This is a genomic window from Granulicella aggregans (assembly GCF_025685565.1).
GTDB classification, from domain to species: Bacteria; Acidobacteriota; Terriglobia; order Terriglobales; family Acidobacteriaceae; genus Edaphobacter; species Edaphobacter aggregans_B.
Map to the genome: position 1 here is coordinate 1,611,602 of NZ_JAGSYE010000001.1, position 113,888 is coordinate 1,725,489.

Consider the following 113,888-nt stretch of genomic DNA (forward strand, 5'->3'; position numbering starts at 1 on the left):
TCTTCGCTCCGTCCTCGCCCTCTACGCCAGCGACGGTGACGATCGAGCCACAGGACTTCACGGTTGCCGCCGCGGAGACCTCGATCACCATCAAGACCGAGTACCATGCGGACGTCGATCTGATGGTCACTTCGCTCGGAGGCTTGAGTGACACCATCGCCCTGAGCTGCGGCAATCTGCCTGCTTACGTCACCTGCAGGTTCGCGCCATCCGCAGCTACGCTGAAGCTGGACGCGCCCACTCCTGTGACGCTCACCCTCGATACCGACGCGCTTCAGGACTTTCGCAGCGACCGTTCTGCTACAGGGAACCGGCCCTTCGGCCCAGCAGCGCCGGTTGCGTTCTGCTCTTTGCTGTTCTTCTTCCTGCCGCGCATCCGCCATCGCGTGCGACTTCTCGGCCTGGTCGCCATGTTTGCGCTGTTCTTGTCGACGGGATGCTCGGCGCATCTACCGGCGCACACGGCACCCGGAACGTATCGCGTTACGGTCAACGGATACTCTCCCGTCCTCAATCAGAGCCGGAGTTTTGACCTTACTGTTGTCGTGACGGAGTAATCGGCCTATAGATTCAGGAAGCCGCGCTGCAGTGCGATCACGACGGCCTGCGTCCTGTCGCTGGCCTGCAGCTTCTGCAGGATGTTCTTCACGTGCATCTTTACGGTGTCTTCCGTGATGAACAGGAGTTGAGCGGCTTCCTTGTTGCTCTTGCCTCGCGAGATCAACGTGAGAACCTCGACCTCGCGTTCACTCAGCTTGCGCGATCCGATGTAGGTCGCCAACTTCTCCGTGGTCTCAGCAGGCAGGGCCTTTCCACCTGCGACGACACGACGCAATTGCTCGGCCAGCGCCCCGCCCTCGATCCCTTTCAGAAGATATCCGCACGCACCCGCGCTGATTGCTTCATACACCGATGCATCGCCCTGCGCCGAGGTCAGCATCACCACTCGCGTCAGTGGATCGAGCGCGAGCAGCGTTCGCAATACTTCAATGCCGCTCTGGTCCGGGAGCCGCAGGTCCAGCAGCACCACATCCGGCTTCTCCGCCTGGAACATCTCGATGGCCGCTTGTCCATTGGCCGCAAGCCCGGTCACGCTGATGTTGTATCGCGCGAAGATGCCTGCAAGGCCCTCTCGCACCATCGGGTGGTCGTCGACGATCAGTACCTTCAGCGTTGCCGTATGCACAGCTTCAAACGCTATCATGCGCGACCTCCATCTCTCTACTGCATAGGTTCATGGAACGTTGCTTCGTCACGCCGCCATCGAAGCCGCCACCATCGCGTCTTCGCAGGCCGCAGGTCTGTCTCAAGCCTGATCCTGGTCCCTCCTCCGATTCTGCTCTCGACGGTCAGCAGGGCGTCGATGCGCCGCGCGTGTGCCTGCATGCCTGGCAGCCCGAAGTGGCCGGCGCGCCCTTTCGTCCGCATCTCCTCACTCATCCCGACGCCGTCGTCTTCCACCTGCACGGTCAGCTTCTTCGCTTGATAGAGGACTTTGACCTGGATCACCTTCGCGCCCGCATGACGAAACGCATTCGCCACGGCTTCGCGGCAGATGCTGTAGACCTCGTCGCGCAGGAATGGATGCAGCTCTCGTGGCTCGCCCTTGCTTTCCAGCACGAACAACGGCAGGTCTCCCAGGCGAAACTCCATCTCCACGTGGCCCAGCAGCTCAAGCAGGCTGTACTGGATCCCGGCCATTGAGTGCAGGTTCGAGACGATATCGCGGCTGCGGCCGATCATCTCGCGCATCCGCGCCGCGAGATTGCTCAACGAGTCTCTTGCGACCTCGGGGTCTTCGTTCAATTGCAAACCCAGCAACTCAAGCTGCAGCGCCGTCCCTGTCAGGTCCTGGATGAAAGTATCGTGGATATGGGATGCTAGCCGCTCGCGCTCCGCCGAGCGCTCCTGGAATCGCAGGTTCAAGGCTTCTGCCTTACGCAGCGTCCTTCTTCGCGTCACCTCGACCACGACCACGGCAAGGCCAGCGATGGCGACGAACAGAAACCATCGCGTCTGCCAGAAGAACGGCTTCAGCCACACCGCGACGGCGTCGGCGACCGGCCCCGGCTCGCCGGTCCTGCTCAACGCCTGCACTTCGAAGCGATAGCGCCCTGGCGGGATGCCCATGTACGAAGCCTCACGCGCCTCGCCCGCGTTCACCCAATCACTGTCCCAACCCGTCAGACGATAGCGAAACCGTACCTGCTCCGGCGCGATGAACACCGGCGCCGTAAAGGAAAACGTCAGCCGATGCCTTCCCGGCTTTACGGTCAACGGCCCAGCGCCGAAGTGCTCTTCATCGACAGCAATATCATCCAGGACTGCTCGAGGCAGTTCCCTTGCCTCGACACCGGGCTCCGCTACCGCAGGCCCGGAGGCCGTCGCAAACCATAGTCGCCCATCGTCCGCTCGCACGGCCGTCACCTGCCCCATGGGCAGCGCCGCTCGGCTTCGCAATCCATCGGCAGCGGTAAATAGCTCGGGCACAATTCGCTTCGAATCCTTCAGGAACGCTTCGATCTGGGCCCGCGATATCCGGCACACGCCTCGCGCTGTAGCGAGCCACAGATCTCCGCGCGCATCCTCCGCCAACGAGAAGACAGCGTCGCCCGGGAGCCCGTCTTCCTGGGTCAACGCCCAGCTCTTCGAACCGTTGTGCCCGTCGCTTTCGTAGACCAGCCCATTCGAGGTCCCGAGATAGACTCCGCCATCGTGCGAAAACGCGATCCCATTCACCACACTCTTGGTGGCGAACGCCTGCTGCCATCGATGTCCATCCCATCGATAAGCACCGGAGCTTGCGCCCGCCCACAACACTCCATGGTCATCGAAGGCGAGTGCCCACACCATCGTGTCCGCGATGCCGTCAGCCGCTCCGAACGCGGTGATCACACCGTCGCGCCATCGATAGACGCCCTTGCGCAGCACGCTGAACCAGAGGCTCCCGTCCGCGGCCCTCACGGGCGATGAGACATACCCCGCAGGCACGCCTTCTATCTTTTGATAACGTCCGCTTCGGAACCGGTAAAGGCCGTAGTCCGCCATCGCAACAACCGGGTTTCGCTCATCGTCCGCAAATCCACGCACCTGTCCGCGTCGAACTCCCTGAGCGACTCCGAAGCTTTGCCACGTATCGCCGGCCAGTCGCGCCACGCCCTCTTCGAGCGTTCCTACCCAGATCGACCTGGCCTGGTCCTCAAAGATCGCGTCGTACTGAACGTGTCCCTTCGGCAGGCCATCGCGCTCGGTGTAACTGACGAACGTCCCCTTGTGCATCTGTTGCAGGCCGGAGATCGTGCCCACCCAGATATCTCCGCTCCTGTCCTCGAAGAGCACGCGAGCATCGTTGCTCGCCAGCCCGTCACGTACGTCCAGCATCTCGAGCTTGCCATCGGCGAAGCGGCTGATCCCTTCAAGACCTCCACTTGCCATCCACAGGCCGCCAGAGTGATCCTTCATCACATCGACCAGTTCGTCCGGGCCTTGCTTGCCAGTCACGGTAAAGTTGTCCTTCTCGTACATTGAGAGATGGTGACCATCGCCCGCATATAGCCGCTTGTCTGGCCCGTAGTAGAGAAGGTTCACGTTGGGCAGAGGGTACACCCGCACGACTCGCCCCTCTCGCACCTGCGTGATTCCCTCGCCGTCGGCGAACCATAGCTGCCCCTCCTGATCGACGGCGGCGCTTCTGACCTTGTCCAGTGCGATCGGTAGCTTCACCGGCTCAACACCGGCACCATCGGCCCGATACATCCCCGATTTGGTCCTTACAAAAACGGCTGGATCATCCGCTCTGCTCAAGATCTGTTCGATAGGCAAAGTCTTGCCACCGAGCACGACTGCGCTAAATCGCTGTCCCTGATACTTGAACAAACCGGTAGACGTTCCCACCCAAAGTGTCCCCTTCGCATCGACCGCAAGGGCAGTGATGCGGTGCCGCAGGGCAGGCGGTGCATCCTGCGCGAACGTCCGAAACCTGAGGCCGTCAAACCGCGCCAGGCCGCCATTTGTCCCTATCCAGAGAAAGCCGTCAGGTGTCTGCGCAATGGCGGTGATAAAGTCCTGCGGCAATCCCTGCTCCGTGGTCCACGTAGTCAACACCTCATGACGAAGCGGCCGTATTGCCGCGCCAAAGGACAATCTTGTATCACTTTCAACGAGCGCGGCAAGGATCAACAGCGGCGCGACGAGGAGCCATTTTGACTGCGCTCCTGCGGCTTTAGACCTGATGTGGGCAGGCTTCCATAAGCTTGTCATTGCGATCTCTTATCATCGCATTCGATCCGGGAAAGCGAGCCTTTCCGTGAATGCTGCAAGGGAAATCCGCTTATGGAGAAGGTTTTTCGATGCGATCTTCCAAAAAGTCAAAATGGAAGAATGGTCGGCCCTAGTGGACGTTTTCCGAAATTCCATGGCGTTCCCGGACTTTCGACACTGGGAGCTTGAGCGTGTGCCAACGTTGGCCCGTATCGCTGGATCGATATCTTTGGCAAGCCTTTGACTCTGGCATTGTGGTTGATACAACGATGAAGCTCCTAAATGGGGAGCTTCATCGGGACAATCGTCTTAGAGCGGCTTTCCGCGATCCAATGGTTCGGCGCTAAGTCGGGGTGGCCAGACCGATGTTTGTACCAGTTGGATCGCTAGTGTAGCGCATTGATGAAGGGCCCAGCATTTCTATACCAAGGTCAGAGTTAGTCTTCGACCGGTTTAGGTTCCAGCCAGTACGCGGCTAGCCGCGTACTGGCTGGCGAACTCGCTTGGCGTCCTGTCCGCGAGAGATGCGTGAGGACGACTGTCATTATATTCGCGTCTCCAGGCTTCGATCAGATGCTTTGCCTCCTTCAGATTCATGAACCAGTGGGTGTTCAGGCACTCGGCGCGGAAGGTCCCATTGAAGCTTTCTACGAAGGCGTTGTCAGTCGGCTTGCCGGGCCTTGAGAAGTCGATCTTTGCCCCGTTCTGATAGGTCCACAAGTCCATGGCGTGACTGGTGAACTCGCTGCCGTTATCACAGAACAACACCTTGGGGACGCCACGGTCGAGTTTCATCTTGTTCAGAGTGCGCACCACGTCGTCGCCCTTCAAGCTCTGACCAACCTCTGGTCCAAAAATACCGAGGCCGATCACCACAGGCCGTCGGCATCTGACCCATTAGCATCGGTGAGCAATCGTCAGGCCGCTTTTTCTCTGTGCTTTTCGGTGCTAGGCTACATTCGAACCATTCCCTCTGAGGTATTGCCATGATCGACTTGTACTCAAAGCTGCGGGCGGCGTTGACCAAATTTAGGGATCACCAAGCTCCGGCGCACAGCAAAGACGAAGATAGCTGGCTCGAAATCAGCTTTCGCTTCAGGCTCCAGTTCGGCGACAAGACCACGGATTAGTGAACGGTGGGACGGAATCTCGACGCCGAACGAAACAGGGACCGGATGGACGCGATCGCGTGGGCAATTATCGACGCGCACGTCCCGCCGGTGCGACCGCTTGGCTATAAGAGTTCCCGGCCTGCAAACTTCGCGGAACTGAGTAAGGCGGTCGAAGCCTTCCGTTCCGACTATCCGGAGGACCTTGATCCGTTGCCGGGTACGTGGCCCGCGTTCGAGCACGCCTGGTCGAATTTCCTGCACGAGTTTTTCTACTGGAGGCTCGCCGACTTCTTTGCTGTGCCGCCTCCCGAGACTCTCGGGCTCGAGCGTGGAGCCCTTCTCGCAGGTGCGGCGGAGTACCTGTGTCGCCGGTACGACCTCGACCTTCCCGACTGGATCGACGATCCGCAGTATGTCTTGCCAGAGATCTACGACTTCTGGGGAGACATCACGCCCGAAGTCCGCGCCATGCGGTTCCGTCGTGTGCAGCGATCATCTCCCGAATTTCTCAAGCGGAACGTAGTCTTCGAGGCTCGGAATCTAATCGTGCTCTAAATCGCTGCATCGCACGCTGTTCACACAGGGTACGGCAAACGCAACAGGGTAACGAAGAGCAATTCATTCTCGCCGATGGATGATAGGGTCTCTCCCCTTTCATCAAGATGCGCCAAGGATCGCGCATTAGGGTAATCCGCAACTCAAGCCCGAAGCCGGCGATTCCGGCTGTGAAGGAATTCTGCCGTGAGCCAGAGCATTGCAAAAGCCATGATGCGGTAGGAAACCATCCCATGCCCGCTTCTTCTCAGAACGAAGAAGCCAAGAAACATCGCAGCCAAATTGATCAGGCTGCACACGCTAAGGGCGAACGCATATCTCTTGGACTCTGGGGCCTCTTGGGATTTGCCCGGCAACCCTAATCGGGCAAACAGGCCTGCACCCAGAAACCCTTCCCAAAATGAGTCTGAAGCTAACTTCAAGAGATCCTCCTGGCTGCCGCCTAGACTACAGTTCCCTCGCTTCAGGGGACTTATTTCACATCTCACTCTCTATCCCGCTCTCATCCTCAGTTGTCAGCGCCGAGCCAGAGGCACTAAAAGCTGTGCCTCGCCGAGTCCTCGATTTAATAGAAGTACATGATTGTCTTCTCTTCCACGTGTGGATACCGTCGCATAGGGATATAGACGTTCATAAGCGTATTCCATGAGGCCCTGTGTGGAGAACTGGATTGACCAGGCGCAGCGGCGAGCGCGGTTTCTCTTTGAATCGACCCGACGCCTGGTGCCGTGAGCGTAGGGAAGGAATACTGTGGTCGGAGTTCGAAGCAAGCATTAATGGTTGCTGTGATTGCCCATGACGACTCTAGCTCGGGAGGTAGCACGATGAAGTTGCTGCTCGGTCTTTTGATTAGTTTCGCGGTCGGTGTGGGATGCCGGTTTTTCGATATCCCCGTTGGCAGCCCGCCCGTTGTCCCTGGTGCCTTGTTGGTACTCGCGATGACGCTTGGCTACTCGTCGACAAACACGTTTCTGAACCGGCGAAATCGTCCGGCGACTACCTCTTATCTCTGCGGAGGGCCGTCAGGCAACACAGCGAGCGAAGAGATGCGCGATAGACCCTTGGCATCGCAAGGCACAAAAGAAAGGACTAGAGCATGAGTGGATACGATTCTCTCTTGAAGCCGCAGGATTGTGTGCTCCTGCTGGTGGACTTTCAGGCCGGACTTGGCTTTGGCGTTGAGTCAAGTCCACGGCAACCACTGGTGGCGAACGCCGTTGCCCTGGCAAAGACTGCTGCGGCGTTCAGCGTCCCAGTGGTTGCCTCCACATCGGCGTCGCATGTTTACAGTGGCCCATTGTTGCCTGCCTTGCAGGCGGTGCTGCCCGCAGTCAAATCCATCGAGCGCAGAAGCATGAACGTTTGGGAGGACGAGGCTGCGCGGTCGGCGGTGCTGGCAGCGAACAAGAAGCGTCTCATCATCGCCGGATTCCTTACCGAGGCGTGCGTTTCCTTTCCCGTCCTCTCTGCGCTGAAAGATGGTTTTGAAGTTTTTGTTGTCGGTGATACCTGTGGCGGGTTGACCCCTGCCGGTCACGAACTTGCGTTGCGACGAATGGAGGCGGCAGGGGCCCAGCTCGTAAGCTGGATTCAAGTCTTGCTGGAGTTTCAGCGCGACTGGACTCACCACGAAACCTATGAGGCGGCCCGGGCGATTGTTGAAGAGAACGGGGGCGGGTATGGGATGGGGCTAGCCTATGCACGCACGATGATTCACCCGACCTGAATCCCAGAGACCACATCGCGTTCGAGGAACAATTCATGCCAGCGCCAATCGTCGGTTTACATCACGTCACTGCGATCGCCTCTGATCCGCAACAGAATCTCGACTTTTACACCCAGGTACTTGGGCTTCGGTTCGTCAAGCGGACTGTCAACTTCGACGATCCGGGGACATACCACTTCTACTTCGGCGACGACGCTGGCTCGCCGGGGACGATTCTCACATTCTTCCCGTGGCCTCACGCCGCCAGAGGAACTACGGGGCTCGGCGAGGTTACCAGAACGGCATTCAGTGTGCCTCTCGGTTCGCTTGAGTATTGGCTGCAGCGTCTCAGCGATCAAAGGATATTGGTGGAACGTTCAGGGCGTCGTTTTCAGGAAGATGTGCTGACCTTTGCCGATCCCGATGGCATGAAGATCGAGATCGTTATTCATGCAGATGCGGGCGAAGCGAATGCGCCGCGCTTTGCATCCGTGCCGTCGGAGTATGCGATCCGTGGATTCTTCGGGGTCACGCTCTATGAGCAGCAAGAGGGTGAGACCACGAAGATTCTCAATATGATGGGATTCCACAAAGTCGCTGAGGAAGGCAATCTGCTACGCTTTCGAGCGGAAGGTGACGCTCTTGGAAACCACATCGACCTGCTGATCGATCCGGTCGGCGGCTACGGGCGCCCTGGTGCTGGGTCCGTGCATCACATCGCGTTTCGGGCCAAGGACGATGCCGCGCAGCGTGAATGGCGAGAAGGGATTGCGAAGTATTTGGACGTGACTCCTGTGCTTGATCGGACCTACTTTCATTCGATTTACTTCCGAGAACCGGGAGGCGTGCTCTTCGAGCTTGCGACGGACCCGCCGGGCTTTTCGCTCGACGAGCCAATCGAATCGCTGGGGGAGGCTTTACGCATCCCCGAATGGCTGGAGCCACGACGGGAGTCAATCGAAAAGCGGCTGGCACCCATCACGCTGCACAAGGAGATGCCGCCGATTGAGGTTTGTAATGGAGGGAAAACACTATGAATCTCGATCCGCACCGGCTTGGCGCTGTTCGAATGTCTGGGGCTCCCATGAAGGAGGCGGGTGGAGCTGTCATCCTGCTGCATGGGAGGGGCGGTTCGGCAGACGACATTCTTTCGCTGGCTTGTCCAATTAAGCTGCCGGAACTGACGTATATCGCCCCGCAGGCTCTGGGAAATAGCTGGTATCCCAATTCCTTTCTAGCGCCAATTGACTCGAATCAACCCTGGTTGTCGTCGGCCCTCGGCAAAGTGCAGGCAATCGTAGACATGCTTGATCAAGCTGGTATCGGGGCAGACCGCGTGGCCATTGGCGGGTTCTCTCAAGGGGCGTGTCTTGCAACAGAGTTCGTAGCGAGCCATCCCAGACGATATGCGGGATTGTTTGCCCTTACTGGAGGCCTGATCGGACCGCTGGGTAGCGAACTGACTCATGGAGGCAATCTGGCGGGCACACCGGCATTCTTTGGTTCGAGCGATCCAGACCCGCATGTTCCGTGGAGCCGAGTGCAGGAGTCGGCGCGGATCTTCGGTGCGATGGGAGCCGATGTGAACATCAAACGGTATGAGTACCGCGCGCACACGATCAGCAGCGACGAGCTAGAGGTTGTCCACCAACTGCTGCATGATGCCTTCTTCGCTTCGCGCTGAGCCGCAGCATTCACGCCGTGATCAACGGGATGTTTGATGTTGAGCGATCTCTATCGCGGGCGCTCGTCGGCGATGAAGTGCCGGACCCGCGGCGGTTCTGCTCCCAGATGAAGCGCCCACACACGATCATGAAGCAGTTGATCGGTAACGGTCACAAGCTCATGCTGGCGTTCGTGGCCAAGCCATGACTCAACCACAAACTCTTCGAGGTAACATCCTGGCGTGATGGGATCCGCAAAGAGACCCCATTGAAGTGCCCCATCCCGCCGGCGAAATGCCTCCATCTTTTCCATTTCGCCACGAAACTCCTGTAGCCGCAGAGGATCGATCTTGTACTGTACCGTCACTAACACTGGAGCTGAGTCCTGCGGCCTGTCGATAGACATTTGCGGCTCGGGCCAGGTGGGGGCCGAAGCAAGGTCCATTGCCTGGCCACCCTTGAGAGAGTGGCTCACAGCAAGCGGGATAGTTAGCAGCAGAAATGCACCTGCGGCAGCGAGAGCTGCACGAACACCAAAATGAGTCGCCATGGCACCCCAGATCAGGCTGCCAAGCGCCATGCCGCCCTGAAAGACCAGAAGATATACCGCAAGCGCTCTCGCTTGAATCCAGGCTGGCACCACAGCTCGCGTCGCGACGTTCAAGCTCGATAGCAGCGCGATCCAGCCAACTCCAGCCAGCAGCATGAGCAAGATGAGCATGGGGAAGGAGTGGACGAACGCCGAAGCAAGGGTAGCGACTCCGAAGAAGGCGGTCGCGGTCCCCACGAGAGCATCCAAAGACAGCCGACCTCTGATAGATGGAAGCATGGCAGCGCCGATGAGCGCTCCCGCACCTAATGATCCAAGCAATACACCATACGCCGACGGTCCCCGCTTGAGCTCACGCACGACTATCGGTAGCAACGCCCATAGAGCACTGCCTGAGACCACGAAGCTTGCGGTCCGCACCAACACCGTCCTTAGTTCGGGTGAGTAGCGAACGTATCGCAGCCCCGCGCGTACCGCACCTGTGAAACGCTCGGCGGGCAGCACGGACTTCTTTGCTGTCTCGCGCCACCGGTGCAGCACAACGAGAACAGCAGAGAACGATAAGGCATCGACAGCGAAGTTAGTTCCTGCACCGAACCTTGCCACTACAAAGCCGCCCAAAGCCGGCCCGATTGCGCGCGCCAGATTGTAGCCAACGCTATTGAGCGAAACAGCCGCGACGAGCTGTGACTTCGGAACCAAGTCGCTGACGATCGCTTGAAAGGGCGGAGCCTCCAAGGCTTCTCCCAGACCGACTCCACATGTGAATGCCAGCAGTGCAGCCGGAGTTACACGACCTGATAGCGTACATACCGCCAGTCCCGAGACAACCGCCAACAGGGAGTAATTGCTTACGAGCAGGAGGAGCCGACGCGGAAAGATGTCTGCCAGAGCGCCTGCAGGAAGAGCAAGGAGGAATATGGGAAGGCCGGCAGCGGTTTGTACCAGAGAGACCAGCATCGGCGAGGTCGTGATCGAGGTCATCAACCAAGCGGCGCCGACGGCCTGCATCCAGCCGCCTAAGTTCGAGACGAGCGTGGCGAGCCAGAGCGACCGGAATGCCGTGCCCCGAAGCGGACTCCAAGAAGAGGGAGGACTGGAAGCGCCGCTTGTTTCTTCCGAAGTCGAGCTCATGCTCATCGGGACGGAACACTCCCTTCACAGATTTACGCGCAACGTTTCACTCACGATAAGTGCCGCAGAAAGGAAGGAGTATCACGACTTTCTATTAGTGAGGGTATCCGCGCCGACTAATAGAAATTGATGATAGGCACGCTCTACCTTCAGGCATAAGGTGAACTTGATCCGAAGCGGTCTTTGCGATTACCGCATAGAAGACTCGCGGCAATCTATGACACGAACCATCAAAGGAGAATGCAATGTCCAGTCCATTCCATATTGCGGAGCGAAGCGAGAAGGGTCTCCTGACTCCTCACAACTGCGTCCTTGTCCAGATCGATCTTCAGCCGCAGATGCTCTTCGCGGTGACGAACTTCGATCGCCAGGCAGTGATCAACAACAATGTCGTTCTAGCCAAAGCGGCCTTGATCTTTGGTGTTCCCAATGTGCTCTCAACCGTCGAGACGAAGAGCTTCAGCGGGCTCGTCTGGCCGCAGATCCAGGCTTTGTTTCCTGACCAGAAGCCGATCGAGCGGACGTCCATGAACTCATGGGACGACAAGAACTTCGTCGCAGCCGTCGCGAAGACGGGCAAGAAGAAGATCGTCTTGTCGGGTCTTTGGACGGAAACCTGCGTTGCGCTCGCCACGATCCAGGCCATGTACGACGGCTATGAGGTCTACGTCGTCGAGGACTGCTGCGGGGACGTGAGCGCGCTCTCGCACGAGAACGCGATGAAACGCGTCATCCAGGCGGGAGCGAAGCCCGTGACAGCGCTTTCCGTGATGCTGGAGTGGCAGCGGGACTGGGGCCTGACCGATACCTATGCTGCCGTGATGGACGTGGTGAAGAACCACGAAGGCGAATACGGGATCGGGGTGGAGTATGCATACACGATGATCCACGGAGCCAAGCCAACGAAGTTCCCGGAGTATGTGATTCCCGGCGCGGCGTTGGTCGGCAAGTAACACAACAAATCTGGCTCACCTTCGTTGCCTGGACGTTTGTAGCAAAGGAGCGAACCATGTTGTCATTTCGTAAAGCGAGCACGGCCTTGGGCACGGCCATCTTGGCGATGGCCGTGCTCTCTCATTCGTCTATGGCACAGAGCGCCAGCCATGATTTCGCTGCAGGCGGCGAGTTGGCTGTGGGATCGCAGTATGACACGACCCACGTCTATGTCTCGCCTGCGGACCTTAATGCGTTTGTCACGAGTTTCACAGCGACATTTGGCGGGCATACCTCGAAGAAGATCGTCTCAAATGTTCTCCCCGAGGCAAGCAGCACCGAGTTTCAGTATGTCTGGACGCCATCCGGCAATCTCTCCGTGTTTGCCTTTGATACGCCGATTCCATATCCATTTGGATTGGAGCGGACCGGTCTGCTGGTGACTGATCTGCCGGAGGCTGTCAAAGCAGCCCGAGCGTCCGGTGCCGAGATCGTCGTGGAACCGTTCAAGGATCCGATTGGACTCGATGCGGTCGTTCAGTGGGATGGAGGAGTGAAGACCCAACTCTACTGGCACACGACAGCTCCCAGCTATGAGGCGTTGGAGTACGTACCGGAGAATCGAGTATATGTCTCACCAGACCGCGCGGAGCAATTCGCCCGCCAGTATCTGGCGTTTACACGAGGCAAGTTAGTCGCCGAAGAGAAGAGTTCCGATGGGGCTGAGATAGGCCGGCCTGGGACAACGTACCGACGTATCCGTATCGAATCGAAGTTCGGCAAGCTGACGATCCTAGTGACAGACGGTCACCTTCCTTACCCGTTCGGTCGAGAACTCACCGGCTATGAGGTAAAGGACCTGGATTCGACGTTAGCAAAGGCGAAGAAAGCCGGAGCGAGTGTCCTGTGGGGTCCGTACGACGCAGGAGATCGCAGCGAGTCGATCGTGCAGTTCCCGGGCGGTTATATCGCCGAGGTCCACGCACTCAAGAAGTAGCCAGATATGCCTTATTAGTACGCCGCTACCGCTCCGCTCCGCGAGCGGCGGCAGGATCTGTGCGCTTTTGCGAGCCCAGTAACTCAACCCAAAAGGAGTCTTTCATGGTTCCCAACACAATTCTCTACAACGGAAAGATCGCTACAAACGGCACCCCGCGCTTCGTGGAAGCGGTTGCTATCGAAGATGGCAAGATTACGGCCATCGGAACTGACGGCGAGGTGCTCGCGCTTCAGGGGCCCAGCACAAAGCTCATCGACCTAAAGCGGCATACGGCGATCCCGGGATTGAATGATTCGCATATCCACACCATCCGTGGCGGCCTCAACTTCAACATGGAACTGCGCTGGGATGGAGTACCGTCACTGGCCGACGCGCTAAGCATGCTCAAGGAACAGGCACAGCGGACCGCTCCGCCTCAATGGGTGCGGGTTGTCGGCGGCTGGAATGAGTTCCAGTTTGCCGAGCGGCGCATGCCGACGATCGCTGAGATCAATGAGGCAGCGCCAGAGGTCCCGGTCTTTGTGCTTCACCTTTACGACCGCGCGTGGCTGAACGGGGCTGCACTGCGCGCCGTTGGTTATACGAAGGGCAACGTTCCGTCATTTCCTGCCGGCGAGGTCGAGTATGACAGCAACGGCAACCCGACCGGCATGATTATCGCCAAGCCGAACGCAAACATTCTCTACTCGACTCTAGCCAAAGGGCCGAAGCTTTCGCACGAAGACCAACTCAACTCGACGCGTCTCTTTATGCGCGAGTTGAATCGGTTCGGGCTGACCAGCGCTATCGACGCCGGTGGCGGCTTCCAGAACTTCCCCGACGACTACGAAGTTATCAACGAGCTGCATAAGAGCGGCGATATGTCCCTACGCATCGCCTACAATCTCTTCACACAGAAGCCAAAGCAGGAGTTGTCCGACTTCCAGCGCTGGACGGGAATGGTCAAGCCTGGTCAGGGCGACGACTACTTTCGAGTGAACGGCGCTGGCGAGATGCTCGTGTTCTCCGCAGCAGACTTCGAGGACTTCCTGGTTGAACGTCCCGATGTGCCGGCGGTGATGGAAGGGGAGCTGGAGGCGGTGGTGCGCCATCTTGCCGAAAACCGCTGGCCATTCCGGCTTCATGCGACCTATGACGAGACGATCTCCCACGCGCTGAATGTCTATGAGAGGGTAAACCGCGATGTCCCGCTGGAGGGACTGCATTGGTTCTTCGACCACTGCGAGACGGTCTCGGAGCGCAACCTAGAACGCATCAAGGCTCTCGGTGGCGGAATCGCGATCCAGAACCGGATGGCCTTCCAGGGCGAGTATTTTGTTGATCGTTACGGCAAACAACAAGCGGCGCACACACCGCCAATCCGCAAGATGCTGGAGCTCGGAATTTCGGTCGGCGCGGGGACTGACGCCACCCGTGTCTCCAGCTACAATCCATTCCTCTCGCTCTATTGGCTAATCACGGGCAAGACGGTCGGCGGATTGGGACTCTATCCGCAAGAAAACCGCATGAGCAGCGAGGAGGCGCTGCGGCTTTACACAATTGGTTCGAGCTGGTTTTCGTCGGAGGATGGCAAGAAAGGTTCGATCGCAGTGGGTCAGTTCGCGGACCTGGCTGTGCTCTCCGCCGACTTCTTCACCATCCCTGAAGAAGATATTCGCGATCTAGAGTCGGTCTTGACGGTCACGGGCGGCAAGGTGGTCTATGCGGCGGATAACTTTGAGCCGCTCGCGCCGCCGTCGTTGCCGGTCAGCCCAGATTGGTCGCCCGTCAAGACTTATGGAGGCTACGCGAAGAACAATTTGTATCCCGCAGCTGTCCATGCACGGACGCAGCAGCCAGTCGCGCAAACAGCACACCGGCATCGGTATGTGCAGAGCGATGGCGGTGTATGGAGTCTTGGCTGCGATTGCTTTGCGTTCTAGGTGAAGGAAGTAGGCGCGCCGAGGCCGGAGCAGAGCCGAGTCTCGATTCCGACTCTTCAGACCAGAGAGGTGCCATGCAACCCCGATTGAGACAACACGGCCGACGGCGCAAAGTCATCGCGGCGTTCAGTCTCTCACTCGGCATTCTCTCGCCTATGTTCGGGCAAACGGGCGTACTCACCGAAGCACCTCCAGCCGACCGAAGTTACAAGATTTTGCGGGAGGATGAAGACTGGACTTTCCTGAGAGAGAAAGCGCTGCGGCGAGACATCTGGGACCCAGTCAAATACATTCCAATGAGTTGGAAGAGCGATGAGTGGTATTCGACTGTTGGGGGTGAGATCCGCGAGGTATGGGAGCAGATCGGCAATGACGAGTTCGGTCAGACCCCTTATTGGAATGGCTATCTTCTCCAGCGCTACATGGTCCACGTGGACACGCATTACGGCCCGCACCTTCGTACCTTCGTCCAGTTGAAGAGTGGCCTCGAAGACAATCGTATTGGCGGCCCGCGAATCATCGACGAAAAGCGACTCGACTTCCTCGCGGCCTACCTTGAGTTTGGCACTGCCGGTGAGCGAGAGGATCGTGACTTTATCAAACTCCGCGTTGGCCGCCAGGAGCTGAACTATGGGTCTGGCAGACTCGTCTCGGTTAGGGAAGGCCCAAATGTCCGCCAGAGCTTCGACGGTTTCAAGGTCCGGGGTAAGGTTGGCGGTTGGCACGTCGACGGCTGGGCCGTGCGCCCCGATCTCGACAAACCTGGCTTCTTCAACAACGCGCCGAACCACGCGACCGAGTTCTGGGGAGTGTACGCAACCCGTCCAGTAACGAAGCTTGCCTCCGCGGACGGCTACTACCTGGGACTCGATCGTCAGTCCGCGACGTTCAATCGTGGAACGGCTCATGAACTGCGTCACACCCTTGGCGTTCGGCTTTGGAGGCCGATCGCCCTGAAAGAAAAGCGGTGGGATTTCGACGACGAAGCGGTTTGGCAGTTCGGCAGCTTTGGTACAGGAGGGATCAGGGCTTGGACAGTCGCCTCGGACCACGGCTACAGCTTCCTCGATACTCCACTGCGCCCCCGCGTGAGCGTGAAGGCGGATCTCTCCAGCGGCGACGATCCGAATAAGAAGGATCTTGGCACATTCAACCCGATCTTTCCGCTTGGCAACTACTTCGGGGTTCTTGCCTCGACCGGCCCCGGTCCAGTGAACTTCATGGACATTCATCCCAGGCTGCAGACGCAGTTCCCGCATGGCGTGACGGTCTCTACCGATTGGGTCTTCCAATGGAGGCAAAGCACCTTGGATGGAATCTATACGGTTCCAGGTTCGCTCCTGCGACCCACAGGAACGAGCCGCGCGAGGTATGTGGGCGACCGGCCCGGAATTGAGGTGAAATGGCAAGTAGATCGCCACCTCTGGATGCAGGCAGACTACGGCATCTTCGACCCCGGCAACTTCATCAAGCAGACCCAGCCAGCGAAGGACCTCAATTATTGGGCGCTCTGGGCCGGGTACAAGTTTTAAGGAGGTCGCATGAACCGCTTACAGACCGCTTCTCTGATCACGGCGCGAGTTCTTCTTGCGCTTGTATTCCTACTGAACGGCCTCGGGATTGTCGATCAGAGCGAAGCGCTCCGCGAGTTGATCGGTCGGGGGGCCCCGGTCAGCATCGCGCCCACACTCTTATGGATTGCGCGAGCCGTGGAGGTCATCGCCGGCGCTTCGCTGGCCTTCGGGATCGCTCCGGAACTCGCCGCTGTTGCACTCATTGGCTTCCTGATCCCCGCGACATGGGTGGGCCATCCATTCTGGCTCGAGAAAGGCGAGAGCATCTACATACCGCAGCTCATCAACTTCTTCAAGAATGTGGCGATCATCGGGGGGCTGCTATTCGTCGCATCCATCGGCAACCAGACGTCCCTGTTAAGTACGTCCGTACTGTATCGCCGGAAACTCAAGCCCCCAAGTTAGCTCAAAATCTAATCCAGAAGTTGCCGGCGTCAAGCGCCGTGATGACCAGTTTGTGCGACTTGAAAGCAAGTCCACCCCTCGGGCCACGAGGAAGTGTTAATCCCAAAGGACTAGGCCAACGATATTGAGGGTGGCAGGAGCCTTAGTGTTACCGCTCGCAGAGCAAACATTCATATCTGGGTTCCCATTTTTTGGGGCAAATTTAGGCCGCCTCCCGAATCTTCGGGAGACAGACTCCCACGCCAGAGCGGAATTCGGAGCTTGATGGACATTCTGACGAGGTCCGCCAAAGATTCAGCTTCCATCTTCCGCATGACTTGGCTTCTATGGATCTGTAGAGTGACTTCGGATATTCCCAGCAAAGACGATGCTTGCTTATTCAATAAGCCCCGGACAACCAGGGAAAATACTTCCCTTTCGCGCGGTGTCAGCCGAGCGAAGCGGCTCCTCAGCTTCGCCGCTTCTGCCTTCTGCGCACACCGCCGCCTATTGAATGCGAAGGCTTTTCTAATTGCTGTAAGTAACGCCGGTGAGTCGAGTGGTTCGGTCAGGAAATCAAACGCGCCCGTTTTAATTGCTGAGACGGCGGACGCAACATCAGGGTGGTCGCTGATGAATATGATCGGGGGAGCTTCAGCCTTCACCATCTTCCTTAGCAACTCTAGACCCCTGCAATCGGGCATGCAGAAGTTCACGATGACGCATGATGCCCTCTCCCTGTCGCTGAATCGCACGTACTCCTCTGCCGAAGGGAAGGCGATTACCTCTATCCCAACTGCGCTCAGAGCGGCCGAAATCTCGGTTCGAACATTCTGGTCGTCCTCAACGAGATGTACGATCTCTCGTTCGGTCTCGCAATCCGCAACGCGGTGATCTCGGAGGGATGTCTGCTTTAGAAAGGGCCTAGGAGTCAAGACGACTTCGCTGGCAAATTCGAGAACTGGCATGGTGACCACCTTTGAACTGCCATGACTTCTGTGACACAACGTGTCAAGGGAATACAAACAAGTCATGGTGTTGCGTGATACCAAAGCTCGAGAATGGGAATCACGCTAATGGAATTCTGTTATGCGGTAATTATCTGGATACTATTGACGGGACGAAATCCCCATTGGGGGCGTCTCAGACAGCTCTTTCGGATGGAAATGAGGTGCCCCCAATCCGAACGTCACGACAAGCGACTGCGCTGGTCCTATGTGCGGTTCCCGACAGAAGAGCGGCGTCGCATTGAGCTATCGGCGGGGGGAAACAATAAGAAGCTTTCTTCCAAAGAGACGAGCGTCAACGGAGTATGCGCCAGGACCTAAGACAGCTACTACCGCGCTGCTCAGTATCGAAAGAGCAAGATGAAAGCCATGCTCTCCCTTAACCTCCCAGGTAGCTGCCAGTTGTATGAGGCAGCTGAGGACTGCCGCGTAAGGAGTCAACAGGCCGAGGCAAAGAAAGATAGCGGGCAATATAAAAGCCAGGGATACCCATACTGTTGTTACGAGCGTCCAGTGAGCGGAGCCCTCCCAGACTAAGTTGATGGCAACAAGAATGCGCAGGAGAAAGAGCGCCGCGCCCGCCGTCCCCGTTGGGAACATGGAATATAGTCTCTGCACACGGGTGAGGTTACTCTGTCGCGCTGGCGACAGATAGCCCCGAACGGAGGGACAATCAACTATTCTTTCGGATAGTGCAAATCTCTACCAAGGCAATGTATCTTATCGTTCACGATCTTCCTGTAGGCGCATGCGGAAGATTGGCGCTCAGCTCGAGTTGTGGAGCCGGGTAGACAGCGGCATTGAATGGAACTCGCAGCCCCTCGGCGGTGGCTCATTCGAGCGGCCTGAATCGATCGCATTGAATCTGTCTGATATGGTTCGCGCTGGGACAGATTGGAGTCGGACGACCATGACGAGAAAGATCACAGTGATTTGTGTTGACGATCATCCTGTTCTCCGAATGGGCATCGCGGCAATCATAGCCGGTGAGCAAGACATCGAGTTGGTGGCGGAAGCAGCGAGCGCGCAAGACGCCATCGAACTCTTCCGCATCCATCGCCCAGATGTCACTTTGATGGATCTGCAGATGCCTGGCATGAACGGCATCGAAGCGATGCTTGAGATACGCGAGGAGTTCCCGCAAGCCCGTTTCATTGTGCTCACGACCTACCAGGGTGATGCGCAGGCGCTGCGCGCGCTGAAGGCCGGCGCGTCCGGCTACCTTCTGAAGAGCATGCTCCGGAAGGAGCTAATGAATGCCATCCGCACGGTGCATGCCGGACGCCGCTGCATTCCGCCCGAGATCGCCGCGGAGCTGGCTGAGCATGTGACCGACGATGCGCTCAGTGATCGAGAGACGGAAGTTCTTCGCAGGGTGGCGATGGGCACCCCAAACAAGATCATAGCCGTTCACCTTAATGTCTCGGAGGCGACTGTAAAGGGACATATGAAAAGTATTCTCTCCAAGCTGGGGGCAAACGACAGGACCCATGCTGTGACGATCGCGATGAAACGGGGCTTCATCGATGGATAGTTCCGTACATCAAAGCAATTCAAATAATTCGCTCACCGCTGGTTTTCGTAAAGTGCGCCTTCGATGGCGGACCGGAACGATCTCTGAGGTCTATCTTGTAAGGTCGCTAACTGGAGTCTTAACGCTAACTACCATCGCGCACGCCCAGGTTCTACAGGACTACCATCACACCTGGTTGATCAACGAGAGTGGCGCTAGCACGGTCTAGGCCGTACAGCAGGCTCCCAGCGCATTCCTCTGGGTGAAAAGGTCAATCGGCGTCTATAGATTTGAGGACATACACTTTGAATCGATTGACCAAGTTACCAATCGAGGGGTACACAATTCGACATTGCCACTGTGTTTCCATCTCCTTCAGGCTTCCTTTGGCTCACCACGCGAAGCCAGGGCTGCTGCTGTGGAAAGAGTTCGCAAGTGTAAATTGCGACCTCGGGTTTTCCTCGATCAGGTGGCTTTTCCGCCACTCAAGAGTCTTTGAATTCGCCGCCGAAGTGAATGTTCTCGATTATGTGGCAATCCAATCCACTCAGGTATCCATAGATCCACCTCGGTACCGGCGCCGGACTGGCTCCATATCTTTAGTTCGGCGCGAATGTACTCGGCCCGCTCGCGCATGCCCTTGAGCCCCCAGTGCCCGATTCGCCCGCTCTCAAGAATCTTCGTATCGATACCTCGGCCGTCGTCCCGGACGATCATCCGCACGCCCGAATGGGAGTAGGTAATCTCGGCCTCAATGGTTGCCGCGGCCGCATGGGTAAATGCGTTGACCAATGCCTCCCGCATAATGAGATACGCCTCATCGTGTACGATCGCGTCAAGCTCTTGTGGTTTGCCGAGTACGGAGAATCGGAACTCTGCCGGATGACTCAGTGCCAATTGCTCACCGCACCGGGCAAGGCGTTCGGACAATTCTCCACTGTGGATGTTCTCTTGACGGAGTCCCTGCACGCTTTGCCGACCTTCCAGCAATACCTCATCCGCGGAATCCAGCACCTTTTCCATAACCCGATGTGCTGTGTGATCGCGGGGAATGCTGGCCATCACGGCTTGAAACTGCAGGATCAATCCCTGAAACCCCTGAAGTAAAGTATCGTGCAAGTCACGTGCGATTCGATTGCGCTCGCTCAACCGCTCCGCCAGACGGATATTGTATTGCTCTTGGATCTGATGGACCCGGAAGCGATAGACGCCCCATAAGACCAGGCAGATCGCAGTTCCGTTCGCGCTTCTGAACCACCACGTCTCCCAGAACGCAGGCAATATTTCAATATGAAGTGCGATTCCGGGGTCGGACCAGACCCCTCGGCTGGTTGCGCCCTGAACTCGAAATGTATAGTCGCCCTTCGGCAGCGTCGTGTAACTCGCGATCCTCTGATCGCTTCCCACTTCGTGCCACTCGCTGTCCAGTCCGTCCAATCTGTACCGGTATCGGTTTGTTGTGGTGTTGAAGTAGCTCAGCGCAGAGAACTCGATCGAGAAGCCATTTTGCCTATGTGAAAGCTGAACCGTATTTGAATAGGCAATCGACTGCTTCAGAGGAGAATCTTGCCCAATCGGAACCGAAACTCCTGCAAGCTGAAAGTCGGTCAGCACAGTTGTTGGAACGTACGAGGAGTCTTCGATCCGATCGGGAAAAAACGCAGTTGCTCCGCTGAATCCGCCAAAAAACATCTCGCCCTGCGGACTCTGAAAGCATGTGGACCAGCCCGTAAAGTCAGATCCGGGTAGGCCGTCCGCGACCGAGAAGTTTACGAACCGCTGCGTCCTCGGATCGAATCGCGACAACCCGTTGTTGGTCCCCATCCATAAATCGCCTCGCTGATCCTCCAGAATGCAACTCACCACGTTGCCGGCCAGCCCATCTCTTTCATAAAAACTGTGGGCCTTTCCGGTTTCAATATCGAATTTGTCCAGTCCGTTTTGAGTACCCAGCCAAAGCGTCCCGGTCCGGTCAAATGTGACAGAATTCACTCGGAGGTCGCTCACGCTCTGGGGATCGTCAGGGTTGTGTTGGTAGACATTGAATTGACCGGTCTTCGGATCGAAGCGATGCAGGCCGGTTTGAGCCCCCAGCCAAAGCATCCCTTTTCGGTCCTCTGCGATTGCCGAGTATTTGACGCTCGATTGTGCGTCCGGAGTGAACGTGACGAAGGTATCTTTTGCCTTGTCCAGTCGGCTGACGCCTCCATAGGTGCCCGCCCACAGGGTCCCTTCACGGTCAAACATTAGTCGCATAATCGGATTGTTGTTGAGATTGTTCGCGTCGGGACGGCTCAAATATGGCCTCAGTTGACCTGTCTCTCGATCGATGATCTCGACTCCCCGATGATAGGTCCCTGCCAATAAGTCTCCCGAGTGATCCTCAACGATCGAAAGGATTTCGTTTCCCACGCCGACTCCTATAGGAACTGTATTCGTGCCTGCGCGTCGGTCGATGCGGTTGAGACCGCCCATCGAGCCAATCCAGAGGATGCCGTACCGATCCTCATAAATCGTTGTTACTAAGGGATTGACGAGGCTGCCTCGCTTCTGGGTGAAGCCCTCGAACTGCGGTGCTCTTTCACTAAAGAAGTCTGGCTCCATTTCCTGAAAACAAGTCCATATATCACCCTCCCGATCTTCAAATATGGAAATCACATTTTCTGACCCGATACTCTCACTATCCGAAGGTTGGCTTCGATAGCGGACGATCTGCCTCCGCGCCCTGTCCAGCTTCAGCAAGCCTGAGCCCAGAGAAGAAAACCAGATCGTACCGTCCCGCGATTCGAGTATGTTAACGATGTGGATCGGTGTCCGGACTCCATCTTGATCCCGATAGACCGCATGACATACTAGCCTGTTACTTCTGCGGTCCAGCGTCGCCAGCGTGCAGGAGTCTGAGGGGGTTGTGACCCAAAACTCCCCAAGCTTGTCCTCGTGAAATTCCCAAATGCCAGCCGAATCGGCGATGTGCCGAACCACCTTGCCAGTCTTGCGATCCATCTCGTCTAGCCCGCCGCCGTCCGCGACCCAGAGGTGCCCAGAACGATCCTCTCCGGTAGAATTCACATCGTTGTGCGAGATCGTGGCGTCGTTTCCGGATTCATGGACGAAGTGCGTAATCTTTCCGCTCGCTGGGTCAAGCCGGTAAAGGCCTCTGGAAGTCGAAAGCCAGAGCATCCCATCGCGATCCTCGCTGATCTGCGTTACCGGTGTGGGTACCCCACCCTGAACTTGCGGTTCGATAATGAAGTGCGAAAAGGTTTCGTTTACAGGATCGAAGCGGTCAAGAGATTGATCGCATCCCACCCACAGAGTTCCCGAATGATCGACAAATAGGCTGCGGATGTACACCCCACTGAGACTGTCGTTTCGTCCTGGCTCATGCTTGAAGACGCGGAACTTGTAGCCGTCGAAACGATCCAGACCGTACTGGGTCCCGAACCACAAAAATCCCAGACCGTCCTGTACAACTGAAGAAACCCGAGTTTGCGACATGCCGGTACTGGCGGGCAGCCGCCTGAAGCGAATGTCGTGGCCAATCACAACTCCAAAATCGCGCGGGAGAGAGCCGATCTGCTGCTGACTTTGATTGACGCCAGCATTCTTTGGAGAATTCCCGGCTTCTGCCTGAGCCCCGAAAACGGCACAGCAAACAAACAACACCGTACTTAGGGCAGGATAGAGTTTTGGCAGTGACCACGGTGGTCCATCGAACGATTTGAAAGACCGCCATAGACACTTCATCGCATGAACCCGCTTCACGGTTGCTGATTGCAGATATACCGCATTCGCAGTGCTCCAAGCGACAAGGAAATTTGACCTTGCCTCGACGTCGTCCAACTTCCGGCCTCCCGCCCTTCGATTAGCTCGCTGAGGGATAGGTTTGCAGAGGAAGGTCCGAAACAGCCTTCGCAAGAGAGATTAGTCAAACCTACTTTGGAGAATGGCGATGAGGCTCGCGCGGGTTTTCTCACGAATGTGCAAAGTCTGTTATCGATGTTCCCGACGGGCTTCCGGGCATCGCGCTCCTGCTTCTGCGAGTTGTCGTCGTAGCCCCCTTCCTTCATGTTGGAGCAGCGTTGGAGGCTTGTAGCTTCGCCTTGGACACTCGTCCTCGATGACTCCAACCAGCCGATCTGTGCATCGGCCCCTTCACCCCATATTCCGATCCACCGATGCTTCCACCTAATGGGTATTCAATAAACAATGGTTCTCCTTGTAAGTCCCTGTATTGTGATTTGGGCTGTGGCCGCCTTACGTAACACTGTCGGCACGATCCCTTGCTCCTCTCCTATTCCTTGAAGGGGTGTAAGAAAGGCAAGTGCCGCGGCGGATACGCCAGACGCTATGAGGTGCCTTCGCGAAATCCTCGATCCACGATTGAATCGCATAAAGGTGTTCTCTGAACCGCGAGGATTGCAACCTGGCTAGTGTTCCAACCATGCTCGAGACCTTGTCATTCGACAGCTGCAATCACCGAGGGAATGAACGAGGCCACAAGATCCTGTTGTTTCACCTTGCCCTGAGCCACATCGTTTGAGCCGCCCGCGTGAATGAAGTCGACATCCGATATGCCGATGAAACCCAGGATCATCTTGAGATAGGAGGTCTCTCGGTCCCACGATTCCATAAAGGCCCCCGCCGTATACACCCCTCCGCTGGCGATGATTACCGTACACGTCTTTCCCTTAAGCAGACCTTCATAACTTGCACTGAAGGTTAGGTTGAATCGGACGATATGATCGATATAGGCCTTCAGGATTGCAGGCGTTGAAAAGTTGTACATCGGCGTCGCGATGAGGATGTAGTCGGCCGCAAAAAGCTCGGCAATCAGTTCGTTTGAGATGGAAATCGCTTCAGCCACCGCTGGAGAGTGATCCTCCACCGGTGTATATGCACCGGCGATCCAGGGCAGGTCAACGAATGGCAACTCCGTTTGGAACAAGTCGCGCTCGATCACCTCACCTTCCTTGTGCTTGTCCCTCCAAGCGGCTGTGAATTCCGCGGCAAGAGCGCGGGATATCGAATATTCCCCGCGCGGGCTGGCAAGAATCGTAAGTAACTTCGGCATGTGAACCTCCTATGGCTCATCAGTGAGGGTGAGTGTTCCGGTGGAAGTGATTAACCTCTTTGCTGGCGTGGAAAGGCGACTCTCTACAACCCCAGGCCGTCGACCCTGGATAATCGTCAGGGCGGTGACCAAGCGGCCAGCGCAGCTCGCGATCAGACTCGGAGATTGGTAATTCGTTGATGCTGGCGAATCGGGCGTACATCAGACCCTGTTCGTCAAACTCCCAATTTTCGCTTCCGCAGGCCCTGAACCAGTTACCGGAGTCGTCGTGATACTTATAAGCGAAGCGGACGGCGAGGTGTCCGTGCCGGCTTCGTCATAGAAGATGTCGACTTCATGGACGCGGATGGTTGGATAGTGAACGGGAACGGGAACGGATGGGGTGAGGTCGTTGCGCATGGGGACTGGCTCCTGGAGGATTGGGCAGGCCGAAGCTAACTTGCCTTGCCGACGACCTTAATCCCGTCAGAGCGCCCGTGGCTATAAGGTCTTTGTATTAGACCCCCTGACCTTTCCCTACTAGCCCAATGCTGGTCTATGACTCTTCCACACGTAAGCCTCGTTATAAGAGAAAGGCATGATAGCGAGACCGGGCCCGGAGAAGTAGCTTGTGTGTTGAGTCATAGTGCCAAGCTCAAGTGTCATAAACGGGAGGCGCAATGATCTGTACTCCACTGATCGCAGCAGGACCTACCGCGATATTTCGCACAGAACCGATTGGTGGACGGGCCTCATGTTCCAGATCACTCGATCGTGCCGCAAGGGAGCTGAGTGCGTTCGTTGCTGCAGTCAGCAGGCTCTATGGAGTCGCCGCAGCTGACCGCGCAGCAGATCATTGGCTCGAAGCATTCGGTGAGGTCGATAGTTGCCCTCTACCGGCGGACGAGAACGGCTGGCGCTCTATTACGATTCACGCCGCTATCCACCTATCCAAGGCGCCTTGCATGTACCGACATTACGAAATACTGAGAAAGGAAGACGATGATCGTGACTAGGACAAGCGACATCCTCGTTGTTGACGATAGTCCCCTGCTTCGGAGCGTTTTGCTTGAGATGCTTCGGGAATGCGGCTTCTCTGTTCGCACGGCCTCAGACGGTTTCACCGCACTAGCTACGATGCGAGATCGCCTGCCCGACGTTCTGCTGTCGGACCTCCAAATGCCAGGCATGTCCGGATTCGAACTGTTGTCCATAGTGCGGCATCGCTTTCCGTCGGTGGCGGCTGTCGCGATGAGTGGAGCATATGCGGGTGCCGACATACCATCAGGCGTTGCGGCAGATGCTTTTTATCCAAAAGGCGCTTGTAGTTTCGATCGACTGATCGAGATCGTGACTTGCCTGACGGAGTGCGGCGATCTACGCCGGCCATCCGAGATGGTTACGGTACCTACGCCGATGATCTCGCACAACTCATCGAAGCACTTGATCGGAAGGACGCCATGTTGGTCGGACACTCGACCGGGGGCGGCGAGGTAACGCGCTACGTTGGCCGGTACGGGAGCAAGCGAGTCTCGAAGCTGGTGTTGGTCGGTGCAATCCCGCCATTGATGCTGAAGACGGATCAGAACCCAGGAGGACTTCCGATCTCGGTCTTCGATGGCCTTCGGCAGGGCGTCACTGCCTATAGATCCCAATTCTTGATAGACGTCAGCATCCCTTTCTATGGATATAACAAGCCTGGCGCCAGGGTCTCGGAGGGTGTGAAAGAAGCTTTCTGGCGGATTGGTATACAGTCTTCGATCATCGCAACCTATGAATTTATAGGAGCGTTCTCGGAGACCGACCTGCTCGAAGATTTGAAGAATATCGGCATTCCGACGCTCATCCTTCATGGCAATTCGGATTAGATTGTGCCCATCGAGGATTCGGCCCTGTTGAGTTCGAAGATCGTCAAGAACGCGACGCTGAAAGTCTATCCGGATGGTCCGCACGGCATGAGGGTAACGATGGCGGACCAGGTGAACGCCGACCTGCTGGCGTTTCTCCAATCGTAATGAAGCGGCTTCGAAGCGATTAGTCGACAGTAAGTAGGCTTCAGTCGGAGTTGCAGCGACCCACTAACCAACGGGAAAAATCTGGAGGAGTAGTCGATGGTACGCACATGGATATTCGAAGGTCTTTCATTGGCAGCGAAGCTCGACAGCTTCGGCATAGGACTCTTACGCGTCGCCTTGGTGATCGTCTTAGTCTGGATTGGCGGCCTGAAATTCGCAGACTATGAAGCAGACGGAATCGTACCCTTGGTCGCCAACAGTCCGGTGATGAGATTCTTGTATCGCCATCCCACCGAGTATCGATCCCACATGAACAGAGAGGGAGAACTGAAGCCACAGAATCGTGAATGGCATGTGCAGAATGGTACATATATCTTTTCGCATGGCTTGGGAATAGCCATCATCTTAATCGGATTGTTGATCGCTCTCTATCCCATAAGTCCAGGGATCTCTGCTGTCGGGAGTCTGTTGCTCATCCTTATGTCGTTCACGACGCTGTCGTTCCTTGTGACAACTCCAGAGGTGTGGGTGCCCGCCCTCGGAGATACTAACCACGGATTTCCCTACCTCTCAATAGCAGGCCGGCTCCTCATTAAGGACGCAATCATGATGGCAGCCGCAGTGGTCACGCTTGCCGACTCCGCCAAAGCCGCCTTGAATCGCTGAGGATTGCAATCGGTGGCCGGAGGGCAAAGTAACTCAGGATTACGAGGGATCAAAATGTCGTCTGCGCCATTATTGCAGAGCCCGCTCATCGCCGAGACACAGACCTTTCCGGTCCTCACGGATGCACAGATCGAACGTCTGCGTCCGTTCTCCGAGCAACGCAGGGTGGAGTGCGGGGACATCTTGTATCGTCCTGGTGAAGTCGGCGTATCTCTTTACATCCTTCTCACTGCTCATGTCGAAGTGGTTCAGCCAGATTTGAACGGTGAGCGCTACTTCGCAACGTTCAGCCCGGGTATGTTCACGGGCGAGTCCGCCATGATCGCGGAGCAGAAGATGATCGTCCTCGCCAGGGTCACCGAGGCAGGCGAGGTTCTGAAGATCAGACCTGAAGCGCTTCGAACCGTCGTTGCAAGGGACTCCGAATTGGCGGAGTTGTTTCTGCGAGCGTTTATGCTCCGGCGGCTATCGCTGATCCGGAAACAACTTGGCAATGCTGCGCTCATCGGCTCTCGCCATTCGGCAGACTCGATGCGGCTCCGGGAGTTCCTCGGGAGAAACGGTCACCCGTATAACTTCGTCGACCTCGATACCGACTCATCCGCTCAGGACCTGCTGGATCGCCTCGCCGTCAAGATCGAGGAAGTACCGATCGTCATCTGCAATGGGGAGACGGTGCTCCGCAATCCTTCCACGATGGAACTGGCAAAGTGCCTTGGCCTGAACCAGGGTATCGATCATAGTCTGCTGCGCGACTTGATCGTGGTAGGCGGCGGTCCGGCGGGTCTCGCTGCTGCTGTGTATGCGGCCTCCGAAGGTCTCGACGTGCTCATCGTTGAGCACCATGCGCCGGGAGGACAAGCGGGATCGAGCTCGAGAATCGAGAACTACCTCGGGTTTCCTACAGGCATCTCCGGGCAAGAACTCGCAGCAAATGCAAAGGTGCAAGCGCTAAAGTTTGGGGCAAAACTGGCAGTTGCGCATTCTGTCGTCGAATTTCGTTGCCGCCGGACACCCTTCGAATTAGTGCTGGACGACGGGAGCCTTCTATTTACCAGATCGGTCGTCATAGCCACCGGCGCCCGCTATAACAAGCCGGATGTGCCGGGGATCGATCGATTTGCAGGCAATGGTGTTCACTATGGAGCGACGTACCTGGAGGCCCAGCTTTGCGAGGGTGAGGATGTCGTGGTGGTTGGCGGAGGTAACTCCGCTGGGCAGGCAGCAGTGTTCCTCGCGCAGACGGCACGCAAGGTTTACATGCTGGTTCGCGGAGCCGACATGGCTTCGACGATGTCCCGATATCTCATTCAACGGATCTCAAATAACCCGGCCATCGAATTGCAATGCAACACGGAACTCACGGAGCTTGCTGGCAACAACCATCTTGAAGAAGTCTTATGGAGGGATAAGGTCACCCAGACTTTATCATGCGTCCAAGTGCATCACGTATTTGTCATGACGGGCGCTTCACCCAACACCGCGTGGCTTCAGGATTGCGTCGCCCTCGACGAGAAGGGCTTTGTTCTGACTGGCCCCGACTTGCCGCTAGAAATGAAATCAGACACCGGTCAGGCGTGGCCGCTCTCCCGTCCGCCGCAGAGACTGGAGAGCAGTCTTCCGGGAGTGTTCGTGGTCGGCGACGTCCGTGCCGGCAGCGTGAAGCGTGTGGCTTCGGCGGTGGGTGAAGGGGCTAACGCAGTCAGCCTCGTTCATAGGTTTCTGGCGGAGACCTAGACTCCCTAAGCTTCAACGGCGTTCATCCCTGCACCTTCGCAGGTGGCATGCTCAATTCGAGGGGCGGCCCACAGGGCCGCTCTCCTATGTGCGGAAAGGACAGCAGAGAACTGGGTATACAGCCACCATCACTGAACGAATGTAATGGAAAGCTGTGATAGTCACTGCCAAGCGATATTGATACCGACAAGCTCGACGGCAAGGTCACCGAAGACTTCTGGAAGCGGAAGATGGGCGACTGGTAGATGGAAGAACAGCAGGTAAGGATGGCCTTGGACGGGCTCACTCTCGCCGGAACGACCAATCGGGCACTGGATGCCGAGAAGGTGTTCGAACTTGCGGATCATGCTTATTATCTTTATCTTAGCCAAGATCCGACGGAAACAGCCAAACTGCTCAGAATGATGTGTTCGAACTTTTCCGTGGATGCGCTAAGTGTAACGCCTACATACAGATACCCATTCAACTGATCTTCCAAAAAGTCAAATGGAAGAATGGTCGGGACGACTAGATTCGAACTAGCGACCTCACCCACCCCAACGCAGGCCGCACGGGAATCTAGCCAACTACGACTGATTTTGCAGTGCATTAGGAAGCTGGTAGCAACCGATCGAAACCCATAGTGTTCCCAGACTGTTCCCACGAATGTTCCTTCGGACTGGCCTCGCATTGCAACCGCAGCGCGAACGGTGGCCAAGCCCACGAATTCAAATTTTCGTCAGCGACAGCCTGAAATGTTAGCCGGTATTTAGCTGTCGTGCGCCGTCCTGACGTCGGTTCTTAGAAAGCAGCAGGTCACGAGACGATTGCGATGGCTGGTCGCATATGTAGAGCCGGATCCGTGTCGGACACCTTATCCAGGTTTTGCGTCGGTTCCTCCATGGGTCTGGATCTCCAACCCAGCCACGTATTCGCGCACCGTTCGGTTGCGATAACCCATAATGAGCTTTAATCCTCACAAAGATGATCCCCAACAGCATGCTCAAACGATGGTGCCAAACGCCTCGGAGCGCCATACATATCTCATGAAATTGAGCTGATTCGTGCGGAGTCTTTCAACATCCAAGTAGGTTTTTCGTCAACTGAGAATACCCGGCGCGGATCGCTTCCGAGAACCAGATTTTCGAGGACCTCACGACTATGAGCCGGGTCTACAACACCCGGGGATTCAGCTCCTCCACAATAAAACGTCCCCATGTCTTGAGGACCGCCTTCGCAACGTTTCTGTATGACTTGGAAGGAATCGAATTGAGCGCCGGGGCGATGGCAGCTTCGAAGCCTTTTCCAGCGCCCGTTCTATCAAGCATCCAAGCCTCGCTTGCCAACCGAACCTTCGGGAGCCCCAAGGCCACCAACGCAATCTGCGCCCTCAGCCCCTTTTCTTCAATCTGGAGCAGGCTGGATCCCCGTTTCGTCAGCGCCGCATCGGGACCGTCGTTCTCGATCAGACCAAGAGCCCTTAAGTCATACAGTGGCTTTTCCAAATCTTTCGTCCTCAAAATTCTGCCAAGGTTTTTGAACCGAAGTAGCACCTCGTAGTCCTTCTCTGGACGCCACTGCGGAATAAACACTGCCGCGCCTGCAGGTCGCTTGGGGAGAAGCCGCAGCCGCCGACCAAAATCCACGCCAGCGTATCGGAACCAGGCGATGAAATAGCTGGCATATGTCCGCCATGTCTTGGCACGAAAACTGTATCTTTTAAATGCTAGGCTAAGGGCTTCGACAACATCCTCATGCGAAATTGTGTCTCCTTCAATCCGCGCCAGAGTTCGTGCCAATATATGCTCCTGGAGTCTGCCTCGCATAAACGCCTTGAAATCATCTTCGCTTTGAATCGTTGGTCGGATGGTATACCGGTCCTCATCCTGGGCCTTGGTGACCGCACCCAAGTACCGGAGCTCGCGGAGACGATTCAGCGCCGTCCCCTCACTGAGCCCCGGCGAGCCGGCAAGGATCTCATCGAGGCTGGCGGTTCTTCGCCCGAGAAGAAACTTCAGGGTCTTAACGCATGGCGTCGGGAACTGCCTTAACAAAAAGCTCTCCCCAATCGGGCGAATCTTCCCCTCCACGAGATAGTCACGAAAAATGTCCCAGTAGACGTTGTATTTTGTTCCGGACTTGACGATTAGACGCCGGTTCAGTTGAAGCTGCTGGATAACTTGTTCGCTTACTTTTTCGTCAATCTCAGCAGCGTCGAAGGGGTCGCCCTCATATCCTCGCTTCGCGATGTATCTAAGAGCGCGAATCTCATCGGGCGATAGTATTTCTTCGTCTTCCTTCATCAATTCATCGACGTTTAGGTTTTGATCCACCAGTTCGTCGGGGCGAATTCCTTTACGCAGCTGATGGTAGCAGTGAATTGATAAACGCTTGATCAGCCATGGAAATCCTTGGGAGCTTTCGCTCAGTTTCCTGCGCAGGTCAAATGGGACAGCGTGGCCGCTTTCGTCCTCGAGCTGCCGGAGAACCAAATTGATTTCGGAGTCTAACATTGCGTCAACCCCGAAGGGCTCAGCCAAGTCGCGAGCTTGCTGCCATAGGCTATACGCCGGGTTGTCAATTGGGACGTTAATCTCAGATTTCCAGCTAAACCCAACAATCAAGTTCCCGGACTCGGCGTTAACGTCCAACATGAATTTATGGAACGCCTGAAACAGGTCCGCCTTGCGAAACATGTCCTCAAACTGATCGAAAACGAGAACTAGGACCTTGCGGTTTTCTGAAAGCCAATCGAGAAGAGCCCGTGCCTCAGGGGAGGCAAGAACATCGTAGTTAGACGCGACATTCGCACGACTAAATTGGGGCGGGACGAACCCACTTTTTGCCGCAGAGGCCACCATCTTCGCAAATGCCATGCCCACAAAAGCACCGGTATTGGCGGACCGCGAATCAACTGCCATGACATGGAGCCAGTGCTTGTTTCGTTTGTTCCGACTGCGTGCCCTTAGTTCCGCTATCAACGAGCTCTTGCCCCAACCAGATTTGCTTTCGATAAAGAAAACCCTTCTAGCTGAAGTTGATTCGAGGGGTGTGTGCAGAAAAGAGTAAAGATGGTGTCTTACGTCTTTTCTGCCGATAAAAAACTTCGAGCCGACTGGCCGATAGTCGTCCCACTGCTCAGCCTCCTGTATCTCAGCGACAGCATCGAGGGGGGCTGCAAAAGTTTTTGCTATTTCGACGGATTGCTCCTCTACTTTGTCGAGCCCTCGTACGTCATCGAGGTCCGCGATGAATCTCGCTGCGTCGGCTGACAGTTCGCCACCGGATGCTGGAGTCACATGGTAATGCGTAGGAACCACTGTGTCGGAGAGAATCGTAATCCAGAAACGACCCAAATACGAGTACAGCAGGATCAGCTTTGTCGGCGTCATTCCGGCGGGTGCAGCATGAGAGGGGGCGGGGCCGACCAGTCGCGCGTGCTGGAGAAGCTCGCAGACTTTGTCGGGTCCCCAGAATATCAGATTCTTGTGTTTTATCGTCGGAACAAGGCCGGCAGCCTGGTGCTGAAGTTCGGTTGTGTGGACGAAAAATCCGTACTTGGCATGCTTTGCCACAAGCACATTGAATGAGAAATTCTTGATATCGCCCGAATCAATGCTCGTGCGCGCCTTGCATTCAACAAGCGCCGTATCAGCTGGCCGATCCAAGTGCTCGCATAGAAGGTCAATTTCGCTTCCGGTGAAATTGACTCTTTGGACCACTTTATAGCGTTGGGTCTCCATCACAGAACGCAACAGGTTTTCGAAGAAGTCGCCTTTGGACTGTTGAGTTGCGGAAGGATCCGGAATTATCTGTACCTGCTTGATCATCTATCCTCTCAGGTGGCTTCTCGACGCAGCATGGCAGAAGACGCATGAGGCTGCTAGGCAACACACGTTGATAATGAACTGGCTAAGCGCAGACAGGTCCATCCAAGCTTAACCGAGTTCCGGGCGGCGACCTGACCCAAAGTAAGTAACAATGGTGAGGCGAAGCAGGTTTATTCAAGCCGAGATATCCATGGTTGGAAACCCCTAAGACCGCTGGACTTCTGTATCTTCCTGCTCCACTTCGTCAAAGAGCCGTTGTGCATTAGCCAAGGGTGCATTCGGCCTTTCGGTCTCTCCGTTGTTTACCGTCTTCACTCCTTGTGAGGAGGTAGCGGCCGGCAACTCTAGATGCTCCTGTGGGCCGATAGACTGTGACGCCTCATGATCGCCCTTCGACTCAGAGCCTGTCTGTGCCGGGTCGCTCGCCGAATCAACATGCTCTCGGCGAACGGGTTGGTACAGCGAATCTGGAATCGCATCAATCGATTTAAGGATCCGGAGAAATTCATTCACGATGCCTACTCGGCCTTTGATATCGGAATTGCGGTGCAGCTTCAGAGACTCTATCCCGTCGCGTTGTTTGAGGAAACGTTCGGATATCAAGAGGTCGGTTATTGACGGAAATGTGGCAGCAAGTTGCGGAGCCTCAATGAGCATCTTAACGATTTGCTGAATCTCCAAGATATACGGTGAGGTTGGCATGGCAAAGGCAGACTCTTCAAGAGCGGGGTGTATGCCTGTGTGCTGGTAAACCATTTCGGATGTCAACCGATGCGCTGCCCGAAAGATCCGCTTCGCGAACTTGGCGTCTATATGCCCATAGGTCAGTCCTTTTTGAATAAAGCCGTCGCGCTCTAAGGGGGATAACCCATTTGAGCGTTCACATATCTTCATCAGGAACATGCTCAATTGCGCCACGCATTCAGAGATGAGAAACTTTGTCAGCGATTCGGATACAAAGCGTTGCTCTCTGAGCTGCCGAGACAAGGAACGAAGATAGTGTAGTAGGAAATTTATCCCAGCAAATGGCTCGTGAAACCGGACTTCACCCGCGAGAGTTAGGTACAACTCGCGATTAGCTGGTTCGACCTTCAGAGCTTTTTGCCATTCGGCCTCGTGGGCTTTGAAAAAATTGCTATCTGATACGCCAAGCCAAATCTCTGACGGGATTCCGATCGCCTTTTCTAGTTCTTCGAGGCGGGGTAGATCCAGTATTTCGATTCCTGCCTCCTTGGCGAAATCCTTGATATCCCACTTCGTGCTACGCCGGACAAGCGTCGCACTGCTTGCGTTCACGTACTGTTTTAGCCCCGCTAACCAAAAAATGCGGTCTAGGGGGCCTTCGCCCCCACTTTTGCACTCCAGGATACGCATCTCCGGTCGGAAAAGCTCGGAATATTTGATTGCTAAGACGTCGAGATCCGTGGCGTGATTCAGATACTCGGCAGTGTATATTTGGCGTCCCTTCCGCACAAAAAATCCCATGTGTATAAAGAGTCGCGCGACGCGACATTCTAAGGCATCGCCGGCAGCAACATTCGGCTTGGGCAGCGACGGTTGCTTTTCGGGTATTCTTGCAGAGTTCCTAGGTTTACTCATCGCCTGTTCCTATAAGAACGTAGTTCAAATGCTAGCCCGTCCCTCAAGTCGACGAACTCCTTGGGCAGGTCCCTCTTAAGCCTCACGGCATCTGGGGAGCTGAAGTTCTTGCCTCCGCCTTCCAGAAGCTTCAATGGTACCGATTCTGGAGGGGGGAGAATTACATTTTGCTCCAGCACGTCCCGCACCGACTCAACAACATCTTGTTTTCTGAGCTCCATATGAAATCGCCCACTGTATATTCTCGACTCGACCACACTTACGATGCCCCTCGCAAGCGGCAAAGGATAGTCCTCTCCTATCGCGGTCGCTGGCCCGACCTGTCCGTTCCGCAGGAGAGAATTTATTAGGACTGCGGGCTGCATAATCTTCCCACGATCTTGCGTCGAGTAGATTTGGCCGTAGCGTAGTGAATTCAACAGTAATTTTGAATCGTCGATCAGGTCGCGACTTGGACCCTCTCCTTTAGCGTTGGTAAAAATGCCCCAAGCGTCTGGCGCGGTCGGAAACTCGCGGATCGTGTTTCCAGATTTAAGTGAGATCGCAGACACGTCTATGATCCCAACGTTGACGAGTAGAGTTACAACCTGGTTATTTGTTCCTTTTGGGAATGGGAAGCCGGGTTTTCGCTGGACATGCCGTAATATCTCTGTCGCTTCATCCCTCTGAGCCTGCGGCAATCCCTTGATAACCTTGTAAGCATCTGAAACATTACTCTTGTAAACGTGCGGACTGTATGTTAGAGCATCTCCGCCCTCTGTCTCTGCGGTCTTACCGAGGATGCGAATTGCTACAAGCGTATGGATGGCGCTGTTGATCTCGGAATCCGAAAAACCTAGAGTGGCCAAGTGTTGGGTCAATTGACCCATCGGCGTCGGTACATGCACCGTGGATTCCAAGACTTCCAGCGCAGCTCTTGCATTTCGAGTAATGTTGTACCGATCCAGCAGCCGTGAGCATACTGCCATGACCTCCGCCTTCTCACGAACTAGCGCGTCAACACGTAGGACTGCGGGAGGAGAGACGCTGGAATCCCTGTGCACTGCGATTGCCCCCAGAGCTTCGAGGTGAACCAGACCTTCCGTTGCCTCTCTGCTCTTCAAGCGGGCATATTTGCGGAATATTTCGAATCTAGGGCCGTCCACTTCTCCTTCGGTCAGCGAACGCACCGATGAAAGAAACCCGGCAACCTTAGCCGCCAAAATAACGGCTTCATAATCCTCGAAAACCGGATCTTCTGAATCGAAACAGCTAATTGCCTTATATAAGGCGATAGCCCAACTTCCTCGGCGCACCTGCTCAGCTACCTGTGGCATCCGTATCCCCTGCGGTTCAGTTATTTGGATCTCTTTGTGAATGATAGATCGTAGACGAGGTATCGCTACACAGACAACGTGGGGACACCGGGGGATTGGTTCGTCAGCCGCGATCTTTCTCCGCGTTTGGGTGTCAGTGTTAGGTATACCTCAAACTGACATGCATCACCTGACACCTGGCAACGCATTTAGCGTCAGTATAGGGTCGAAAGTGAATTACTTGACATCAGCCACGGGAGGTCTTAGAGTCTAACCTGACACTCCGGGGAGGAGCGATGGTGGCAGCGGCAAGACGAGGTGGCAAACGAGTCGGGTACATTCGGGTAAGCAGTGCTGACCAGAACGCTGCCAGGCAGCTCGAAGGGGTTGAACTCGACAAAGCTTTTACCGACAAGGCGAGCGGCAAGGATGTGAAGCGGCCACAGCTTCAGGCGGCACTTGAGTATCTGCGGGACGGCGACGTGCTGATCGTTCACAGTATGGATCGGTTGGCGCGCAACCTGGTCGATTTGCGAACGATGGTGGAGAACCTTACTGAACGAGGCGTTCAAGTGCGCTTCGAGAAAGAAAACCTAATCTTCACGGGCGACGATACGTCTGCCGCAAAGCTGTTGCTGTCGGTCATGGGGGCAGTGGCAGAGTTCGAGCGGTCTATGCTTAAGGAGCGTCAGCGGGAAGGGATTGAGATTGCAAAGAAGGCCGGCGTCTATCGAGGCCGCAGGCCGTCTCTGACTCCTGAGCGTGCAAGTGAGCTGCGTAGGCGTGTGGCCGACGGTGAGAAACGAGCTGGCCTTGCTCGGGAGTTCGGGATTTCACGCCAAACGCTTTACCAGCACGCGCCGGTCAAGTGACACTCTTAGCCAAAACCAAATTGCTGCTACCAGCAACTCGTACCAAATCAGTCTGGGGAAATCTCGATGTCAGATGTGAACTCTTCAAACGCCGGGCATGTCGAGCAAGAGACAGAAATCGACTCCTACGATCCCGATCAATATCAGCACTACACAGAGTTTGAGAGCGACTGGTTCAAGCCGGATTACAGCAACAAGTGGGTTCTGAAGTTTCTCCAGTTCGTATCGGAAGATCATCTTCTCCAAGCTGCCTGGGACAGGATTGACCAGCAACGTGAGAGTCAAGAGGATCTTGTGAGCCTCGTTTGGGGAGCTGTAAAGGACGGAAAACGACGCCCCGAAGAAATCGAAGCAGCCCAATTACAGGCTGACCAACTTCGCCGCACACTCGCGAAGATAAATCGTTCTGTCGCAAGGGCAACGTCTGAACTGAAAACTTCGGAGACTACATACCCAGGAGTCTTAGTCTACGACTCGCCCGGCTGGCCGACGCAGATGGGTGAATTGGGGGAACGCCTTGGCGAGTGCGCTCGATTGGGTTTAGAGCTAGAAGACCATTTCAAACGCAACGCGCATCGAGGTAGGAGATCGGACGTCAGCGAAAGCTTCTACGTCTCAGTGAAGGGAATGAGAGACCGGCACCCGCTTACTTATGAGGATATTGCTGGCCTCCTTCGTGCCGGTTACTCGGCGGCCGGCGTAGCGCAAGAGGTCGACGCGAAGGACGTTCGGGAACGGATGTTAAGCGGGGAACAACTCTTCAAGCTGGTTCACGGTTAATCTGGCCGTATGTCCGACGGACAAAATCGGCCTAAAACCCCCGATTTTGTTCGGTTTTAGAAATTGCCGCCGCTTGATAACTTTGAACTCGGGAGGTTGGGGAGCTGGCTGCATCTTGTAATACGTCATGCCGAGAATCGAACACACTCGTGCCTAAGGAGACAGCATCCATTCTGTTTTCTGTCACTTAGCGAGGGCGCACCAAGCCCCATCGCGGAAACTCATTGTCTGCATATTTTGATCCGCTAGAAAGGATCTCAAACGATATATCGGGGTTGCTCCAGCGTCATGGCTTCGACCGCGATTCGATCCGCGTAAGGGACTGTTACGGCTGGACTCATTGCAAGTCAGCATTTTGCATAAAGTGCGCGAGTCGGAGGGTATGGAAGCAGCGTAGCCACCTCAAAAGGGAGTTGCCGGCTCTGCTTGAGGTTGCTCCTTCTCGCCAGCTCTGGTTCCTCACCGGTGCCGCCGAGGATGGTTCCGATGTCCGGGAGCTATCACAGGCAGCGATGCTGGGGATGAATCGAATCGTGAGACATCCACGCCTAAAGAACAGGGTCATCTCCAGCTTCAGCGTGCTGGAAATAGCCCACAAGACCAATCGGGTTGATCCCTGTTGCCACGTTCATACGCTCGTTGTCACAGAACCGATGCACCAGGGCAGACACCGTATCTCTGAACGCGAGTGGATTGAGCTGTGGGAAGAATGCTGCCCTAGGCCAAGGAAGCGTGATCCCACTGTCCCTCTTGTCCGATCGAACGCTCGTAAACCCAAACCGAACCTGAGCTTTGTGGCAGAGAGAGTGCCAAGAACAGCTCAGGACATAGCCAAAGTCATCCACTACTGCACGAAGTGGGCGACACCCTGGAGGATAATAGACAGCTACCGGACCTTGCTTGCCAACCCCCACCTTTTCATTGAGCGGATCAATGCGTTGGTGGGAGTAACCAGATTCTCTGGCGAGCTACACGCCTAACCCTCACCCCTTCAATCGCCGGCTCTGACTACAACCCTCTGCAGGTTCTAGGTCTCGGCTCGGAATCCCTTGAAATCATGTTGTGCCACTTCGGCCTCACGGCCGCTTGGGGACAACTCACCCTAAAAAGGAACCTATGAAACGTCTAGCAAAACAGCCGAAGCCGGTTGCGGCAGAACTGTGCCCTCCGGAGCCTGTAACTCTCACCGTAACCGCGATGCCTTTGATGTTCGCCTATGCCCTTGATGGCCCAACGGAGATCCAGCACCATCGCAGTGTTCGTAGTAGCCTTGGGCCGCATTTTGGTCTGATCGCCGCGACCATGCGTGGGCTAGAGATGTTGACCAACTCCAGGGTAGGCCGTTTTATCGACGACCACCTCGCCGCTGGAACCCTGTCAATGTCCGATCCTGGCGATGCTCAATCATCGTCCGGCCCAATTCGACCAGAAACTCCGAAATTACCCCTGCGGATTTTCACTGATAGCCAAGAACTGATTGTCGTGGGAGAGACCAGTCTCCCGGCCGCTCCCGAGTCGACGGTCAGCGACTTCGCTCAATTCAGACGGCAGCTTCTCCGGTTTGACGTTTGTTGGGAGCTGGTTTCGTCTCGCGCCGAGCGATTGGTCAACCTTCAGGCGTGGGCTCTGCAAACCTGTCTGGTCTGACGTCGCCTGACGAACGGGAGGAGGGGGTGGGTCGATTCCGGGACGAGTCGGCCCTCCGCGACCCACGCGCTAGTCATTTTTTTATGCCAACAAAATACGAACGTGAACCCAACGTGCAGAGTCTGCACAGTTCCAGCGATTGAGCGCCATTGCAACCCCGCAAACCGCTTCTTCACGGGGGCTTCGGGTTCGATCACCCGAGATTAGGGGAATTTAGACCAAGTCCCAAGCCTAGTTGTTGATTTTGAGTCACGCCTGATCGCCCACGACGTGACGCCGTTGTGGGCGCTGGCTCCTCAACCAACCCTTACCTCAAGCCTCTCCCTCAGCCCTCTTGGGAGAGTCCCGTAGACCGGGAGAAAGTAAAGACTATTGCCCACTCAGAATCTACCTACACAAAATGATCAGCCCGTTGCCAGCTTTGAACCTCTCCTGCCAGCCAGCGCGGCGGCCGCTCTTTTGAGCGTCCACCCCGTCACCATCTTGCGGTGGGCGAGGGAGGGCAGAATCCCATTCTTCCGCCTCGGCCGTCGAGTCGCCTTCCGAGCCTCCCAACTTAACGAATGGCTCGCAACCGCATACACTGGCATTGCCGTTCGCGCTGCCTAAACCGAAAAAGAGGGCAGCATGAAACTAATCCACAAGCGCAATCGCTACCAACAAGGTTCTTTGACAAAAGAGACGAGAAACAGAGGATCTGACGTGTGGGTCTATCGTTGGCGCGAGCCTGTAGGCAATGGGCAAACCTGTCAACGTAAGCGCATCGTCGGGACCGTCGACGAGTACAAAACGAAGTCGGCAGCACAGCGGGCAGTGGATGGATTGCGGCTCGATATCAATTCGACTGTTACCGCCACACAAGCGAATCACACCGTTGCAGAACTCATAGCCCACTACAAACAAGTTGAGCTTGAGAGTGGGAGGCACACCCCGAGAGTGCGACAGGTCTACAGGCACAACCTGGACGATCTAATTCTTCCGAAATGGGGAGTCTACCGATTGAAAGACGTGACGGCGGTTGCGGTTGAGAGATGGCTGGAGTCTCTGCCATATGCGCCAGCGACCAAAACCAAGGTCAAGGGCGTATTTGGGACGTTGTTCCGCCACGGAATGCGGTATGAATGGGCAGCCAACAATCCCATTGCTCTGGTGCGGTGTAGCAGTAAGCGCGTAGAGTTGCCGGCCGTCCTCGCGCCTGAAGAGATACGTGCCATCTTGGGGGAACTCTCCGAACCCGCTCGGACTGTCACCCTGCTGGCGGCCATAACTGGTATGCGGCGAGGTGAGCTGTTTGGGTTGAAGTGGGAAGACATGGATTTTGAACGTCGGACTATCCGCATCGTTCGCAGTCTGGTTGACCAGATTGAGGGGCAACCGAAGACAGAGACCTCAAGGAAGCCTTTGCCGATGTCTGATTTCCTTGCGGCTGCCCTGAAGAATTGGCGACAGCAAACCAGCTACTCCGATGCCTCAGACTGGGTATTCGCAAGCCCTATGTCCTTTGGCAAGCACCCTTACTGGCCGGATATGGTTCTACGTCGTCATATCCTACCCGCAGCAAAGCGGTTGGGGATTGATAAGCGTATCGGCTGGCATACATTCAGGCGCACGGCAGCATCGCTCCTAATGTCGTCTGGTTCAAGTGTGAAGACCACACAAGAACTAATGCGCCACGCAACGGCCGGGATCACGATGGAGCTGTACGCTCAGGCCGTGACAGAAGACAAGCGGCAGGGACAGAACGCTTTATCAGACCTCATCGCCGGAGCGGGAAGTGCGAGTCTTCCAACGTGCATGTCAGCTTAGTGTTCCTTGCCGTTCCCACGCTTGTTCCCATTCGTGGGTTTCTAAACCAGTAAGTGATTGAAAGTAATGGTCGGGACGACTAGATTCGAACTAGCGACCTCACCCACCCCAAGGGTGCGCTCTACCAGGCTGAGCCACGTCCCGACTGTATTGCTGCCGTCTGTCAGGCTCAAGAATCGGGGGATTCAGGCCTCAGACGGCGGGGTATGTTGCAAGATCAAGTGTACACGATACGGGGTGTAGGCCGGAGGAAGCGCGGCTCAATAAAGGGTGGTGGCCGACCCACTCATCGCGTAAGACAACGACGCGATGAATGGGGCACGGACCTGGATAAAGGCCGTTCAGTGGGTAGGGGCGACGAATTCCTTGGGCAGGGCTCCGCCTTCGCCGAAGAAGAACTCGTTCATCTGCTCGACGAGAAAGTCCTGGGCCTCGCGGGTCCAGGGCTGGAGGCGGTACTCGTTAAGGAGCATCTTCTGGCGCTCGACCCACTCGCCCCAAGCCTTCTTGCTGACGTTCTTGTAGATCTTCTGGCCGAAGTCGGAGTCGAACGGGGTTTCGTCCAGACCCTCCATCTCAGCCTTGTACTTTACGCAGAAAACCATGTGTGCCATTGTGTGCGGAATCTCCTGAGAGTTCTATTGTAAGGCGAAGGCTGGACTGTGGGGTCGCCGTCTCTTTCTTCCGGCTGAGTCATTTTTCTTGCGGCGGGTGAGGTACACTTCAGGCTCCAAAATTCCCGATGACCAGAGAAGCGCTGAAGCAGGTTTCTCCGACGGAGTTCCCATGCAATTGAGTCCATCCGTAGACCCCTGGAATTCACTGGAAGTCGCAAAACTTGCGATCGGCCTGCTAACGCCGGCGGCCGTGGCTGGCCTGGGCTTTTATCTTCAGCGAGCCGCCGAGCGGCTGCACAATAAACAGATTGCCAATCAGAAGATCATCGAGAGGCGGCTGGCGATCTACGACGAGATCGCGCCGATGCTGAACGATCTTCTTTGCTACTTCACCTATGTGGGCAAGTGGCGGGAGATGGATCCGCCCGATGTGATCAAGCTGAAACGCGAGTTGGACAAGAAGCTGCATCTGGCGGCGCCGCTTTTTCCCGCCAGTTGGGCGGATAATGCTCGCGCTTTTACCCATGCCTGCTTCAAGACGTTTGGGAGGGAGTGGGGCCAGAATGCGCAACTGCGGACACTCTGGAAGAACCGCGTTGGAGTTCACACAAAGACATGGCAGCCGGAGTGGGAGGTGTGTTTCTGTGATGAACTCGCCCGGCCGCCGGAGATTCAGCAGCTGTACCAGAATGTAGTTGCGGAGTTTTCGCGCTCTTTCGGCGAGTTGGACTTTGTGCCGTCGAACGCGCTGGCACAGCCTTGGGAGGTCTGGAAGCAGATCGGTGAGACGCCGCCAGAGACGCCGCCAAAATCATAAGGGAGCTATTTACGCTTTCCCTTTGCCTTCTTATCGCGGGTGCGGACCTTTGTTTTTGTCTTGCCCTTGGACTTTTTCTTGCCGCTGCGGTTGGGGCTGGAGTGTGGGCGGTCGCCTTCGGGGCTCGCGGCGGTCTTGGACTTCTTTCGCGGCTTGATAGCTGTGGGGTCATCTTCGGACGGGACCAGAGCGAACTGCAGGCGACGCTGCTGGCGGTCGATGCGGTCGAGCAGGACGTGGACGCGCATGCCCATCTTGAAGACGCGGCCGTTGCGGTCGCCGACGATCTGGCGGTCGGTGTCGCGGAAGCTGTAGCGGTCGTCGACCAGTGAGGTCAGCGGGACCAGGCCCTCGATGAAGAGGTCGTCGAGCTCAACGAAGAAGCCGTACTTGGTGCAGGAGAGAACGACGGCCTGAAAGTCTTCACCGACGCGGTCCTGCATGAATTTGATCTTCTTCCACTCGATGAGTTCGCGCTCGGCGTCGGCGGCGCGGCGTTCGGTCTGGCTGCACTCGCTGGCGATGGCGTCGAGTTCAGCCTCGGGGATGGGCGCTTGCGCGTCGTTCTCGGCGGCCTCCTTGTTGGCGGTCTCCATGCTGCGCTTGCGAGCTTCGGAGGACCACGGCTGCGGCGCGTCGCTGAGGATGGCGCCCCCGACGGGATCGGCACCGGAGTCCAGCAGAGCGCGGAGGAGGCGATGGACGATGAGGTCGGGATAGCGGCGGATGGGCGAGGTGAAGTGCGTATAGCTGGGGCTGGCGAGGGCAAAGTGGCCGACGTTCTTCTCGCTGTAGCGGGCCTGTTTGAGACTGCGGAGCATCAGGTAAGCGAGTATGCGTTCTTCGGGCTTGCCGGCGATTCTGGCCGTGAGCTTCTGGTACATCTGCGGCGTGACCGGAATCGACTCGGGGATCTCGTGCGTCTGCGCCTTACGATCGGTTCCGCGAACGTTGCGGCGGTCGCCCCTGGTCTGGATGCGCTTGACGGGAAGGCTGGAGAAGCCGAGCGAGTAGCCGAACTGGCTCGCGGTCTCTTCGAAGTCGACGATGCGCTTGGGGTCGGGCGTCTCGTGGATGCGGTAGATGCTTGGAACGACCTGCGACTCGATCCAGGTGGCGACGCACTCGTTGGCCGAGAGCATGAACTCTTCGATCAGCCGGTGCGACCAGCCGCGCTCGGACCGGACGATGGCGTGCATGTCGCCGTCGGGATTGAAGAGGATGACGGGCTCGGGGAGGTCGAAGTCGATGGAGCCGCGGCGCTTGCGTTTGGCGTTGAGCTTCAGCGCCAACTCGTACATACGCTCGAACTCGGGGACGAGGTCGGCGAACTGCTCGCGCGTGGAGGAGTCGCCGTCGAGCACGGACTGAATCTGCGTGTAGGTCATGCGGCGGGCGCTGCGGATGACGCCTTCGCAGATCTCGTAGCCGAGGACCTCGCCGCGTGCGTCGACCTCCATGATGCAGGAGAGGACGAGGCGATCTTCGTCAGGACGCAAGCTGCACATCCCGCTCGAGAGCGTGTTGGGCAGCATGGGGATGGCGCGGTCGGGGAAGTAGACGGAGTTGCCGCGCAGACGCGCTTCGAGGTCGAGCGCGGTGCCGGGCCGGACGTAGTGGCTGACGTCGGCGATGTGGACCTGGAGCTCCCAGTTGCCGCTCGGCATGGGAGTGACGAGGACGGCGTCGTCGAAGTCGCGGGCGGTCTCGCCGTCGATGGTGACGATGTTGAGGCCGCGGAAGTCTCTTCGTCTACCCTCTTCGTCAGCGATGGGCAGCGCGGCGGATTCGGTGGCTTCGGCGAGGACGTTGGCGGGAAAGACGTGTGGGAGATGGTGCTTGCGGATGATGATCTCGACGTCGACACCGAAGGCGTCGGGCGGGCCGAGGATCTCCAGCACGCGGCCCTTGGCGGGGCGGCCCGCAGAAGGGAAGTCGGTGACTTCGACATCGACGGCGATGCCTTCGAGCGGGTCGAGCTTTGACTCATCGAACCAGTGCGCCTGCTGTGTCTGTGCCTCTTCGCCGAGAACGCGATGCGTCGTGAGCTGCGGCGTGGCGGGCATCTCCATGCCATCAGGGATGAGGATGGGCTGGGTCATGCGCTCGTCGAGCGGCGTGATGTAGTTGCCGTGGAAGAGCGGGGCGTTGTCCCAGACCGCGCGGCGGCTGCTGGACTTGGCGTAGTGGAAGATGCCGACTACGGTGGGATTGCGACGGGTGAGAACCCGAGCAATCCGTCCCGACCGGCGGCCGTCGCGGCCGGGAGGGGCCTCGTCGACGAGGACTTCATCGCCCTGCATGGCACCATTGATCTCGTTGGGCGGGATGAAAAGATCGTCGTCGCGGTTGGTACTGCCGTTGGGCCGGACGAAGCCGTAGCCATCGCGGTGCAGGTCGAGCTTGCCGGCCAGAAGGCGGTCGCGGGTGGCGCGGTTTTCTAGTGGCGCGACAGCGAGATGACGTGGTGCGCGGGCGGTCTTTGCGGGGATGGCCGAGGGCATCGACCACTGCTCGTTGTTGATCTTGACCAGCTCGCCGCGCGCGGTAATGCGGGCGAGCTGTTCGAGCAGCAGGCGGCGCTCGCGCCCTCCGCCAAGGCCAAGCTCGCGGACGAGCTGCTTGTATCCCGCGCGACTGCCAGCGGACCGCTCCACGCGGCGAATCAGGTCACGGTCGGTTTGCGGGTACGGCCCCTGCTTTGCCATAAGAACATTGCGGCAGGCGTTGTGGGAGCAATCGCAGCAGCCGACTTCAGGCTACACGATGCGAGGCGGTCATGTGCGGCTTGCGGATAGAATGCTCGCACTGCCCGAGCCGTGGCTGGGCGGGATTGAAGCGGAATGCGGGGTTGAGTTGTGATTAAAAGAAGGCTGCTGCTGGCGAGGTTGGTCGCTGTCTGCGCGTGTATTGCGTTTTCGATGGTGTCCATCGGTCAGACGAGCATTCCACCATCTGCCGATAACTTCACCGGTCATCCGCGCGTGGTGATTCTGAGCGACATCGGCAACGAGCCCGACGACCAGATGTCGTTCGTCCGGCTGATGCTGTACTCGAACGAGCTTAACCTTGAGGCGATGATCGCCTCGACATCGGTATGGCAGAAGACCGCCACGCATCCTGAGACGATGCATGCGATTGTTGCTGCGTATGGGCAGGTGAGGGCGAACCTTCTTCTGCACGCCAAGGGATGGCCTGAAGCAGAGACGCTGGACAAGCGAATCTTCGCGGGGCAGTCGGCGTATGGCATGGCGGCAGTTGGGAAGGGCAAATCGTCGGCTGGGTCGCAGGCGTTGGCGAAGGCTATTGAGCGGGATGACCCGCGTCCGTTGTGGGTCTGCTTGTGGGCTGGAGCGAACACGCTGGCACAGGCGTTGATCGATCTTCGCGAGACGCACTCTGCCGCCGAGATGGATCGTCTGGTGAGCCGTCTGCGGGTGTCGTCGATCTCCGATCAGGACGATGCGGGTGCGTGGTTGCGGCGCGAGTTTCCGGGGCTCTTCTATATGGTTCAGCCAAGCTCGCAGAATGGCGAAGAGTATTACTACGCGACGTGGACGGGCATCAGCGGCGATCTTTACTACCGCAATGGAGCGGGTGCTGACACAAGTCTTGTGACGAACGAGTGGCTAGAGAGCAACATTCGCGACAAGGGGCCGCTGGGCAAGATGTATCCGAAGTTCATGTTCATTATGGAAGGGGATACGCCTTCTTATCTCGGCCTGATCGACAACGGATTGAACGCGTATCGCAGACCGGATTGGGGCGGATGGGGTGGCCGCTACGTTTATCGCCAGCCCTATGGCGAGACGCACCCGGTATGGGCGCAGGGCGGCGATCTGTTTATGCGGGCCACGTCGCAGGACAAGGTTCGCGGAGTAGACGGCGTCGAACATGTCTCCGACCAGGCGACGATATGGCGGTGGCGCGAGGCGTATCAGGACGACTTTGCCGCGCGCATGGACTGGACGATCAAGGACTTCGCCCATGCCAATCACGCTCCGCTGCTGGTGGTGAATGGGAAGGCCGGGAAAGGCGTGATCGAGGTGAGGGCGGATGTGAGGCAGACCATCACGCTGGATGCCGCGGGCAGCAGCGATCCTGACGGGAATGCGCTGCACTACCGCTGGTGGGTGTATGAGGAGGCGGGGCTGTCGGGGACGCATGGAACTGACATTGCGATCAGCAACGCGGACAGTGCCAAGGCGACGGTGACGATCAAGTCAGCGTGTCGGGAGGCCTGGATTCCGGGGCTTATTCCATGCAAGGGTGAAGGCGTCGCGCACATCATCCTCGAAGTAAAGGACGATGGAACGCCACAGCTGACATCTTACCGGCGCGTCGTGCTGCATGTGCGGCCCCCCGCTGCGGCCGCCGATGCACCGCGTTCTCGAGACTGAGCTGCTGGCGGGGTGTATGTTCTTGCTGAAAACGGCGGCACCACCTATCCTGGCCGTACCTGAATCAACTGACCATACCAACGCAGCAGAGGAGCCTTCGTGCCAGACGCAATCTTCATCAGCTATCGTCGTGACGACTCCGAAGGCGAGGCCGGACGCCTATTCGACGACCTGACGCGGGCCTTCGGCGACGACGCTGTCTTCATGGACGTGGCAGGCATCAAGCCCGGCATGGACTTTCGCAAGGCAATCGAGGACAACGTCTCCAGTTGCGGCGTCTTCCTCGCGATGGTCGGGCCGGCGTGGGCGACCATTGTCAACGCCACCGGGCAGCGTCGGCTCGAAGATCCAAACGACTTCGTAGCGCTCGAGATCGCCTCTGCCCTTAAGCGCGAGGTTCCGGTGATCCCGGTGCTGGTGCATGACGCCAAGATGCCCTCCGCCGACCTGCTACCGGAGGCGCTGAGGCCCTTTGCCTATCGCAACAGCGTTGAGCTTACCCATGCCCGCTGGACCTCCGATGTGGCGCTGCTGATCGAGGCGCTGAAGGCCTATGTGACTCCGAAGAGTGCGTCCGGACCGCCGGTTCATGCAACCGTTCCGGTGCAGCTTCCCGCTCCGCATCCTCCCTCGGGCACCGTTACTCCGGCCACGGATGTCAAGAAGAAGCCCACCGGATTGATCGCGGGAGTTGCGGTCGCGGCCGTGCTCGTCATTGCGGCGATCGTCTACTTCGCGACTCGTTCCAATCCTGCTCCAGCTCCCGACCCGAATCACCCGGACGTCGCCGTCGCGTCCGCAGCAGGATTCGTCGGAACATGGGTGCGCACGGGCGGCCTGGGAGACGCAGACGCGCTCGGCAAACTAATCATTGCCAGCTCGGGTCCCAGTCTGACGGTCCACGCCTTCGGCAGATGCCAGGCCGCAAGTTGCGACTGGGGCGTACAGCCGGGCACGATGAGCGGGCCAAATGTGGTTGCCACTTTCTCCGCGCCGCCTAACGGCTCCGACACGTCGCGCACCGCAGTGATCACCGCGCATCCCGTGGCTGGCGGTCTGGATGTCGTCATCCAAAACAACTTCCAGAATCCCGCCGGGCCCCGGGTAAACCACTCGCATCAACTCTTCGCCAGCGGCCAGTAGCCGCTGTAAGCTACTTTCCCCAGATGGAATCGAGGACCAGGTCCCGGTTGCGGTGGTCGTCCTTCTCTGCGACCGGCTGTGCGCCAAGATGCATCACCTGCCAGCCTGTCGCCGCGTTGTACTTCGGCCATGTGGGCAGACCGGCTCCGTTGGGGTCGCCAGTCTTCGCGAAGTTGCTCCAGTACTGCTGCATCTGCTTGCTGAGGGCCTGGTCTTCGGGCGTCCACTTGAAGTCAGTCAGCAGGTGCTGGCTGCCGAAGACGTAAGCGATCTCGCCGGAGTGGTATGCGGAGTCGCCGGCGGTATGGAAGGGATCGGCTGGGACGACCTCGTCGAAGCGGAAGCGATAGATGGGCTGCTTGCCCGTCGTCGCCTGGGCTTCTAACCACTTCCAGGTGGAGTAGGCGATGAAGCTGTCCGCGGTCAGGTCCGAGGCAGCGCGGATGGCTTCGGCGTCAGAGGCGGCGGTATATGCGGCGAGGACCTTCGGTGCATCGTCCCCAAACTGCTTGTTGACCGACGCCTGGAAGCTCTCTACGGTGGACTTGCTCAGCACCCCGCCCTCATCGTGGTTCCAGCCGGCCAGCAGGGGAAGATCGTTCTGCTTGCCCGCGGCAAAGATGGCGGGAACGCTCTCCGGAAGAAGGTAGCCGTCGATTACGGGCGAGAAGCGGACGAGTTCTTTGCTGGCGGCCGGCTTGGTTGCCCGGTCCAGGAGCTCCTGCGCGGGGATGGCGCGAAGCTGCTCCAGGGTGTCGGCGTGGTAGACCTTGCTTGCGAACTCCGCGTCCTTCACCTCGGCATCGATCCGCGACCTCATCCCCAGCGTGCTCTTCGAGAAGGCACCGCCGCTCTCGCCGATGGCTTTTTGGAATAGACCTTTATCCACGGGCGACGCCATGTGCGAGCTGACCGCGAAGGATCCGGCGCTCTCGCCGAAGAGGGTCACGTTCGAGGGATCACCGCCGAACGCGGCAATGTTCTCTTTGACCCAGCGCAGGGCAGCCGTCTGGTCGAGCAGGCCGTAGTTGCCCGAGGCTTTGTTGGGCGACTCAGCCGTTAGAGCCGGGTGGGTGAAGAAGCCGAAGATGCCGAGGCGGTAGTTCATCGTGACCACGATGACGCCGTTCTCCGCGAGCACCTTACCATCCTGGCGTGCCTCGGAGGTGCTTCCGCCCTGGTAGCCGCCGCCGTAGATCCAGACCATCACGGGCAGCTTCGCCGCTTTGTTCTTCGCCGGGGTCCAGACGTTCAGGGTCAGGCAGTCCTCGCTGGGGCCGGGGTCGCGGAAGATCATGTCCTCGAAGAACGGAGCCTGCATGCAGTGCGGGCCGAAGCTGGTTGCCTGGCGCACGCCTTTCCAGCTCGCGGCGGGCATGGGCTCCCGCCAGCGCAGCGGACCGACGGGAGGGGCGGCGAACGGGATGCCGAGGAAGGTGCGGACATCGCCCTCCTGCTTGCCTGCGACCTTGCCGAGCTTGGTCTCGACTTCAAGCGAACTGCCGGATTGGGCCTGGGCGATGCCGGCAGAAGAGACGAGTGCGGCGAGCGTAGCGGTCAGCAGGAACTGCTGAAGACGGGTGGAAGGGAACAGGCTCATATGGAGCGAAAGTTTACTCTCTTAATCGATTTATCGGCAAAAGAGGAAGGCCCGGATCGATTAATCCGGGCCTTTACAGTCAATCGGCTTGCTGCGTTAGAACTCATAACGGAGGGAAAACTGCATAACGCGTGGTTTCGTGAGAAGCCTGCTTGCGACGCCCAGGTTGCCGCCGGTGAGACCGTCTCCGATCGAAGCGGGATCGAAGCGCACCGTGTTGGTCACGTTGTAGACCTCCCAGGCGAACTTCAACGTTCCGTAACGCTCCAGGCCCCAGCTCTTTGAAAGTCCGTCATCGATTCCAAAGTATCCATCGCCACGGAATTTGTTACGTTCTCCCGCCTCACCTGGATAGGGCAAGCGAACCGGCGTACCGATACCCACATTGTTGTTGATACCGTTGGGATCTCCAGGATAGTTGCCCTCGGGATCATCGAAGAATTGCGGATCACCGCTCTGGTCGAAGTGCCTGCGCATCTTTACGTGGCCCGTGACGACCGCATAGCTGCCGTAGGTCCAGTTGGTTGTGTATCCAGGTTCAAAGAGAGAGAACGGAAGAGCTCCGGTCGCTCGAGCGATTCCGGACAACTGCCACCCGCCAATAAAGACATTTGCCAGCTTCCCGGAGGTCGCAAGGAAATGACGTCCGCTGCCAAACGGCAGTTGATAGACGAAGTTTCCGGTCAGGAGATGACGGGTATCGAAGTCCGCGACTCCTTTGTTGAGCTTCGGCTTCCAGGTATTGAAGATGATGCCGAAGTTATTACCGGAGGCGAAGTTATTGGCTTCGGTGTCTGAGCCAAGGTCGATCGTCTTCGAAAATGTGTAGCTAAGGTCAAATTGAAGACCATGGCTGCTGGGGTGTCTGAGAACGAACTGGGCAGCATGGTAGGAACTGGTTCCCATGCTGGACAGAGCGAATAGAGAGGCGAATTGATCCTGCCAGAAGCGCGGTTGCTGGCCCGCTGGGCACGGGTATGCGGCCCCGATGAAGGCTCCGTAGCAGTAGAAATCGAGGTCTGCAAGGGCCGTGGTCGCGCCGAGGTTCGCACGGGACGGAACCCACTCGTCGTTGTAGATCGCCTGAGTTGCGCTCTCTCCCGGGTAGTCGAAGCCAGCCATATAGGGAAAGATGTCCTCAAAGAACTGGATTGGAGCGACGGACGCATTTGGATTCGAGGAATTCGCGTCAACCAGCTTCGACAACTGCGTTCCTGCGGTGAAGTAGTCACCCCCGCCGGCGGGATCGTTGAAGTCGGTAGGCTCCGCCAGATCTAGGTTCTGTAGCAGGTGACGTCCAAGCCTTCCGACATAGGCGAGTTCGAAGGTCAAACCCGCAGGGAACTCGTGCTGGAGCGAAAGATCGAAGGACTCCGAGTAAGGGGTCTTAATCTTGCTGTCTAGACCAGTGGTGATCGCGAAGTTGTCCAGCGGCGCGGTAAATGGAAAGGCCTGAGTTGGGGGGGCGGTGCCATTGTTGAATGGAAGCGTCCGGCGATCCGTAAACCGTGGCGAGGACTGAAGCGTATTCACGCCCGCCTGATTCGTGACTTGGCTGCTGACGCCGAACGATCCATGCTGATCGAACGCATTGACCAGGCCCTCGCCATAGTGATCGTAGTAGATACCCGCGCCGGCCCGGATGGAAGTCTTTGGGTCAGGCGAGAAGGCGACGGCAAAGCGAGGAGCAATATTATTCTTCGACTTCGGCCAGTAGCCCGGCTTTCCGTAAGTTGGGCCTGTGGGAGCAAACTGCAGGTCGGGCTCGTAGATCACTCCCTTTTGTGCTGCCGCCTCGCGCTGCATGAACCAGGCATGCGTATCGATGGTTGGAGCAACCTGCTGCCCCGTGGTCTCGTAGGGTGTTTGCAGGATGGTGTGTCGCATGCCGAAGGTGAAAGTCAGGTTGGGCCGTGCGCGCCAGGAATCCTGCAGGTAATACTCGAACTCATTCGCCTTGAAGTGGCGAGTGAGGAAGGCTCCTTCAGGCAGGAGCGACGCGGAGGTCGGGCTGTCGATGTGGTAGTTGTATACGTCCGTGACGGATGGAATCACGCCTACGAGGTTGGCAAACGCGATGAGGTAGGAGTTCTCGTCGGAGTAGGTTGGAAGTCCCAGCGTCGCGGGGTCGGGTGGATTGCCGCCCAGCCAGTATGGATTGCTGCTCCCACTGTTGAAGGAGTTGCTATTGGTCGAGTTGTTTTGGTGAACGAGCCGCCAGTTTCCACCAACCGAGAAGTTATGTCGGCCTTTGCTCCAACTGAGGTTATCGACGATGTTATTGACCGGCACGCTGTTGATGGAGGTGCGTGTCTCCGCCGTTGGCGAACTGATAAAGCGGAAGTCGACGTAGTCGCCTGAGCCTACGCCGGTATTGCTGTAGCCCTGCCGGATGTATCCGTAGCGGATATCGTTCACGATGCTCGATGAGATGGTCCAGGTATCCCCTGCCGTGATGCCCTTCGTATTATCGGAAAGTACCGACGAGGGGCCTTGCCCAGGGAACTGTTCGGTCTCGCCGGTGATGTCCTTCTGCAGGTTGCCGCGAACAAACAACCTGTGCTTAGACGAGGGGTTGTAGTCGATCCTGGCAATGGTCGTATTGAGGCGAACTGGGTTCGGCGACGAGAACGAATACGATCCCGTCGTTAGTCCATCACCGAGGGTCGAGCCATTTGCCGCCGGAAGCAAGTTGAAATAGGCAAGTGCATTCGGATCCGGCCCCGGACCCGGCGTGTACCCTGCTGTGTTGCAGACCTGGCAGCCACTGTCTAGCTGCGTCACCTGGGCCGGAGTCAGGATGCCAGCACCGTAGTTCAGGCTGCCTTGTTGATACGAGGCAAAGGGTGTCGTCTGATTGACTTCCGTGTTCTCCGCCTGACGCTGACCCTCGTAGTTGCCAAAGAAGAAGAGCTTGTCCTTCAGGATGGGGCCGCCGATTGCACCACCAAAGATATTCCGAATCAATTTGCCGGGGACATTCGCCTCGTCTGAGTTGAGCTGAGCCTGCTTATGGAACCAGTCGTTGGCGACGGTGAAGGTTGGGCGATGATACTCATAGAGCGCCCCATGGAACTGATTGGTTCCGGACTTCGTCACCAGACTGATCTGCGCCCCGGAGGAGCGTCCGGCATCGGCATTCGCGTTTCCCGTCGTGACACGAAACTCTTCGACGGAGTCCTGGGTCTCGCGGAGGACACCTTTGAACGCTGTCCCGGTCACCTGATCGTTATCGTCTACGCCGTCGAGTGTGACGTTGCCCTGGTCGGAACGACCGCCATTTACAGCTCCGCTGCGGCTATCGCTTGTGGTCGGAAGATAAAGTACGCCCGGTTGCATCGAGAGCAGATCGGGTACATTTCTTGTCTCACTCGGCAGTGCCTGAATCTCTGCGTTATTGGCTGAACCTCCCAGTGACGCGTCCGTGATGTTGAGCGTCTGCGCCTCTCCGCTCACGTTGATAATTTCGTTCGTTGCCTGCGGGCTCAGCGCAAAGTTAATCGTCGCGGGTTGATTTACCAGCAGCTCCGCGAACTTGACTTGGCTGCCGAATCCAGGGGCCACCGCCGTAATGGTGTACTTGGCCGGGGGAATCTGGGATAGCTGGAATTCGCCGTTTGACGACGAATTGGTCGAAAAGTTCTGCCCGGTTGCCTTATTGGAAAGGACAACCGTGGCTCCGGGTACGAGTGCGCCGGTGGAGTCTTTCACGGTGCCGCGGAGCGAGGTGGTGGCGTTTTGTGCCAGGAGTGAGGGTGCTAGCAAAGTCGAGCCCAGGTAAGACGTGGCCAGAGACGCGACAAACAGAAACACTGCGGGTATGCGAGAGCGTCCGATCAAAACTTCCTCCGAAAGAAGCGACTACAGTTTTCCCGCTTTGATAGGTGCGGAAACGGGTCTGTTCGAATGTGAATTTGAAAGCGCGGTCTAAATTGTGAGTGCGTGTGCCCTAGTCTTTCGCAGAGAATTCACAATTGCAAGTGAATTATTGTCAGGGTTTCATCACAAGAAGACGTGCCTTATGGTGATTTTGACGCGGGAGGACTTCGAAAACCGCAGTCACGATCCCGGGCAGGCGGATCGAGACGGTCTCCTCCCAATAAGGCCCGTACATCCGCTCATATTGTCCGCTTATAATGAACTATGGCACCTGTCCACCCAGTCTCGCCGGAGGCTGCGACCCCCGAAACTGACCTGTCGGCCCAGGTGAGTCCTGCCCTCGAGGCAGATGGAGTTGTCGAGTCCAGCGTCCCGCCCGGTGCAGGGGAGGTCTTCGCCGAGCCGTCCGCCGTGCTCGTTTCGCCACCTTCGGACGGACCTCTGGGAACCGACGCCTTCGCCGCGGCCTACTTGTCCGGATTCTCCGACGACGAGATCAAGACTGTCGATCGCGACTTCCAGACGCTCCTGAAGACAGTTCGCGCCAATCGTCCTGCGGACGACCTCGAGGTGATCTGTGCGGCGTGGAGGTTCTGCCTCCAGCAACATGCGGGACAGAAGCGCGCCAGCGGAGAGCCATACATCATCCATCCGCTTGAGGTGGCCCAGGTTCTGGCTGAACTCAAGATGGACTCAACGGCGATTGCGGCGGGACTGCTGCATGATGCGGTCGAGGACACAGACGTCACTTCGGTTGAGATCGCGAAGCGCTTCGGCGACCAGGTGGCGCACATCGTCGAGGGCGTTACGAAGCTCGACAAGATCAAGTTTGCGAACCGCGAGGACCACCAGGCGGAGAACATTCGCAAGATGCTGCTGGCCATGGTGGACGACATTCGTGTGGTCATCATCAAGCTGGCCGACCGGCTGCACAACATGCGGACGCTCGAGCACCTGAAGCCCGAGAAGCAGCAGAAGATTGCGCGCGAGACGCTGGACATCTATGCTCCACTGGCGCATCGGCTCGGCATGGGTAAGCTGCGCGGGGAACTCGAGGACCTTGCGTTTCGCTACACCGATCCCTTCGCGTACCAGCAGTTGACCGTGGAAGTGGACGCTCTGCGCGGCGAGGGCGAGAGCTTCCTGCACAAGATCGTCGGCGAGGTAGAGGCGAAGCTCAAAGAGCACCACATCAAAGGCCGGGTGGAGTCGCGCATCAAGCGGCTTTACTCGATCCAGCAGAAGCTCGAGTCGCAGAAAATTCCCGTCGACCAGGTCTACGACCTGCTGGCGATCCGCGTCATCTGCAACACGGTTGGCGATTGCTACGCTCTGCTGGGTCTGCTGCACAGCGTGTGGCGGCCGGTCCCAGGCCGCATCAAGGACTTCATCGCGATGCCGCGGCCGAATCTTTACCAATCGCTGCATACCACGTTGATCGCTCCGGGCGGTCACCAGTTCGAGGTGCAGATCCGCACCGAAGAGATGCATCGCGTCGCGGAAGAGGGAATCGCCGCGCACTGGAAGTACAAGGCTTCGGACTCCGTCACTGCCAAGGATGAAGCACGCCTCGCATGGGTGCGGCAGTTGATGGAGTGGCAGCGAGAGATGTCCGACCCCAACGAGTTCATGTCGACGCTGAAGATCGACCTGTACCCGGAGGAGGTCTACACCTTCACGCCCAAGGGCAAGGTGGTCGTGCTGCCGAAGGACGCGAGTCCGATCGACTTCGCGTACACGATCCACACCGAGGTCGGAAACACGACGGTGGGCGCGAAGGTGAATGGGCGGATCGTTCCTCTGCGGACGAAGCTGCGTAACGGCGACATCGTCGAGATCACGACGCAAGCTGGTCATGCGCCGAGCCGCGACTGGCTCAGCTTCACCAAGAGCAGTCGTGCTCGCAACAAGATCAAGCACTGGATCAACGAGCACCAGCGCGAACGCGCGATCGAGATTGGCCACAAGCTGCTCGAGCGCGAGGCGCGCAAGTATAAGGTGTCGCTGAACAAGTACGGAACTGCGGACTACGAACGCGTGGCGACAGAGTACGGGCTTGGCACGGAAGCGGAGCTGCTGGGCGGCATAGGCTTCGGGAAGTACTCGACGCGGCAGGTGTTGAATAAGCTGGAGCCGGGATCGACGATGGCGGCTGAGCCAGCGCCCTCGGAGTCGGCGGTAGGCAATGCGATCGGGCAGATGTCCGATGTGGTCAAGCGCGTCTTCTTCGGCAAGGGTTCTGAGTCGCTGCAGGTGGAAGGGCAGGACGATCTGCTCGTCTACCGCGCGCGTTGCTGTAACCCTATCCGGGGTGAAGAGATCATCGGCTACGTGACGCGCGGCAAGGGCGTCGCGGTCCACGCAAGAAGCTGTCCCAATGTTCAGAACTTGTTGTATGAATCCGACCGCCGCATCCAGGTGGAGTGGGCCGCTGCCCCCGAAACTCCTAAAGACGCGAAAGCTCCTAAGCCGACGACCTATCCCGTCCGCCTTACCGTTCTTTGCGAAGACCGAGCGGGTCTGCTGAAAGAGTTCACCGCCATCATCGCGGATGACGGGACCAACATCCGATCGGTCGATTCAAAGCCGACTCCAGATGGACAGGCGCTGGTGGACTTCGTGGTCGAGACAGTCGATGTGCGACATCTGAACCGCCTGGTGCTGAACCTTCGCAAGGTGCCGGGTGTGAGAGAAGTGCACCGGGTGCAGAAGATCTAACGAATCACCCGGCAGAAGGTAGAGGAAGCTCACTCCTCGATGGTCGAATGATTGTCAGCGAACTCGCGATGCTGCCTCACCTGCTCAAGAAAGATCGCGACCTCCTGGTTCACGAGGTCCGTCCGGTCGTCCTGAATGGCGTGATCGCTGTCCTTTGCGATGATCCTACGGCTTTGGCTCGACAGCCCTTTCGCCTCCTCCTGCATCTGCTCCCAAACCACGGCATTCCCTTTGGCTACCGCCGTCGGCCAGTTCGAGGGAAGCACCTGCGGATCGCGGGAGAAGATCAAAATAGGCAGCGCGCCAAAAGGCCCGGCGTGAATCGTCTCTTCGCCGGAGACTTGCTCCGCATCCAGCTCGGCTTCGATGGCGTCCACCTGCGATGGAATGCATGAGTCAGCCTTGATCCAGATGGAGTATCGCTCGAAGCCGGGCGGCACCGAGGCACACATTCCGTGCATGCGATACCAACCCATCGCGATCAGCCATTTCTGCAATGGCATCTTCCGTCGCTGGTCTTGCTGGATCTTCCGTAGCTCTGCGGGAACGCGATCGTCCTGAAGCGGCGTCGCGCCATCGACGAAGACCAGCCCCGCGAGATCGCCCGGATAGTGCGCCGCATAGGAACGCATGTAGATTCCTGCGATGGAGTGGCCCATAAGAACGAAGGGCCTCTGGATACCCGCCTTCGCAACAAGCTGATGCAACTCCCCAGAGATGTGATCTGCGTCTCGAAGACCCGGCCGCGATGCGCTCCAGCCAAACCCCGCGCGATCGTAGGAACAGACCCTCGTCAGCGTCGACAGTACGGGTTGCACCTTGGCCCAGGCGGTAAAGTCATCGCCAAGTCCCGAGTCCAGGACTATTGTTGGGGAACCCTGTCCGGTGCAATAAAGATGCATCGCGTATCCCTCGACGTCGTAGAGATTTCCGGGAATCCCCGCTTGATGGCGATAGTGCCAGAGGCTCAGAGTGTTATAGGCTGCACCCGTTACGGCACCCAGGACTATGAGGAAGACGAGCCCCAGAGCTGAGCGCGATAGGATTCTAGAGAGTTTCATTGCGTTCGACTCTAGCAGGCGATGAGTGACCAGAAAGAGATCCGGCGATATCGAGGCGGCTTCCCTATGAAGAGAGTTCTTTTCCTGCTTCTATGCCTATCCAGAGCGGCCTTTTGCCAGGCGAATCAAGGGGAACTGCAGCTCAGGATCACGGGTCCGGACGGAGCGCCGGTGAAGGCTCCTGTGCGAATCATCAGCGAGGGCAATCGCTACGGCAACGTTATCTCGGCAGATGTTCAAGGCCGAGCCGTCGCGCAGCATCTGCCCTTCGGGCTCTATCAAGTAGAGATCCGGCAAGCTGGATTTGCGACGATCGCCCAGACCTTCGAGATCCAGTCCTCGATTCCCTTGAGAGCGACCATGCGGCTCAAGCTTTCCGCAGTCCGGCAGTCCGTTACCGTGATTGCCGGGGATACTTTGCTCGATACGGATCAGGCTGGCTCCGTCAATCAGATCGGCGAGGAAGATATTCAGAACCGCCTCAGCTCGATCCCCGGCCGCTCGATCCAGGACCTGGTGAACTCGCAGCCGGGATGGCTCTACGAGGGCAATGCTGTTCTGCACCCGCGCGGCTCCGAGTACCAGACGCAGTTCGTCATCGACGGCATACCGCTCACCGACGACCGCTCGCCCAGCTTCGGTCCTGAGATCGAGGCCGATGATGTGCAGTCGATGAGCATCTATACCGCGGGCATTCCTGCCGAGTATGGCCGCAAGATGGGAGGTGTGGTGGAGATCAACACGCAGCAGGACTTCGACCCCGGCTTGCATGGTCAGGTCACGTCGTACGGCGGCAGCTTCGCCTCAGCGGGAGCCTTTGCGAGGGGACAGTACACGTGGGGAAAGAACACGTTCAGCGCGAGCGGCGATGGCAGCCGGACGGACCACTATCTAAACCCGGTCGTGCCGCAGAACTACTCCAACACCGGAACCCTTGGCGACTTCGCCGCAGGTTACCATCGCGAACTGACGGCGAATGACCAGTTCAGCCTCAGCGTGCGGCATGAGCTCTCGCGCTACGACATCCCCAACGAGCTGGTGCAGCAGGCTGCGGGCCAGCGACAGAACGCGGACAACGTCGAGACGATGGGGATCGCCGCGTATCAGCACGTCTTCTCCGCGTTTGCAGCGGGTGATCTTCACGGGATGGTGCGCGACAACGCCAACGACTTCTACTCGAATCCGGAATCAACCCCGGTCGAGGTCTCGCAACACAACTCCTTCCGTGAGGGATACTTCAAGGCCGGCTTCACCTTCAATCGAGGACGCCAGGAGTGGAAGATCGGCGCGGAGACGGACAACATTTTTCTGCACGAAGACACCAGCTATCTCATCACAAGCGACGATGACAACAGCGGGGATGCAACGCCCGTACGCGCGAATCGCAGCCGTTTGGGCCGGCCAATCTTGCCGGCCGCGCGGGTTCGACCTAGTGATGACGATGACAACGTGCCCTTCACCTTTCAGGATCAGCGCCCGGACCTCGAGCAATCGATCTTCGTGCAAGACCGGATTCGGTTGAACAATTGGACGATCTCGGCCGGTCTGCGTTGGGACCACTATCAACTCGTGGTCAACGACCAGGGAGTCCAGCCGCGCTTCTCCATCGCTCGTTCTTTCCCTCGCGCGAATACCGTGCTGCACTTCTCTTACGACCGCGTCTTCCAGACACCATCGTTCGAAAACATCCTTCTCTCAAGCTCCACGCAGATTGAGTCGATCGATCCCGGTGACTTCCTGCGGCTGCCGCTCAAGCCATCCAAGGGTGACTACTATGAGGGCGGCCTGAGCACTGTCTTCTCGAAGCATCTGAAGCTCGATGCGAACTTCTATCGGCGCTTCGTCAACAACTACGCGGACGACGATCAGATCGACAACACGACCATCAGCTTTCCTATCTCATTTCGCAAGTCGATCATCTACGGCGCGGAGGGCAAGATCACGGTCCCGGACTGGCATCACTTTTCGGGCTTCGCCAGCTACTCGTACATGGTGGGCAATGTCTGGAATCCGGTGACGGGCGGCATCTTTCTGGGCGATGATGCCGACGCAGCGGCGGCAAACCTCAGCGGCCACTTTCCGGACTCGCAGGACCAGCGGCACAGCCTGCGCGCTCGCGCTCGCTACCAGGTCATGCCGCGCCTGTGGCTCGCGCTGGGAACGCAGTACGATACCGGGCTGCCCTTCGAGTTCGGTGGTGACCGCGATCAGGCGCTCGCGCAGTATGGGCCGGAGATCATAAACCGCGTCAACTTCGACCGGGGCCGCATTCTGCCGTCGTTCCAACTAAGCGCTTCGGCTGGGCTCGATCTCTATACGAGTGAACGGTTGAAGATGCATCTTCAGGCGGATGGTGAGAACCTCAACGACGTCCTCGATGTCATCGACTTCGGGGGACTCTTCTCTGGCAATGCTATTGGGCCGCCTCGGAGTTTCGCACTGCGCCTGACGACGAACTTCTAGCCCTCGATTCAGGTCAACCCGTACCCTCGACGAACCGGGTAACCCATTCGGTGTAGTTCCTGTTTCTCTCTTTCGATGTACAAGAAGGATCGATGCAGATGTGTTATTTCGAGACAGGGAGGGTGTAGATGCTGAAGATGACGGAAAGCGGAGAACGACGGCATGCCCGAGTCCGTTACAGTTCCGGAACGGTTATGGTCCGGTCTTCAAAATCAAGCCCATTTGTCGAGGGCTCACTGATTGACATCAGTGTCAGTGGCTGCTCCATTAAGACCGCCGAACCCTTGTCCGTTAGCCCCGAAGACGTCCTCGAGCTTCGCATTGACTTGAGCACGCTGGTCTTTCGCGCAATCGGCTTCGTGCGCCGCGCTAGCGCCGGCAGCCTGTCGCTTGGCATCGAGTTCCATCGCATCGCCGAGCAGGACAAGAGCGATCTCGAAACCCTCCTCGACTACTACGCTGAAGCTTAATTTGATGACCGTGCCTGTCTATTGAGACAGGTCCACGGTCATCCCCAGCGACTTCACCATGAAGATGTACTCGTCAGCGGTCAGGTCGACGCGCTTCGAGAGCGGCATCCCGCCACCATGTCCAGCGCGAGTCTCGATGCGTATCAGCACCGGGTTCGTGCCTGCCTGGTCCTTCTGCATCGTCGCCGCAAACTTAAAGCTGTGCGCAGGAAAGACGCGATCGTCGTGGTCGGCGGTGGTGATCAGTGTCGGCGGATAGTGCGTGCCGGGCTTCAGGTTGTGCAGCGGCGAGTACTTGTAGATCGCCTCAAACTCTTCCTTGTTCTCCGACGGCGCGCCGTAGTCTGCCTTCCACGCCCAGCCGATGGTGAACTTGTCGAAGCGCAGCATGTCCATCACTCCCACCTGTGCGACAGCAGCGCCGAAGAGCTCCGGCCGCTGCGTCACGCAGGCACCCACGAGCAGGCCGCCATTGCTTCCGCCCTGGATGGCGAGCTTCGGCGTCGAGGTGTACTTGTTGGCGATCAGCCACTCGCCCGCGCCGATGAAATCGTCGAAGACGTTCTGCTTCTTCAGCTTCATGCCGGCCTGGTGCCAGGCCTCGCCGTACTCACCGCCGCCGCGCAGCGTTACCTGGGCGTAGATGCCGCCCATCTCCATCCACAGGACATAGCTGGGAGCGAACTGCGGCTGCAGCGAGATGTTGAACCCGCCGTAGCCGTAGAGCAGCGTCGGGTTCTGGCCATCGAGCTTGAGGCCCTTCTTGTAGCTCAGGAAGATCGGCACCTTGGTGCCGTCCTTGCTGGTGAAGAAGACCTGTTTGGTCTCGAACTTCGCTGGATCGAACTTCAACTTCGGCTGGCGATAGACCGTCGTCTTCATCGTTGCCATGTCCAACCGGTAGACCGTGGCCGGCGTGGTGAAGTTGGTGAAGGTGAAGAAGGTCTCGGTGTCCGTGCGCTTGCCGCCGAAGCCGCTTGCGGTGCCGATCGCGGGAAGTTCATATCGTCCGATCAGCTTGCCGTCGCGTGCGTGGAGTTCGACGAGACTCTGCGCGTCGGCGAGATACTGCGCGATCAGCGTGTCATGCACCATCGTCAAGCCATCGAGCGAGTTCTTCGTCTCCGGGATCAAGGTCTTCCAGTTCTCGCGCTCAGGATGCTTGAGGTCGATGCCGACGACCTTGCCGTTCGGAGCGTCGAGCGTCGTCTTGAACCAGAAGTAGGTGCCATCGTTGGCTATCGGATCGAAGGCGGCCTCTTCGGTCGTCACCAGCTTGACTGGAGCGGCGTCAGGGTGCTCGAGGTCCTTGATCGTGATCTGGTTGTTCGGGCTGGTACCGCGGTTCATGGAGATGACGAGGTAGCGTCCGTCGTCGGTCACGCTGCCGCCGACGTTCAACTCCTTGTCATCCGGCCGCTCAAAGACCAGCGGATCGGAGAGCTGCGGCGTTCCCAGCTTGTGGAAGTAAATCTTGTGGAAGTAGTTCGCGGACTTCAGCGAACTCTCCTTGCTCAGCTTGTCGGGTCGCTCGTAGCCCTCGTAGAAGAATCCGGAGTTGTCCTTGGTCCAGCTTGCGCCGGAGAACTTCGACCACTCGACGACGTCGGGGAGGTCCTTGCCAGTGGTGATGTCGCGGACGTGCCAGGTCACCCAGTCGGATCCCGCGTCCGAGAGCGCATAGGCCATCAGCTTGCCGTCGTCGGTGAGGCCCATGCCGTTCAGTGCAACCGTCCCGTCCTTTGAGAGCGTGTTGGGATCGATCAGCACATGCGGCTCGCCCGACAGACCTTCCTGCCAGAAGAAGACGGCTTGGTTCTGCAGGCCGGTGTTGTGGCTGTAGAAGTACCGCTTCCCCTGGCGGCCAGGCGCGGAATAGCGCTCGTAGTCCGTCAGCGCGAGCAGCCGCGACTTGATGGCATCACGGCCGGGGATAGGGTCGAGATAGCTGCGCGTCAGTGCGTTCTCGGCGTCGACCCAGGTCTTCACCTCGGGCGAGTCCACGTTCTCCATCCAGCGATAGGGATCGCTGACCTTGGTGCCGAAGTAGTCGTCCACCTGGTCTACCGTGTGCGCTTCGGGGTACTTGAGCGGCGAGGCCGGCTGTTGGGCGATGGCGACAGAGGAGGACGCGAGGGCAGCGGCGAGAACAGGCTTCATGAACTTCATTGTAGGAGTGTAACGAAAAGCCCGCGACGCGCCGGGTGAGCGTCGTCGCGGGCTGCTGCGAAATGAAGCTTAGCGATGGCCCCAGTCGTGGTGGTCCCCGTGGTCCTCATGGTCCCAGTGGCCTTCATGGAGCACCCAGCCGCGATCGTAGTGGTCGTAGTGCGGGTGGGTCCAAAACGCGCCGGGGTAGGGTGGACGTTCCCAGTGGCCTCCGACCCAGCGGTAGCGACCCCCGAAGGGTTCCCAATATCCGTCGATCCAGACGAATCCCGGCCCCGGGATCGCGGGGCGAACTTCATAACGAATCGGTGGCGGCGGGGTGCCGATGTACACGCCGATCTGGGAGTATGCGGGTGCGGTCACCGCTGCTGCTGCAAGGGCTGCGCTCAAAAGCCATTTCATCTTCATAGACTTATCTCCTTTCGTGTCTTCCAGTCCTCTCAGGACTGCCGTCTTCTGAGATGCACTAACCCGGCCTCCGGGAAAAGAGTCGCGGTGCCCTGCGGAATTTATGATGGATGGGAAGCAAGAGATCCAGGAGACCAAGCATGTCCACGAACACGAAGACCGCAATTTCTACCGCCGACGCGCCAGCCGCGATCGGCCCTTACTCTCAGGCGGTCCGCGTGGGCGACATGCTGTTCGCCTCGGGACAGATTCCGATCGATCCGAAGACGGGCAACCTCGTGCCTGGCGGTATCGCCGAGCAGACGACGCAGGTGATGGAGAACATCAAGGCAGTCCTGGCGAAGGCAGGCATCGACTTCGTCCACGTGGTGAAGACGACGGTCTTCCTGAAGAGCATGAACGACTTCGCGGCGATGAACGCGATCTATGCGAAGTACCTTGCGCCCGAAGGTGTCGTGCCTCCGGCCCGCTCGACGGTTGAAGTGGCGCGGCTGCCGAAGGATGCGCTGGTCGAGGTCGAGGTAGTCGCGGTAAACTAGCGCCGCGAATCGCGGGGTCCACGCTATACGTCTAATCGAACGAGGAGATATCCATGTCTGAGACTATCGAAACGCCGAAGCGCGAGAAGATCCACAAGACCGAGGCCGAGTGGCGCGAGCTGTTGACGCCGGAGCAGTTCCAAATCATGCGGCAGAAGGGAACTGAGCGCGCCTTCACGGGAGCTCTGGTGGACAACCACGCCGACGGCATCTATCACTGCGGCGCCTGTAACGCTCCGCTGTTTACCTCGGACAAGAAGTTCGAGTCGGGCAGCGGATGGCCGAGCTTCTGGCTGCCAGTAAGCGCGGACGCGATTGAGGCGACCGAGGACACATCGCACGGGATGCGCCGCGTCGAGGTGACCTGTGCCACCTGCGGAGCGCATCTGGGGCACGTCTTCCCGGATGGCCCGAAGCCAACCGGACTGCGCTACTGCATCAACAGCGCTTCGCTGGCCTTCGAAGGCAAATAGAACCGAAACAAAGAGCCCGGGTGCCCCATCCATCGCGCCTTTGTCTTTTGCGATGGGTGGGACGTAAGACGCTCCCGAGCGATCCTTCCACAACCCACACGAACCAGCGCAAGCACGAAAAGCCCCAGCCGCCATCATCGCGGCTGGGGCACTTTCATTTACAGCTGGTTCTGTGGAGCTTAGCCCTTTACGACTTTGCCGGTCTTGATGCAGCTGGTGCAGACGCGCATGCGCTTGCTGATGCCGTTGGTGACGGCCTTCACGGGCTGCAGGTTGACGTTCCAGCGACGGCGGGTCGTGTTGTGGGCGTGCGAGATGTTGTTGCCGAACTGCGGGCCTTTGCCGCAAAGATCACATTTTTGTGCCATGACTGACTCCGTGTTCCAAACTTGACGATATCGTCGCAGGGCCTTCCAGCAAACAAGCCGCATTTCCAGATAAATCGGGAGACAATGGCTGTGGAAGTGGTAGGCACGTCCGGATTCGAACCGGAGACCTCTACCGTGTCAAGGTAGCGCTCTAACCAACTGAGCTACGCGCCTGCGTGCGTCATTTCAGTCTAAATGGAAGCGGGCCAAAGGGCAACCCACCAGCAGCCGCGCAATAGAGGGCTCCTGCGCTAAGATGGGCTATCCCGTGGCCTTCCTCGCCCAGTTCCGCGCCGCGCCCAACCTTCTTACGATGGTTCGGCTCTTTACCATCCCCTTCATCGTCATCGAGATCTTGGACGGGAACTTCGGCGTCGCCTTCTCGCTGTTCATCCTGGCCGGAATCAGCGATGGCTTCGACGGGCTGCTGGCGCGGTGGCTGAACCAGAAGACGACGCTGGGTCTCTATCTCGACCCGATCGCCGACAAGCTGCTGCTGAGCACTTTGTTCCTGGTGCTGACCCACGTGGGCATCATCCCGCGTTACGTGACGGTGCTGGTCTTCAGCCGCGACTTCGGAATTCTTCTGATCTCGACCCTGCTCTTCGCCACGCATACGCTGCGCGACTTTCGCCCCAGCCTCTTCGGAAAGCTCAATACGCTGGTCCAGATCGTAGCTTTGCTGACCATTCTGGGAGAGAAGGCGTTCTCGAGCCACGAGTTCACGACGCTTAACGTGGTCCTTGTGCGCTCGATCGCCATTCTGGCACCGGTCTCCGCAGCGCAATATGCTTGGATCGTTATTCAGCGAATTCATTCGACGGACGAGTCTGTCCGCAAAGGCGCTCAGGTTAGGCAGAGCTCGGAACCCCAGGCCACCGGCCTCAACATGCTTCCCGCGGATGCCCCACCGGAGAGTTCTGATCGCGTCGCGTCTTAGGTTGTATCGATCTATCCCTATGTCGTCCTTCTGAAGGCGTAGCCGAAGAATCCCCGTATTTCGCTCGTCCTGTGGGGAACTTGTGTGGCTCGTGCAGAAAAGGCGGGGGTTCTTCACTTCGTTCAAAATGACGGACTGCGCAGAATGACGGGCTAGGCGGAGTCCGCTGTCTCTTCTGCCGCGGCACGCTTCTGTTCTTCCTCTTCGAGCATCATGTCGCGGTATTCGATCGCGTCGAAGACCTCGCCGCACTGCTGGCACTCGACGAACTCGGTGTCCTCATCGCGCGCGACGACGCGCACTTGAGGATGTCGGCACTTCGCGGGGATGGGCGTTATGGGCGGAATGGGAAGATTTTCACCTGCCCCAGCAAACGTGTCAATGCAGTTTTTTGTGCGCCAGCCTTCTTGCGTACCGTATGAACAGGAGCGGGGACATTCGATGGTACAAGGGCACGGTTAGGCAAGTCTCCCGGCATCCTCCGAAGCCGGTTGCGCCGGGGAAAATCTAGGCTTACACTTAGGTTGTACAATCCAGACCATAAAGGTCGGTATTGTGCGGCAGGCACCTGGCCTTCGGGCCAAAGTAAGGCAAACCGCTATGCTTCGACTGACAAAAAAAGCCGACTACGGCCTGATGGCATTGAAGTATCTTGCCGAGCAGGCGGGGCCAGCTCCGGCTGGTCAGCCGGACGCGCACGTCAGCGTAGCGCAGTCGGCGAAGGACATTGCAGAGGCGTACCACATCCCTCCGCAACTGTTGGCGAAGATCCTGCAGACGTTGGCCAAGGCGGGAATTCTGGTCTCGCACGCGGGGACGAACGGCGGTTATGCGCTCTCACGACCGGCATCGCAGATCACGGCATTTGAGGTGATCCGAGCGATCGATGGTCCGCTGTTCATTACAAGCTGCATCACGATTCATGGTGCCTGCGACCTTACCAGTCACTGCACCATCAAAGAACCGCTCCGCAAAGTAAACGACAGCATCAAAGACCTGTTGAGCGGAATCCGCATCTCTGATCTGATCGAGACAGCGGAGAACAGACCTGGTAGCGAGGCCGCTGTTGGCGGCGGGTTGATCAGTATCGCGGTTTAGGCCGCCACAAAAGACATTAGGAATTAGCAGGACAAAAAGGGGAAGTTTCAGCATGAGCGCACAGACATTTGGTACTGATTTGATCGTTGCAGAGAGCAAGACTCCTTTGCCCGAGGGTGTGCACCTTCCCCTCTATATGGACAACCACGCGACCACCTCGATGGACCCGCGAGTCCTCGAAGCGATGCTGCCCTACTTCACCGGCGTCTACGGCAACGCCGCCAGCCGCAACCACGCCTTCGGCTGGGAAGCGGAGGCCGCCGTCGAGAAGGCCCGTGAGCAGATCGCCAAGCTGATCGGCGCGACCGCCAAGGAGATTATCTTCACCTCCGGCGCGACCGAGTCGAACAACCTCGCCATCAAGGGCGTTGCGCAGATGTACAAGGAGCGCGGCAACCACATCATCACCCAGGTCACCGAGCACAAAGCCGTCCTCGACACCTGCAAGCGGCTTGAAAAAGAGGGCTACGAGGTCACCTATCTTCCCGTTCAGCCGGACGGCCTGATCTCGCTCGATGATCTGAAGGCGGCGTTTACCGACAAGACCATCCTCGTCAGCATCATGTATGCGAACAACGAGATCGGCGTGATCCAGCCCATCGCCGAGATCGGCAAGCTCTGCCATGAGAAGAACGTGATCTTCCACACGGATGCCGTACAGGCTGTCGGCAAGGTTCCGGTCAATGTGCAGACGGAGAACATCGACCTGCTCTCGCTGACAGCGCACAAGATTTATGGCCCGAAGGGTGTTGGCGCTCTCTACGTTCGTCGCCGCAATCCCCGCGTCCAGTTGACCGAGCAGATCAACGGCGGCGGCCACGAGCGCGGTATGCGTTCAGGCACGCTGAACGTCCCCGGCATCGTCGGCCTGGGCAAAGCCTGTGAGATCGCCGGCGAGGAGATGGAAGCCGAGTCGAAGCGCCTCACCGAGCTTCGCGACTACATGCGCGCCAAGTTTGAGAACGCGCTGGACTACGTCCACGTCAACGGCAACATGGAGCATCATCTTCCCGGCAACCTGAACATGAGCTTCGTCTACGTAGAGGGCGAGAGCCTGCTGATGGGCATCAATGACATCGCCGTCTCGTCGGGATCAGCCTGCACCTCGGCCACGCTCGAACCCAGCTATGTGCTGAAGGCCCTCGGCCTCGGCGACGATGTAGCCCACAGCTCGATCCGTTTCGGTCTCGGTCGTTTCAACACCAAGGCGGAGGTGGACTACGTCGCAGACAAGCTCATCACCACGGTCATCAAGCTGCGTGAACTTTCGCCGCTGTACGAGATGGTGAAAGAGGGAATCGACTTGAGCAAGATCGAGTGGGCCGCGCACTAAGTTAGAGTTGAAGCGAGGTAATCATGAGGCGTGAAAAGAATAGCTGGATGGTAGCAGTCATCCTCGTGTTGTCTCAAGTTGTCATCATGGTCGCATGTGCGTTGCTGCTGCATGTACTGTTCCCGCAAGTAAGCGTGAGAATGTTCGGTTTTGTGGGAATCTTGCTCGCGAGTGTCGCTCGGCCCCTAATCCACTCGAAGCTCACAGGAGTTCCGCTACGCTTCGTTGAACGATCGTAGAGTTTGGATTCATTTACAAAGCGACGCATTCGTCGCCGTAACATCAAAGTAAGAGACACAGGAGACACAACCATGGCATACAGCGACAAGGTAATCGACCACTACAGCAATCCCCGCAACGTCGGACAGATGGATAAGAGCTCGGACGAAGTCGGCACCGGCCTCGTCGGCGCGCCGGAGTGTGGCGACGTGATGCGCCTCCAGATCCGCGTCAACCCCGAGACCCGGGTCATCGAGGACGCTAAGTTCAAGACCTTCGGCTGCGGCTCGGCCATCGCCTCCAGCTCGCTCGCGACCGAGTGGGTGAAGGGCAAGACCATCTCGGAAGCGTTGACGATCTCGAACACCGACATCGTCAAGGAGCTCGCGCTTCCCCCGGTTAAGATCCACTGCTCGGTGCTCGCGGAAGACGCGATCCGTGCGGCGATCGGCGACTGGAAGAAGAAGAACCACGTTGCCGAAGGCGCTGAAGTAGCCGTCGCAGCCCACTAAGCACGTTCAGGCCGACCGAAATTCGCTAGTCGGCCTGGACCTTTTTTTTATGTTTTTTGAAACGAAACCATTCAGGGTGCCGCTATTTCAGCGCTCGAAAATTATTTCGGATGATGGCTGGAGCGTGACTTTCCTCGGTCGCGATTCAGCGGTGTATGAAGAAGACGGTCGCACCATAGAGTTTGGCATTGACGTAGGTGGCGGCTTTCTCACAATCTTTCACAGCGGCCTCAGATGGGATGAGCTCAAAGGAACACCTTTGCTGCCTGATGAAGATATGCGTATCACTTTCAATTTGATGGATGCTTTCCAGTGGCGCGGATTTGTCGTTGATATAGCGACCTAAGAGAAAAAATAGACATGACAACACTCCTCCAACCCGGCACCTCTGCTCCCAAGCCCGGAGCCTCCGCGCCTGCTGATCCGCTAGCTGGCCAGACCGTCCTCGACGCCGAGGGACAGACCGGCCAGAAGGGCATCCAGCTCACGCCGCGCGCTCTCAAGCGCATTCGCGTCGCTATGGCGAAGGAGAACATCACGCCAGACGCTGGTGGCCTGCGCGTCGGCATCCAGGGAGGGGGCTGCTCGGGCCTCAGCTACAACATCCGCTTCGACACCCAGCCTCGCGAGCGCGACCGCGTCTATGCCTTCCCTCAGACGCATCTGGACCCCACTGCAGTCGACGCCCCACCGATTCGCATCTTTGTCGATCCGAAGAGCTTCATCTATCTCCACGGCATGGTGCTGGACTACGAAGAGACGCTGATGCGCCAGGGCTTCAACTTTATTAACCCCCACTCCACTAAGAGCTGCGGTTGCGGCTCGAGCTTCTCTACCTAGCAAAATTACTCGCAACTTGACACGATTTCCGATTTTGCTTCATAAACACCTCGGCCCACATCCCATCGAGGTGAAGTTTGAAATATCGAGAAATCATAAAGTTGATCGAGCAAGACGGCTGGCGACTCGCCAACACCGTCGGCAGCCATCAGCAGTACAAACACCCAACCAAAACAGGCCGTGTCACGATTGCCGGAAAGCCCGGAAAAGACGTTCCGGAAGGAACTCTGAAGAGCATTCTGCGTCAGGCCGGGCTAAAATAGCGAAATGCGTGAATACACCGTAATCTACGAGCGTGCGAACGACGGTGGGTGGGGTGCTTATGTCCCCGACCTCCCCGGTCTCGGAGTCGTTGGCGATACTCGCGAAGAAGCGCATCAACTGATCTCTGAGGGAATTGTTATTCACATCGCTGGCCTTATCGAGGATGGTCTCCCCGTCCCGGAACCCTCATCTTATGCAGGCCTGATCGCTGTTTCCGCCGCATGAACTACTTCGAATTCTTCTCTCTGCCCCGCCATCTCTACCTCGACGTTCCCGCCCTCGAGAAGCAGTTCTACGTCCTCTCGCGCAAGCTTCATCCCGACCGCTTCGCCGGCAAGCCGCCCGCCGAGCAGGAGGCGGCCCTCGCGCAGTCGTCCCTGCTGAACGACGCCTACCGCACACTCAAAGATCCCATCGCTCGGACGCAGTACCTGCTCACGCTCGAAGGCGTGCAGCTTGAGGAGCAGTCGAAGTCAGCCACAGACGCCGCGCGGACAAGTGGCGAGCAGAAGAAGCAGATTGTCCCTCCCGAGCTGCTCGAAGAGGTCTTCGAGCTGAATATGCAGCTCGCCGAGATGCGCGCCAACAAGCAGATGGGTGAGGACGAGCCCGAGCTTCGCCGCGAACTGATGACCGCCAAGGATGCCTTCGACGAGAAGATGGTCCAGGCACAGGAAGATCTCGAAGCGCTCTGGCGGAAGTGGGACGCCGCTCTTGAAGCTAACGATGAGCCCGCGAAGCTCGCCGCCCGCGATGCCATGGTCACCCTGCTGAACAAACGCAGCTACCTGCGCAATCTCGTTCGCGACGTCAACGAAGCGTTGGAGTAACCCCTCGGATCGTCCAAACACTCGGTGCCCCATCCATCGCGGTTCTTGTTTCATGCGATGGGTGGGACGTATAAATCCGAATCCGCGCGTCACACCGTATGCGTCGCCCACGGATCATACGTGCCGATCGACCAGACATGGCCCTCGGGATCGCGGCAGGTGAAGGCCTTCCCGCCGTAGTCCATCTCTTTCAAGTCCATCAACATCTCCGCGCCGGCCGCCTTGGCTGAGGCGTAGATCGCATCTGCATCGCTCACGATCAGGCAGGCACTCTGCGTCTCGCGCATTCCAATCTCGTCCGGCTGGGTCATCATTTTTCCGTGAACGGTCTCGTCGCCAGGCTTCGGTACGGAACCCAGCATGATCATCCCGTTGCCAAACGTCAGCTGCGCGTGGGCCACCGTATCGCCCTCGCCCATGTATACCGCGTTCTTCTCGAAGCCGAGCGCTGTACACAGCCACTCGATGGCCGCCAGACAGTTGCGATAGCGCATGGCGGGGATGACACTGGACCGGCAATCCTTCGTGAATTGAGCCATGTTGTTGTCCCCCTACATCGAATCTCAGTGCGCGTCGCGGAACGATTGCGATGCGACAATGAAGGTAGCGCCTGAAGGGCCGGCGCGCAAGATTTCGCGGTAAAAAGATAAGGAAATCCAGAACCATGGCAGATGAAGTCTCAGGTCGCGTTGTCGGCATCGATCTTGGCACGACCAACTCTCTCGTAGCATTTATGCAGGGCGATTCGCCCGTCGTCATCCCGGGTGAAGACGGCGACCGCCTCGTCCCCTCCGTTGTGGCCTTCAACGATCAGACCGCCGAGGGTTTTCTGGTCGGCAACGCGGCGCGAGCGACCTTGCTCACCGATTCCTCCAGTGCCGTCTACTCCGCCAAGCGTCTGATGGGCCGCGACCTCGCCGACATCGAGGAAGAGCTGAAACTCTTCCCCTTCAAGCTGGCCGAAGGTCTGAAGCCGGGCGAGGTCCTGAAGCTCAACGTGGGCGGCCTTTCGCTGACGCCACCGGAGATCTCCGCTTACGTCCTGCTGCAGCTCAAGAAGAACGCGGAGCGCTTCTTCGGAGCGCCGGTGACGAAGGCCGTCATTACGGTCCCCGCCTACTTCAACGATGCGCAGCGTCAGGCGACGAAGGATGCTGGACGCATCGCCGGGCTCGAAGTGCTAAGGCTCGTGAACGAGCCCACAGCCGCTGCGCTGGCGTATGGTCTCGACAAGCAAAAAGATGGCTTGATTGCCGTCTACGACTTCGGCGGAGGTACCTTCGACGTCTCCATCCTCAAGCTGCACGAAGGCATCTTCGAGGTCATCGCCACCAACGGCGACACGCATCTCGGTGGCGACGACATCGACAACCTGTTGATCGCGATTGCGCTCGACGACATCGCCGGCGACGCCGACCTTGCGCTTACGCCCGACTCGCTGCACTCTGGCGAGACGATCCAGGAGATTCGCAAGGCAGTCATCGACGCCAAGATCGAGCTCTCGACCGAAGACACCGCTCGCCTCAATGTCGCTTTGCCGAACGGCAAAGCCTACACGCGTGAGATTAACCGCGCGCAGTTTGAACAGCTTACTGCGGGAGTGATCGCCCGCACTGCCGCGCCCTGCAAGCAGGCGCTGAAGGACGCAGGCCTGACGCCTGATCAGATCGACGAGGTCGTTCTCGTCGGTGGCTCGACTCGTATCCCCGCCGTCCGCACTCTCGTGGACAACCTCTTCAACCTCTCGGCGCGCGGCAAGAAGCCGCATACCGATCTGAATCCGGATGAGGTCGTCGCTCTTGGCGCAGCCGTGCAGGCGCAGATTCTTTCAGGCTCTTCATCAGCCGCAACGGCTGATCTGCTGCTGCTCGATGTCACCCCGCTCTCGCTCGGTATCGAGGCCCTCGGCGGAGTTGTGTCGAAGATCATCCAGCGCAACTCGACCATTCCTGCGAGCGCCACCGAACACTACACCACCGGCGTCGATGGCCAGACCAACGTCGCCATCCATGTCCTCCAGGGCGAGCGCGAACTCGCCAAGGACTGCCGCTCGCTCGCCCGCTTCGACCTCAAAGGCATTCCGCCGATGATGGCCGGTCTACCGCGTATCGAGGTGAAGTTTCTGATCGACGCCAACGGAATCCTGCACGTCAGCGCGCGCGAGCAGCGTAGCGGTCAACAGGCGGAGATCGAGGTGAAACCGACCTACGGCCTGACCGATGAACAGGTCGAGGACATGATCCTAGCCTCGTTCGATAACGCCGAGCAGGACATTGAAGAGCGTCAGGTCATCGAAGCCAAGAACGAGGCCGAGGTCATCCTAACGGCCGTCGAAAAGGGCCGCTCGCACGACGCTTGGCAGCAACTCACCTCCGACGAGCTTGCCGCCATCCACATCGCCATCGACGAGCTCAAAGCGTCTGTGCTCGGCGGCCAATACCGCACCATCCGCACCGGAATCGAGCGGCTGGACAAGGCCACTCGTAGGTTTGCCGAACTGATGATGGACTCCGCCGTCTCCGGCGCAATGAAGGGCAAGACCATGTCCTCCGCCTCCGATGACATGGGCGAAGGTCCGACCGCGCCGCACCCCTTTGCCAAGGCTGACATCGACTAGCCACGGACGTTCGGGTGCCCCATCCATCGCAGTCTCATCGCGATGGGTGGGACGTAAAACCTTCAGTCTTCATACACAATCGCCAACAGCTCCCCGGCCAGCTTATGCAGCGGCCTCAGCAGTGGAATCCCGGCGATCTTCAGCGTCACAAGCAACATCTTCAGCGTCTTCTCGTAGAGCGCCATGGTCTTCTTCTGCTCAGGGCTGCGGTCATAGACCCAAAAGAGGATCAGACCCATCTGGTACATCCACAGGAGACGTCCGAGGTAGGGCGAGACGCTTGGCGGAAGTTTGACCCCGCTGTCATGAGCGGCGCGCTCGAACGTAGCGATGTCTTCTTCCCGGATGGTCGCCGTCTCCTTCGAGAATGGCGAGAGCGGATGCTGCGGGTCGGTGTGCGCGGTGAGGGCGCTGAGTAGGCTGCGGTTCGGCTCGAAGTAGGAGAACTTCTTCGAGATGATCGCGCGCAGCCGCGCCTCGAGCGTCTTCGCGTGGTCCAGCTCAGCAGCAATATCGACCTGCATCTCGCGGTGGGAGCGCTCGTAGAACGCCATCACGAGGGCGTCCTTCGAGTCGAAGTAATAGTAGGCCGCTCCGGTAGCCACGCCTGCTTCGGTTGCGATCTCCCGCATCGTGGCCTTCTCAAATCCGCGCGCGCGAAAGACAGAGAGCGCGGCCTCAAGTATCCGGCCGCGCGTCTCTTCCGACTTCTTTAGCTTCTTCTCTTCCAATTAGACCCTCACGCCAAGCGGAGGCGGAGCCACCGGGTAGATCGTTGCCTCGGACCTTGCACGGCCCCGCATCTTTGCAAACACCATGATATTGAAGAAGTGCATTGCGCCGAGGATGAGCAGCACAACGCCGATCTTCACGCTCTCAAGCTCGATGATCTCGCGAAAGGTCGCCATCGCGCTCGCCGTCTTCAGCGCCAGGGCAATATAGCCCACGTTGATCAGGTAGAACCCGACCACCAGCAAGTGGTTCACGCTGTCCGCCAGCTCTGCGTTGCCGTGGAAGGCGTCGACCAGGAAGACCCTTCCGCTCTTGTGCAGTGTGCGCGCCACCCACACCGTAAGTCCAATGCTGATTGCCAGATAGCTGAAGTAGCAGATCGCAACATTCATGACTTCACCTCACATCTCATATTATGAACATGTTCAAATAAAGCGTAAGACGGGTTCAACGCGCTGTCAAGAGAATTGTGAACGTGTTCGAAAATAAAGAGAATAAGTGGGCCATCTTTCCTCGAAGGCGTGCGCACGCTCGTTTCACCCGGCGAACGCACTTCCGGGCGGCCATCTGCACTAAACTGGTTAGGACATGTCTTTAACCCAAGTGCACTACCTGAGTCCCGAAGATTTAGCCACGCCCGCCGCCGAAAACATGGTGCGCGTCACCTTCTTGCCTGAAGGAAAGACCGTTGAGTTTCCCTTTGGCAGCCTCGACTACGACGGCCACGGCCTGCCCATGTCCTTCCTCGATATCGCCGAGAACTACGACATCTTTCTCGACCACGCCTGCGGCGGGGCCTGCGCCTGCACCACCTGCCACATCTGGGTGAAGCAGGGCGCGAGCGGCATCAGCGAAGCGGAAGACCTGGAGCTTGACCGCATGGAGACGGCAGCGGACATTCAGTTGAACAGCCGCCTCGGCTGCCAGGCGGTCATCGAGAAGCCGGGCACCTACGTGGTTGAGATTCCCAAGTGGAACCGAAACTACGTGCAGGAAGGCAAGCCCTCCACCCCCTCGGCCTAAACTTCAGCCCATTTGACAGGAGAGAACGATGCCCCGCGAAATCACATGGACCGATGTGCTCGAAATCGGTATCCAGCTGCAAGAGAAGTTTCCCGAGACGGACCCGTACACAGTTCGCTTCACCGACCTTCACCGCTATGTCACCGAATTGCCGGGATTCGTGGGCGATCCGGCAAAGTCGAACGAAGGCATCCTCGAGGCCATCCAGACAGCCTGGCACGAGGAGTACGAGGACGCGAAGTAGGCAGTCGCCTAACTTTCAACCCAATATCGCCAGAATAAGGTAAGTTATGCGGATGGAACACATCATTGATGGCGTACTTCGCTTTCAGCGCGAGGTTCGTCCGAACAGCGAAGCTCTCTATCGGAAGCTTGCCATCGCACAGTCTCCGCAGGCGATGTTCATCGGCTGCGCGGACTCACGCGTCGTCCCCGAGATCTTCACCGCCCAGGATCCCGGCTCGCTCTTCGTCGTGCGCAACGCGGGCAATATCGTCCCGCCGAGCTCTACCGAACCCGGCGGCGTTACGGCCAGCATTGAATACGCGGTAGCGGTTCTGGGAATTCCGGACATTGTGATCTGCGGCCACTCTGGCTGCGGTGCGATGACGGCGATCCTGAACGGAGCCCAGAATCTTACGAAGCTCCCCGCGGTAGCGCGATGGCTGCGCTACTCGGACGCGGCGTTGAAGGCGGTGGATGCGGATCTGCCTGCTGCGTCGCTTGAGGCGCGGCTCGACGCGCTGGTCCGGGAGAACGTGCTGACCCAGCTGGACAATCTGCTGACCCATCCTGCGGTCTCGGATGCGATCCTGAACAAGCAGCTCCGCGTGCATGGCTGGGTCTACGACATTGGAACTGGCCGCGTAGACAACTACGACGCTCGTATCCAGCAGTTCGTGCCTCTCACGGCGGAGACCTTCGCGGACGCGACGCCGTTGGTCTGAACGAGCTCTCGGAGGCGCAGCCGGCTTCAGTTCTGCGGGAGCTAAAGCTCGCGAGGATTTTCATGGTGGTTTACCGCGGCCTAGAGGTCGCTGCTACTCCGCTTCGCCACTTCGCCTTTTGGAGTTGCGGGCTTCAGCGCGGGTCCAACGCATTCCGATGGGCGAAGGGGCTTTAGCCCCGGGCCTTGCGCCTTAGCAACTGCGCGGGCAGCTTCGACCGCGTTACGACCAAAACCCCGCCGCACACTGCCGCCCACACGATCGTGCCAATAGCGATGGCGAGGAAGTCGGCGCGATGCCCACGCGAGAGGTTCAGCGCTCTCAGGCATGCGGCAACTCCCGCATAGCCGAGCAGGCTTGCGAGCAGGGCCTTCCCGAGCTCTCCGTACTCCAATCCCTGAATATGCACGAGGCGGTATCTGTGCAGCAGGACTGCCAGCGTGACCACGCTGATGGCCATGCCGATGTCTGAAGCGATAGCCAATCCGGCCACGCCCATACCCTGGAAGAGCAGAGCGTAGATAGGGATGGAGATAAGCGTGACCGCCCATCCCGCTACGGCGGGCGTAAGCGTGTTGCCCGCTGCGTAAAAACTGCGGGAGTAGATGGCCTGCGCCGACCACACTGCGATTGAGATCGCGAAGATAGTGAAGTAACGAGAGGTCTCGGCTGCGTCGGTCGGGCTGAAGCGACCGCCACGAAAGAGGTCGATCAGCGGCATGGAGAGTGCCATCATCCAAGCTCCGGCCATCAGCGACGTTGCGACCACGCGCGAGACGGAGCGATTGACGGCGCTGGCGAAGTCCAAGGCCCGTCCCTGCGCAAAGAGTGAAGCGAAGAACGGCAGGGAAGCAGCTCCCGCGGCGGAGCCCAGGATCGTCATGGGAGCGTTGAATAGGCTCTTTGCCACACTCAGTTTCGAGATGCTGCCCGGCACCGAGGCCGCATAGTAATTGACGATCCACTTGTCGGCGTAGGTCAACGAGACCCCCACCATGAGCGGGAGGCTGAGCTTAAGCCATTCGCGGAACACAGGATGGCGTAGGTCAAAGATGAACTTGTACCGCCAGCCGTTACGATAAGCTCCGAACGCCGCGAAACCGGCAGGGCCAAGAACCATCCCCGCGACGACGCCATAAGCGAGCGAATCGATGCCGACGGAACGCGAGAGAAGGACTCCGCCCAGGATGATGCCGAGGTTATAGACCAGCGGCCCGAAGGCCTGATAGAGGAAGATCTTTCGCACCAGCAGCCGCGAGCCAAGCACGCCGCCCGCGAAGAAGAAGAGCTGCGCGGGAAGGATGATGCGGGTGAGGCGAGTGCAGAGCGCGGCGCTCTCAGGCGAGAAGTCGTGGAAGGCGAGGCGTGTGTATAGGGGAGCGAAGATCTCTGCGGCCAGTATGGCAACGCCCAGGATCGCCGCGACGCCATTCAGCACGATCAGCAGCGCGCGATCGGCTCCCGCCTCGTCGCCCTTTTGCCGATAGCGATTGAGGATGGTGATGAGCGAGATGGAAGCGACGCCGCCCACCAGAAAATAGCTGAGCATATCCGGCAATTGAAAGGCCGCATTGTAAGCGTCGGTCGCCGGGCTGGCTCCGAAAGTAACGTTGATGTATGCCGTGCGGACCAGGCCGAGTAGGCCCGACAGCAGGGTCGACGCCATCGTAATCAGTGTCGCGGAGAATGCGGTCTGGGTCTGCGACATGCGCAGCCACGCAAACCTGCCCGGATTACTCACCCATGCCAAACTCTAACTCTCCTGACCTATCCGGTGTAAACCTCCATTCTATCGGGCAGGGTCTGTGAAATCTGCGAGACTAGCGTGAGTGCCATGGAAAACCATCGTCTCCGGGTCTTTCGAGAAGTGGTCGAGCGGATGAGCTTTCGCAAAGCGGCGGAGGTGCTGCACCTCAGCCAGCCAGCGGTAAGCCAACAGATTCGCGCGCTTGAAGAGGAGTGCGGTGCGAGGCTGTTTGAGCGCGACGGCAACCAGATTGCCGTGACCGCTGCGGGCCGCGTTCTGCATGGATACGCGCTCTCTGCCGCCGCCCTGGTTGAAGAAGCGAAGACCGCGCTGGGAGCCTTGAATCATGTCGTCAGTGGCCAGCTTCGCGTCGGTGCGTCGACCACGATCGCCCAGTACATCCTGCCGCGCGTGCTGGGAGCGTTCCATCGTCAGCACCCACAGGTGCAGCTTTCGGTTTTGAGCGGAAACACCGAGGAGATCGTAGAGGCAGTCGTCGCGGAAGGCGTGGCGCTTGGTTTGATCGAAGGGCCGGCGATGAGGCGAGGACTTCGCGTGGAACCGCTGATGCGTGATCGCATGGTCTTGATTGCGAGCGGCAAAGGGCGGTCAGCAGAGGCCCAGTCGTCGATCTCCATCGAAGAACTAGCACGCCTGCCATTGCTGATGCGGGAGCGCGGCTCGGGCTCCCGTCGCGTGGTGGAGCGAGCTCTGAAACAGGCAGGCGTTGCCGTCAACTTGCTTCGTGCCGGGATGGAGCTTGACTCGACGGAAGCAATCTTGAGTGGCGTGGAAGCGGGACTCGGCGTGGGGTTCGTCTCTGAGAGCGCGATCGGGAAAGAACTGCGGCTGGGGACGGTTCGTATTGTCAACCTTCAGGGCGTCGTTATAGAACGCGACTTCAGCCTGATCTATCGAGCCGGCCAGGAGCCCGTTGGAGCAGCAGCGGCCTTCCGGCGCTTCGCAGCCTTCGATCTCCGAAGTTGACGCGTTTACGGTCATAAGAAATGCTAATGACCCATCTTAAAAATCGTCTCGACAACGCAACCCAGCAAGCGTCTTCTTGTAGCTGACATGATTCGTAATCTCTTCTATATCGGCATTATTCTCTCGGCCAGCGGGCTTATCTCGCCGCCGATCGCCCTTGCGGGCGGCCTGCTCTTCGGGCTGACCACCATCCACCACTTCCACGTCGAAAGCCGGAATCTTTCAAAGTTTTTGCTGCAGGCTGCCGTCGTCTGCCTCGGCTTCGGGATGAACCTGCAGGAGGTCGTCCACGCTGGCAAGTCCGGATTTCTCTACACGGCGATCAGCATCACCTTCGCCCTCTCACTCGGCGTCGTACTGGGCAAGCTGCTGAAGGTCCAGCAGACCCAGTCCCTCTTGATTGCCTTTGGAACGGCGATCTGCGGAGGCAGCGCGATTGCCGCCATCGGCCCGGTGCTTGAGGCGACCGAGGAAGAGATGGCGGTCTCGTTAGGCACGGTATTCGTGCTCAACTCGGTCGCGCTGCTCACCTTCCCCGCGATCGGCTGGGCAATGCACCTATCGCAAACGCAGTTCGGACTGTGGGCGGCGCTGGCCATTCACGACACCAGCTCGGTTGTGGGAGCGGGAGCGAAGTACGGGCCAACGGCGCTTGCAGTCGGCACGACGGTCAAGCTGGCGCGGGCTTTATGGATCGTCCCGCTGGCCATCGCGACTGCATCGATCCGGAAGAGCAAGACGCGCATTCACTGGCCCTGGTTCATCCTGTACTTCTGCGGAGCGGCGGTGCTGGCGACCTACGTTCCGCACCTCATTCCGCAATCGCTGCCTTTCTTCGCCGCGCTTAACCGGCTTGGCCGTGCGGCGCTCACCGTGGTCCTCTTCCTGATCGGTACGGGCATCACGCGCACGACGCTGCGCGAGGTGGGCGTGCGTCCCCTGATTCAAGGCATCACGCTCTGGATTGTGGTCGCGAGTCTGTCGCTTTACGCCATCGCCCGAGGATGGATCGCGCTTTAGGGCTATTCGATGTTGTCGAAGAGGCTGGCGAACTCGGGCTTCGTTGCAGCGGGCTTTGGCTTCACGGCCCGGATCGACTGCACCGCAGCCTTTGGCTTGGCTGCCGGGGCTTGCGACAGCATGGCAAGCAGCGACTGCATCTCGGCCCGCAGTGCTTGCAGCTTGCTTGAGATCGCGTCATTCGATTCAGGCTCGGCCGGAACTGCAGTAACCGCCGCAATCGAAGCCGCAGCCTGCGGCTCCTTCGAGCGAAGTTCGCCCTTCAGATACTGCCGGGCACCGGCGATCGTATAGCCCTCATCGTAGAGAAGCGTCTTGACGCGAAGCGCCATCTCCACATCGCGGCGACGGTAGAGGCGCTGCCCGGTGCCGCCCTTATTGGGCTTCAACTGCGGAAACTCGCTCTCCCAGAATCGCAGCACATAAGGAGCCACTTCGCACAGCTTCGCGACCTCGCCGATGCGGAAGTAGAGCTTGTCCGGGATCTCGCGCGCACCGGCTGGGCCGCCGCCCGAACGGGCCCGGTCCGCCTTCGCTCCGCTCCGAACTGGCTGACGCAATGCCATTGCAGACTCTCTCCGGTGCGGCGTTCTTGCAAGCCTGGTTCGCCGCCGTGCTTGCCAATAAGTATAGCGGCTGGTGTTCGGATTTATGAGCAGCGCTGAACCTGCGGCATTACCCTGAAAGATTCTGTGAACCGGCGAGCGCGCGATGGCGTATGTTGTCTCATACGTTTCGCGGAGGCACAGCATGTCCGGTTCCCACTCCAACCTCAGGCCAATCACCCTCTTGGTGCTCAGCGCTCTCTCCATCACCTTGATCCTCGGGTGCCGCGTCGAATCGAAGAAGAGCGAAAGCGGCAACGGCGACGACGTGAAGATCGCGACGCCGTTCGGCGGCATGTCCGTCAAGACCGATGACTCGGACGTCGTCAAGAGCACCGGGCTGCCGACCTACCCCGGCGCAGTTATCACGAAGAAGAAGAACAAGGACGACCACAACGACGGGGCCGCCGACATCAACATGAGCTTTGGAAGCTTCACGCTTCGGGTGAAGGCGGTGAGCTTCACCACGCCTGATCCTCCGGATCAGGTTCTGGCGTTCTACAAGAAAAGCCTGGCGCGCTTCGGAACGGTGATCCAGTGCAAGGACCACACGGCGGTGGGAACGCCGACGCGCACGCCGGACGGGTTGACCTGCTCCGACGATGAAAAGGACAGCCACGTCCACGTGGATGACGATGTGAGCGGAAAGACGGAGCTAAAGGCGGGTTCGAAGCAGCATCAGCATATCGTCGCCATCGACCCCGACGGGAACGGCACCAAGTTTGGACTGGTGGCGCTCGACCTGCCGGGGCACTTTACCTTTGGCGACAAGGATGACAAGGACAAAGACAGCGACGAAGGCAAGCAGTAAAAGGCAGCGAATAGCAGCAAGAATCAGGGAGTAGCAGCCAGCTTTAGCCCGCGGCAGGCAAGACCCTTGCGTGAGACGGGCTTCAGCCCCGGAGGGCTAACCCTAGCTGGCCTTCGCCAAAACGTCCAGGTGTACCGGGGCAATGCCCATTTTCAGCAGCCCAATCCTTTCGGCGGCAGCCGACGAAACGTCAATCACGTGGCCGGGGTCGAGAAGACCACGGTCGTTGATCCGCACAATCACGGAACGTCCGTTCTTCAGGTTCGTCACCTTCACTTTGGTTCCGAAAGGGAGGGTATTGCTGGCTGCCGTCAGCTTGCGGCAGTCAAAGCGTTCGCCGCTGGCGGTGCGGTGGCTGTCCAGCACCAGGCCATACCAGGTAGCGAGCCCTGAGGGGACATGCTTCAGCTTGGCGAAGCTGGCTTCTACGCGCTTCATAGTCAAAAGGCCCGGAGTCCGCGTAGGCACCGGCGGCGGGGGAGTCATCAGGGAGGTTGTTGGGGTGGGAGAGAGCTCACGATTCAGTGGAGCGGTTGGCGTGGTCTCAGGAGGGGTTACAGCCACCGGTTCGACCGGTTGGCCGAGTTGCGCGGCATTCACCAGCACGGTTCCTACAATCAGCGTCGAGCGCAGCGTTTCCAGAATCATCCATTCTCCATAAAGTACCTGCCGCAATTTGTGCGGCCCAACATCCAGTCACGGCTGGAACGTCTACAACGAACGTCCAGTTTACCAAACGAGCCGCCGAAAGTTACTCTCGAAGGTCATGTTTGCCCTGTCATTTGTGCAATTTGTAGGCAATCGCCAGAGCGAATCCGCCAAGTTAATAGGGTTGTACTGACACCTGCCCCATACTGAACTTGCCATGGCTCCGGTTCAGAGAGCCTGCGCCCACAGGACCTCATGTACCCCACCGCCGCGCCCTATTTTGTCTTCCTGGTCGCGGTCTGCCTCGTCTACTGGGCGGTTTGCCGGATTCGTGCCGCAAGGCTCGCGGTACTGCTCGTCGCCAGCCTCTTCTTCATCGCGAAATTCGGCCTCGGCTGCCTGTTGTTGGTGCCTGTCGCCGCGACTCTGGATTTCTTCTTCGGTCGCGGTATGGGCCGAAGCGAGTCGGCAACGATGCGGCGCGTTCTGCTGACATGCAGCCTGGTGTTGAACGTCGGCCTGATGGTCGCGGCCAAGGGGTTCGGCGCAAAGCTCGGCTGGCTCTTCACCTTCAGCCTCTCGTACTACTGCTTCCAGCAACTTAGCTACACGATCGACATCTTCCGCCGCGACGCCGAGCCGGAGGCGAACTTCCTGAACTACGTCTCAGCGGCCACGTTCTTTCCTTCGCTGACGGCAGGCCCGATCAACCGCCTGCCCGACCTGATCGATAAGCTGAAGAAGCCCTTCTCGCTCGACGACACCCGCAGTGCCCGCGCTCTTCTGCTGATCGCCTCCGGCCTTATCAAGAAGCTGCTCATTGCGCAGTTCCTCGCCGACAACCTCGTCAACAGCTTCCTCGACACGCCCAAGCTCTACAGCGGTTTCGAGGTTCTGGTCGCAGACTGGGGCTACGCCTTCCAGCTCTACTACGATTTTTCGGGTTATACGGACATCGCGATGGGCTCCGCGCTGCTGCTCGGCATCCCGGTGCCGGAGAACTTCCACCGGCCTTACAGCTCGGCCAATATTGCGGAGTTCTGGCGCAAGTGGCACATTACGTTCTCTCAATGGCTCCGCGACTACGTCTACTTCTCGCTGCCATCGGAGCGCCGTGTTGCCGCCGCGAAGTTCACCAACCCGGTCATCACCATGCTTTTGGGCGGTCTCTGGCACGGCTTCGGCTGGACGTTCCTCATCTGGGGAGCGATGCACGGCGTTGCTTTATCGGCAACACGCGCGTGGCAGGACTGGCGCAAGAAGCTCGGCAAGACGCCGACCGCGTTTGGGCGCTATGTGGCCGTCTTCTTCACCTTCCAGTTTGTCTGCGCGGCCTGGGTGTTCTTTCGTGCCGACTCCGCATCGGACGCGCTCGACGTCTTCAGCCGCATCGGCTCGATGACCTTCTCGGTCGAGCACATCTCGCTCGCCATCGTCCTCTATCTTGCCGCCGCAGTGCTGCTGCACATAGCTCCGGAGAGCTGGTTCGATGAGGCTGTCGCTCTCTTCAGCCGAACCCCCTTCATCCTTCAGGGAGCCGCGATCGCAGGCGTCGTTCTCGTCTTGCAGACCCTGGCCGGCAAGGGAGCCGCGCCGTTCGCTTACAGCAAGTTCTGATCACCATGAAGATACAAGTTGGACAGGCCGCATTTCCGATCAAGACAGCCCTCGCTGTCGCCACCATCGCACTGTCGCTGACGGCGTGGCACTGGCGTGTCGGCAAGGTCTCGGCTGTCTATCCGCCCGGTCTCGACTGGCACAGCCTATCCGCGGTGGGAGACCTGCCATGGCTGCATCGCCCGGCTCCAGCCAAGACGGTGACCCACTCGCCCGCCAAAGGGGCGGTCGGCACGGCGGCGCAGGCGCAGCAGCCGCCAGATGCGCTGCTGATCGACAACGCTGGTTCGCTCGATAAGTTTTACGCGTCGCTGGCGAAGCTTGATGCGCATTCTGCGCACTCGAGCGCCACGGTCGTTCACTTTGGCGATTCGCCTACGACCGCCGATTTGATCACCGGCGACGTCCGCCAGCAGCTTCAGCAGCGCTTCGGCGACGCCGGGCCGGGCTTCAACCTCATCGCCAAGCCGTGGGCCTGGTATCAGCATCGCGATATCGACGAGACCGACAAGGGATGGAAGTTCACCACTGCCGTCGGCCTGATGCGCGAAGGCCAGTTCGGCATCGGCGGCGTGGGTTTCGATGGCAGCAAAGACGCGTCCGCGCGGTACAAGTTCTCCGGTGCCAGCCCGGACTCTATGCAGTTGATCTGGAAGAGTCAGACCGGCGGTGGATCCGTCGCAGTCGATGCGGACGACAACGAGGTGGCAACCGTTTCGACCGCGACCCCGATCGATCAACTTCTCCAGGGAGCCCTTGCGACGCCCGAAACGCCTGTGGCGAAGCCGGTCGCAGTTTCGGCCCCGCAGTTCAAAGCCATCCAGCTTCCTGCCGGGACAAAGACCGTCTCGCTCAAGGTCACCGACGGCAACGTTCATCTCTACGGCGTGATCTTCGAGCGCCATCAGCCGGGCCTGACCTACGACAGCATCGGCCTCAACGGGGCGTCGATCACGGTGCTCTCCCGCGCCATCGCAAAGGACATGCTGAAGCAGAGCTTCGCGCATCTGCACCCGGACCTGATCGTCATCAACTACGGCACCAACGAGGCCGGCTTCGCCTCATTTATCGGCAAGCAGTACGAGGGCGAGCTTCGCCTGGCCATCGCCAGGGTTCACGAAGCGGCCCCCGATGCGTCCATCCTGTTGATGAGCCCGATGGACCGCGGCGAGCGCGGCGCGGGCAACGCCATCTCCACCATGGACACCATCCCGAAGATCGTCGACATCCAGCGACGCGTGGCTGCGGATACCGGCTGCGCCTTCTTCAACACTTTCCAGGCAATGGGCGGCGACGGCACCATGCAGCGCTGGTATGAGGGGAAACCCCGCCTCGTCGGAGGCGACCTGATTCATCCCACACCGCAGGGCGCGAAGATCGTCGCCACTGCGTTCGTCGACCAGATTCAGCAGGGCTACAAGCGGTATAAGTCCCGGATTGGTCTCGACACAGCGGCTGCGACGCCATCCGCCACGCAGGCAACCTCACCGATCGGCGAAAATAGATAGAGATGACCAGCCTTCCCCGATTTACCTGCGCCGTTCTGTTCGCTGCCGCTCTGCTTGGAGCAGGCACCTGCTCCGGCGTGGAGGCATCCGCGCAGACAAACTCCACGCGGAGACTTGTTCCACCGAAGAAGACAGCATCGAAGACGAAGAAGAAGACCGCTTCAGCGAAGTCGCGCGGGGCTTCTTCCGCGAGCGCGAAACATGCAAAGTCAACAAAGGTAGCCCCGAGTAAGACGAAGCGCCACCACGGTCCGCCGCTTACCGCGTACCGCACGGGGCACGGAGACAGCGGCGTAGGCACGACCAAGGTTCCAGCACCCTATACGGCCCCCGCGCCGTTGCCGTCCGTCGCCACAGGCCCAGCGCCGATCACACCTTCAAGCCTTCCGGGGCGAATCGAGTTTCCCGAACACCTCGACCACTTCTTCGCCCGGCTGAAGGATGAAGAGAGCGGCGACAACCAGCAGACCATACGTATCCTGCAGTTCGGCGACTCGCACACCGCAGCCGATATGTTCACTGGCCGCATGCGTTCGCTCTTCCAGCAGCGCTTCGGCAATGGCGGCGCGGGCTTTACGTATGCGGGGCACCCATTCGCGGGATACCGCATCCTCGGCACCAGCCGCGCCCAGAGTAGCGGGTGGATCGACGAAGGCGTTCACTTCACCAAGATCGTGAATACGGAGCTTGGTCTGGGCGGCGTTGCCAACACCTCGACGCACGCGGGCGATTCTATCGGCCTCGATGCTCCCTGCGCCCTGTTGCAGGTGCAGTACCTGAATCAGCCCGACGGAGGCAGCTTCTCGGTGACCGAAGATGGCAGAGAGCTCGGCCACGTCTCGACCGACAACCCGGTCTCCGCCGAGACCTTTGAATCACCCTGTACTTCGAGCTCCGAGAGCGGTCTGATTCATCACTTCCAGGTCGTCGCGGACTCCGGCCGTCCCGTCCGTCTCTTCGGAACCGTGACCGAACGGCCGGGAACCACCTATGAAGCTCTTGGCCTGAACGGCGCGGAGGCGGCGTTGATGCTGCGCTGGGACCAGCCCATCTTCACCAGCTACCTCAAGCAGCGCGACCCCAGCCTGATCGTCCTCGCCTATGGCACCAACGAGGCGAGCAACCACAACTGGACCTACGAGAGTTACAGCGAGGTAATGGGGAAGATCGTCGACATGCTCCATGCCACAGTCCCCGACGCATCGATTCTCGTCGTCGGCCCGCCGGACCGCAGCCTGCGCGTGGGGCGCCGCCGTTCTGCACATTGGCAGACCTTCGCCGCGACCGTTCACATCAGCGACGCGCAGCGCGATGTGTGCCGCACCCACGACTGCGCCTTCTGGGACTGGCGCGCACGCATGGGAGGCCTCGGAAGCATGAACCGTTGGGCCACCGAAGGGCTTGCCCAGCAGGACCATACGCACTTCACCAGCGCCGGATACATTCAGCTTGCCGACCTCTTCTACTCTGATATCATCGGCGCGTATGAGGTCTGGAAGGGGCTTCATCCAGCCGTTCCGCGTACCGTCTCTTCAGCCGCTCGCCAACCCTGAACCTTACTCCCCAACCGCAACTCCCCCAGCTGAAGGGCTGGACGAAGATGGCAGACCGCTCCCTCATTATCAAATCCATTCAGGCCGTATCCGCGTCGACAACCACCCCCGCTCCGGACGAGAGTCTCTTCGATGCCGGCCTGCTCGACTCCTTCACGCTGGTCGATCTCGCGAGCCAGCTAGAGACCAACTTTGGCGTCCAGATTCCCGACTCGGATTTGACGCCGCGAAAGTTCGACACCATCGAACGCATCGACGCCTACATCTCGTCGCGAGCGAAGTAGTCTTCTCCCATGAGCTACCTTCGAGCCTTTGGCAAATATCTTCCCGAGCGGGTCGTCTCGAACGACGAGCTTGCGGCAGCCCTCGAGGTTGAGCCCGCGTGGATTCTCAGCTCCTGCGGTATCGAGGAGCGGCGCTATGCGTGCGACTCCCAGAGCCTCGTGGACCTCGGCGTCGAAGCCGCGCTCGATTGCCTGAAGAACGCTGGCGCAGAAGCGGGCTCTATCGGCATTGTGCTTGTCTCAAGCGGCTCGCCGGATGTCTTCTGTCCCGGCCCGGCCAGCGCCATCGCGGCACGTCTCGGCCTAGGCGACACGCCGGCCATCGACGTCCCGATTGCAAGTGCTGGCTCTATCTCCGCGCTTGTTCTTGCAGAGTCTCTTGCCGCACGCTTCGGCAACGTGCTCGTTGTAGCCACCGAGGTGATGTCGCGCCGAATCCTGCGCACGCCCGAAGGAAAGAACAACGCCATCCTCTTCGGCGACGGCGCGGGCGCTTGCCTGGTGGGCCACGAAGATACTGGTTTTGCCCGCATCGAAGCCGTCGCGCTACACACGGACGGAGAGCGCGCCGGAGCCATTGTCGTCCGCGACGGGCAGTTCTCGATGGATGGAATGGCGGTCATCCGCCAGGCCAGCCAGAAGCTCCCATCTGTCATCTCGGAAGTCCTCGCGAAGGCAGGGATCGCCGCCGAAGAGCTGGCTGCAGTACTGATTCATCAGGCGAATCTGAACCTGCTCGACCGCGTGGCGAAGACGTTGAAGCTACTGCCAGATCGCCTGTTCACCAACATCCAACGCTACGGCAACACATCTTCGGCCTCCATGCTGATCGCTGCCGCCGAGTGGCGTGAGCGGACGCCCGAAGTCTCCGCGCCCATCGTGCTTGCCGCGTTTGGCGCAGGACTTACTTACGGCGCTGTCCTGGCCACACCCGTATCAAGGTAGATCGAGCTCCAAGGCTAAGCCTCACAAAAATCGTCATCTCGACCGGAGCCGCGCGGCACCATCGCGCGGCGCAGTGGAGAGACCCCCGTATCTAGTCTTTGTCTTTTTTGCTCTCGGCTTGGTTTCGGAAACTGCTACTTCAAGTTTTCAGACCGCCATAGGAGCTTGTTGAGATCCTCGGTCTTGCTTAGGGGCACGGCTTCAGCTGTGCCGTAAACGATTATTTGCAATGCGGCTTTGGCCGCTGGGGTGCGGCTTTCGCTTTGTTTCTGGCTTTTCAACAAGCTCAAAAGAAAAGCGCCATGCGGTGATGGCCGCATGGCGCTTTCTTTGTTGCTCGAAACGGTCAGTACTTCGGCATCGTCGGATCGATCTTCTCCGCCCACGCCAAAATCCCGCCCGTCAGATTCGAGACATTCGTGAAGCCTGCGTTCTTCAAGATCACCGCCGCCTTCTGGCTGCGCGCTCCTGACCGGCAATGGACGATGATCTCCTTGTCTTTCACCGACGCAAGCTCCGCGACACGGCCTTCAAGCGAGCCAACCGGGATCAACGGCGCACCAAGGTTCGCAATCGGATACTCATGCGGCTCGCGCACGTCGAGCACGAAGATATCTTCCTTCGCATCGAGCTTTCGCTTGAACGCTTCGACCGAGATCTGCGGAATGCCGTCGACGACTGGAAGATCGCCCACCGCCTGGTTCTGCGCCACTTCGAGCGGACCAACCTCGGTCGGTTTGGGCACGCCACAGAACTGGTCGTAGTCGATCAGCTCGGTGACCGTCGGGTGCGTGCCGCACACCGGGCAGTCGGGGTTCTTGCGCAGCTTCAGCGTGCGGAAGGTCATGCCAAGTGCGTCCACGAGCAGCAGTCGTCCGATCAGCGGGTCGCCGATCTTCAGGATCAGCTTGATGACCTCCGTCGCCTGGATGATGCCGACGAGCCCGGGCAGAATGCCGAGCACGCCACCCTCGGCGCAGGAGGGAACAAGTCCGGGCGGCGGCGGTTCGGGATACAAACAGCGGTAGCATGGGCCCTCTTCCGTGCCGAATACGCTGGCCTGGCCCTCGAAGCGGAAGATCGACCCGTAAGCGTTGGGCTTGCCCGTCAGCACGCAGGCGTCGTTGACCAGGTAGCGGGTCTGGAAGTTGTCCGTTCCGTCGGCGATGACGTCGAAGTCCTTGAAGATCTCGAGTGCATTCGCGCTGGTCAGCATGGTGTTGTACTTCACCACGTTCAGGTGCGGGTTGAGTCCCTTGAGCATGATCTCGGCGGAGTCGACCTTCAGCTTGCCGACCGTCGCGGTCGAGTGGATCACCTGGCGCTGCAGGTTGCTGGCGTCGACCGTATCAAAATCAACAAGCCCGATGGTGCCGACGCCTGCTGCCGCAAGATAGAGCGCGAGCGGCGCGCCGAGGCCGCCGGTACCCACGCACAGCACCTTCGCCGCCTTTAGCTTCTGCTGGCCCTCCATGCCGACTTCGGGCAGGATCAGATGGCGCGAGTAGCGGGCGATCTCGTCGTTCGAGAGCTTCGGAAGTTCTGTAGTGGTGAGTTCTTCAGTAAGAACTGGCATGGTGCTTGTCCTTCTTCTCCGCGTTCAGCGCGGAAGTTATGAAATTGTAATGGGAAAAGTTACAGATACACTCGACCGGCGCGGACCTTCAAAAGAAGTGGCCAGGAATGGTTACAAATTACAACAACAACCGCCAGCAATGGAGGGCGAGCCTCCGGCGATTGAGGGGATGATCGTCAGTTCGTCGTTCTCAGCCGCAACCGTCTCTTCCTTGTTGGGAAGGTAGCGAACGTCGTCGTCGTTCAGGTAGACGTTCACGAACGAACGCAGCTTGCCTTCGGCGGTGAACAGGTGATTGCGCAGTTCCGGGTAATTGGTGGCGAGCTGATCGAGCGTCGCTGCAACGGTTGCGCCGCCGACCTCGACCGTCTCCTTGCCGCCGGTGTAATTGCGGAGCGGCGTAGGGATGTGAATCTTCATGCTTCTCCTCTTTCCTTGCTGATCAACTCTTGTTGAGGCGTCTCGACAACAACGTCCTCGTCTTGAAATGCCTTGTTCTCTTCGCTCGTTCCGGTAAGCAGGAACGAGTTCGTCAGCACCGCCTTGCCCTTTTCGACGCTGGTGATGATGTAGCTGCAGCCCATCCAGTGCGCTTCGGCAAAGTCCGTCTGTGACCATTGTGCCGGATGATCGGGGTGCGAGTGATAAAAGCCGACGATATCGAAGCCCAGCCCGCGCGCCTGGCGCTGGATCTTCACCAGCTCCTGCGGCGCGATGTTGTACCGGTTGTGTGCGGAGTCTGTACGCGTATTGCCCGCGCGAACGATCAGGCTTACGCGGTTGCCCACTCCGGGCTCGTTTTTGCCGAGGAGCACGCCGCAACACTCATGCGGATAGGTCTCTTCGCCATGGGCGCGCAGGGCTCGAAAGTCTTCTTCAGAGATATGGATCATGCCGGTTCGCCCTCCTCCCAGAAACGTTCGCTGAGATACTTGTCCGCCGAGTCGCAGAGGATCGTCACGACGACCGCCTCGCGTCCTGCGGCGGCTTCCTGTTCCGCAATCTCGACCGCCGCAGCGACGTTGGCCGCGGAAGAGACGCCAATCAGCAGGCCGAGATGACGTCCCAGGTACTTTGCCATCTTGTAGGCGATCTCTGTGCCCATCTCGATGTTCTCGTCTGCGAGCTTCGGATCGTAGATCTTCGGCACGATCGCCGTCGCCATGTGCTTCAGCCCCTCGAGGCCATTGAACGGCGAGTTCGGCTGCATGGAGATGCACCGGATTGCCGGGTTCAGCTCCCGCAACCTCCGCGTGGTGCCCATGAAGGTCCCGCTGGTTCCCAGACCGGCGACGAAGTGGGTTACGCGTCCATTGGTCTGCTCCCAGATCTCTTCGGCTGTGGTGAAGTAGTGGGCCTTCCAGTTGTTGTCGTTCGAGTACTGGTCGGCGTAAAAATAACGATCGGGCTCAGCGGCGACCAACTCCCGGGCCTTGCGGATCGCTCCGTCGGAGCCGTCTGCGGCATTCGTCCAGACGACGTTCGCGCCGTAGGCCTTCAGAATCCTCTTGCGCTCGGGCGAGACGTTCGAAGGCACGCAAAGCGTGACCGGGAAGCCCAGCGCCGCCCCGAACATCGCGTAGGCGATGCCGGTATTGCCACTGGTAGCGTCAAGCAGACCGCGCTCTTTGCTGATCAGTCCCCTGGCCTGAGCGTCGGCAATAATCATCGAAGCAGCGCGGTCCTTCACCGATCCGCCAGGATTCGCCCACTCGGCCTTGCCGAGGATCTGCACGCCTGCCAACCGGGGGCTAAGTCCGTCAAGGCGCACCAACGGCGTCTTCCCGACCCTGTCGAGGACGCTAGTGCCAAGCGCGGTTGATGTTCTGACTACTGTTGCACTCATCGAAATCCTTGAAACCCTCTCAAAACCCGTCATCTCGACCGGAGCCATGCGATTTGATCGCATGGCGTAGTGGAGAGACCCCCGCATTTCGTCCTTTTTCTCAAACCGTCTCGAGACTCGAAATGCCGACCCACGTTGAACCTGAAATCGATCTATGCGACAGTTATTGAGTCTAGCTTATCGAAAACCCATGGCAAAAAAGACCACGCAGCGCAGCTTCAACGACGTCCTCTCGCTTCTGGGCGGTCAACGATTCGATGTTGCACCAGCCCAGGACGGTTCACGCCGCACCCCGGCCGGTTTTAAAGTCAGCAAATATGGCTGCGCGGCGGAGATCGCCGAAGCTCCTTCTGGTTCTGATGGCACGGTGCTGGTGCTGGCGCGCCCAGGCTGGCTGCTTGGCGGAGAGATCTCACGGCTGGTCGACAAGGGCTACCAGAAGTTCTTCAAGTCCAGCAAGATCGAGATTCCGGCGACCGCCGACCATCTCCGCGCGCTGCATACCTTTACTGAGGAGCTGAACGAGGCGACCGGGTCGGCTACGCTTTACAACCAGTCGCTTGGGACTACGAGCGATAGCTATCACTACGACCGGGTCAAGGGCCGGGAGTAGTAGACCGTTACTTTCGGCGGTTCTGCTCGCGCTGGAGTTCTCGGTAGGCCTCGCTCTTCCCGAGTCCGCGCGTTTTGGCCGCTCGCTTCAGCGCCGCCATCTCGCTTAGACCTTCGGCTTTGATGAGGGCTGCCACTTCGTCCGCGATGCTTCCCGCGACTACGTCTGAAGCCGCGACGGGGGCCAGCATCAACACCATCTCTCCGCGAACGCTCGCTCGCCCCGCCAGTTCTGCGCGGACCTCCGCCACCGTACCTCGCAGAAACTCCTCATGCAGCTTGGTCACTTCGCGTGCCAGTACGACCCGCTCTGACCCTCCGAAGACCGCCTCAATATCCGCCAGCGCCTCCAGAATCCGGTGCGGCGTCTCGTAGAAGATCTGCGTTGACCCATCCCGTGGCAGCTCTTCCAGAACCGTCTTCCGCGCTCCCGCCTTCGACGGCAAAAAGCCGCGGAAGGCAAATCGCTCCGTGCCCAGGCCGCTCGCAATCAGCGCTGAAAGCGCCGCGTTCGCTCCAGGGATGGGGAAGACGGGAACCCCGGCGGCGATTGCTGCGCTTGCGATCTGGCTGCCCGGATCGGCGATGCCGGGAGTTCCGGCGTCGCTCACGACAGCGATCCGCGCACCGGCCTTCAGCTCCGCCGTAAGCTCTTCCGCCCTAGAGTCTTCGTTGTGCATGTGGTAGCTGACGGTCGGAGTCTTGATGCCGAAGTGGTTCAGCAGCTTCTGCGTCTGCCGGGTGTCCTCGCAGGCGATGCGGTCGGCCTCACGCAGCACACGGAGTGCCCGTAGCGTGATGTCTTCCAGGTTGCCGATGGGCGTCGCGACGAGATACAGCCCAGGAGCGAGCGGCCCCGCCTTACGCTGAAGAACGGGCTCTTCTATTTCAGCCTCAGTGTGCTGTGCCTCGTCCACTTCGATCAGTCCTGGTCCTGCTGGCTGGCGCGGGCGTTGCGCTCCTGCAGCTTCTTCGACTGGTTCAGGATGCTCATGGACTGCGAGAGGTTCTGCGGCGTGATGATGCCGATGACGCGCTCACCTTCGACCACCGGCACCAACTGGGCACCGACGCCTGTAGTGATTCGCTGCAGCGTCTTCAGCAGGGAGTCGTTGGGTTGGGCGGTGTGGAAGCTGCGCGTCATCACGCCCTGTACGTAGCCGTTGCCGTCCGTCTGCAGCGCCTCGAAGATGCCCTGCCGAGAGACCGCTCCGACGAGATTGCCTGCACGCACGACCGGAAAGACGTCCTGTAGCGAGTGGATCGCCTGTTCCAGCGCATCTTCCAGCGTCGCCGACGCAGACAGCGTCGTGAACTCGGTCAGCATGACGTCCTTCATGCGAACGCTGTCCACCTTGGTCTGCAGCAGCACGCCCTGGTCCTCAAGATGCGCTGCGACCAGAACAAAGATGCCGATCAGCATCAACACCAGGTTCACCAGCACGATGCCCATGATGACCATGCCGATGGCCAGGTACTGGCCGAACTTGATCGCCTGCTGTGCGCTGGCGACCCCACCGCCGGCACTCGAAAATCCGCCACGCAGGACCCGCCCGCCGTCGAGCGGCGCGACGGGAAGGAAGTTGATTGCGCCCAGCAGAACCTGCGTCCAGGCGAACGAGCGGAGAAGCGCGTCCGGGGTAACCCAGGGGCGGTCGAGCAGACCCAGCCCCGGCGAGATTCCTGCCATCACACCGAAGAGGATCAGGCCGGTCGCGATGTTTGCCAGCGGGCCGACGACGGCCATGCGCTTCTCGATGGCCGGTTTCGCTGCCCGCGCGGTGTCATCCTGCGTCGCGTAAGTCGGGAGTCCGCCAGTAGGCAGCAGAAGGATGCTGCGAAGTTCAAGGCCAAAGGAAGCAGCGGCGATGGCTCGCGCGATCTCGCGTATCACCACTGCGAAGAGCAACATCAACCAGAGAGTGAAGCCGCGCGCGCTTGAACTCCCGGTTGCCGTGGCAAAGGTGATCGACGTTCCCAGCAGGAGCAGGAAGAACGCATGAAAGCGCACCTCCACTCCGAGATATCTTCCAACGGGAAACGACCACGTCCGCATCCTTCGATTGTATGCCCGCATTCAGCCGGACGAATTCCGTTCCGGTGTGCGTCTACACTGTCAAGATGCGCGTCATCGCAGGAACGTATCGCTCCAGGCTGCTGGTCTCGCCGCGCGGGAGCGCAACCCGGCCCACCAGCGACCGCCTTCGCGAGACGCTCTTCAACATCCTTGCCCCGAAGATCGAGGGCTGCCACTTCGCCGACCTCTACGCCGGAACTGGCGCTGTCGGCATCGAGGCGATCAGCCGCGGGGCAGCGCACGTCTGGTTCGCGGAGAACGCGGCTCCGGCGCTCGCTGCGATCCAGGCGAACTTCGCTGCCCTGAAGATAGCGCGGGGCTTCACGATCGAAGACCGGGGAACGGGAGCGCTCCTGCAGCGTCTCGCGAAGGCTGGCAAGCCGCTAGACGTTGTCTTTCTCGATCCGCCTTATGAGGCTGATGCGGAGTATGAAGGCACACTCAGCTTCTTTGGCAGCGTTCGTGGCCGCCAGTTGCTAGCGCCGGAGGCGATCGTCGTGGCAGAGCACAACAGCAAGGCCACCCTTCCTGATCGCTTCGGAGGCTTGGAGCAGTATCGCCGCCATAAGCAGGGCGACGCGTCCCTGAGCTTCTACCGAATTGCCGCGCCGCCGACGCCGGGCGACTCGTAACCGCCGCCCGTATGCTTGCCGGTGCGGAGATCGACGGTAAAGGCGATCTCCTTGTCCGTCGGCATGTTCCATCCGGAGCCGTGTAGAGTATGGCCCTCAATCTCGCCTAGTTGAACTCCCTCCCAGCTCAGTCTCTCCGTCTCCCATGCTAGACCCTCCCGTCCCCACGCCAGGATCTTATGGAAGCCCGCAAAGAGCAGCAGGCTCTCCTCCGCCGCCACGCAGACTGCGGCGACGGGCTTCATCGCAAGCAGCGTGCATCGCTCAGGCTGCAGGCTGTTGACGAGATAGGCGTATCCCCCGGCGACTGCGCAGAACTCGTCAGGATTCGGGCAGGCGAAGAGTCCCGTCGGCACCGATGAACTGGTAAAACCGAGCGCGCAGGTCGCGAGAAACGTTCCTCCCGCAGCGGGATACATCAGCAACTGGAGCGCCCCGCGGGCTAGCGCGTCCTCCTCGCCCGCGATCTGCAGCGGGTACGTGAACTGCCGCGCGGGAGCGATCATCGGCGCTTCCTTCAGCACCTGCGACCGCCATTTTGGTGGCCACACCTCGAACGATCTCCGCGCCTGCTCTTCCGTGTTCAAGCCAGCGCCTGGGCGATGTCGTCGATGAGGTCTTCGATCGCCTCGCACCCGGCACTCAGCCGGATGAGGCCGTCCGGGATGTTGTCATGTCCCCAGCGCTTGCGGCGCTCGGCAGTCGTGTGGATCGCGCCGAAGCTGGTCGCGTCGGTGATCAACTCCGCTCGGGAGAGGAAGTCGTCCGCCTTGGCCTTATCTTTCAACACGAAGCTGAGCACCGGCCCGAACGACCGCATCTGGCGGCGTGCTATAGCGTGACCCGCCGCGGTGGGCAGACCGGGGTACATGACGGCGGAGACTTCGCGGCGCGTGCCGAGAAACTCTGCGAGTGCCAACGCGTTCTCGCAGGACCGCTCCAGTCTCAAGGGTAACGACGCGATCGAGCGGAGCAGGAGCCATGCCTCCATGGGGCCCAGGATCGCTCCGGATCGCGTCCTTACCTTCGCCAGCCGATCGTAGAGATTCATCCCGGCGGCGTCCGTCGCGCCTTCGCGAACCGCGACGTGTCCGGCCAGCAGGTCGCCGTGGCCGCCGATCATCTTGGTGTCCGAGGAGACGGAGAAGTCCGCGCCCAGCGCCAGCGGCGACTGGCCGAGTGGCGTCGCCGTCGTGTTATCGACGCCCACCAGCGCACCGGCCTCGTGAGCCGCCTTTGAGAGTGCCGCGATATCGCAGACATCCATCGTCGGATTGCTGGGCGACTCGATCCAGAGCAGCCTCGCGCCTTCGAGAAGCGCCGCCTGGGCGTCCCCGGCAGTCGGAGCCAGCCGCATCTCCACCCCGAGTGGAATGAAGATATCCTGCAGCAGAGCGCGCGCGCCGAAGTAGCAGTCAGACGGAAGCACGGCGACGTCTCCCGGCTTCAGGACTGCGCTGAAGACGGCCGAGATCGCCGCCATTCCCGAGCCGTAGACCAGCGCCTTCGCGGTGTAGCCTTCGCCCGACTCCAATCCGGCAAGTGCGTCTTCGACCGCGGTCCAGGTCGGATTGTGGTCACGAGCGTAGGTGTAAGCGCCTTCCTCCGGATCGCCCGGAGTGTGGAACGGAGCGGCAAAGACGGGACCGTGATGGATGGGTTCGCCGGTGGCGACAGGGGTCAGGGTCGACCGAATAATTCGAGTGGCGTCACGCATAAGTTCAAGTCTAAATCTGTTCTCTGTGAGGGCCGGATCAGCCGAAGCGATGCTCCCAGCCGCCCACCGCGAGCTTGCGTCTCTTTCCGCTTTCGTCGATCGTCGTGATCGCCGCCCGGGGCTTTCTCGCCGTGAAGGTGCCGATGCGAGTAATCCGGACGCCTCCGATCGACGCCGGAATCCGCGTCGTTGGCTTGGCGGAGAAGAGAAGTTCGTAGTCTTCTCCGCCGTTCAGCGCAAGATCGAGACTGCCTGAGGCAAGAGGATGGATCGGCAGGGCGGTAAGCATGAGCTCGGCGGAGAGATGCGACGCGTCACAAAGATGCTTGAGATCGCTGGAAAGCCCGTCGCTGACGTCGATGCAGGAGGTCGCCAGCTTGCGCCGTAACAGGGCCTGGCCCACGGCAAGTCGAGGAGCAGGGAATAGCTGAGGGTGTTCGCCAGACTTCCTTATCTCTCCCGGAGCGTTTGCAAGTTCCTTCAGATCCGCCGCCGAACCTCCCAGATGCCCGGTGACGTAGATCAGGTCGCCCGCCGTAGCGGTCGATCGCAGCAGCGCCTTTCCTGCCGGAACAGACCCCACGAGAACGATGTCGGCGAGGATGTGTTCTCCGGGTGAGGCCGCGGTATCTCCTCCTGCGAGCGGGACATCCACTGCGTCCGCCAGCGCTCGCAGCCCGCGAAAGAATCCGTCCACCCAGCTCCGGTCTGTGCCGCGAGGCAGCGCAAGCGAGAGGAACGCTGCGACCGGCTTAGCTCCCATCGCTGCCAAATCGCTAAGACCGCGAGCGAGACAGCGGTGGCCGGCAGACTCCGGCGTATGCCAGTCGCGGCGAAAGTGACGCCCTTCCAGGCAGAAGTCGGTCGTGACAACGATCTCGTGACCGGCGGGAGGACGGATGACCGCGCAGTCATCTCCAATACCTACCTGGACTCGCCCCATGGAACGGTGGCCTGAAGCCGCCTTGATGGTGTCGACCAGGGCAAGCTCATTTATTTCGCCGGGAGGATTTCTCATGATCTCGCCATCGCAGGCTTCAGCATAAATCGATTCAGAATCTCTGCTTCGCAATGAGGCTTATACCACTTGGGAGGTATGCCCGGACGGGTCAATGTGCTCACCGGGAGTTGCCTCGCCGTGGCGCAGCTAGTACGATTAGAAGGCTCACAAGAGATTCGAGTATCCGCAGTGGCAAATGACCGAATGCGAATGAGAAATGCGAAATTCGATTTCCCCGCGCACGATCGTTCATCCCCGGAGCTTCGTCTCTCTTCGCGCCGTTTCGCTTTTCTTCCCTTGTGGAGCGGCCAAATCCGGGCGCAGGTCGTCGTTTGAATCTGTTGAAGAAGCGCCACTACATCCTGTTTGTCAGTACGGACGATAAAGGGGCGGTCACCAAAGTTCCCGTTCCGATGCACTATGCCTATATCTTCGTGGCGGCGGCGGTGATCGGCCTGTTCACGGTGACGGGTCTGGCAGGATCGTACTCCCGGATGCTGGTCAAGATGTCGTACTTCAACCAGGTGCGGAAGGACCGCGACCTCGCGCGTGCTGATAACGCCCATCTAACCGAGGCGCTGCATCAGAAGGAAGTTCAGACTGCATCGCTGGGATCGCTGGCGACGGAAGTCTCTGCTCTGTATGGATTTACCGCAAGCAAGCTCTCCCAGGTCCACCTCGGCGGACGGGCCGGCAAGTCCGCCGGCAACACTGCGGCGAATCTCGTCGCCACTGCGCCGCTCGCTGCCGCTGCTTCAGATTCCTCTTTGACCGACGAGAGCTACTTCAAGTCGCTCGATACCTTCTACGCCTTGCGCACCTCTGCCATGAGCGGCAGCGCTGCTCGCGAACTTACCGGAAGCACCTTCGGCCACATCTCGCTGCTCGGCGACCCCGACTCCGGCATCGTTGGCGACTCCTTCGACTCCCCAGGCGGCATCCCGTCGCTCTGGCCGGTGATGGGCCCCATCAGCTCCAGCTTCGGCCAGCGTGAAGACCCCGTCCTCGGCAACGGCGACGGTGAGTTCCACAAGGGCCTCGATATCTCCGCTCCGAGTGGCACCCCGGTCCGCGCCACCGCTGACGGCACCGTCAAACTCGCGGGCATGGTCAACGGCTATGGTCGCGAAGTCATCATCGACCACGGCCACGGCTTGGAGACCTGCTACGGCCACCTGTCCGCCTTCGCCGCCATGCCCGGCGAGACCGTCGTCCGTGGTCAGGTGATCGGCTACGTCGGCCACAGCGGCCGCGTCACCGGCAACAACCTGCACTACGAGGTCCGCATCCGCAACACTCCAGTCAATCCGCACAAGTATCTGCGCGAGACGATGGCTGAAGTCGGAAGCCTGCCCCCAGCTGGCAACTAGGGCCAATTGGCGTGTGCGCTTTATAGCGACCAACGGCTCCGTAGTTCGGTATCCGGGATAGGTGCCTCTCTTCGAACCTTGTCTCTCGTCGAACCTATAGACCCGTCATCTCGACCGGAGCGAAGCGGAGTGGAGAGACCCCCGCATTTCTTCATCCCTTGACGCGGCAACCCGGCGTGTACGGCGACCACGCAATCTCTGCCCCACCAATATGTTCCAATAAAGTTGTGAGCCACACCTTCGAAGTCTCCACCCCTGCAAACAAAGTCTCGGTCGGCGACGGCAATCTGTTCCTTATCGCTGGCCCTTGCGTCCTCGAGTCCGAGCCCCACGCCCGTATGCTGGCCGACGCCATCCAGCGCATCACCGACGACCTGAAGATCCCCTACATCTTCAAGGCCAGCTACGACAAGGCGAACCGCACCAGCATCCACAGCTTCCGCGGCCCCGGCCTGATCGAGGGCTGCCGCATCTTGCGCGCCATCGCCAAGACGACCGGCGTTCCCGTCCTGACCGACGTTCACACCCCGGACGACTGCGCCCGTGTCTCGGACGCCCTCGGCGACTCCGAGATCGTCCTCCAGATTCCCGCCTTCCTCTGCCGCCAAACCGATCTCCTCATCGCCGCCGCAAAGACCGGGCGGCCCGTGAACGTGAAGAAGGGCCAGTTCGTCGCTCCCAATGACATGAAGCACGCCGTGCAAAAGCTCCGCGACTCCGGCAATGACAAGGTCTTTCTGACCGAACGCGGTGCCAGCTTCGGCTACAACAACCTCGTCGTCGACATGCGCTCGCTGCCCATCATGCGCGGCTTCGCTCCGGTTGTCTTCGATGGCACCCACTCCGTGCAGACACCCTCCGCGGGAAACGGCGTGAGCGGTGGCCAGCCGGAGTTCATCCCCGTCCTTGCGCGCGCTGCCGTCGCCGCTGGCATCGACGGCATCTTCCTCGAGGTCCACAACAATCCGGCAGAGGCCAAGTCCGACGGAGCCAACGCGCTCAAGCTCGACAACCTCAAGCCGCTGCTGGAGCAGCTTCTCGCCATCCACGCCGCAATCGCCTAAGCCCGACGACAGCATGAACCTATAGCCGAGCGTGCTCATCGAATCTCCATGAGCACGTCCGCAACTCCTCCTATCCATCCCGGCACCCGCATCGGCCACGTCCATCTGAAAGTCGCGAATATCGACCGCTCACTCGCCTTCTACCGCGACGTCCTGGGCTTTGAGGTGAAGCATCGTTTCGGCGACGGCGCCGCCTTCATCGCGGCGGGCGACTACCACCATCACATCGGCCTCAACACCTGGGAGAGCGCCGGCGGCCCGCCTCCCCCGCCTGGAACGACCGGCCTCTATCACCTTGCGATCCTCTACCCGGATCGCGCTACACTTGGCAACGCGCTGCAGCGTCTGATCGATGCGGGCATAGCGCTCGATGGTGCCTCCGACCACGGCGTCAGCGAAGCCCTCTATCTCCGCGACCCCGACGGCAATGGAGTGGAGCTCTATCGCGACCGCCCCTTTTAAGACTGGCCGAGGCTGCCGAACGGCGAGCCCACCATGTTCACCCGCCCGCTCAATCTGGGCAGCCTGCTCGCCAATCAATCACCTAAGCGCTGAGCGAAGTCATCATCTTCCGAATCTCGGCGTCCTCTGGGAATCGCCGTATACCGGCATGAAGAATTGCCTCGGCCTCCTGGCGCATGTGGGCATGCACGTGTAGTGTGGCGGCCAGGAAAAAGTGAAAAGCGGTTACGCCTTTCATGGAAAGCCGCTGGTTGGCGGCCTCGCAAGCGTCGGCAGGCCTGCCCGCAAGAAAGGCTGCCGTCGCGTAGATATCGTAGAGTTCGGCGTTGCCGGGGCTCTGACGAAGGGCAGCATCCAGTCGGGCCATCCCGGATTCGCCATGGCCAAGGTTCACCTCCGCCGCTCCTAGCTTGGCCTGTGAGAGCGGGGACACGTCGCCGAGTTGGATGGCGCGTTCGTAAGCTGCGCGAGCGTTTTTGCCATCAGCAATCTGAAGATAAATGTCTCCCAGGGTGCTGTTCGCGAGCACGTTCGCAGGCTCCAGGTTGATCGCGCGATGAATGTGCTTGAGTGCTTCATCGTAGCGACCGAGACGGGTCAGGCAGATGCCGGCATAGACCCATCCACCGGGGTGGCAGGGACTGAGAGCGACAGCTTTTTCGAAGTATGGGAGAGCGTTCGCAGCTTGTTTGGCATGATCGAGCTCCGCTATGCCCGCCCCCAAGATAGCTTCGAAGCTATTCGGGGATTCGAGGACCTTCTTGAGCGCAAGGCTGTAGTACAGATTTTCCTTCTGCGAGCGGCATACCGCTGCGTCTTCGACGTATCCGAAGTGATGAATCACGAAGTCGGCTGTCCGGCGAGGGAGATGGAGCGTATCGATGCGATCGGCGACGGTCTCGTGGACGCAGTGCTCAAAGTAGATCCGGGGGTCGCGGCGAAAGAGACGAGTGTTGCTGGATGGAAAGTAGGCGGGATAGTCAGCGGTCTCCGGCGTCAGGGCCGGGTTTGCTCTGGCTTGCTCGCCGCTTGCGCGGAAGCCAGCGTCCAGGACGTAGTTCCAGGTCGTCACATCGTAGCCAAAGACACTGGGGTCGGCGATCAGCGACATGATCTTTGTAGCCGCTGCCGGGTCGAGCATCTCGTCAGCGTCGAGAAAGAGTATCCAGTCGCAGGTAGCGTGTTCGAGAACGGCATTGCGGGCGGCGGCGAAGTCATCCTGCCAGGGCACTGAGACGATATTTGCCCCAAACGAGCGGGCAATTTGCAGCGTGTCATCCGTTGAGCCGGTGTCGCCGATCGTGATGCGATCAGCGATGCCATGCACGCTCGCAAGGCAGCGGGCGATGCTGGCCGCGCCGTTCTTCACGATCATCGAAAGCTCAAGTGTCGGCATGGAAAGGCCAGGGGAAGAGCGGCGTCTATCTCACGAGCATATTGACCTTCGAAGGCAGCTGTATCTTCTACCAAAGTGCTATCGGGAAGCGAAGTCTAAGAACAGATTTAAGAATCCGTCATCTCGGCCGAAGCCACGCAGAGCTTTATCGCGTGGCGTAGTGGAGAGACCCCCGCATCTCGCCTTTGTTTTTGCCTGTTTTCGCGTTCTCAAGCCGTGAACCAGAAAACCTCGAAGTGATTAAACAGCTTCCGAAGCCTGCTTCCTCCTCGGCGCCCTGCCCGCCGACCAGCAGCCAGATCAAACGCCTAAGCCGTAACGATCAACCCGTTCTTCCAAAGCGCCATCACGACGTCCAACTGTGCCGCGTGCGGCGCTTCATCGCCTTCCGCCACCGCAGTCCACAGCGCGGGAATCGTCTTGTGCGTTCCTGCCCGCAGCAACTCAACCGCCTTCACCGCGTACCCCTTGTTCCTATTTGCAGCACTGGTTTCGCCAGCCGCAACACCCGCCACCAGACCCGCTTCGCATAGCCCAAGAAAGGCGGACTTCGGCGCGCTCTTCTTCTGCATGTAAGGCTTGTCCGGATACAACTGCCGCACTGCCGTGTCCCAACGTTGTGCCGCGGTCACCTGCGCTGGAACTTCAAGGCGCGCTGCGATCAACGCCGCTTCGCCGAACTTATTGGCCATTCGATTCCTCAATCTTCTACTGTCAGTTCAATTGTAGGCACTCCATCCACATCCCGCACCAAAGCCCTGTATTCTGGTGGTCATGAACGTTCTGGTCATCGACATTGGCGGCACAAACATCAAGGTTGCATCCACAGAGAACAAGGTCCCTATCAAGATCCCATCGGGCCCGCACCTCACCGCCAAGATCATGGTCGACGACGTTCTGGCCGCCACCCGCAACTGGAACTACGACTGCATTAGCATCGGCTATCCCGGGCCGGTGAAGGACGACGCCCCCACCATGGAGCCGCATAACCTCGCTCCGGGCTGGATCGACTTCGACTATGCCGAGGCCTTCAGGAAGCCGTACATCTTTATGAACGATGCGGCCATGCAGGCGCTGGGCGGATATAAGGGTGGTCGCATGCTCTTCCTCGGCACCGGTACCGGCCTGGGCTCTGCGCTTATCATCGATGGCAAGGTCATCTCGCTCGAACTTGCGCACCTGCCCTACAAGAAGGGCCTCACCTATGAGCAATACATCGGCGTAGCCGGTCTCGAACGCCGCGGCAAAAAGCGCTGGCGCAAGTCAGTGCTCGACATCGTTGCGCGGCTCCAGGCAGCCATGGTATGCGACTACGTTCTCCTCGGCGGTGGCAACGCGAAGCTGATGAAGGAACTTCCTCAGCACGTCATCCTTGGCGCGAACAGCAACGCCATTGACGGCGGCATCGCCGCCTGGGATGGCGTAAAGCTCTCTGCCGCGAAGAAGAAACTCAGGCAGAAGGCGCAGCCACTCAAGCTACTTTAGTGAGCGCCCGAGTCCCTGGAGTAGCAAGGTCATAAACGAAAGCCCGCGCCGGCTGTCCGCACTGGTGGAACGCCGGAAGAGCTGCCACAGTGAAGGTGGCTGGCGCTCTGCCTGGTGCTCTTGAGTCGCGGTTGTCAGCACCCCGCTCAGGCTGTCCAGCACCTCTGGATCGAGCTGCCCCAACAGCTTCACCGTCGCCAGTAGATTGCGTATCGCCGCGATGCCTTCGGGCGTCTTCGCATACTTCGCGATCGTGATGGCAATCGTGTCCTTCGCCGACACCATGCCATCGAGCAGATCGAGAATGCCCTGGTCATGCGCCGTCTGGAGCAGGTCCCACAGCACCAGCAGTGCCTCTCCATGCTCAACCGGAGCGGCTTCGAGGCGCTTCTGCAACTCCTTCTTATGATCCACCGGATGCGGCTTGAACGTAAGTGGTGCGGCCATCGGAGACTCCTGAACTCTTCCTAAACGTGTGTCGAAGCGATCTGTACCAGCTTGTCCGCTGGCTTCGATCCCGGTATGTGGTAGTCGGCGCGCGCCCACTTGCGTTCAATCTCGACGCCCATCGTCGGTGTCCGCGTGCCGTAGCGGAAGTTCTTGCGCGGCAGCGGATTCTCGCCTTGTTCGGGCAATACCGTCATCGAGACCGATGTCTCCTTGAACGCCGGTGTATGCGTCTGGCGATCGGTGTGGCTGCTGGTCAGTTTATTCACCGGCTCATCGACCGAGTTCAGCGACATATAAAGCTGTTTGCCCTGCACTCGGTCCGACACCAGGACCTGCACGCGTACCCGTCCATAAGGAGAGACTAGCTGGACATGCCGTCCGCTGGTGATGCCGCGCTCCTCCGCAAGCTCCGGCGAAACCTCGACGAAGCTGTTGGGCGTGATCTCGTGAATGCCAGCCGTGCGCCGCGTCATAGAACCCTGCTCAAAGTGCTCCAGAAGACGCCCATTGTTCAGGTGAAGGTCATAAGTAGAACTTACCTCTTCCGAGGGCTCGATCCACGTGACCGGGAAGAACCGCGCCTTGCCATCGGGGAAGTTGAACTTATCGGTAAACAGGAGGGGTGTGTCCGTTCCATCGGCATGGACCGGCCACTGCAGGCTGTTGAAGCCTTCCAGCCGCTCGTAGCTCACGCCCGCAAACAGCGGAGTCAGCGAGGCAGCCTCGGCCATGATCTGCGACGGATGCGTGTACTTCCAGTTGCCGCCCATGCGGTTGGCGATGAGTTGAATGATCTCCCAGTCCGGCTTCGATTCGCCAAGCGGTTCAAGCGCCTTGTAGATGCGCTGGATGCGGCGTTCGGTGTTGGTGAAGGTACCATCCTTTTCGAGCGAAGTAGCCGCGGGCAGCACCAGGTCCGCGTAGCGGCAGGTCTCGGAGAAGTTGATGTCCTGCACTACGAAGAATTCGAGCTGCGCCAGCGCGCTTGCTACATAACCGGCGTTCGAGTCGGACGTGACCGTGTCCTCGCCCTTGATGTACATCGCCTTCAACGACCCATCGAGGATCGCGTCGATCATCTGGTGGTTGTCCTTGCCCGTCGATGTCGGTAGCGTCACTCCCCATCCTGCTTCGAACTTCGCACGAACTTCTTCGTCATCCACCTTCTGATAGCCCGAGTAGACATTAGGCATCGATCCGAAGTCGCTGCATCCCTGCACATTGTTATGCCCGCGCAGAGGATACGCCCCGGCCCCAGGCCGCATGTAGTTGCCCGTCAGCAGCAGCAGGTTCGAGAGCGCCGTGGCCGTGTCGGACCCGCCGCAGTGCTGGGTCACACCCATCGCAAAGAGAATGCAGACGCCGTCCGCAGCAGCGACTTCATTGGCCACCGTAATCAGGGTCGCCTGGGGCACGCCGGTGACTTTCTCCGTGTACTCCAGCGTGTACGGCTCCAGCGACTTGGCGAACTCGTCGAAGTGGTTCACCCACTTCGCAATGAACTCCGGCTTATGCAGCTTGTGGTCGAGGATGTACTTCGCCACGCCGTTCATCCACACCGAGTCGGTCGATGGATTCGGCCGGAAGAAGATGTCTGCCCGCTCCGCCATCTCATGCCTGCGAATGTCGGCGACGATCAGCCGCTGCCCGCGGAACTTATGCGACCGCTTGATGCGCGTGGCCAGCACGGGATGGTTCTCCGCCGGGTTCGCGCCGACGATAAAGACAAGGCCCGCCGTCTCAATATCCGAGATCGATCCCGAGTCGCCGCCATAACCCACCGTACGCTGCAATCCCATCGTCGCCGGGTTCTGACAGTAGCGTGCGCAGTTGTCGACGTTGTTCGTTCCGATCACTGCCCGCGCCAGCTTCTGCATGAGGTAGCTCTCTTCGTTGGTCGTCTTCGACGAAGAGATGAACGCCAGCGCATCCGGCCCATGGTCGCGCTTCACCTGCTTGAACTTCGTCTCGATCACGTCGAGCGCTTCATCCCAGGTGATCTCGCGGAAGTGGTCGCCATCGCGCAGCAGAGGATGCACCAGCCGGTCGTCCGAGTTAATGTGCCCCCACGCAAACTTGCCCTTCACGCACGTCGAGATGCCGTTCGCCGGGCCATGCGTCGGCTCAATCTTCAGGATGTGCCGGTCGCGCGTCCACACCTCAAAGCTGCATCCAACGGCGCAGTAGGTGCAGACCGTCTTCGTCCGTTTCACGCGCTCTTTGCGCATCTCGGACTCCATCTCGGAGAGAGCGAGGATCGGGCCATATCCGATAGGCGGTTCAACTCCTTTGACCACATCGATCATGTCGTGCAGCGCTTCGTCGGGGAGATTTGTCAGGTATCCCGCATGGCCGAGCATCGACTTCTCCATCAGCGCATTGCACGGGCATACGGTCACGCAGTGTCCGCAGGAGACGCAACTCGAACCTTCGATCTGCGTTCCACCATCCCACAGAACGCGCGGATTGTCCGAGGCCCAGTCGATAGTCAGCGTCTCGTTCACCTGCACTGTCTGGCAGGCCTCCACACAACGCCCGCACAAAATGCACTGGTCGGGATCGTAGCGGTAGAAAGGGTTCGACATGTCCTTCTCATAAGGCTTCGGCGTGTACGGCCGCGACTGGTGCTTTACATCCAGCTCCGCAGTCGTGTTGTGCACGGTGCAGTTCTGGTTGTTGTTGTCGCAGACCGTGCAGTAGAGCATGTGGTTCTTCAGGATGCGGTCGAACGCCTCGCGCTGCGCGATGTCCACCAGCTCGCCTTCGGTCGAGACGTTCATCTGCCCCGTTACGGGCGTGGCGCAAGCTCTCACTAAAGCCCCGTTCACGCTGACCATGCACGTGTCGCAGCTTTGAATAGGGCCCATCTGCGGCAGGTAGCAGACCTGCGGAACCTTCTTGCCGTGCTCGCCCGCCGCGCGATTGAGCGCCTCTACCAGAAGCTCGCCGGTACGGGCAGGTACAGACTTGCCGTTCAGATTCAGTTGCGTGTCGGTCTCGGTAGGCAGTGGGGTATTCAGCAGGCGCATCATAAAATCTCCAGCCCTTCAGAACCAAAGGTTAGCAGAGGTTGCAGGATAGAACGTTGTCACGCTGAAGTGAGTGTCGTAAATGCCTGCGGCGGAGCCCCAAACCGCTCCTTTAAGATGGCAAGCGCCTCCGCGCGGGTGCTCACGAGGCCGTCCAGTTGCGCATCCTCGGCAAACTCCAGCATCTCCTTGAACTGCACTCCGGGCCGGTATCCAGCCACGATCAGATCGCGCCCGCTGACAAACGGCTTGGGCCGGGCGGCCTCCTCCGGGTCGTCGTGAAAGTGCTGTTTGGCGAACTCATACAACTCCAGATTGCCGTTTGAAGATAAGACATCCATGCGGTGTAGTTCAAGATGCTCTTCAAATTTTGGCATCCGCAAAAAGCGTTTCAGCGTCGCCTGCCGCATATTCAGAATGTCACCAAAACGCATGTGATTTTTCACCAGCGCGACGATCTGCTCGGCGTCCTCGTTCGAAAAGCGCAGCCGATGCAGGATGACTTCGGCCATGCGAACGCCTACCTCAACATGGCCGTTGAAACGTATCCGGTCGCCCGCGACGCCGGGCTTCGGCGCGGTAAACGTGGCCGGCTTGCCGATGTCGTGCAGCAGTGCGCCCCAGGCCAGCGTCGGCGAAACTCCCGCAGGCAGCTTCTCCAGCAACAGCAGCGTATGCACCCAGACATCGCCCTCGGGGTGATATTGCGGAGGCTGTTCGACACCCTTCAGCTTAGTAGCCTCCGGAAGAACGTAGGCCAACAATCCGCACTCATCCAGCAACTCAAACGCCCGGCGAGCATGGCCTTCGGTCAACATCATCGTCAGTTCCGCCGCGATCCTCTCGATGCTCACCTTGCTTATGCTCGCCGCCTGGGCACGGATCGCCGCCAAGGTTGGAGGGTCGATCTCAAACTCCAGCCGCGCAGCAAATCGCACCGCCCGCAGCATGCGCAGCTTGTCTTCGGCGAAGCGGGTCGCGGGATCTCCAATCGCCCGCACAGTCTTCGCATTGAGGTCCGCACGGCCACCCACAAAGTCCAGCACCGACGCATCCAGATCGCCAGTCTCGTCGAACGAGATGGGATCAAGCAACATGCCGTTGATCGTGAAATCGCGCCGGACGACATCTTCCTTCGGGTCGGTCGAGAACCGCACCGCGTCGGGCCGTCGGCCATCGGTGTAGATGCCGTCGTTTCGGAACGTAGCAATTTCAATATCGAGAGCGTCTTCCCCAGCTTCTGCATTCGCCAGGACCACGCCGAAGTGAGCGCCGACGGACTTCGTCTTCGGAAAAAGGGCCATTACCTCATCCGGCGTCGCGCTCGTCGCCACATCGAAGTCCTTCGGTATGCGGCCTAACAGAAGGTCGCGGACGCAGCCGCCCGCGAAGTAGGCCTGGTGACCGGCACTACGAATTGTTCCGGCGACGGAAAGGGCTGCCCTGTACTCAGGGCCTCTACAAAATGCTTTTGGATCGGGTGCCATCAACTTCCTCTTATGATGGTTAGATGCGGGAAAGCGGCGGAACAGCTTCCATGGGAACTGGGTTAATCCTCGGCATCGAAAGCTCCTGCGATGAGACGGCGGCGGCAGTTGTCCGCGACGGACAGCGTGTTCTATCGAACATAGTCGCCTCCCAGGTCGAACTCCATGGCAACTACGGCGGCGTCGTCCCCGAGCTCGCCTCCCGCGAACACCTGCGCAACATCCTCCCCGTCGTCCGCCAGGCGATGCAGGAGGCCAACGTCACCTACCGCGATCTCGACGCGATCGCGGTCACCGAGGGCCCGGGTCTCCCCGGGGCTCTCCTTGTCGGCATCACGTTTGCGAAGTCGCTCGCCTTTGGCCTGGACAAGCCGCTGATCGGCGTCAATCACCTTGAGGGGCACATCCATGCCGTGGTGATGCAGGGAGCGGGAAGAAGAGAGAAGGGAGAACTGCCCCTGCTCGCGCTCGTCGTCTCCGGTGGCCACACGCATCTCTATCTCGCGTCGCATGACGAACAGAGCTGGAGCTATCGCAACGTCGGTCGCACTGTCGACGACGCAGCCGGCGAGGCCTACGACAAGGTCGCGAAGCTCCTCGGCCTCGGATACCCCGGCGGCCCCTGGATGGACGCGCTCGCCGCACACGGCAACCCCCGCGCCGTCACCTTCAACTTCGGGCAGATCACGCCGCGGCCCAGTGCCGTTACGCCGAACAAGAAGGCCATCGCCGAGCGCTCCGGCCCGGTCTTCGACTTCTCCTTCAGCGGCATCAAGACCGCCGTCCTCCGCTACGTCGAAACCCACGCCATGAAGCCCTCCATCGAGGCTCGCCGCGCTGCTTTGGCAGAGAATCCGGGGATCAAACCTTCTGAAGCAGCCAGCCTCTGCGATCGGCAGACGCTCGACCTGATCGCGTCCTTCCAGTACGCCGTCGTCGGCAATCTGATGCGCCAAACCTTCGCCGCCGCCGAGGCCTTTGGCGCGAAGCACATCGTCGTCTCGGGCGGCGTCGCTGCCAACCGCGAACTCCGCGAGCGCTTTACCGCCGAGGCCGAACGCCGCAGGCTCACCGTCGCCTTCCCGTCCCTCGCCCTCTCAACCGACAACGCCGCCATGATCGCCGCCGCCGCGTGGCCGAAGTTCCTCGCTGGCAGAACTTCGGACGACACACTCGTCGCCACCCCACAGCTAAAATTAGGCTGAGCCCGAGAGCGGTTAGTATTTCAGCAAGCAAAGTGCCGGTACAAGGAGCTCCAACCTGAAGACCATCTTGCAGATCTTGTTTGGCGTGGCAGTGGGAGGGATCGGATTGGCGTTAGCCTTCGCGCTGATGTTGCACTTCAACACAGCCCCCTCAACCGCCTTCGCGTTCTTTCTCTTCTTCCCGACTCTCCAGTGGATCTCAACCCTCTCATTTCCGCGCGATCTGGTGCCGCGCTTCATCGTGACTTCAATTTTGTGTATGGGCAGCGCTTTCTGGCTGCTCCGTTCCAACTTCCCCATGTTTTGGGAGCATGAGGATGAGCCACTGGTTTATTCCATCACCTGGCGTTCGGCAGTCGCTCTGCTCGTTCTTCTAGCGACTCCTTATTGCGCCTCCTATCTGGCCGCTCACTCAATCAAGCGGTTTCGCCGCCGGGCCATATAGCCATCGACTAGAATCAAAAGGGACTATTTTAGAAAGCGGACTGCACGGCGCCAGCGCCCGGCAGCGGGTACTCTTTGCGCGTGTCTTCGGAATCAGAATCGCAACTGCAGCTCTTCAACACGCTTAGCGGCATGGTTGAACCCCTCGCTCCCGTCGGCGCCCCGGCGTTCCGCATGTACGCCTGCGGCCCCACCGTCTACGACTACGGTCACATCGGCAACTTCCGGACTTTCCTGCATGTCGACGTTTTACGTCGATTCCTAAAGCAGCAGGGCGTGCCCGTGCAGCACGTCATGAACATCACCGACGTGGACGACAAGATCATCCGTAACGCCGCCGCCGCCGGCAAGTCCATCGAAGATTATTCTGCCAAGTTCGAGCGGGCATTCTTCGAAGACATGGAGTGGCTCGGCATCGAGAAGCCGGAGCACCTGCCGCGTGCGACCGACTCCATCCCCGAGATGGTCGCCCTGATCCAGAAGCTCGCCGAAAAAGACACCGCCTACCAGATCGAAGACGGAAGCTGGTACTTCCGCATCGCCAACTTCCCCGAGTACGGCAAGCTCGCGAAGAAGGATCTCGAAGGCCTCGAAGACGGTGCCCGCGTCGATAATGACGAGCACGAAAAGGACGCCGCCCGCGACTTCGCCCTCTGGAAGGCCGTCAAGCCTACGTCGTCTGGTGAAGCCGAGCGCCACTGGGAGACCTCGCTTGGCCCCGGCCGTCCCGGCTGGCACATCGAGTGCTCCGCCATGGCCACCAAGTATCTTGGCGAAAGCTTCGACCTACACGCCGGCGGCGAAGACCTCATGTTCCCGCACCACGAGAACGAGATCGCCCAGTCCGAATCCGCCACCGGCCACACCTTTGCGCGGCACTGGATGCACGTCCGCTTCCTGCTCGTCGAAGGCCGGAAGATGTCGAAGTCCGACAACAACTTCTTCACCCTCCGCGACCTGCTGCTGAAGGGCTACCGCGCCTCCGCGATCCGTTTCCTCCTGATCTCCGTCCCGTACCGTCACCAGCTCAACTTCACCTTCGACGGCCTGATCGAATCGACCAACGCGATCGATCGTCTGCGCACCTTTCACCAGCGTATGTTGAAGGGCGGATTCGCCGCCGGACTGAACCCCGAGATCGCCACAGCCACGGCGAAGGCCCGCGCCGTTTATACCGCCTCGCTGGCCAACGACCTGAACACCGCCGAAGCCCGCGCCGCCATCTTCGATCTTGTCCGAGCCGCGAACTCCGCCGCCGACGCCGGTACGCTGCAATCTGAAAACGTAACCGAAATCATCTCCGTGTTGACGCTCTTCGACGGCGTCTTCGCTGTCCTCACCGACAACGACGCCGCCATCACCCGCGAAGCGATCGCCTGGGCCGAGCGCGAAGATCGCATGGATGAGGTCGCCGCAAATCTCGTCGAGACGCTGGCGTTCAGCGACGCCGACATCGATGCTCTCGTAGCCGAACGCACCCAGGCCAAGAAGTCACGCAACTTCGCCCGCGCCGATGCGATTCGCAACGACCTGCTCGCAAAAGGGATTCTGCTCGAAGACGGCAAAGACGGCGTCCGCTGGAAACGCAAATAGCGCTCTCATCAGGCCCATCTTTCACCCATTGACTTGTCATCCTTCGAGCCTGCGGATCACAGCTTCATCGTGATGCGCCGGCTCGGAGGATCTGCTTCTTGACTCTGCTACGAACCTTACTTACCGGGAAACAAAGGCCCCAGCACCGCCCGTACCTGCTCCGCTGTAAACGGCTTGGAGATGTTCCCCTTCGACCCAGCCGCCTTCGCTCGAGCCACATGCTCCGGGCTGTTCTCCGTCGTGATCATGATGATGTGCGTGCCCGGGCAGAGCTTTTCCTTCTGTATCCGCTCCATGAACTCCAGGCCGCTCATCTTCGGCATGTTCGTATCGGTCACAATCAGATCGTACGTCTGCTTGCTGCGCAACGCGGAGCGCAGTACCTGCACTGCTTCCTGTCCATCTCCGGCATATTCAAACTGGTTGATCGCGGGAATCGCGGTGTTCACCGCCTTCTGCACCATCTTCCGCAACAAAAGTGAATCATCGATTATCAACGCACGCATCGAGCAAACCCCCGTCCTTCTCCGCAGTTCATCGGCAGCGCGGGCCTGGGGTTGAGGGTGCCGCGAGGAAACTTCCGATGAAGCGAAACAGGACACCACTAGCTCGAAGGTGTTCCATTTTTCTGCACTGTGCCGGTAATCCTCTTTCGTTCCTGTCCGATAAAGGCATGTGAGAAGAGGTCTGCCCGGTATGGATGTGAACGAACAAGAGGAGCGGGACGAAGACATTCGCCAATTCCTCATCGAGAGCAACGAAAACCTCGCCACGCTCGATGACGAGATCGTCAAACTCGAAAAGACGCCCGAGAACAACGCGCTGATCTCCAGCGTCTTTCGCACGATCCATACCATCAAGGGAACGTGCGGCTTCTTTGGCTTCGACCTGCTCAGCGCCACCGCACACATTACCGAGAACATCCTCGCCCAGGCCCGTGCGGGCCAGCGCACGCTCACACCCGACGTCATCTCCCTCATCCTCGAAGCGGTCGACAAGATCAAGATTCTGCTGGTGAACATCGAGCAGACCGGCGTCGAAGGTGATGTCGATTGCGCTGAACTCATCGGCCGCCTGGAAAAGTGCCACGACGCCTGCGGCTCCGAAGCGGCGCAAGCTGCCCCTGCCGCACCACCACCTGTGCCTGCGCCACCCGCTCCGATGGTGGCCCCGGTTGCAGTTGCCGCAGCACCCGCTCCTGTTGTCGTAGCCTCACCGCCCGCGCCAGCTCCGGTAGCCGCACCGCCTCCTCCGCTCGTGCAGCCTGCTCCACCGCCACCGCCCCCACCAGCTCCAGTCGCTGCGGCACCGCCTCCAACGCCAGCGCCTCCTCCAGCACCAGCCGCGCCTGCTGCTCCTGCCAAGGCCCCCGCCGCTTCTACCGACTCCACCATCCGCGTCGATGTCGGCCTGCTCGACAAGCTGATGAACCTCGTCGGCGAGCTCGTCCTCGCCCGCAACCAACTCCTCCAGAACTCCAGCACGCAAAGCTCCTCGCTCCAGAAGACCACGCAGCGCCTGAACCTCATCACCAGCGAGCTGCAGGAAGGCGTGATGAAGACGCGCATGCAGCCCATCGGCGTCGTCTGGAACAAGCTGCCGCGCGTCGTGCGCGATCTCGCCTCTCAGGTCGGTAAGCAGATCTCGATCGAGATGATCGGTGCTGACACCGAACTCGACAAGACCATCATCGAGGCCATCAAGGACCCGCTTACGCACATCGTCCGTAACTCCTGCGATCACGGCGTAGAGAACCCCGCGACGCGCACCGCCAAGGGCAAGGATCCCGAAGGCCGCCTGCTGCTGCGCGCCTTCCACGAAGGCGGCGTCGTCAACATCGAGATCACCGACGACGGCGCAGGCATCGACCCCAACAAGATGCGTACCAAGGCCATCGAGAAGGGCCTCATCACCGAAGAGCAGGCCGCGCAGATGAACGACCAGTCCGCCCGCGAGCTGATCTTCGCCCCCGGCTTCTCGACCGCCGAGAAGGTGACCAGCATCTCCGGTCGAGGCGTCGGCATGGATGTGGTCAAGACCAACATCGAGAAGATCGGCGGCAACGTTGAGATCCTCGAAGGCAAGCCCTACGGCACCACCATCCGCATCCGTATCCCGCTTACGCTCGCGATCATCCCCGGCCTCATCGTCTCGCTCACGCCGAAGCCCGCTGGCCAACACGGCAGTATCGCCCGCGACGAACGCTTCGTCGTCCCGCAGGCGAACCTCCTCGAACTCGTCCGCGTCGAAGGCCCCAAGATCGAAGAGCGCATCAAGAGCCTGCACGGCACCCCGATCTTCCACTATCGCGGCCAGCTACTTCCGCTCGTCTATCTCCGCCGGATCCTTGGAAAGGCCATGCCCGAGGGCGACCCAGAGGCCGTCAGCATCGTCGTCCTGCAAGCGGAGAATCGCAGCCTCGGCCTCGTCGTCGATGCGATCCACGACACGCAGGAGATCGTCGTCAAGCCACTCGGTCGCCAGTTGAAGGGCCTCGACTGCTACCTCGGCGGCACCATCATGGGCGACGGCCTGCCCGCCCTCATCCTCGATGTCGCCGGCCTCGCACGCCTCGCAAACCTTCAAGGCCGCAACTCCTCAGCCACTGTCGATTCCTCGCGATCCGGTCCGCAGCAGGCCGCGCTGCCTACCAAGATGCTGCTGCTCTTCCGTGCCGGAAACTTCCATCGCATCGCTGTCCCCCTGCCGCTCGTCGCCCGCCTGGAGAAGATTCCCACCAACACGGTCGAGCGCGCCGCCGGCCACGCCGTGCTGCACTATCGCGGCGACATCCTCCCGCTCGTGGATCTCGCCTCCGTGCTCGAGCCCGGCTCCGGCCACGACGCCTTCGCGGAAGAGATCATTCAGCTTATCGTCTTCACCGACGGCGCTCGCCGCATCGGCGTCATCGTCGACCAGATCGTCGACATCGTCGACGAAGCCGTCACCGTCCGCCGCGGCGCTGCGGCTCCGGGGCTGCTCGGCTCCGCGGTCATTGGCGGCAAGATCACCGACCTCCTCGACCTACACGCCGTCGTCAGCGCCGGGGGAGGGAACTGGCTCAACTCCGACGACATCGGCTCGCAGGGCCACACCATCCTTCTGCTCGACTCCTGCCTGCCTGCCCGCGAGATGATCGCCGAGTACCTTGGTGCTTCGGGCTTCGATGTCACCTCTGCCAACTCCGTCGGGGATGCCATGCCACGCATTCGCCAGTCGCGATTCGACATCGTCATCGCTGCGGTACCGGAAGGCCGTTCCGGCTTCGATACGCTCAAGGCCCTTCGCCGCGACAAGCAGTTCGACCGCACGCCTATCCTCGGCCTCGTCGATCACCCCGAGCAGTTGGACGCATACGTCCCCGACGGCCTCTCCTACGACGCCCGCATCATGCGCTCGAACCGCGACGAACTCATTGCATCCATCTCCGCCCTCGTCCGTCCCAGCGGGCACTATCACCAGGCTATGTACGAGGAGGCGGCATGACCCCATCGACTGAAGACTCCCGCCAATATGCAACCTTTCGCGTTGCAGATTTGTTCCTCGGTGTTGAGGTGCTGAAAGTCCAGGAGCTTATCCGCCGCCAGGAGATGAGTCCCGTGCCGCTCGCGCCGAGGGCCATCGAAGGCCTCATCAACCTGCGCGG

At 59.2% G+C, this 113,888-nt stretch carries 106 protein-coding genes, 2 tRNA genes and 3 pseudogenes (2 of these 111 running past the window's edge); 64 read left to right on the top strand and 47 right to left on the bottom strand.

The window, feature by feature from the left end; all coding sequences use genetic code 11:
• Positions 1–557 carry the end of an Ig-like domain repeat protein gene (locus OHL18_RS06330; RefSeq protein WP_263373977.1) on the top strand. It extends 3,127 nt beyond the left edge of the window, so only the last 557 of its 3,684 coding nucleotides appear in the window; the start codon falls outside the window, past its left edge; it ends in the stop codon at positions 555–557.
• 5 nt (positions 558–562) lie between these two features.
• On the opposite strand, the gene OHL18_RS06335 is transcribed toward OHL18_RS06330, so the two are convergent.
• From OHL18_RS06335 to OHL18_RS06345, 3 genes and pseudogenes are all read right to left on the bottom strand, one after another.
• Complete coding sequence (locus OHL18_RS06335; RefSeq protein WP_263373978.1) at positions 563–1,204, bottom strand: response regulator; 642 nt, start codon at positions 1,202–1,204, stop codon at positions 563–565.
• Positions 1,205–1,221: 17 nt separating this feature from the next.
• The gene (locus OHL18_RS06340) at positions 1,222–4,260 is read right to left on the bottom strand and encodes a sensor histidine kinase (RefSeq protein WP_263373979.1); all 3,039 of its coding nucleotides are present in this window, start codon (positions 4,258–4,260) and stop codon (positions 1,222–1,224) included.
• A gap of 453 nt (positions 4,261–4,713) precedes the next feature.
• Positions 4,714–5,106: pseudogene (locus OHL18_RS06345) on the bottom strand (integrase core domain-containing protein); the annotation flags it as partial.
• A 140-nt stretch (positions 5,107–5,246) separates the two neighbouring features.
• Here OHL18_RS06345 and OHL18_RS06350 point away from each other — a divergent pair.
• Together OHL18_RS06350 and OHL18_RS06355 are read left to right on the top strand one after the other, a co-directional pair.
• Complete coding sequence (locus OHL18_RS06350) at positions 5,247–5,390, top strand: hypothetical protein (protein WP_263373980.1); 144 nt, start codon at positions 5,247–5,249, stop codon at positions 5,388–5,390.
• Between the two features lie 6 nt (positions 5,391–5,396).
• Positions 5,397–5,927, top strand: a complete 531-nt coding sequence (locus OHL18_RS06355) for a hypothetical protein (protein ID WP_263373981.1) — start codon at positions 5,397–5,399, stop codon at positions 5,925–5,927.
• A gap of 143 nt (positions 5,928–6,070) precedes the next feature.
• Here the strand turns inward: OHL18_RS06355 and OHL18_RS06360 are convergent, their stop codons facing one another.
• Positions 6,071–6,349, bottom strand: coding sequence for a hypothetical protein (locus OHL18_RS06360; RefSeq protein ID WP_263373982.1), 279 nt, complete (start codon positions 6,347–6,349; stop codon positions 6,071–6,073).
• 402 nt (positions 6,350–6,751) lie between these two features.
• On the opposite strand from OHL18_RS06360, the gene OHL18_RS23240 reads away from it, so the two are divergent.
• From OHL18_RS23240 to OHL18_RS06375, 4 genes are read left to right on the top strand one after another with little or no spacing between them, the layout of a single operon-like run.
• A complete protein-coding gene (locus OHL18_RS23240) occupies positions 6,752–7,027 on the top strand; it encodes a DUF1427 family protein (RefSeq protein WP_396274010.1) in 276 nt (91 codons plus the stop codon).
• A gap of 17 nt (positions 7,028–7,044) precedes the next feature.
• Positions 7,045–7,653 carry an isochorismatase family protein gene (locus OHL18_RS06365; protein ID WP_263373983.1) on the top strand — a complete coding sequence of 203 codons (609 nt, stop codon included), beginning with the start codon at positions 7,045–7,047 and terminating at the stop codon, positions 7,651–7,653.
• Between the two features lie 35 nt (positions 7,654–7,688).
• Complete coding sequence (locus OHL18_RS06370; protein ID WP_263373984.1) at positions 7,689–8,669, top strand: ring-cleaving dioxygenase; 981 nt, start codon at positions 7,689–7,691, stop codon at positions 8,667–8,669.
• Entirely contained in the window at positions 8,666–9,316 is a 651-nt protein-coding gene (locus OHL18_RS06375) for an alpha/beta hydrolase (RefSeq protein WP_263373985.1), read from the top strand. The genes OHL18_RS06370 and OHL18_RS06375 overlap by 4 nt, the downstream gene beginning before the upstream one ends.
• 50 nt (positions 9,317–9,366) lie before the next feature.
• On the opposite strand, the gene OHL18_RS06380 is transcribed toward OHL18_RS06375, so the two are convergent.
• The gene (locus tag OHL18_RS06380; protein ID WP_317890466.1) at positions 9,367–10,986 is read right to left on the bottom strand and encodes an MFS transporter; all 1,620 of its coding nucleotides are present in this window, start codon (positions 10,984–10,986) and stop codon (positions 9,367–9,369) included.
• A gap of 239 nt (positions 10,987–11,225) precedes the next feature.
• Between OHL18_RS06380 and OHL18_RS06385 the strand changes: the two genes are divergently transcribed.
• The 5 genes from OHL18_RS06385 to OHL18_RS06405 all read left to right on the top strand — a co-directional run bounded on the left by OHL18_RS06385 (position 11,226) and on the right by OHL18_RS06405 (position 16,814).
• Positions 11,226–11,933 (top strand): hydrolase, encoded by a 708-nt coding sequence (locus OHL18_RS06385; protein ID WP_263373987.1) that lies wholly within the window; start codon positions 11,226–11,228, stop codon positions 11,931–11,933.
• A gap of 56 nt (positions 11,934–11,989) precedes the next feature.
• Positions 11,990–12,910 carry a VOC family protein gene (locus OHL18_RS06390; protein WP_263373988.1) on the top strand — a complete coding sequence of 307 codons (921 nt, stop codon included), beginning with the start codon at positions 11,990–11,992 and terminating at the stop codon, positions 12,908–12,910.
• Positions 12,911–13,014: 104 nt separating this feature from the next.
• On the top strand, positions 13,015–14,835 hold the full coding sequence (locus OHL18_RS06395) for an amidohydrolase (protein WP_263373989.1): 1,821 nt from the start codon (positions 13,015–13,017) through the stop codon (positions 14,833–14,835).
• A gap of 296 nt (positions 14,836–15,131) precedes the next feature.
• Entirely contained in the window at positions 15,132–16,367 is a 1,236-nt protein-coding gene (locus OHL18_RS06400) for an alginate export family protein (RefSeq protein ID WP_263373990.1), read from the top strand.
• A gap of 9 nt (positions 16,368–16,376) precedes the next feature.
• A complete protein-coding gene (locus OHL18_RS06405) occupies positions 16,377–16,814 on the top strand; it encodes a DoxX family protein (RefSeq protein WP_263373991.1) in 438 nt (145 codons plus the stop codon).
• A 170-nt stretch (positions 16,815–16,984) separates the two neighbouring features.
• Here the strand turns inward: OHL18_RS06405 and OHL18_RS06410 are convergent, their stop codons facing one another.
• Complete coding sequence (locus OHL18_RS06410; RefSeq protein ID WP_263373992.1) at positions 16,985–17,761, bottom strand: response regulator transcription factor; 777 nt, start codon at positions 17,759–17,761, stop codon at positions 16,985–16,987.
• A gap of 949 nt (positions 17,762–18,710) precedes the next feature.
• On the opposite strand from OHL18_RS06410, the gene OHL18_RS06415 reads away from it, so the two are divergent.
• The gene (locus OHL18_RS06415; protein WP_263373993.1) at positions 18,711–19,334 is read left to right on the top strand and encodes a response regulator; all 624 of its coding nucleotides are present in this window, start codon (positions 18,711–18,713) and stop codon (positions 19,332–19,334) included.
• A 444-nt stretch (positions 19,335–19,778) separates the two neighbouring features.
• Here the strand turns inward: OHL18_RS06415 and OHL18_RS06420 are convergent, their stop codons facing one another.
• The 4 genes and pseudogenes from OHL18_RS06420 to OHL18_RS06435 all read right to left on the bottom strand — a co-directional run bounded on the left by OHL18_RS06420 (position 19,779) and on the right by OHL18_RS06435 (position 24,786).
• Positions 19,779–23,156, bottom strand: coding sequence for a sensor histidine kinase (locus OHL18_RS06420; protein ID WP_263373994.1), 3,378 nt, complete (start codon positions 23,154–23,156; stop codon positions 19,779–19,781).
• Between the two features lie 616 nt (positions 23,157–23,772).
• A complete protein-coding gene (locus OHL18_RS06425) occupies positions 23,773–24,387 on the bottom strand; it encodes an FMN-dependent NADH-azoreductase (RefSeq protein WP_263373995.1) in 615 nt (204 codons plus the stop codon).
• A 19-nt stretch (positions 24,388–24,406) separates the two neighbouring features.
• Positions 24,407–24,628 (bottom strand): annotated as a pseudogene (locus OHL18_RS06430) (DUF1348 family protein); the annotation flags it as partial.
• Positions 24,589–24,786, bottom strand: a complete 198-nt coding sequence (locus OHL18_RS06435) for a hypothetical protein (RefSeq protein ID WP_263373996.1) — start codon at positions 24,784–24,786, stop codon at positions 24,589–24,591. The gene OHL18_RS06435 and the pseudogene OHL18_RS06430, both read right to left, overlap by 40 nt.
• A 582-nt stretch (positions 24,787–25,368) precedes the next feature.
• Here OHL18_RS06435 and OHL18_RS23245 point away from each other — a divergent pair.
• From OHL18_RS23245 to OHL18_RS06455, 5 genes and pseudogenes are all read left to right on the top strand, one after another.
• Positions 25,369–25,656 (top strand): annotated as a pseudogene (locus OHL18_RS23245) (response regulator); the annotation flags it as partial.
• A gap of 65 nt (positions 25,657–25,721) precedes the next feature.
• Positions 25,722–26,234, top strand: coding sequence for an alpha/beta fold hydrolase (locus OHL18_RS06440; protein ID WP_263373997.1), 513 nt, complete (start codon positions 25,722–25,724; stop codon positions 26,232–26,234).
• A gap of 3 nt (positions 26,235–26,237) precedes the next feature.
• Positions 26,238–26,381 (top strand): hypothetical protein, encoded by a 144-nt coding sequence (locus OHL18_RS06445; RefSeq protein WP_263373998.1) that lies wholly within the window; start codon positions 26,238–26,240, stop codon positions 26,379–26,381.
• 96 nt (positions 26,382–26,477) lie between these two features.
• Positions 26,478–27,047, top strand: coding sequence for a YkgB family protein (locus OHL18_RS06450; protein WP_263373999.1), 570 nt, complete (start codon positions 26,478–26,480; stop codon positions 27,045–27,047).
• Between the two features lie 54 nt (positions 27,048–27,101).
• Positions 27,102–28,784: an FAD-dependent oxidoreductase gene (locus tag OHL18_RS06455; RefSeq protein WP_263374000.1), complete on the top strand. Its 1,683-nt coding sequence runs from the start codon at positions 27,102–27,104 to the stop codon at positions 28,782–28,784.
• 161 nt (positions 28,785–28,945) lie between these two features.
• On the opposite strand, the gene OHL18_RS06460 is transcribed toward OHL18_RS06455, so the two are convergent.
• From OHL18_RS06460 to OHL18_RS06475, 4 genes are all read right to left on the bottom strand, one after another.
• Positions 28,946–29,131, bottom strand: coding sequence for a hypothetical protein (locus OHL18_RS06460; protein WP_263374001.1), 186 nt, complete (start codon positions 29,129–29,131; stop codon positions 28,946–28,948).
• Positions 29,132–29,935: 804 nt separating this feature from the next.
• Complete coding sequence (locus OHL18_RS06465) at positions 29,936–32,593, bottom strand: nSTAND1 domain-containing NTPase (RefSeq protein ID WP_263374002.1); 2,658 nt, start codon at positions 32,591–32,593, stop codon at positions 29,936–29,938.
• Positions 32,594–32,797: 204 nt separating this feature from the next.
• Positions 32,798–34,192: a hypothetical protein gene (locus OHL18_RS06470; protein ID WP_263374003.1), complete on the bottom strand. Its 1,395-nt coding sequence runs from the start codon at positions 34,190–34,192 to the stop codon at positions 32,798–32,800.
• The gene (locus tag OHL18_RS06475) at positions 34,189–35,508 is read right to left on the bottom strand and encodes a hypothetical protein (RefSeq protein ID WP_263374004.1); all 1,320 of its coding nucleotides are present in this window, start codon (positions 35,506–35,508) and stop codon (positions 34,189–34,191) included. The genes OHL18_RS06470 and OHL18_RS06475 overlap by 4 nt, the downstream gene beginning before the upstream one ends.
• 275 nt (positions 35,509–35,783) lie before the next feature.
• Here OHL18_RS06475 and OHL18_RS06480 point away from each other — a divergent pair, with 275 nt between their 5' ends.
• The 6 genes from OHL18_RS06480 to OHL18_RS06500 all read left to right on the top strand — a co-directional run bounded on the left by OHL18_RS06480 (position 35,784) and on the right by OHL18_RS06500 (position 40,592).
• Positions 35,784–36,359: a recombinase family protein gene (locus tag OHL18_RS06480; protein WP_263374005.1), complete on the top strand. Its 576-nt coding sequence runs from the start codon at positions 35,784–35,786 to the stop codon at positions 36,357–36,359.
• A 66-nt stretch (positions 36,360–36,425) separates the two neighbouring features.
• Positions 36,426–37,139 (top strand): hypothetical protein, encoded by a 714-nt coding sequence (locus tag OHL18_RS06485; protein WP_263374006.1) that lies wholly within the window; start codon positions 36,426–36,428, stop codon positions 37,137–37,139.
• 275 nt (positions 37,140–37,414) lie between these two features.
• The gene (locus OHL18_RS06490) at positions 37,415–38,119 is read left to right on the top strand and encodes a protein rep (RefSeq protein ID WP_263374007.1); all 705 of its coding nucleotides are present in this window, start codon (positions 37,415–37,417) and stop codon (positions 38,117–38,119) included.
• A gap of 136 nt (positions 38,120–38,255) precedes the next feature.
• Complete coding sequence (locus OHL18_RS06495; RefSeq protein ID WP_263374008.1) at positions 38,256–38,786, top strand: hypothetical protein; 531 nt, start codon at positions 38,256–38,258, stop codon at positions 38,784–38,786.
• 459 nt (positions 38,787–39,245) lie between these two features.
• Positions 39,246–39,395: a helix-turn-helix domain-containing protein gene (locus OHL18_RS23250; RefSeq protein WP_396274235.1), complete on the top strand. Its 150-nt coding sequence runs from the start codon at positions 39,246–39,248 to the stop codon at positions 39,393–39,395.
• A gap of 18 nt (positions 39,396–39,413) precedes the next feature.
• A complete protein-coding gene (locus tag OHL18_RS06500) occupies positions 39,414–40,592 on the top strand; it encodes a tyrosine-type recombinase/integrase (protein WP_263374009.1) in 1,179 nt (392 codons plus the stop codon).
• Positions 40,593–40,659: 67 nt separating this feature from the next.
• Here OHL18_RS06500 and OHL18_RS06505 read toward each other — a convergent pair.
• Positions 40,660–40,736: transfer RNA gene (locus OHL18_RS06505), tRNA-Pro, on the bottom strand.
• A gap of 197 nt (positions 40,737–40,933) precedes the next feature.
• On the bottom strand, positions 40,934–41,206 hold the full coding sequence (locus OHL18_RS06510; RefSeq protein ID WP_184215047.1) for an oxidative damage protection protein: 273 nt from the start codon (positions 41,204–41,206) through the stop codon (positions 40,934–40,936).
• A 172-nt stretch (positions 41,207–41,378) separates the two neighbouring features.
• Between OHL18_RS06510 and OHL18_RS06515 the strand changes: the two genes are divergently transcribed.
• Positions 41,379–42,026 carry a hypothetical protein gene (locus OHL18_RS06515; protein ID WP_263374010.1) on the top strand — a complete coding sequence of 216 codons (648 nt, stop codon included), beginning with the start codon at positions 41,379–41,381 and terminating at the stop codon, positions 42,024–42,026.
• A 5-nt stretch (positions 42,027–42,031) separates the two neighbouring features.
• On the opposite strand, the gene OHL18_RS06520 is transcribed toward OHL18_RS06515, so the two are convergent.
• Entirely contained in the window at positions 42,032–44,734 is a 2,703-nt protein-coding gene (locus OHL18_RS06520) for a ribonuclease R family protein (RefSeq protein WP_263374011.1), read from the bottom strand.
• Between the two features lie 213 nt (positions 44,735–44,947).
• On the opposite strand from OHL18_RS06520, the gene OHL18_RS06525 reads away from it, so the two are divergent.
• Positions 44,948–46,426, top strand: coding sequence for a DUF1593 domain-containing protein (locus OHL18_RS06525; RefSeq protein WP_263374012.1), 1,479 nt, complete (start codon positions 44,948–44,950; stop codon positions 46,424–46,426).
• Between the two features lie 99 nt (positions 46,427–46,525).
• Positions 46,526–47,569, top strand: a complete 1,044-nt coding sequence (locus OHL18_RS06530; RefSeq protein ID WP_263374013.1) for a toll/interleukin-1 receptor domain-containing protein — start codon at positions 46,526–46,528, stop codon at positions 47,567–47,569.
• A 10-nt stretch (positions 47,570–47,579) separates the two neighbouring features.
• Here OHL18_RS06530 and OHL18_RS06535 read toward each other — a convergent pair whose 3' ends face one another.
• Positions 47,580–49,169, bottom strand: coding sequence for a carboxylesterase/lipase family protein (locus OHL18_RS06535; RefSeq protein ID WP_263374014.1), 1,590 nt, complete (start codon positions 49,167–49,169; stop codon positions 47,580–47,582).
• Between the two features lie 96 nt (positions 49,170–49,265).
• Complete coding sequence (locus tag OHL18_RS06540) at positions 49,266–53,009, bottom strand: TonB-dependent receptor (protein WP_263374015.1); 3,744 nt, start codon at positions 53,007–53,009, stop codon at positions 49,266–49,268.
• A gap of 303 nt (positions 53,010–53,312) precedes the next feature.
• On the opposite strand from OHL18_RS06540, the gene OHL18_RS06545 reads away from it, so the two are divergent.
• Positions 53,313–55,766, top strand: a complete 2,454-nt coding sequence (locus OHL18_RS06545) for a RelA/SpoT family protein (RefSeq protein WP_263374016.1) — start codon at positions 53,313–53,315, stop codon at positions 55,764–55,766.
• Between the two features lie 29 nt (positions 55,767–55,795).
• On the opposite strand, the gene OHL18_RS06550 is transcribed toward OHL18_RS06545, so the two are convergent.
• On the bottom strand, positions 55,796–56,827 hold the full coding sequence (locus OHL18_RS06550; protein WP_263374017.1) for an alpha/beta hydrolase: 1,032 nt from the start codon (positions 56,825–56,827) through the stop codon (positions 55,796–55,798).
• Between the two features lie 183 nt (positions 56,828–57,010).
• Between OHL18_RS06550 and OHL18_RS06555 the strand changes: the two genes are divergently transcribed.
• Both OHL18_RS06555 and OHL18_RS06560 read left to right on the top strand, forming a co-directional pair.
• A complete protein-coding gene (locus tag OHL18_RS06555; protein WP_263374018.1) occupies positions 57,011–59,290 on the top strand; it encodes a TonB-dependent receptor plug domain-containing protein in 2,280 nt (759 codons plus the stop codon).
• A 137-nt stretch (positions 59,291–59,427) separates the two neighbouring features.
• A complete protein-coding gene (locus OHL18_RS06560; protein ID WP_263374602.1) occupies positions 59,428–59,760 on the top strand; it encodes a PilZ domain-containing protein in 333 nt (110 codons plus the stop codon).
• Positions 59,761–59,778: 18 nt separating this feature from the next.
• Here OHL18_RS06560 and OHL18_RS06565 read toward each other — a convergent pair whose 3' ends face one another.
• On the bottom strand, positions 59,779–61,920 hold the full coding sequence (locus tag OHL18_RS06565) for a prolyl oligopeptidase family serine peptidase (protein WP_263374019.1): 2,142 nt from the start codon (positions 61,918–61,920) through the stop codon (positions 59,779–59,781).
• A gap of 78 nt (positions 61,921–61,998) precedes the next feature.
• Positions 61,999–62,337 carry a hypothetical protein gene (locus tag OHL18_RS06570; protein WP_263374020.1) on the bottom strand — a complete coding sequence of 113 codons (339 nt, stop codon included), beginning with the start codon at positions 62,335–62,337 and terminating at the stop codon, positions 61,999–62,001.
• 140 nt (positions 62,338–62,477) lie between these two features.
• Between OHL18_RS06570 and OHL18_RS06575 the strand changes: the two genes are divergently transcribed.
• On the top strand, positions 62,478–62,876 hold the full coding sequence (locus OHL18_RS06575) for a RidA family protein (protein WP_263374021.1): 399 nt from the start codon (positions 62,478–62,480) through the stop codon (positions 62,874–62,876).
• A 53-nt stretch (positions 62,877–62,929) separates the two neighbouring features.
• Positions 62,930–63,349, top strand: coding sequence for a peptide-methionine (R)-S-oxide reductase MsrB (gene msrB, locus OHL18_RS06580; protein ID WP_263374022.1), 420 nt, complete (start codon positions 62,930–62,932; stop codon positions 63,347–63,349).
• Between the two features lie 179 nt (positions 63,350–63,528).
• Here msrB and rpmB read toward each other — a convergent pair whose 3' ends face one another.
• Entirely contained in the window at positions 63,529–63,717 is a 189-nt protein-coding gene (gene rpmB, locus OHL18_RS06585) for a 50S ribosomal protein L28 (protein WP_263374023.1), read from the bottom strand.
• Positions 63,718–63,814: 97 nt separating this feature from the next.
• Positions 63,815–63,891 (bottom strand) — tRNA-Val (locus OHL18_RS06590).
• Positions 63,892–63,973: 82 nt separating this feature from the next.
• Here OHL18_RS06590 and OHL18_RS06595 point away from each other — a divergent pair.
• Positions 63,974–64,657, top strand: a complete 684-nt coding sequence (locus OHL18_RS06595) for a CDP-alcohol phosphatidyltransferase family protein (RefSeq protein ID WP_263374024.1) — start codon at positions 63,974–63,976, stop codon at positions 64,655–64,657.
• Positions 64,658–64,809: 152 nt separating this feature from the next.
• On the opposite strand, the gene OHL18_RS06600 is transcribed toward OHL18_RS06595, so the two are convergent.
• Positions 64,810–64,959 (bottom strand): hypothetical protein, encoded by a 150-nt coding sequence (locus OHL18_RS06600; RefSeq protein WP_263374025.1) that lies wholly within the window; start codon positions 64,957–64,959, stop codon positions 64,810–64,812.
• Between the two features lie 298 nt (positions 64,960–65,257).
• Here OHL18_RS06600 and OHL18_RS06605 point away from each other — a divergent pair, with 298 nt between their 5' ends.
• The 8 genes from OHL18_RS06605 (at position 65,258) to hscB (ending at position 69,753) form a co-directional block, all read left to right on the top strand.
• Positions 65,258–65,755 (top strand): RrF2 family transcriptional regulator, encoded by a 498-nt coding sequence (locus OHL18_RS06605; RefSeq protein ID WP_263374026.1) that lies wholly within the window; start codon positions 65,258–65,260, stop codon positions 65,753–65,755.
• A 52-nt stretch (positions 65,756–65,807) separates the two neighbouring features.
• Complete coding sequence (locus OHL18_RS06610) at positions 65,808–67,088, top strand: IscS subfamily cysteine desulfurase (RefSeq protein WP_317890467.1); 1,281 nt, start codon at positions 65,808–65,810, stop codon at positions 67,086–67,088.
• 311 nt (positions 67,089–67,399) lie between these two features.
• The gene (gene iscU, locus OHL18_RS06615) at positions 67,400–67,819 is read left to right on the top strand and encodes a Fe-S cluster assembly scaffold IscU (protein WP_263374027.1); all 420 of its coding nucleotides are present in this window, start codon (positions 67,400–67,402) and stop codon (positions 67,817–67,819) included.
• Between the two features lie 49 nt (positions 67,820–67,868).
• The gene (locus OHL18_RS06620; protein WP_263374028.1) at positions 67,869–68,165 is read left to right on the top strand and encodes a hypothetical protein; all 297 of its coding nucleotides are present in this window, start codon (positions 67,869–67,871) and stop codon (positions 68,163–68,165) included.
• Between the two features lie 14 nt (positions 68,166–68,179).
• Positions 68,180–68,659 (top strand): HesB/IscA family protein, encoded by a 480-nt coding sequence (locus OHL18_RS06625; protein WP_263374029.1) that lies wholly within the window; start codon positions 68,180–68,182, stop codon positions 68,657–68,659.
• A 77-nt stretch (positions 68,660–68,736) separates the two neighbouring features.
• Positions 68,737–68,922, top strand: a complete 186-nt coding sequence (locus OHL18_RS06630; protein ID WP_263374030.1) for a type II toxin-antitoxin system HicA family toxin — start codon at positions 68,737–68,739, stop codon at positions 68,920–68,922.
• 4 nt (positions 68,923–68,926) lie between these two features.
• The gene (locus OHL18_RS06635) at positions 68,927–69,148 is read left to right on the top strand and encodes a type II toxin-antitoxin system HicB family antitoxin (protein WP_263374031.1); all 222 of its coding nucleotides are present in this window, start codon (positions 68,927–68,929) and stop codon (positions 69,146–69,148) included.
• Entirely contained in the window at positions 69,145–69,753 is a 609-nt protein-coding gene (gene hscB, locus OHL18_RS06640) for a Fe-S protein assembly co-chaperone HscB (RefSeq protein ID WP_263374032.1), read from the top strand. Before OHL18_RS06635 ends, hscB begins: the two co-directional genes overlap by 4 nt.
• Before the next feature lie 89 nt (positions 69,754–69,842).
• Here hscB and OHL18_RS06645 read toward each other — a convergent pair whose 3' ends face one another.
• Complete coding sequence (locus OHL18_RS06645; RefSeq protein ID WP_263374033.1) at positions 69,843–70,292, bottom strand: VOC family protein; 450 nt, start codon at positions 70,290–70,292, stop codon at positions 69,843–69,845.
• Between the two features lie 125 nt (positions 70,293–70,417).
• On the opposite strand from OHL18_RS06645, the gene hscA reads away from it, so the two are divergent.
• Entirely contained in the window at positions 70,418–72,370 is a 1,953-nt protein-coding gene (gene hscA / locus OHL18_RS06650; RefSeq protein WP_263374034.1) for a Fe-S protein assembly chaperone HscA, read from the top strand.
• Positions 72,371–72,432: 62 nt separating this feature from the next.
• On the opposite strand, the gene OHL18_RS06655 is transcribed toward hscA, so the two are convergent.
• Both OHL18_RS06655 and OHL18_RS06660 read right to left on the bottom strand, forming a co-directional pair.
• Complete coding sequence (locus tag OHL18_RS06655; RefSeq protein ID WP_263374035.1) at positions 72,433–73,101, bottom strand: TetR/AcrR family transcriptional regulator; 669 nt, start codon at positions 73,099–73,101, stop codon at positions 72,433–72,435.
• Positions 73,102–73,494, bottom strand: coding sequence for a hypothetical protein (locus tag OHL18_RS06660; protein ID WP_263374036.1), 393 nt, complete (start codon positions 73,492–73,494; stop codon positions 73,102–73,104).
• A gap of 196 nt (positions 73,495–73,690) precedes the next feature.
• Between OHL18_RS06660 and OHL18_RS06665 the strand changes: the two genes are divergently transcribed.
• Genes OHL18_RS06665 through OHL18_RS06675 form a run of 3 tightly spaced genes read left to right on the top strand, consistent with a single transcriptional unit; the run spans position 73,691 to position 75,072 of the window.
• Positions 73,691–74,125: a 2Fe-2S iron-sulfur cluster-binding protein gene (locus OHL18_RS06665; protein ID WP_263374037.1), complete on the top strand. Its 435-nt coding sequence runs from the start codon at positions 73,691–73,693 to the stop codon at positions 74,123–74,125.
• A gap of 28 nt (positions 74,126–74,153) precedes the next feature.
• On the top strand, positions 74,154–74,369 hold the full coding sequence (gene iscX, locus OHL18_RS06670) for a Fe-S cluster assembly protein IscX (protein WP_263374038.1): 216 nt from the start codon (positions 74,154–74,156) through the stop codon (positions 74,367–74,369).
• Positions 74,370–74,421: 52 nt separating this feature from the next.
• Positions 74,422–75,072, top strand: coding sequence for a carbonic anhydrase (locus tag OHL18_RS06675; protein ID WP_263374039.1), 651 nt, complete (start codon positions 74,422–74,424; stop codon positions 75,070–75,072).
• Between the two features lie 172 nt (positions 75,073–75,244).
• Here OHL18_RS06675 and murJ read toward each other — a convergent pair whose 3' ends face one another.
• A complete protein-coding gene (gene murJ / locus OHL18_RS06680; protein WP_263374604.1) occupies positions 75,245–76,813 on the bottom strand; it encodes a murein biosynthesis integral membrane protein MurJ in 1,569 nt (522 codons plus the stop codon).
• Between the two features lie 93 nt (positions 76,814–76,906).
• On the opposite strand from murJ, the gene OHL18_RS06685 reads away from it, so the two are divergent.
• Both OHL18_RS06685 and OHL18_RS06690 read left to right on the top strand, forming a co-directional pair.
• A complete protein-coding gene (locus OHL18_RS06685; protein ID WP_263374605.1) occupies positions 76,907–77,806 on the top strand; it encodes a LysR family transcriptional regulator in 900 nt (299 codons plus the stop codon).
• An 87-nt stretch (positions 77,807–77,893) separates the two neighbouring features.
• Complete coding sequence (locus OHL18_RS06690) at positions 77,894–78,826, top strand: YeiH family protein (RefSeq protein WP_263374040.1); 933 nt, start codon at positions 77,894–77,896, stop codon at positions 78,824–78,826.
• A gap of 2 nt (positions 78,827–78,828) precedes the next feature.
• On the opposite strand, the gene OHL18_RS06695 is transcribed toward OHL18_RS06690, so the two are convergent.
• On the bottom strand, positions 78,829–79,392 hold the full coding sequence (locus OHL18_RS06695; RefSeq protein WP_263374041.1) for a MerR family transcriptional regulator: 564 nt from the start codon (positions 79,390–79,392) through the stop codon (positions 78,829–78,831).
• A gap of 184 nt (positions 79,393–79,576) precedes the next feature.
• Here OHL18_RS06695 and OHL18_RS06700 point away from each other — a divergent pair, with 184 nt between their 5' ends.
• Entirely contained in the window at positions 79,577–80,242 is a 666-nt protein-coding gene (locus OHL18_RS06700; RefSeq protein ID WP_263374042.1) for a hypothetical protein, read from the top strand.
• A 102-nt stretch (positions 80,243–80,344) separates the two neighbouring features.
• Here the strand turns inward: OHL18_RS06700 and OHL18_RS06705 are convergent, their stop codons facing one another.
• Positions 80,345–80,890, bottom strand: coding sequence for a septal ring lytic transglycosylase RlpA family protein (locus OHL18_RS06705; RefSeq protein ID WP_263374043.1), 546 nt, complete (start codon positions 80,888–80,890; stop codon positions 80,345–80,347).
• 255 nt (positions 80,891–81,145) lie between these two features.
• Between OHL18_RS06705 and OHL18_RS06710 the strand changes: the two genes are divergently transcribed.
• The 5 genes from OHL18_RS06710 to OHL18_RS06730 are packed head-to-tail and all read left to right on the top strand — an operon-like array spanning position 81,146 to position 86,797.
• Complete coding sequence (locus OHL18_RS06710) at positions 81,146–82,507, top strand: MBOAT family O-acyltransferase (protein WP_263374044.1); 1,362 nt, start codon at positions 81,146–81,148, stop codon at positions 82,505–82,507.
• Positions 82,508–82,512: 5 nt separating this feature from the next.
• Positions 82,513–84,015, top strand: coding sequence for a GDSL-type esterase/lipase family protein (locus OHL18_RS06715; protein WP_263374045.1), 1,503 nt, complete (start codon positions 82,513–82,515; stop codon positions 84,013–84,015).
• 2 nt (positions 84,016–84,017) lie between these two features.
• Complete coding sequence (locus tag OHL18_RS06720; protein ID WP_263374046.1) at positions 84,018–85,568, top strand: SGNH/GDSL hydrolase family protein; 1,551 nt, start codon at positions 84,018–84,020, stop codon at positions 85,566–85,568.
• 47 nt (positions 85,569–85,615) lie between these two features.
• Positions 85,616–85,852 (top strand): acyl carrier protein, encoded by a 237-nt coding sequence (locus OHL18_RS06725; RefSeq protein ID WP_263374047.1) that lies wholly within the window; start codon positions 85,616–85,618, stop codon positions 85,850–85,852.
• Positions 85,853–85,861: 9 nt separating this feature from the next.
• Positions 85,862–86,797, top strand: coding sequence for a 3-oxoacyl-ACP synthase III family protein (locus OHL18_RS06730; RefSeq protein WP_263374048.1), 936 nt, complete (start codon positions 85,862–85,864; stop codon positions 86,795–86,797).
• 134 nt (positions 86,798–86,931) lie between these two features.
• Here OHL18_RS06730 and OHL18_RS06735 read toward each other — a convergent pair whose 3' ends face one another.
• The 5 genes from OHL18_RS06735 to OHL18_RS06755 all read right to left on the bottom strand — a co-directional run bounded on the left by OHL18_RS06735 (position 86,932) and on the right by OHL18_RS06755 (position 90,219).
• Positions 86,932–87,183 carry a hypothetical protein gene (locus OHL18_RS06735; protein WP_263374626.1) on the bottom strand — a complete coding sequence of 84 codons (252 nt, stop codon included), beginning with the start codon at positions 87,181–87,183 and terminating at the stop codon, positions 86,932–86,934.
• A complete protein-coding gene (moeB, locus tag OHL18_RS06740) occupies positions 87,144–88,373 on the bottom strand; it encodes a molybdopterin-synthase adenylyltransferase MoeB (RefSeq protein WP_263374049.1) in 1,230 nt (409 codons plus the stop codon). Before moeB ends, OHL18_RS06735 begins: the two co-directional genes overlap by 40 nt.
• A gap of 111 nt (positions 88,374–88,484) precedes the next feature.
• Positions 88,485–88,793, bottom strand: coding sequence for a MoaD/ThiS family protein (locus tag OHL18_RS06745; RefSeq protein ID WP_263374050.1), 309 nt, complete (start codon positions 88,791–88,793; stop codon positions 88,485–88,487).
• Positions 88,790–89,266, bottom strand: a complete 477-nt coding sequence (locus OHL18_RS06750) for a M67 family metallopeptidase (RefSeq protein ID WP_263374051.1) — start codon at positions 89,264–89,266, stop codon at positions 88,790–88,792. Before OHL18_RS06750 ends, OHL18_RS06745 begins: the two co-directional genes overlap by 4 nt.
• Positions 89,263–90,219, bottom strand: a complete 957-nt coding sequence (locus OHL18_RS06755) for a PLP-dependent cysteine synthase family protein (protein WP_263374052.1) — start codon at positions 90,217–90,219, stop codon at positions 89,263–89,265. Before OHL18_RS06755 ends, OHL18_RS06750 begins: the two co-directional genes overlap by 4 nt.
• Positions 90,220–90,409: 190 nt before the next feature.
• On the opposite strand from OHL18_RS06755, the gene OHL18_RS06760 reads away from it, so the two are divergent.
• Positions 90,410–90,832, top strand: a complete 423-nt coding sequence (locus OHL18_RS06760) for a hypothetical protein (RefSeq protein ID WP_263374053.1) — start codon at positions 90,410–90,412, stop codon at positions 90,830–90,832.
• A gap of 7 nt (positions 90,833–90,839) precedes the next feature.
• Here OHL18_RS06760 and rsmI read toward each other — a convergent pair whose 3' ends face one another.
• Positions 90,840–91,718, bottom strand: a complete 879-nt coding sequence (gene rsmI / locus OHL18_RS06765) for a 16S rRNA (cytidine(1402)-2'-O)-methyltransferase (RefSeq protein ID WP_263374606.1) — start codon at positions 91,716–91,718, stop codon at positions 90,840–90,842.
• Positions 91,719–91,753: 35 nt separating this feature from the next.
• Positions 91,754–92,842: a CBS domain-containing protein gene (locus tag OHL18_RS06770; RefSeq protein WP_263374054.1), complete on the bottom strand. Its 1,089-nt coding sequence runs from the start codon at positions 92,840–92,842 to the stop codon at positions 91,754–91,756.
• Between the two features lie 56 nt (positions 92,843–92,898).
• Here OHL18_RS06770 and rsmD point away from each other — a divergent pair, with 56 nt between their 5' ends.
• Positions 92,899–93,540 carry a 16S rRNA (guanine(966)-N(2))-methyltransferase RsmD gene (gene rsmD / locus OHL18_RS06775; protein WP_263374055.1) on the top strand — a complete coding sequence of 214 codons (642 nt, stop codon included), beginning with the start codon at positions 92,899–92,901 and terminating at the stop codon, positions 93,538–93,540.
• On the opposite strand, the gene OHL18_RS06780 is transcribed toward rsmD, so the two are convergent.
• Genes OHL18_RS06780 through thiL form a run of 3 tightly spaced genes read right to left on the bottom strand, consistent with a single transcriptional unit; the run spans position 93,501 to position 96,275 of the window.
• The gene (locus OHL18_RS06780; protein ID WP_263374056.1) at positions 93,501–94,127 is read right to left on the bottom strand and encodes a hypothetical protein; all 627 of its coding nucleotides are present in this window, start codon (positions 94,125–94,127) and stop codon (positions 93,501–93,503) included. The genes rsmD and OHL18_RS06780 overlap by 40 nt on opposite strands.
• Entirely contained in the window at positions 94,124–95,257 is a 1,134-nt protein-coding gene (locus OHL18_RS06785; protein WP_263374057.1) for a cystathionine gamma-lyase, read from the bottom strand. Before OHL18_RS06785 ends, OHL18_RS06780 begins: the two co-directional genes overlap by 4 nt.
• A gap of 37 nt (positions 95,258–95,294) precedes the next feature.
• Positions 95,295–96,275, bottom strand: a complete 981-nt coding sequence (gene thiL, locus OHL18_RS06790; RefSeq protein WP_263374058.1) for a thiamine-phosphate kinase — start codon at positions 96,273–96,275, stop codon at positions 95,295–95,297.
• Positions 96,276–96,589: 314 nt separating this feature from the next.
• Between thiL and OHL18_RS06795 the strand changes: the two genes are divergently transcribed.
• From OHL18_RS06795 to OHL18_RS06805, 3 genes are all read left to right on the top strand, one after another.
• Positions 96,590–97,627 carry a M23 family metallopeptidase gene (locus tag OHL18_RS06795; RefSeq protein ID WP_317890468.1) on the top strand — a complete coding sequence of 346 codons (1,038 nt, stop codon included), beginning with the start codon at positions 96,590–96,592 and terminating at the stop codon, positions 97,625–97,627.
• A gap of 227 nt (positions 97,628–97,854) precedes the next feature.
• Positions 97,855–98,691, top strand: coding sequence for a 3-deoxy-8-phosphooctulonate synthase (gene kdsA / locus OHL18_RS06800; protein ID WP_263374059.1), 837 nt, complete (start codon positions 97,855–97,857; stop codon positions 98,689–98,691).
• A 48-nt stretch (positions 98,692–98,739) separates the two neighbouring features.
• On the top strand, positions 98,740–99,153 hold the full coding sequence (locus tag OHL18_RS06805) for a VOC family protein (protein WP_263374060.1): 414 nt from the start codon (positions 98,740–98,742) through the stop codon (positions 99,151–99,153).
• 82 nt (positions 99,154–99,235) lie between these two features.
• Here the strand turns inward: OHL18_RS06805 and OHL18_RS06810 are convergent, their stop codons facing one another.
• The gene (locus OHL18_RS06810; RefSeq protein ID WP_263374061.1) at positions 99,236–100,528 is read right to left on the bottom strand and encodes a TPR domain-containing glycosyltransferase; all 1,293 of its coding nucleotides are present in this window, start codon (positions 100,526–100,528) and stop codon (positions 99,236–99,238) included.
• A gap of 329 nt (positions 100,529–100,857) precedes the next feature.
• Complete coding sequence (locus OHL18_RS06815; protein ID WP_263374062.1) at positions 100,858–101,241, bottom strand: DUF6979 family protein; 384 nt, start codon at positions 101,239–101,241, stop codon at positions 100,858–100,860.
• Positions 101,242–101,323: 82 nt separating this feature from the next.
• On the opposite strand from OHL18_RS06815, the gene OHL18_RS06820 reads away from it, so the two are divergent.
• Positions 101,324–102,034 carry an ROK family protein gene (locus OHL18_RS06820; protein ID WP_263374063.1) on the top strand — a complete coding sequence of 237 codons (711 nt, stop codon included), beginning with the start codon at positions 101,324–101,326 and terminating at the stop codon, positions 102,032–102,034.
• Here OHL18_RS06820 and OHL18_RS06825 read toward each other — a convergent pair.
• The 3 genes from OHL18_RS06825 to OHL18_RS06835 are packed head-to-tail and all read right to left on the bottom strand — an operon-like array spanning position 102,026 to position 107,000.
• Complete coding sequence (locus OHL18_RS06825; RefSeq protein WP_263374064.1) at positions 102,026–102,481, bottom strand: DUF1641 domain-containing protein; 456 nt, start codon at positions 102,479–102,481, stop codon at positions 102,026–102,028. The genes OHL18_RS06820 and OHL18_RS06825 overlap by 9 nt on opposite strands.
• A gap of 20 nt (positions 102,482–102,501) precedes the next feature.
• Positions 102,502–105,516, bottom strand: coding sequence for a formate dehydrogenase subunit alpha (gene fdhF / locus OHL18_RS06830; protein ID WP_263374065.1), 3,015 nt, complete (start codon positions 105,514–105,516; stop codon positions 102,502–102,504).
• 56 nt (positions 105,517–105,572) lie between these two features.
• Entirely contained in the window at positions 105,573–107,000 is a 1,428-nt protein-coding gene (locus tag OHL18_RS06835; protein ID WP_263374066.1) for a CCA tRNA nucleotidyltransferase, read from the bottom strand.
• Between the two features lie 50 nt (positions 107,001–107,050).
• Here OHL18_RS06835 and tsaD point away from each other — a divergent pair, with 50 nt between their 5' ends.
• The 3 genes from tsaD (at position 107,051) to cysS (ending at position 110,242) form a co-directional block, all read left to right on the top strand.
• Positions 107,051–108,205, top strand: coding sequence for a tRNA (adenosine(37)-N6)-threonylcarbamoyltransferase complex transferase subunit TsaD (tsaD, locus tag OHL18_RS06840; protein ID WP_263374067.1), 1,155 nt, complete (start codon positions 107,051–107,053; stop codon positions 108,203–108,205).
• A gap of 67 nt (positions 108,206–108,272) precedes the next feature.
• Positions 108,273–108,650 (top strand): hypothetical protein, encoded by a 378-nt coding sequence (locus OHL18_RS06845; RefSeq protein ID WP_263374068.1) that lies wholly within the window; start codon positions 108,273–108,275, stop codon positions 108,648–108,650.
• Positions 108,651–108,781: 131 nt separating this feature from the next.
• The gene (gene cysS / locus OHL18_RS06850; protein WP_396274239.1) at positions 108,782–110,242 is read left to right on the top strand and encodes a cysteine--tRNA ligase; all 1,461 of its coding nucleotides are present in this window, start codon (positions 108,782–108,784) and stop codon (positions 110,240–110,242) included.
• A gap of 116 nt (positions 110,243–110,358) precedes the next feature.
• On the opposite strand, the gene OHL18_RS06855 is transcribed toward cysS, so the two are convergent.
• Positions 110,359–110,748, bottom strand: coding sequence for a response regulator (locus OHL18_RS06855; protein ID WP_263374070.1), 390 nt, complete (start codon positions 110,746–110,748; stop codon positions 110,359–110,361).
• 190 nt (positions 110,749–110,938) lie between these two features.
• Between OHL18_RS06855 and OHL18_RS06860 the strand changes: the two genes are divergently transcribed.
• Both OHL18_RS06860 and OHL18_RS06865 read left to right on the top strand, forming a co-directional pair.
• Positions 110,939–113,728: a hybrid sensor histidine kinase/response regulator gene (locus OHL18_RS06860; RefSeq protein WP_263374071.1), complete on the top strand. Its 2,790-nt coding sequence runs from the start codon at positions 110,939–110,941 to the stop codon at positions 113,726–113,728.
• Positions 113,725–113,888, top strand: partial view of a chemotaxis protein CheW gene (locus OHL18_RS06865; protein WP_263374072.1) — the start only. Its footprint extends 283 nt past the window's final position; 164 of the gene's 447 nt are visible here — the first part of the coding sequence; the start codon lies at positions 113,725–113,727; its stop codon lies off the right edge, out of view. Before OHL18_RS06860 ends, OHL18_RS06865 begins: the two co-directional genes overlap by 4 nt.

What these genes read in the sequence shown, in the direction of transcription:
- OHL18_RS06335 (WP_263373978.1), bottom strand. Translation starts at nt 1,204, where the DNA reads ATGATAGCGTTTGAAGCTGTGCATACGGCAACGCTGAAGGTACTGATC.
- OHL18_RS06340 (WP_263373979.1), bottom strand. Translation starts at nt 4,260, where the DNA reads ATGACAAGCTTATGGAAGCCTGCCCACATCAGGTCTAAAGCCGCAGGA.
- OHL18_RS06350 (WP_263373980.1), top strand. Translation starts at nt 5,247, where the DNA reads ATGATCGACTTGTACTCAAAGCTGCGGGCGGCGTTGACCAAATTTAGG.
- OHL18_RS23240 (WP_396274010.1), top strand. Translation starts at nt 6,752, where the DNA reads ATGAAGTTGCTGCTCGGTCTTTTGATTAGTTTCGCGGTCGGTGTGGGA.
- OHL18_RS06370 (WP_263373984.1), top strand. Translation starts at nt 7,689, where the DNA reads ATGCCAGCGCCAATCGTCGGTTTACATCACGTCACTGCGATCGCCTCT.
- OHL18_RS06375 (WP_263373985.1), top strand. Translation starts at nt 8,666, where the DNA reads ATGAATCTCGATCCGCACCGGCTTGGCGCTGTTCGAATGTCTGGGGCT.
- OHL18_RS06380 (WP_317890466.1), bottom strand. Translation starts at nt 10,986, where the DNA reads ATGAGCATGAGCTCGACTTCGGAAGAAACAAGCGGCGCTTCCAGTCCT.
- OHL18_RS06385 (WP_263373987.1), top strand. Translation starts at nt 11,226, where the DNA reads ATGTCCAGTCCATTCCATATTGCGGAGCGAAGCGAGAAGGGTCTCCTG.
- OHL18_RS06390 (WP_263373988.1), top strand. Translation starts at nt 11,990, where the DNA reads ATGTTGTCATTTCGTAAAGCGAGCACGGCCTTGGGCACGGCCATCTTG.
- OHL18_RS06395 (WP_263373989.1), top strand. Translation starts at nt 13,015, where the DNA reads ATGGTTCCCAACACAATTCTCTACAACGGAAAGATCGCTACAAACGGC.
- OHL18_RS06400 (WP_263373990.1), top strand. Translation starts at nt 15,132, where the DNA reads ATGAGTTGGAAGAGCGATGAGTGGTATTCGACTGTTGGGGGTGAGATC.
- OHL18_RS06405 (WP_263373991.1), top strand. Translation starts at nt 16,377, where the DNA reads ATGAACCGCTTACAGACCGCTTCTCTGATCACGGCGCGAGTTCTTCTT.
- OHL18_RS06410 (WP_263373992.1), bottom strand. Translation starts at nt 17,761, where the DNA reads ATGCCAGTTCTCGAATTTGCCAGCGAAGTCGTCTTGACTCCTAGGCCC.
- OHL18_RS06415 (WP_263373993.1), top strand. Translation starts at nt 18,711, where the DNA reads ATGACGAGAAAGATCACAGTGATTTGTGTTGACGATCATCCTGTTCTC.
- OHL18_RS06425 (WP_263373995.1), bottom strand. Translation starts at nt 24,387, where the DNA reads ATGCCGAAGTTACTTACGATTCTTGCCAGCCCGCGCGGGGAATATTCG.
- OHL18_RS06435 (WP_263373996.1), bottom strand. Translation starts at nt 24,786, where the DNA reads ATGCGCAACGACCTCACCCCATCCGTTCCCGTTCCCGTTCACTATCCA.
- OHL18_RS06450 (WP_263373999.1), top strand. Translation starts at nt 26,478, where the DNA reads ATGGTACGCACATGGATATTCGAAGGTCTTTCATTGGCAGCGAAGCTC.
- OHL18_RS06455 (WP_263374000.1), top strand. Translation starts at nt 27,102, where the DNA reads ATGTCGTCTGCGCCATTATTGCAGAGCCCGCTCATCGCCGAGACACAG.
- OHL18_RS06460 (WP_263374001.1), bottom strand. Translation starts at nt 29,131, where the DNA reads ATGATCCGCAAGTTCGAACACCTTCTCGGCATCCAGTGCCCGATTGGT.
- OHL18_RS06465 (WP_263374002.1), bottom strand. Translation starts at nt 32,593, where the DNA reads ATGATCAAGCAGGTACAGATAATTCCGGATCCTTCCGCAACTCAACAG.
- OHL18_RS06470 (WP_263374003.1), bottom strand. Translation starts at nt 34,192, where the DNA reads ATGAGTAAACCTAGGAACTCTGCAAGAATACCCGAAAAGCAACCGTCG.
- OHL18_RS06475 (WP_263374004.1), bottom strand. Translation starts at nt 35,508, where the DNA reads ATGCCACAGGTAGCTGAGCAGGTGCGCCGAGGAAGTTGGGCTATCGCC.
- OHL18_RS06480 (WP_263374005.1), top strand. Translation starts at nt 35,784, where the DNA reads ATGGTGGCAGCGGCAAGACGAGGTGGCAAACGAGTCGGGTACATTCGG.
- OHL18_RS06485 (WP_263374006.1), top strand. Translation starts at nt 36,426, where the DNA reads ATGTCAGATGTGAACTCTTCAAACGCCGGGCATGTCGAGCAAGAGACA.
- OHL18_RS06495 (WP_263374008.1), top strand. Translation starts at nt 38,256, where the DNA reads ATGAAACGTCTAGCAAAACAGCCGAAGCCGGTTGCGGCAGAACTGTGC.
- OHL18_RS06500 (WP_263374009.1), top strand. Translation starts at nt 39,414, where the DNA reads ATGAAACTAATCCACAAGCGCAATCGCTACCAACAAGGTTCTTTGACA.
- OHL18_RS06510 (WP_184215047.1), bottom strand. Translation starts at nt 41,206, where the DNA reads ATGGCACACATGGTTTTCTGCGTAAAGTACAAGGCTGAGATGGAGGGT.
- OHL18_RS06515 (WP_263374010.1), top strand. Translation starts at nt 41,379, where the DNA reads ATGCAATTGAGTCCATCCGTAGACCCCTGGAATTCACTGGAAGTCGCA.
- OHL18_RS06520 (WP_263374011.1), bottom strand. Translation starts at nt 44,734, where the DNA reads ATGGCAAAGCAGGGGCCGTACCCGCAAACCGACCGTGACCTGATTCGC.
- OHL18_RS06525 (WP_263374012.1), top strand. Translation starts at nt 44,948, where the DNA reads ATGGTGTCCATCGGTCAGACGAGCATTCCACCATCTGCCGATAACTTC.
- OHL18_RS06535 (WP_263374014.1), bottom strand. Translation starts at nt 49,169, where the DNA reads ATGAGCCTGTTCCCTTCCACCCGTCTTCAGCAGTTCCTGCTGACCGCT.
- OHL18_RS06545 (WP_263374016.1), top strand. Translation starts at nt 53,313, where the DNA reads ATGGCACCTGTCCACCCAGTCTCGCCGGAGGCTGCGACCCCCGAAACT.
- OHL18_RS06550 (WP_263374017.1), bottom strand. Translation starts at nt 56,827, where the DNA reads ATGAAACTCTCTAGAATCCTATCGCGCTCAGCTCTGGGGCTCGTCTTC.
- OHL18_RS06560 (WP_263374602.1), top strand. Translation starts at nt 59,428, where the DNA reads ATGACGGAAAGCGGAGAACGACGGCATGCCCGAGTCCGTTACAGTTCC.
- OHL18_RS06565 (WP_263374019.1), bottom strand. Translation starts at nt 61,920, where the DNA reads ATGAAGCCTGTTCTCGCCGCTGCCCTCGCGTCCTCCTCTGTCGCCATC.
- OHL18_RS06570 (WP_263374020.1), bottom strand. Translation starts at nt 62,337, where the DNA reads ATGAAGATGAAATGGCTTTTGAGCGCAGCCCTTGCAGCAGCAGCGGTG.
- OHL18_RS06575 (WP_263374021.1), top strand. Translation starts at nt 62,478, where the DNA reads ATGTCCACGAACACGAAGACCGCAATTTCTACCGCCGACGCGCCAGCC.
- msrB (WP_263374022.1), top strand. Translation starts at nt 62,930, where the DNA reads ATGTCTGAGACTATCGAAACGCCGAAGCGCGAGAAGATCCACAAGACC.
- rpmB (WP_263374023.1), bottom strand. Translation starts at nt 63,717, where the DNA reads ATGGCACAAAAATGTGATCTTTGCGGCAAAGGCCCGCAGTTCGGCAAC.
- OHL18_RS06595 (WP_263374024.1), top strand. Translation starts at nt 63,974, where the DNA reads ATGGGCTATCCCGTGGCCTTCCTCGCCCAGTTCCGCGCCGCGCCCAAC.
- OHL18_RS06605 (WP_263374026.1), top strand. Translation starts at nt 65,258, where the DNA reads ATGCTTCGACTGACAAAAAAAGCCGACTACGGCCTGATGGCATTGAAG.
- OHL18_RS06610 (WP_317890467.1), top strand. Translation starts at nt 65,808, where the DNA reads ATGAGCGCACAGACATTTGGTACTGATTTGATCGTTGCAGAGAGCAAG.
- iscU (WP_263374027.1), top strand. Translation starts at nt 67,400, where the DNA reads ATGGCATACAGCGACAAGGTAATCGACCACTACAGCAATCCCCGCAAC.
- OHL18_RS06620 (WP_263374028.1), top strand. Translation starts at nt 67,869, where the DNA reads ATGTTTTTTGAAACGAAACCATTCAGGGTGCCGCTATTTCAGCGCTCG.
- OHL18_RS06625 (WP_263374029.1), top strand. Translation starts at nt 68,180, where the DNA reads ATGACAACACTCCTCCAACCCGGCACCTCTGCTCCCAAGCCCGGAGCC.
- OHL18_RS06635 (WP_263374031.1), top strand. Translation starts at nt 68,927, where the DNA reads ATGCGTGAATACACCGTAATCTACGAGCGTGCGAACGACGGTGGGTGG.
- hscB (WP_263374032.1), top strand. Translation starts at nt 69,145, where the DNA reads ATGAACTACTTCGAATTCTTCTCTCTGCCCCGCCATCTCTACCTCGAC.
- OHL18_RS06645 (WP_263374033.1), bottom strand. Translation starts at nt 70,292, where the DNA reads ATGGCTCAATTCACGAAGGATTGCCGGTCCAGTGTCATCCCCGCCATG.
- hscA (WP_263374034.1), top strand. Translation starts at nt 70,418, where the DNA reads ATGGCAGATGAAGTCTCAGGTCGCGTTGTCGGCATCGATCTTGGCACG.
- OHL18_RS06660 (WP_263374036.1), bottom strand. Translation starts at nt 73,494, where the DNA reads ATGAATGTTGCGATCTGCTACTTCAGCTATCTGGCAATCAGCATTGGA.
- OHL18_RS06665 (WP_263374037.1), top strand. Translation starts at nt 73,691, where the DNA reads ATGTCTTTAACCCAAGTGCACTACCTGAGTCCCGAAGATTTAGCCACG.
- iscX (WP_263374038.1), top strand. Translation starts at nt 74,154, where the DNA reads ATGCCCCGCGAAATCACATGGACCGATGTGCTCGAAATCGGTATCCAG.
- OHL18_RS06675 (WP_263374039.1), top strand. Translation starts at nt 74,422, where the DNA reads ATGGAACACATCATTGATGGCGTACTTCGCTTTCAGCGCGAGGTTCGT.
- OHL18_RS06685 (WP_263374605.1), top strand. Translation starts at nt 76,907, where the DNA reads ATGGAAAACCATCGTCTCCGGGTCTTTCGAGAAGTGGTCGAGCGGATG.
- OHL18_RS06690 (WP_263374040.1), top strand. Translation starts at nt 77,894, where the DNA reads ATGATTCGTAATCTCTTCTATATCGGCATTATTCTCTCGGCCAGCGGG.
- OHL18_RS06695 (WP_263374041.1), bottom strand. Translation starts at nt 79,392, where the DNA reads ATGGCATTGCGTCAGCCAGTTCGGAGCGGAGCGAAGGCGGACCGGGCC.
- OHL18_RS06700 (WP_263374042.1), top strand. Translation starts at nt 79,577, where the DNA reads ATGTCCGGTTCCCACTCCAACCTCAGGCCAATCACCCTCTTGGTGCTC.
- OHL18_RS06705 (WP_263374043.1), bottom strand. Translation starts at nt 80,890, where the DNA reads ATGATTCTGGAAACGCTGCGCTCGACGCTGATTGTAGGAACCGTGCTG.
- OHL18_RS06710 (WP_263374044.1), top strand. Translation starts at nt 81,146, where the DNA reads ATGTACCCCACCGCCGCGCCCTATTTTGTCTTCCTGGTCGCGGTCTGC.
- OHL18_RS06715 (WP_263374045.1), top strand. Translation starts at nt 82,513, where the DNA reads ATGAAGATACAAGTTGGACAGGCCGCATTTCCGATCAAGACAGCCCTC.
- OHL18_RS06720 (WP_263374046.1), top strand. Translation starts at nt 84,018, where the DNA reads ATGACCAGCCTTCCCCGATTTACCTGCGCCGTTCTGTTCGCTGCCGCT.
- OHL18_RS06725 (WP_263374047.1), top strand. Translation starts at nt 85,616, where the DNA reads ATGGCAGACCGCTCCCTCATTATCAAATCCATTCAGGCCGTATCCGCG.
- OHL18_RS06730 (WP_263374048.1), top strand. Translation starts at nt 85,862, where the DNA reads ATGAGCTACCTTCGAGCCTTTGGCAAATATCTTCCCGAGCGGGTCGTC.
- moeB (WP_263374049.1), bottom strand. Translation starts at nt 88,373, where the DNA reads ATGCCAGTTCTTACTGAAGAACTCACCACTACAGAACTTCCGAAGCTC.
- OHL18_RS06745 (WP_263374050.1), bottom strand. Translation starts at nt 88,793, where the DNA reads ATGAAGATTCACATCCCTACGCCGCTCCGCAATTACACCGGCGGCAAG.
- OHL18_RS06750 (WP_263374051.1), bottom strand. Translation starts at nt 89,266, where the DNA reads ATGATCCATATCTCTGAAGAAGACTTTCGAGCCCTGCGCGCCCATGGC.
- OHL18_RS06755 (WP_263374052.1), bottom strand. Translation starts at nt 90,219, where the DNA reads ATGAGTGCAACAGTAGTCAGAACATCAACCGCGCTTGGCACTAGCGTC.
- OHL18_RS06760 (WP_263374053.1), top strand. Translation starts at nt 90,410, where the DNA reads ATGGCAAAAAAGACCACGCAGCGCAGCTTCAACGACGTCCTCTCGCTT.
- rsmD (WP_263374055.1), top strand. Translation starts at nt 92,899, where the DNA reads ATGCCCGCATTCAGCCGGACGAATTCCGTTCCGGTGTGCGTCTACACT.
- OHL18_RS06785 (WP_263374057.1), bottom strand. Translation starts at nt 95,257, where the DNA reads ATGCGTGACGCCACTCGAATTATTCGGTCGACCCTGACCCCTGTCGCC.
- thiL (WP_263374058.1), bottom strand. Translation starts at nt 96,275, where the DNA reads ATGAGAAATCCTCCCGGCGAAATAAATGAGCTTGCCCTGGTCGACACC.
- OHL18_RS06805 (WP_263374060.1), top strand. Translation starts at nt 98,740, where the DNA reads ATGAGCACGTCCGCAACTCCTCCTATCCATCCCGGCACCCGCATCGGC.
- OHL18_RS06810 (WP_263374061.1), bottom strand. Translation starts at nt 100,528, where the DNA reads ATGATCGTGAAGAACGGCGCGGCCAGCATCGCCCGCTGCCTTGCGAGC.
- OHL18_RS06815 (WP_263374062.1), bottom strand. Translation starts at nt 101,241, where the DNA reads ATGGCCAATAAGTTCGGCGAAGCGGCGTTGATCGCAGCGCGCCTTGAA.
- OHL18_RS06820 (WP_263374063.1), top strand. Translation starts at nt 101,324, where the DNA reads ATGAACGTTCTGGTCATCGACATTGGCGGCACAAACATCAAGGTTGCA.
- OHL18_RS06825 (WP_263374064.1), bottom strand. Translation starts at nt 102,481, where the DNA reads ATGGCCGCACCACTTACGTTCAAGCCGCATCCGGTGGATCATAAGAAG.
- fdhF (WP_263374065.1), bottom strand. Translation starts at nt 105,516, where the DNA reads ATGATGCGCCTGCTGAATACCCCACTGCCTACCGAGACCGACACGCAA.
- OHL18_RS06835 (WP_263374066.1), bottom strand. Translation starts at nt 107,000, where the DNA reads ATGGCACCCGATCCAAAAGCATTTTGTAGAGGCCCTGAGTACAGGGCA.
- tsaD (WP_263374067.1), top strand. Translation starts at nt 107,051, where the DNA reads ATGGGAACTGGGTTAATCCTCGGCATCGAAAGCTCCTGCGATGAGACG.
- cysS (WP_396274239.1), top strand. Translation starts at nt 108,782, where the DNA reads ATGGTTGAACCCCTCGCTCCCGTCGGCGCCCCGGCGTTCCGCATGTAC.
- OHL18_RS06855 (WP_263374070.1), bottom strand. Translation starts at nt 110,748, where the DNA reads ATGCGTGCGTTGATAATCGATGATTCACTTTTGTTGCGGAAGATGGTG.
- OHL18_RS06860 (WP_263374071.1), top strand. Translation starts at nt 110,939, where the DNA reads ATGGATGTGAACGAACAAGAGGAGCGGGACGAAGACATTCGCCAATTC.